The sequence below is a fragment of the Paenibacillus pinisoli genome (assembly GCF_003605435.1).
Lineage (GTDB): Bacteria > Bacillota > Bacilli > Paenibacillales > Paenibacillaceae > Pristimantibacillus > Pristimantibacillus pinisoli.
The window spans coordinates 1-84,860 of the sequence record NZ_QXQB01000010.1; the positions used below are offsets into that span (position 1 = coordinate 1).

The following is an 84,860-nucleotide window of genomic DNA, read 5'->3' on the forward strand; positions in this document are numbered from 1 at the left end:
AGGAGTGCAAGCACCTCATCAGCTCCGCTCGACTTGCATGTATTAGGCACGCCGCCAGCGTTCGTCCTGAGCCAGGATCAAACTCTCCATAAAAGTTAGTTTGACTTGCTCAATAACGTTGTTGCTTCAAAATTTCTCATCACCAGCAAGCTGATGTTGTAAACTTTGTATCGATTCAATCTTGCGATTGTATCGGGCATTTTCGCTCGTTGTTCAGTTTTCAAAGAACAATCATTTATCTTTCGTTTCTTGCGTGTCTGCCCTATGTCTCAGCGGCGACAAGTAATAATATATCACAGGGGCCCAATTAAATGCAACCCCCTTTTTTATATTTTTTTAAAAAGCTTTTTTTGGCCTTAAGATCTGTATGTTCTGGCATTCAGAGCGTAGCGTGAAAGCTCCTTAGGCGAGGCAATGCGGGCATACATTCTGAAGATGATTTTGTACCGTCTTGCAATAGCGCTTTTGATATCTCCATCTAATCGGGAGTCGTTCAGATCCAGCAGCATCTCATCCAGTTCTTTGCGCAACACATAATCGAGTTCTTTGCATTCTTTGTCGTTGAATAGTATTCCGAGCATAACCGTAAGCGGCCTCCTTTAGTGTATGTAGCGCATATGGACCGTCATAAGACGAACAAAAGGCGGCTCCTTCGCAAATGCGCTTCGGACACCGCCTTACTGTTATGCTCAAATATTGGAAATATTATTACTCTATTTCAACAACCAAAGTGTAATGGTGCTTTCAATAATAGATGCAATCAGCAATCCCACTGTCAGAATAACCATCAGCGGCACTGTACGAATGGCGAAATGCTCGATTTCACGGCCGATGCCCGGCAGCTTTTCTCTGGCAAACAGCAGATTGCCTCCGGCCCGCCAGATCAGCGTGCCAAACTTAAGGCCATAAGCACACGCTACAATAATAGCGGGAATTTCAATAATGCCATGCGGCAGCAGACCTTTGACAATCAGTTCCCATACCGGCAGCGCATCGGGCGACTCTGCTGTGATTTTCAATACGAAGCCAATGACCATACCGTTAATCACAAGGAACATCAGCGGCAATATGCCGAAGAAAGCACCCAAATACATAACCAGGATTGACTTGATCGCATTATTAAGGAAAATCACGATCATCATCATTAAAGTAGGGTTGCTGCTATTGTCCACCGTTTCAACAAGCTGCCCTAGTCCGGTTAACTGGTTCTCCAGAAAAGCGCGGAAGCCCTCATTAGTCCCGCCGACCACTATGCCCGCAAAAAACAGAACAAATGCAAAGCCGATATAGCCCCGCATATCTTTAAAGTGCTGAATGATGGCGCTGAGCTTGAACAATCGCACACCTCCCGAATTTCGCGATCGCTGCATTTCAATCGCTTGTTGTCAAAATTAGATGAATAACTCTTGATGGTACGAGCATAGATTGTACTACTAATGTAATTTGCTGACGCCTCTAGCGGGGCGAAGCGAAGAGAGGAGCGCTTTTCCCCATGAATATGTTTTATGTCATGAACGGCAAGAAACTGAAAAAGTATTTCTTTATTGCAATTGCACTGGTATTCTCCATTGGCATCATCTATGCCGAACGGGACAATATCACCGTGTTTGCGCCTCAACAGCCTGCAGCCATCTATAGCGTTCCGACGGACAAGAAGGTTGTCGCCCTGACGTTCGACATCAGCTGGGGAGACAAGCGTGCCGAGCCTATCCTCCAAGTGTTGAAGGAGAAGAATATTGCTCACGCCACTTTCTTCGTATCGTCGGTATGGAGCCAGTCCCACCCTGATCTGGTGAAAAAGATCCAAGACGCCGGTTATGAGATCGGCAGCCACGGACATAAGCATGACTTCTACAGCAAGTTAAGCGAAGAGGAAATCCGCAAGCAAATTACAACGGCTCATGCTATTCTATCCGATATTACGGGCAAACAGCCGAATTTGATTCGTCTTCCCAATGGAGATTTTGACAAACGGGTGCTGCGTATCGCAGAGGAACTGCAATATAAGGTGATTCAATGGGATACGGACTCCATGGATTGGATGAATATTGGTACGGAGAAGATCGTCAATCGTGTCGTTACCCGCACGCATCCGGGAGATATTATCCTTATGCATGCGAGCGACACCGTTACACAGACGCATGAAGCCCTGCCTGCCATCATCGATCAACTACGCTCCGAAGGGTATGAGTTCGTCAGCGTGACGCAGCTTATTACCCAGACGGAAACGGAAGGCAGCGCGGTGCAAGACAAACAGTCCAGCGCCAAAGGGCAAATCAGCGCAGCAGAATAACAGGCATTAACCGGCCGATTTCGCAGGTGCTACTGCGGGGTTGGCCGTTTCTTTTTTGAGCAGGCGGTGCATCATCATATTTTGGTAAGCATTGCAGACGAAAAGCGGAGACATCATAAAGATAATGGCTGCGATATTGGTCTCCCCCTGCAAAGCTGGCCATGCTTCAATAAAGGTAACTACGAACATCAAGAACATTGTTGGGATAAACGCCGATTTGTTCGTTTGCTTCACCTTCAGCCAAGATGAGGCAAAGGAAAGAGCCAGAATAACAAGCGGCAACACCCAGAAGAACCAGTTATTCGTCCGGTCTTCGTACAATACATAGCCCAGGCCAAATACAGCGAACAGCGTTGTATAGCCTTGCAAGGCATTCCATAGATACTTCTTGCGGAATACGCTGAGGGCAATGTAGTTAAGCGTCAAATAAGCGAAGAACCCCATCTGGCTAAAGGCGCCGATCATGAGTCCGGAGATCGCCATCATCATCGCATTAAATCCGGTCGCTTCAAAGCCAAGAAAGCCAAACTCCTGATTCGTAAGAAGCATGATCGAACCTACGACAACGCATACAAGCGCGCCGATAGCCATGGTGCTCCAAAATAAAAAGAACCACTTTTTTATATTCACGCGTTTAAATCCCCCTCAAAAGTTTTGGGCAGCAGAAACGGACTTCGACAGCAAAGCTCGATTTTGCTCGACTCCCCGAAGGTTTTCCCTTTATTTTACCACGATCGCAACAAAAAGCTAATGCCCGTCCATGATAAAAAAGTGAACAATGCGCATAATAAAAACGATTAGGCGCCGCTTATGCCGCTTCTGGCGCGCGGATCATACGCCAACCAACCGATATTACAGCCTAGCCATGATATAGAAGGGAGCAAGCAGGTTATGCGCATCCGTTGGACTTTATCGGCATCATTACTGGCGTTAACTTTATTGCTGACAAGCTGCGGTTCTGAATCATCAGGAGGTGTCCAGCAGCAGCTCAGCTATAAGGACATGAAATCGATGGTCATTGACATCCTAAAGACGGAGGATGCTCAGAAGGCGCTCCAACAGTCGGCTGAGCAGCTCTCGGGCTATACCGCTCAATCTTCCAAGCTGCTCTCGGTACAGGACCAGGAGGAAGTAAGGCTCGCCGTAAAAGATGTCATCAGTTCGCCCGATTACGACAAAGTTATCCGCAAGCTGATGACAGACACCAGATTCGCTGGCGAATTCGCCAAAGCGGTCAATAAGGAGAATAAGGATATCCACAAGGAATTGATTAAGGATCCCGCTTATCAGCAGGAGTTAATCAAGACGATGAGAAATCCGGAGATGGAGAAGCTCATTCTCGAAGTACTGAAGAGCGCGCAATACCGGAAGGAAGTCATGTCGCTCATGCAGGAGTCCATGCAAAATCCCCTCTTCCGTCTTGAAGTGCTTGATCTCATGAAGGCGGCAGTCCAGGAAGAGCTTCAGCCGAAGCCGGATGAGAAGGTCAAGAAGGAGAAGCAGGGCCAGGACGAGCAAAAAGGGGAAGACGGACAAGGCTCCCAGGATGGAGAAGGCATGGAATAGCACAAAAATTATGCTGAAAAAAACCGAGCTGAGGGCCTGCCTGACCGGCAAGCCCAGAGCTCGGTTTTTTGATGTTCGGGATTTACTTTCCACAGCGCTGGATAACACTGTCCGCCAGCTCCAGATACAAGCCGCCTGTCTCGGTATCCGCTTTATAGACGGAAGGCGAAAAGTCCGGCTCGGACGGATGGTTGTCCGGAGCGCCAAGCGGAATTTGCGCAAGCAAATCGCAATGAAGCGTCTCGGCCAGCTTGCCGCCGCCGCCGCGTCCGAATACATATTCCTTCTCCCCCGACTTGGATACGAAGTAAGACATGTTCTCGACAACGCCGATAATTTCATGCTCGGTCTTGATCGCCATCGCGCCCGCGCGCGCAGCAACGAATGCGGCTGTCGCATGAGGCGTCGTCACGATGATTTCCTTGCTTTGCGGAATAATCTGATGCACGTCCAGCGCCACGTCTCCTGTACCAGGCGGCAGGTCAAGCAGCATATAGTCAAGCTCGCCCCACTCAATCTCCTGGAAGAAGTTGCGCAGCATCTTGCCCAGCATCGGACCGCGCCACACGATCGGGCTGTTGTCTTCGACAAAGAAGCCCATGGAGATGACTTTCACGCCATAGCGTTCGATCGGGATGACACGCTCGTCCACGACGGCCGGACGCTCCTCGATGCCCATCATGTCGGGCACGCTGAAGCCATAGATATCCGCGTCGATGATCCCGACGCGCTTGCCCTTGCGAGCCAAGGCGACCGCCAGATTGACGGTCACCGTGGACTTGCCGACGCCGCCCTTGCCGCTGGCGACGGCGATGAACGTCGTGTCGCTGCCCGGTGACAGCAGCGGACTTGCGATGCCGGCCCCGTGACCTTGTACGGGGCCGTTGCTCTTGGCTCCGGCATTGCCGCCCGGCGCCGCACTTGCCGCGGGCGCAGGCTGCGCGCCGCCCGCTGCGGCAGGCGCCGCCTCGTCCCGAAACCGGCAATGCACGGTTTCGACGCCGATCGGCGCCAGCGCCTCGCGAAGCGAGGCCTCAAGCGCGGGCTGAACCGCCGCGCCCGCTCCAAGAACCGTCAACGATACTTGACGGTTCCGTACCATGACATCGCGGAAGCTGATGCCTTCCGCCTGATATTGCTGCTGGGCCATCGCTGACTCGATGGCCTCGATTGCTTTCTCCCGTGTCAACATCGTATAGGTCCCACCTTTATAAGTTAAGAGAACTTCCCCTCTATTATAACACAGGAAGCCTTCGTTTCATGAACGCTTCATGAACGAAGGCCCTCCCCCGGCAGACTACTTCCCGCTTCCATTCTGCAAGTCCAGCTCCTGCCGGGCTTCCCCGCTCAGCTTCTCCCCCGATGTATAGCGCAGAATGCCCTGATAAATGGATGCAGCTACCTTCCGCTGATACTCCGCATCCGCCAGCCTGGCCGCTTCCCCCGGGTTGGAGAGAAAGCCTACCTCAACAAGCGCCGTCGGCACTCCCGTAATGGCCTTCATCAGATAGACATCGCCAACCTTGGCCGCAATGCGGGTCGTATTCTCCAAGTTGCGCTTGATCTCATCCTGGATAAAAGAGGCAAGCACCCGATTGTCCGGATGGTTATCCGGCTGAAAGAAGGTCTGAGCCCCCGACCACTTCTGCTGCGGGATGCTGTTCATATGAATGCTGACGACAGCTGCAGCGCCGCTCTCATTAATCAGCTGCGCTCTCCGTTTCAGATCTTCCGTCTTGCGCTTGCTGTAAGCATGGGCATCTCCAGAGGCCAGATCGTAATCCCCTTCTCTCGTCATGATGACGACAGCGCCCGCCTCCTGCAAGTAATCGCGCAAATGCAAGGCAATCGCAAGATTCAGATCCTTTTCGATAATGCCGCCCTTGCTGACTGCCCCGCCATCCGCTCCCCCATGTCCTGCATCAATGGCAATGGTCTTGCCGGACAGAGGCAGCGTCCAATACGACCATGTACTGGACGCCGGAAGGGTCTGGCGCAGCAGCAAGCCCGTAAGCACAATCACAAGGACCGCTACTGCCAGCCGGAGAGCGCCTTTATAAGTCATCCATATGACAAAGTGCCGTTTCATTCCGCGCATCAAAAAAACCACCTCGTCCCCCATATCAATGAATGCGCCGCAAGGCAGCCCGGCCAATCGGCAGGATAAGCCTTATCCACACATTCATGTATATGGGACGAGATGGTCAAATATGTGCCGGATCTGCAATTCCGGCAAGGATCGGTATGGTTAGCCTACCGGCTGCTCCGTCATGCCTTCGATCAGAATCTTCGCAACCTCAGGGCGCGAGAATTCCGGCGGCGGGCATACGCCATCGCGCAGCAGCGCGCGAACCTTTGTGCCGGAGAGTGTCAGATGCGACGTCTTGTCATGCGGACAAGTCTTGGTCGTTGCCATATTGCCGCAAGCCGTGCAGTAGAAGCTATGCTCAAAGTACAATGGCGTAATGCCGAGGTCTTCGGCCGGAATCGACTTGAGCAGATCCTGCGCTTCATACGTGCCGTAATAATCGCCTACCCCCGCATGATCGCGTCCTACGATGAAATGGGTGCAGCCGTAATTTTTGCGGACAAGGGCATGGAAGATTGCTTCACGGGGACCCGCATAACGCATAGCCGCCGGGAACACGCCGAGGAACACGCGATTAGCCGGATAATAGTTCTCCAGCAGCGCCAGATAACTCTTCATCCGCACGTTAGCCGGCACATCGTCCGACTTCGTCTCGCCGACCAGCGGATTCAGGAACAAAGCGTCCACGATCTCCATAGCCGTCTTCTGAATATATTCATGAGCGCGGTGAACCGGATTGCGGGTCTGGAAGCCGACAACTGTCTTCCACCCCTTCTCTGCGAACATTCTCCGCGTCTCGGCAGGATCAAAGTAGAACTCCTGGAACTTCTCCGGACGAGGGCGGTTCAGCACCGTAATCGGTCCTCCGACATAAGTAGACGGCCGCTCCAGCAGCTTCTGAACCCCCGGATGCTCCGTATCATTCGTTTTAAAAATGTTAATCGCTTCGACCTGCTGGTCAACTTGATAAATGCTCTCCACCGTAATCAAGCCGTACGTAATGCCGTCTTCTCCGATCAGCGCCGCTTTCTCGCCAATCTTCAAATCAGCAGCCTTCGCCTCGTCGACAGCCAGCGTAATCGGGATACTCCATACGAGTCCATTCGCAAGTCTGGTCTTCTCGACCACGGATGTATAATCGTCCTGGTTCAAAAAACCGGTAAGCGGCGAAAACGCGCCTACGCCAATCAAGTCCAAATCGGAAATCGTCCACGCATTGATCGTAATGCTGTTAAGGCCTTTTGCTTCCTGCAGCAGCGCTTCGCGCTCCGCGCTTTCGGCGATCCGGTTAACCAGCACGCCGCCGTGAGGTAAGATTTGACTCATAATCGTTGAAGTCCTCCTATACATGCCTTAGCAAATGATTTATTTATGAAGCCCGCACTCCGTCTTCTCTTGTCCGGACCAGCGTCCGGCACGAGGATCCTCGCCCGGCATAACCTGGCGCGTGCAGTACTCGCAGCCAATGCTCGGGTAGTAGTTGTCGTGAAGCGGATTGTAGACCACATTGTTATCGCGGATATATTGCCATACATCTTCGCTAGTCCAGCTTGCAATCGGGTTGAACTTCACGAGTCCAAACTTCACATCATATTCGATCTTCTTCGAATTGGCGCGCGTAGGCGCCTGATCACGGCGAATGCCTGTAATCCAGGCTTCATATTGGGACAGGATCTTCGTTAGCGGCTGAACCTTGCGGATATCGCAGCATTGGTTGGCATTGGACTTCCATAGCTCGTCGCCGAATTGCGCCGCTTGCTCCTCAGGCGTAATCTCCGGCTTCACTTCCACGAACGGAATGCCCGGGTAACGCTCTGCAAGCCGGTCACGCGTCTCATAAGTCTCCTTGAAGTGGAAATCGGTGTCTAAGTAGAAAATATCCGTCTTGGGGCTAATCTTCTGCAGCATGTCTACCAGCACGACATCCTCCGCGCCAAAGCTGCACGCGAATGTAATGTTCGGGAATGTCTCCACGGCAAAGCGAATAATGTCTTCCGGCGTCGCGTTCTCCAGCTCGACAGCCTTTTGCGCAATAAGTGCTTCCTTCTCAAACAGATTCATACGTATGACCTCCGTTATCAATTCCAAGTAAAGTAGTCTGTATTATAGATTATATGCCTTTCTTCTCGCCAGTTCAATCAGAACTTTACACATTTAATCAAAAAATACCATCACGGGCAAAGTTGGCTGTATGCATCCATTAGATTCATGGAAGCATGGGCATGTTCCTACAGTCGCTTGGATGTACGCGAGGCCGATGCTCGACTAGATTCCTTCAATAAGCGCCGCAAAACTGCGCAAATTTTCCTTCAAGAGCGATGAGCCTGATTCATATGCTTCATCCAACAATCTATTCATATCGCTTACGAAGTCAGCCAGTGAGTCTGTGCTAGCCTCTTCGAAGCGGTTAGGCAGCTTTGTATTGTGGAGTCCCTCCATAAACGCTTGGCGATCTTGGAGATATTCCTTCGACCACTCAGGGTTTTGACGCAGCTTCTTGGCGAATGCAATCAGCATGCCGCCGGCATTATCGCCGGATAGAATAGCCGCCTGCATCTTGCGATAACCCTCTGGGTCGAATTGCTTCATCATTTCACCGGCATTCACATAATCGTCAGGAGCTCCGATCGGCTTCTGCGGAAGTTCGGCATAGGTAATCGCACCTGTCCCGGAGTCAACTCCTCTTGTCTTCGCCAGTGCGCCAAGGAGCTTCACCGTATCTGTAAATACAGCAGCGTCCGATGCATTCATAAATTTATCAGCAAGCAGCTTAGCCTGGGATAAGCCCATCTCGAGCAACCCCGCTCGATCCTCATCCGTCAGGGAAGAATCCCCAGAGAAGAAGTTCTTTTCGAATAAGCCGTACACGGCATCTTGCACCTGTTCGGATGGACCCGACAATAACGTATCAAGTGTATGATTGATATCCGGACTAAAGAACATCCGGGCGCTATTGTGCTGTATGGCATCCGCCGGCAGTTCTCGTCCCGTTGTATGGCTGCGCAGATCTATTTCGACACGCTTTACGCCCTCCAGCTGACCCTGTTCTAATTTGACAGTTGGACGCGCTTCTCTTTCGTTTATACCCTTAATTGCAGCTAAGCCTTGGATCGGTTGAATCTGCATAAGCTTCTCTCCTATTCCTATTCCCGCTTATTGCGCTAAGTGCCAAGCGGTTATTATACAGCTCTTTTTTTCGTATATCGGATCAATTGCCAAATCTTTTTAATATTTACATTACAATTCACTTTAAACGCAAAAAAACGCCTTCTCTGCAAAGCAGAGAAAGCGTTTGGTTGTAACGATTAACGTTTCGAGAACTGTGGAGCGCGACGAGCCGCTTTAAGACCGTATTTCTTACGTTCTTTCATACGCGGATCGCGAGTCAGGAAGCCTGCGCGCTTCAGAGCCGGACGGAACTCAGGGTCTGCTTTCAGCAGAGCACGGGAGATACCGTGACGGATTGCACCAGCTTGACCGGACATGCCGCCGCCGTTAGCGATAACCAATACATCGTACTTGGACAATGTGTCAGTCAGGTTAAGCGGTTGTTTTACGATCAGCTTGAGTGTCTCCAAACCGAAATATTCATTCAAATCGCGTTTATTAACAATGATTCGTCCTTCACCCGGCACAAGACGTACACGTGCAACAGAGTGTTTACGACGACCGGTTCCATAGTATTGCACTTGAGCCATGAAACTTGTCCTCCTCTTTATTACCCGCGAAGCTCGTAGACTTCAGGGTTTTGGGCTTGATGTGGATGTTCCGCACCTGCGTAAACTTTCAATTTAAGCTTCATTTTGTTGCCAAGACGGTTCTTAGGCAACATGCCGTGCACTGCCAGCTCGATTACGCGCTCTGGCTTCTTCTGAATCATTTCTTGAGCCGGAGTGACTTTCAGTCCACCGGTGTACATGGAGTGACGGTAGTACATTTTGTCTGCCATTTTGTTGCCTGTCAGAACGATTTTCTCAGCGTTGATCACGATAACGAAGTCACCAGTGTCAACATGAGGCGTAAATTGCGGTTTGTGCTTGCCGCGGATCAGGCTTGCAGCTTCACTAGCCAGACGACCAAGGGTTTTGCCCTCAGCATCGATGACGAACCATTTACGCTCAACTTCATTTGGCTTAGCCATATAGGTGGTACGCATGGATGATCCTCCTTAATTCTTTAACCATAATCGTTTTTATAACAACGTTTCCGTTGGTTTGATATTCATTGTTGAAACTTGCTTTTGGCGGCCATTCTTAGTCGGGGCTGTGGGAGAGCCACTAAGAAAGCACAAGTTATATTCTACAATAAAGCCTAGCAAAGTGCAAGCTGTTTTTCCTCTTTCTTTCCTTTATACAAGGCCTCTCGCTTCGCTTCCTGCTTGCGCTAATCAGATAAGACCGCAACCGGCATCTGATTGCTTCCACTGTGGAAAGCTAAACTAATCCAATAGTATCTATGCCAGCCGCCCAATAGAGCTTACTGTTAAAGACGGAAGCATATATATCAGTAGCCAATCTCTGTCTTTTTAAGATGCAAACCATTAGCCTCGTTTAAGTATTAGGGCCATAACTATTACACATCGACATGTATTCTATACGGAACACCCTCTCAGTCTCTAGACCGAGTCGTCCCCCACCAGGGGACGGTTTCCATTGCAGCATCTGATTGGTACAATGAGGATAACAAATGCGCCGTATGTCCAAGAACATTCTAGAGCGCAGTATAATAGGAGAGAAAACCATGAGACCCAGAACCACGATTGGCATTATTCTAATCATTTTAGGCATCATTGGCGTGCTCTACGTATATGAGAACGGAAGCAGCAATGCGATTCAGAACATCCGCAACTACTTCGCTACGGAAATCAATGAACAGCAGTCCATTGATATTAGCGATGTGCGTAATCTGGATATTTCGTCAGGCAGTCTGGATGTCCGTCTGGTCAAGGGCACAGGTTCCGAAGCTGTCGTTAAGCTTGAGGGCTGGGCGTCCAAAAACTACGTCAAAAACTTGAAGCTGGAGCATAGCAAAGAGGACGGAACGCTGAAGCTCTCACTGAAGAGCGACCGCGGCATACGATTCGGCTTTGGATTTAGAGGCGTGGATATGATCGTTGAGCTGCCGGAGAAGACATGGAACCAGCTTGATGTAGACTTGGATAGCGGCGACTTGATTGTTGAGCAGGCAAGCGCGGAGAGCGCCAAGCTCCACACCAGCTCAGGAGATGTGAAAGCGTCTGATTTCAAAGTAGACAGCAGCTTAACTATCAGCATGAACAGCGGAGACATGAGTTTGCACAGCGTATCGGCCAACAAGATGGATTTGGCTACTCAGAGCGGCGATATTTCGGTTAATGGCTATCAGGCTGAACGTATCGACTTTAAAGTAGGCAGCGGCGACGTGAGCTTCGAGGATGGCGTTGCCGAGCTATCCGGAAAAACAGGTTCCGGCGACATTCGCATGAACGTCGAGAACATTACCCGTCATACCGACCTTCGCACAGGCAGCGGTGATGTGGTAATTAGCCTCGACAGAAATCCCAACTCGCTCAGCGTGCAATTCAAAGCAAGCTCCGGCGATGGCGTCATTCGCAAGGACGACTTCACCTACGACACCGGATCAAATGGCGAGCGCAATATTAAAGGTAAGTTCGGAAGCGGCGATATTAAGCTGAATGTCCAAACCGGATCGGGAGATTTTGTGCTTAAATAGAACACCAGAGCCTCCAGTGTGAATCATACACACCTGCGCTTGAAAGTTGTAAAGATGCAAAAATAACCGGGACTATTTTTAATTTATCTCCGGGACCATTATAAGCAGAAGAACCTTCATGCCACTTTATGAGTGAATGAAGGTTCTTTTATTTGGAATGCGGGATGCGTGATTGTGCATCTGATCTGCACACTGCGCAGCTCCCAGCGTACGGCGGGTCGGTACAGGTGTCACCACAGTCTTGGATAGTATGAGTCTAGCCGTGTTTTGTTCATGTGCAATTCTTTGAAACGTAACTTGCTCAACTCAGATGTTAATGATTGCATTACTCGTCATCATCATCTGCACCATTTTCAGCTACTTCAGCGGCGGGCGCTTCGTCTTCACTGTACTCCACATCCATAAGAGTCAGGGCATGCGGCATCGCGGTAGGCCCAGCCAGCGAACGCAACTTGCCCTCCAGAATGCGCTTCATATCCTCCGGCTTCAGCTTTCCTTGTCCCACCCATAGCAGCGTCCCCATGATAACACGGACCATATTGTACAGGAATCCGTTCCCCGTAATATAGAGATGAAGCGCCTGGCCTTCCTGTACAAAATATGCCTCATATACCGTGCGGATATGATGCGGCTTCGTCGAATGGATCGAAGTATAGGAGGTAAAATCATGCGTCCCGATCAGGTGTTTGACACCCTCTGACATCGCTTCTACATTCAGTTTAGTCGGATGGTGAAAACGATATGCTCGGGCGAACACATCCGGGAATTTGGCCATATCAATCGTATAGCGGTAGGTCTTGCGTTTTGCTGAACGTCTGGAGTGGAATGCTTCAGGCACATCCCATGCATCCAGGATCACAATATCCTTGGGCAACCGCGTATTCAGCGCGATTGCCCATCGCTCGGTGGGAATAGTTGACGCCGTATGGAAATTGAATACTTGTCCCATCGCATGCACACCGGCATCCGTCCGTCCCGAGCCAATGATGACGATGTTTTCCCCAGACAGATGCTTAATCGCCTTCTCAATCTCATCCTGTACCGTCCGCCCGTATGGCTGAGACTGAAAGCCATTAAAGTTTGTTCCGTCATAACTGACCTTCACGCCGATATTACGCATTGTTGTCACCCTTTACCCGTTATCAATAACCCTTTGCGAATGTTGCACCACACACATTTATGAAATCAGCCGTTCTTCCATTCCGGCTGCTATATTCATCCTGATTACTTCACATAATGGCCGCACTCTGATCGATCCAAGTTCGTCTTCTTTTGGATCTGCAAGCCGTGATTCTCGGATTACAGCTCTGCGCCGGCTCTATTTCGCACCTGTAGGCCGTGTTTCTCGGCTTACAGCTCTACGCCGGCTCTATTTCGCACCTGCAGGCCGAGATTTTCGGCTTACAGCTCTCCGCTAGCTCTATTTCGCACCTGCAGGCCGAGTTTCGCGGCTTACAGCTCTACGCCGGCTCTATTTCGCACCTGTAGGCCGTGTTTCTCGGCTTACAGCTCTACGCCGGCTCTATTTCGCACCTGCAGGCCGAGTTTCTCGGCTTACAGCTCTCCGCTAGCTCTATTTCGCATCTGCAGGCCGAGTTTCGCGGCTTACAGCTCTCCGCTAGCTCTATTTCGCACCTTCAAGCCGAGTTTCTCGGCTAAGAAATAAGCAGACAACAATCACATCGGCATAATCGCGTGATTATTGCTAGAAGCAATAAAAAAAGGTGGCCCAGAGGGACCACCCTTTACTTGCAACAACCTACGCGCGGTCAACCAGCTCAAGGTAAACCATAGGCGCGGAATCACCGCGACGAGGACCCAGCTTCAGGATACGCGTGTATCCGCCTGCACGCTCCGAGTAGCGAGTAGCCAGTTCGGAGAACAGCTTTTGGATTGCGTCTTGCTCACCGTTTACGGATTCGCGACGCACGAATGCTGCTACTTGACGACGAGCGTGAAGATCACCCTTCTTTGCTTTAGTGATCAGCTTTTCAGCGATAGAACGAACTTCTTTCGCTTTAGCTTCAGTCGTTTGAATGCGCTCATACAGGAACAAATCAGTAACGAGGTCACGGAACAATGCTTTCCGCGCACTTGCGTCACGTCCCAATTTTTGATATGCCATCTTGTTTTCCCCTCCCTTGCTCTGTTGTCAGATCTAGCTGTGAACTGCTATTCTTCCATGCGTAGGCCTAGACCCAGCTCTTCCAGCTTCTCTTGAACTTCCTCAAGCGACTTGCGGCCCAGGTTGCGGACCTTCATCATGTCCTCTTCGGATTTCGTGATCAGCTCTTGAACCGTGTTAATGCCTGCACGTTTCAAGCAGTTATATGAACGTACCGAAAGATCCAGCTCTTCGATGGTCATCTCCAAGACTTTCTCTTTCTTGTCTTCTTCCTTCTCAACCATGATCTCCGCATCTTTGGCTTCATCCGTTAATCCAACGAACAAGTCCAAGTGCTCGGTCAATATTTTAGCGCCGAGGCTTACAGCCTCTTCAGGGCGAATACTGCCATCCGTCCAAACTTCCAACGTCAGCTTGTCATAGTTCGTGACTTGACCGACGCGAGTGTTTTCTACGCTGTAATTAACGCGAGTAATGGGCGTGTAGATCGAATCGACAGGAATGACGCCAATCGGTTGATCGTCGCTCTTGTTCCGGTCCGCTTGCACGTAACCGCGTCCCCGATTAGCAAAAATCCGCATATGGAGTCGCGCTCCGGAGGCCAAGGTCGCAATGTGAAGATCAGGGCTTAAAATCTCGACATCGCTATCTGCCCGAATGTCTCCCGCTGTTACGTTGCCTTCGCCTTCCGCATCGATTTCCAGCACCTTCTCTTCGTCGGAGTGGATTTTCAGCGACAGGCCTTTCAGGTTCAGGATGATTTCCGTTACGTCTTCAATCACTCCAGGAACCGTAGAAAACTCATGCAGCACGCCGTCGATTTGAACCGACGTTACAGCCGCACCAGGCAATGACGACAACAGAATTCGGCGAAGCGAATTTCCAAGCGTCGTGCCGTATCCGCGTTCCAGCGGCTCGACCACGAAACGTCCGTAGGTTCCTTCATCGTTCAGTTCTACGGTTTCGATTTTCGGCTTTTCGATCTCAATCACAATAGTACCCTCCTTCAAACGTCGCTCCGTTACCTTGTCGTTTTTATGTCAAATCTCGTAGTATGCCAAACCTTCACAACCATTATTCACAAGTTGTTGTTATTTGATACCACCGTGGATCAGACTATACGCGACGACGTTTTGGCGGACGGCATCCGTTGTGTGGAACTGGCGTAACATCCTTAATGAGGTTAACTTCCAATCCAGCAGCTTGAAGCGAACGGATTGCAGCTTCACGGCCAGCGCCTGGTCCTTTAACCATAACTTCGACCGTTCTCATGCCGTGCTCCATTGCTGCTTTCGCAGCGGATTCAGCAGCCATTTGAGCGGCAAACGGGGTGCTTTTGCGGGAACCCTTGAAACCAAGGTTGCCGGAGCTAGCCCATGAAATTGCGTTACCGTGCGGGTCGGTGATCGTAACGATCGTGTTGTTGAACGTGGAACGGATGTGTGCCACGCCGCTATCAATATTTTTCCGGTCGCGACGTTTAGTACGAACGACCTTTTTTGGTTTAGCCATTGATCATTATCCTCCCTTCTTATTTCTTCTTGTTCGCTACAGTACGACGAGGACCTTTGCGCGTGCGAGCGTTAGTTTTCGTACGTTGACCGCGAACAGGAAGACCGCGACGGTGACGAAGACCACGGTAGCAGCCGATCTCAGTCAGACGTTTAATGTTAAGCGAAATTTCACGGCGAAGGTCGCCTTCCACTTTTACGTTTTTGTCGATGGCTTCGCGCAAACGAGCCAGCTCGTCTTCAGTCAGATCGCGAACGCGAGTGTCCGGATTAACTTCAGTCGAAGCTATGATTTTTTGAGACGTCGTTTTGCCGATACCAAAAATATACGTCAGGGCGATTTCAACGCGCTTGTCGCGCGGAATATCTACACCAGCTATACGTGCCATGGGCTATATTTCCCTCCTTTTAACCTTGTTTTTGTTTGTGTTTCGGATTTTCACAAATCACCATAACGTTGCCTTTGCGACGAATGACTTTGCATTTTTCGCAAATCGGCTTAACCGAAGGTCTAACCTTCATTGTGATTACCTCCCGAATCTTTCGTGGGCAAGCCGTAAGTCACGGCCTACTTCCGATAGGTGATGCGCCCTCTTGATAAATCATAAGGCGATAACTGTATAACCACTTTGTCTCCTGTCAGGATGCGGATAAAGTGCATTCTGAGCTTGCCGGAAACATGGGCGAGAATTTGATGACCGTTCTCCAGCTCCACCTTGAACATGGCATTTGGCAACGGCTCGATTACCGTGCCTTCGACCTCAATGACGTCTTCTTTAGCCAACCGTCATTCTCCTTTCGCATACGCATACTTCTGAATCACATAACGTAACTTGGCATTGGTCACCCTGCCGGACTCTTGCAAGCTGGTTGTTACCTCTTGACTGACGGCAGGCTGTAACTGTAAATGCAGAACGTTCTTTTTCTTCGGCGAATCGAATCTTCGCTTGTCGCCGTCCGCAATCATGACGAATCGCTCGTCGATGATTCCGATGACAACGGCATAGCTCTCTTCGTCTTTGCCTCGAAGCACTTTGACGATCTGGCCAATCTGCGGCGATGCTTCCATCGGTTAACCCTCTGTCTGCTCTGGCAATTTGGTCATAATCTCAAAGCCGTCCTCCGTGACGACAACGGTATGCTCGAAGTGAGCGCACCAGGAACCGTCTTGCGTTACCACTGTCCAATTGTCCTCAAGCGTCCGGACATATCGTTCACCGATATTGACCATCGGCTCGATTGCAAGCGCCATACCCGGCTTCAGCCGCGGCCCTCTGTCCGGTATGCCGTAGTTCGGTATTTGCGGCTCTTCATGAAGATCCGCGCCGATTCCGTGCCCTACGTATTCCCGAACGACCGAGAAACCAGCCGCTTCGATAACCTTTTGGATGGCGTGCGATATCGTATAGAGTCTCACATCCGGCTTCACGAGCGCAAGACCCGCGTATAGCGACTCTTCCGTTACGTCTAGCAGCCTTTGAACTTCCGGCGTTACGCTGCCGACCGCGTAGGTCCAAGCGGAATCGCCATGATAGCCCTCATACTGCGCGCCGATGTCGATACTAATAATATCGCCCTCGTTCAACTTGCGTGATCCAGGGAAGCCGTGTACCAGCTCGTCATTGACAGAAGCGCATATGCTGGAAGGAAATCCATTGTAACCTTTAAATGAAGGAGTAGCGCCTTGGCTTCTAATGTACTTCTCGGCAATCGCGTCAAGCTCACCTGTAGTGATGCCCGGCTTAACTGCCTGAGCCATTAGACGATGCGTCTCCGCAACGATGCGTCCGGCTTCCCTCATTAATCGCAGCTCCGATTCGGATTTGCATATAATCATTACAACGTACCTTTCAAGCAGGAAACGATATCGGATGTTACGACATCAATATCTTTCTCGCCGTCGACTTCGCGTAGGAGACCTTTGCCGCTGTAGTAATCAAGAAGCGGAGCCGTCTTGGACGTATATTCGTCCAGGCGCGTGCCCACTTTCTCCTCTGTATCATCAGTACGCTGATACAGCTCTTCGCCGTCCTTATCACAGACGCCTTCGACTTTCGGAGGATTGAATAATACATGGTAGGTCGTTCCGCAAGATTTGCAGATGCGTCTACCCGTCAAGCGAGCAAGCAGCAATCCGCGATCAACTTTCAAGTTTACGACATGGTCAATGCTGCGGCCCAGCTCGCTCAGCATCACATCAAGCGCTTCGGCTTGCTGGAGCGTACGAGGGAATCCGTCAAGCAAAAACCCTTTTTGGCAGTCATCCAGAGCAAGACGCTCTTTCACGATGCCGTTTGTAATTTCGTCCGGAACAAGCAGACCTTGATCTACATATTCCTTCGCTTTCAAACCAAGCGACGTCTCTTGCTTCATTGCAAGGCGGAACGCATCGCCGGTCGAAATGTGCGGAATTCCGAATTCTTCTACGATACGCTCAGCTTGCGTACCTTTTCCGGCTCCTGGAGGGCCCATGAATAAAATGTTCATTACCGTGTTCCTCGCTTTAAACACAATAGGCTCGTTCGGGCTACACGCGAATGCGCTGCAGCCCGCCTTCGAACCTAATGTTATTTATTGATAAACCCTTTGTAATGGCGTTTGATCAACTGGCCCTCGATCTGTTTCATCGTATCAAGCGCAACGCCTACTACGATAAGAAGTGAAGTACCACCAAGCTGCACCGAGCGCGGCAATCCTGCCAATGCTCCGAAGAACACTGGGAACACAGAGATAAGCGCCAGGAAGATCGCACCCGTCAACGTGATCCGCGACAATACGCGAGTCAGATAAGAGGAAGTCGGTTTGCCCGGACGGATGCCCGGAATATAACCGCCGTTCTTTTTCATCTGATCAGCCATTTGCACCGGATTAATTTGCACGAATGTGTAGAAGAAAGTGAAACCGATAATCAGCAATACGTACAGAACCATACCAAGCGGCTGGTCATAGCTCATATTGTTGATGACCCAGGTTGCCCAAGCTTTTCCGTTAAAGAAGTTCGCAATTGTAGTCGGGAACATCAGCAACGAAACCGCGAAGATGACCGGGATAACCCCTGCGCCATTGACCTTCATCGGAATGTGAGTCGATTGTCCGCCGTACATTTTGCGTCCAACAACACGCTTAGCGTATTGAACTGGAATCTTACGGATACCTTGCTGGATGAAGATTACACCAACGATAATCGCAATAACAACGATTAAGATCAGCACCATCTTCGCAATGTTCAAGAATAACTGATCTTGCGCACCAACGAACTGGTCTTGGTACAGAGTACGAATGTGGCCAGGAATACCGGCTACAATCGCCGAGAAGATCAGAATCGAGATACCGTTGCCGATACCTCTCTCCGTAATTTGCTCGCCAAGCCACATCAGGAAGGCAACGCCTGCCGTAAGGATGATAGCAATGACCAGATAATCAACGAAGGTTGCGCCTGGAATCATATCATAAGCGAACTGACGGTTAAAGCCGATCGCCGTAGCGAAGCCTTGCACCAAACCGAGAATGATTGTTCCGTAACGCGTAATTTGTGCAAGCTTACGCTTACCGTTTTCGCCTTCTTTTGCCCACTCTGCAAACTTCGGAATTACGTCCATCGACAACAGCTGCACAATGATGGAAGCTGTGATATATGGCGTAATGGAAAGCGCGAAGATCGAGAACTGGAAGAGCGCTCCTCCAGAGAAGGTGTTCAGCAAGCCGAACAAGTCAGCGCCCTGTGAATCAATGCTCTTGAAGACATCTTTGTTAACACCCGGTACCGGAATAAACGATCCGATCCGATAAATGAATAGGATGAAAAGCGTGAATAGGATCCGTGTACGCAGATCCGCCACTTTCCATATGTTGGACACGGTTGTGAACAATTAGATCACCTCGGTTTTACCGCCGGCAGCCTGGATTTTCTCTACCGCAGATTGAGAGAACTTTTTCGCCTTAACAGTAAGAGCTACTTTCAATTCACCATTACTCAAGATCTTGATTCCTGCCAAAGGATTTTTCACAATTCCTTGTTCAAGAAGAACTTCTGGTGTAACTTCAGTACCTGCTGCAAAGCTGTTCAGTTCTTCAATGTTGACAATCGCATATTCGGTACGGAAAGGATTGTTAAAGCCACGTTTCGGAACGCGGCGGTACAATGGGTTTTGTCCGCCCTCAAAGCCTGGGCGAACGCCGCCGCCGGAGCGAGCGTTTTGACCTTTGTGACCTCTGCCGGCCGTCTTGCCGTTACCGGTACCGATACCGCGACCTTTACGCTTTGGCGCTTGAGTCGAGCCCGGTGCTGGTGCTAAGTCGTGCAATTTCATCGTTCGTGCACCTCCTTGTAGATTTCGTAAATGTCCGATCTATTCTTTAAACCTCTTCAACTTTGACCAAGTGGCTGACATGGTTAACCATGCCGCGAATAGCCGGGCTGTCGTTAAGAACGACCGATTGACGAATTTTGCGAAGGCCGAGCGATTCAACCGTTGCACGTTGTTTCTCGTTGCGGCCAATCAAACTGCGAACGAGGGTGATTTGCAATTTTGCCATCGTATGTCCCTCCTTAACCTAACAGCTCTTCGACTGTTTTTCCACGCAGCTTGGCAACGTCTTCCGCACGTTTCAGACGGGACAGACCTTCAAGCGTCGCGTTAACCATGTTCAGGGAGTTCGAAGAACCAAGGGATTTCGTTAAAATGTCGCCTACGCCTGCCAGTTCAAGAACTGCACGAACAGGGCCGCCTGCGATAACACCTGTACCTTCGGAAGCCGGCTTCAGAAGAACTTCTCCTGCGCCGAAATGTCCGATTACAAGGTGAGGAATTGTTGTATTTACGAGTGGTACATGGATCAGGTTTTTCTTAGCGTCTTCAATACCTTTGCGAATCGCATCAGGTACTTCGCCCGCTTTACCGATCCCTGCGCCAACGTAGCCTTTGCCGTCGCCAACTACTACAAGCGCGCTGAAGCTGAAGCGGCGTCCGCCTTTAACAACTTTTGCTACGCGGTTGATGTGAACGACTTTTTCAGTCAGTTCTAACGTATTAGGATCTACACGCAAGTCATTTTACCTCCTTATTTGATATTAGAAACTCAGGCCTGCTTCGCGAGCCGCTGTAGCCAGCGCCTGAATTCTGCCATGATACAGATAACCGCCACGGTCGAATACGACCTCAGTTACGCCTTTTGCTTGAGCGCGTTGTGCGATCAATTCGCCAACTTTAGCTGCGGATTCAACGTTGCCGCCGTTTCCGATTGCGCTAACCAGTTCTTTATCCTTAGTGGATGCGGAAGCCAATGTTACGCCTGCTACGTCGTCGATCAATTGTGCGTAAATGTGCTTGGAGGAACGGAATACAGACAGACGCGGACGTGCTGCTGTGCCGTTGATTTTCTTACGAACACGAAGGTGTCTTTTCAGACGAGCCTTGTTTTTGTCGCCTTTCGTAATCATGCTTGGTTCACTCCTTTCCTTTTGCCTTAGGAAGCTATCGCAAGGAACGTCTCACGTTCCTTATTTCTTCTTACCAGCTTTACCTTCTTTGCGGATGATGCGCTCGCCTTCGTATTTGATACCTTTGCCTTTATACGGCTCAGGCTCGCGTACGGAACGGATTTGAGCGGCAACAGCGCCTACGCGCTCTTTGTCGATACCGCGAACAGTAATTTTCGTGTTAGCTGGAACTTCAAACTCGATGTTGCTCTCGGGAGCAATCTCAACCGGGTGAGAGTAACCAACGTTCAACACGATTTTGTCGCCGGATTTGCTTGCACGGTAACCTACACCAACGAGCTCCAAGTTTCTCGAGAAGCCGTCAGTAACACCTGTCACCATGTTTGCAATGATGCTGCGAGTCGTTCCGTGAAGGGAACGATGCAATTTATTGTCGGAAGGACGTTCTACTACGATTTCAGTTTCCGCTACGTTCACTTTCATGTCCTTGTGAATTTCACGGGAAAGCGTACCTTTCGGTCCTTTTACAGTAATAACTGTGTTGTCCAAGTTGATGCTTACACCAGCAGGGACTGCAATTGGTTTACGACCAATACGGGACATTGTTACACCTCCTGTCTTTCTGACTTATTTCTTACCAAACGTAGCAGACAACTTCGCCGCCGGATTTAACCTGACGAGCTTCTTTGTCTGTCATTACGCCTTTGGACGTGGAAATGATCGCAATTCCAAGTCCGCCAAGTACGCGAGGAATCTCAGTTGCTTGCGTGTAAACACGCAGGCCTGGTTTCGAGATACGCTTCAAACCAGTGATAACGCGCTCTTGGTTAGGGCCGTATTTCAAGAAAATACGGATAATCCCTTGTTTGTTGTCCTCGATATATTCTGCATCGCGGATAAAGCCCTCGCGCTTCAAGATTTCAGCGATTTGCTTCTTCACTTTCGAAGCAGGCATTTCCACAGTTTCGTGACGAACGACATTCGCGTTGCGAATACGTGTCAGCATATCTGCAATCGGATCAGACATAACCATTTATGTGAACCTCCTTCCCGAACTAGGCTTGATTACCAGCTTGCTTTTTTAACGCCAGGAATCTGGCCCTTGTATGCTAATTCGCGGAAACAAATCCGGCAAATTTTAAACTTTTGCAAAACAGAGTGCGGACGGCCGCAACGCTCACAGCGCGTATAAGCGCGCACTTTGAATTTCGGTGTGCGTTGTTGCTTCACTTTCATCGAAGTTTTTGCCACTGGGTATTACACCTCCTAAAAGTGGATTACTTCGCGAACGGCATGCCCATTTGGGTCAGCAGCTCACGAGATTCTTCGTCCGATTTCGCCGTCGTTACGATGACGATATCCATACCACGTACTTTGTCAACTTTATCGTACTCGATCTCCGGGAAGATCAGCTGTTCTTTCAGGCCCAGCGTGTAGTTGCCGCGACCGTCGAATGCTTTAGTCGATACACCACGGAAGTCACGTACGCGTGGAAGCGAGATATTGAACAGTTTGTCAAGGAAATGATACATGCGCTCGCCGCGCAGCGTAACCTTAACCCCGATTGGCATGTCCTCACGAAGCTTGAAGCCTGCGATAGACTTCTTCGCACGAGTGACAACCGGCTTTTGACCGGAGATGATGCGCAATTCTTCAACTGCTACATCAAGAATTTTGGAGTTGGAAACCGCTTCGCCAACACCCATGTTGATTACGACTTTCTCAATTTTCGGCACTTGCATAACCGAAGTATAGTTGAACTTCTGCATCAAAGCAGGAGTGATTTCATTAAGAAAGCGACCTTTCAATCTTGCTGTCATTGATCATGGACCTCCTTTCCTACATTAACGATTAGTCGATCACTGCTCCGGATTTCTTAGCAATCCGTACTTTTTTACCGTTATCTTGAACTTTGTATCCGATGCGAGTTACTCCGCCGCTCTTCGGATCAACGTGCATGACGTTCGATACGTGAATCGGAGCTTCTTGCTCGATGATTCCGCCTTGCGGGTTCGCCTGGGAAGGACGCGAATGCTTCTTCACCATGTTCACACCTTCAACAAGTACGCGGTTCTCACGCGGATAAGCTGCGATGACGCGGCCCTTCTTACCTTTGTCCTTGCCGGTAATGACGATAACCGTATCATCTTTCTTCACGTGCAGCTTGTTGTTGTGGGATTCCAATACTTTTTTCAGCCTTGGCATTTGTTACACCTCCTGCTCGCTTAAGCTTTCAGGTTTATCTGGTCTTTCATTAAATTACTTCTGGTGCAAGCGATACGATTTTCATGAAATCTTTATCGCGAAGCTCACGAGCAACTGGTCCGAAGATACGTGTGCCGCGCGGGCTCTTATCTTCTTTCACGATTACTGCTGCGTTCTCATCAAATGCGATGTAGGAACCGTCTTTACGACGAACGGAACGCTTAGTACGAACGATAACCGCCTTCACTACGTCACCCTTTTTGACAACGCCGCCTGGCGTTGCTTGTTTGACGGAGCAAACGATCAGGTCACCGATGTGTCCTACGCGACGGCCAGTACCGCCCAGTACGCGGATACACATCAATTCTTTAGCGCCAGAGTTGTCGGCAACTCTCAAACGTGTAAATGGTTGAATCATTTTGACGTCCTCCTTCCGGAAAAAATGCTAGGCTACTGCTTGAGCGCTTAGAGAACGATAGCTACTTCTACGACTTCTACCAGTCTGAAGCGCTTGTCTTTCGATAGTGGACGAGTCTCCATGATTTTCACGGTATCGCCAATTTTCGCTTGGTTGTTTTCGTCATGCGCTTTGTACTTTTTAGTGTACTTGATGCGTTTATGGTACAAATCATGTTTTTTGTAGGTTTCTACAGCCACCACGATTGTTTTATCCATTTTGTCGCTTACGACTTTGCCGATCTGAACTTTGCGGGCATTGCGTTCGCTCATGTTCTTCCTCCTTCCTTCATCCGTGATCGTACTTGTCTTGGTAAGGATCTATTAGCTGCTGATTCCGAGTTCTCTTTCACGCAAAACGGTTTTAGCACGAGCTATTTCCTTACGCACGTCACGAATCCGAGTCGGGTTGTCCAGCTGGCCAGTAGCCAATTGGAAACGAAGGTTGAACAGCTCTTCTTTGAAACCAGCGATCTGTTGTTCAATCTCAACAGAGGTTAGGTTGCGAAATTCACTAGCCTTCATTTGCTTCACCACCCACTTCTTCGCGTTTCACGAACTTCGTTTTTACAGGCAGTTTGTGAGCCGCAAGGCGCATTGCTTCACGAGCTACTTCTTCAGGTACGCCAGCAAGCTCGAACATGATTTTGCCCGGTTTAACAACGGCTACCCATTTCTCAACATTACCTTTACCGCTACCCATACGAACCTCGAGAGGCTTTTGAGTGATCGGCTTGTCAGGGAAGATCTTAATCCATACTTTACCGCCACGCTTGATGTAACGTGTCATCGCGATACGAGCCGCTTCGATCTGACGGTTCGTAATCCAAGATGGCTCAAGCGCTTGAAGGCCGTATTCACCGAATACTACTGTAGTGCCGCCTTTAGCGCGGCCTTTCATGTTACCGCGTTGTTGCTTACGGTGTTTTACGCGTTTAGGTACCAACATGATTAGTTGCCTCCTTCCTGGGGAGCTTTCTTCTTCGTAGGAAGGACTTCACCGCGATAGATCCATACTTTTACGCCGATGCGGCCGTAAGTTGTATGAGCTTCTGCTGTGCCGTAGTCAATGTCTGCGCGCAGCGTATGAAGCGGAACTGTTCCTTCGCTGTAGCCTTCCGAACGTGCGATCTCAGCGCCGCCAAGGCGTCCGCTAACCGCTGTTTTAATCCCTTTAGCGCCAGCTCTCATGGAGCGTTGGATCGCTTGTTTCAGTGCGCGACGGAATGATACCCGGCGCTCTAATTGTTGAGCGATGCTTTCAGCTACCAAGATAGCGTCCAGATCCGCTTGTTTGATTTCAGAGATGTTGATGTGAACTTTTTTGCCTTTAGTAATCTTGCCAAGCTCAGTACGCAGGTTTTCAACCTCGGAACCGCCCTTGCCGATAACCATACCCGGCTTAGCCGTTTGGATCGTCACGTTCACGCGGTTAGCCGCGCGTTCGATTTCGATGTGGGAAACTGCAGCGTCTTTCAGCTTGTTCTTCAAGTACTCACGAATTTTAACGTCTTCCAGAAGAAGATCGCCAAAGTCTTTGCCAGCGTACCATTTGGATTCCCAATCACGGATAATCCCGACACGAAGGCCGACTGGATTTACCTTTTGACCCACACGTTATCCCTCCTTATTTTTCAGATACCACCAAGGTGATGTGGCTGGTTCTTTTATTAATCCGGCTAGCACGTCCCATTGCACGAGGACGGAAACGTTTCATTGTTGGTCCTTGGTTCGCAAATACTTGCGATACGACCAATTTGTTCACGTCTAGCTGGTAGTTATGCTCAGCGTTCGCAATTGCGGAGTTGAGCAGCTTCTCGATAATCGGGGAAGCCGATTTCGGCGTGTGACGCAGAATCGCGATCGCCTCGCCTACTTGCTTGCCGCGAATCAAGTCCGCTACGAGCTGCGCTTTGCGAGGAGCGATACGTACGAATTTAACGTGCGCTTTAGCTTCTGGCATGTGGGAACCTCCTCTCGTTCATAAAAAAATGGTAAAGGGCAAATTAACGTCTGCCCGTTTTTTTGTCATCGCTGGCATGGCCTTTGTACGTACGTGTTGGCGCGAATTCGCCAAGTTTGTGTCCAACCATGTCCTCAGTCACATATACCGGCACGTGCTTACGACCATCATAGACAGCAAAAGTGTGACCGATGAATTGCGGGAAAATGGTCGAGCGACGGGACCAAGTCTTGATAACGACCTTTTTGTTTGTCTCGTTCAGATCCTCGACTTTCTTAAGCAGATAGCCGTCGATGAACGGACCTTTCTTCAAACTGCGACCCATGTAGAATCCTCCCTTCGCATAAGCGCTGGCGTGAGATCTCTCTCACGCGGATTGTATCAAGCAACTATTACTTCGTACGACGACGAATAATGTATTGGCTCGATGCTTTCTTTTTCTTGCGAGTTTTGTAGCCCAGAGTCGGCTTGCCCCATGGGGACAATGGCGACTTGCGTCCGATTGGAGCGCGGCCTTCACCACCACCGTGTGGGTGATCGTTCGGGTTCATTACGACGCCGCGTACTTCAGGACGTTTGCCAAGCCAACGGGAACGGCCGGCTTTACCGATTTTCACGAGTTCGTGATCTTCGTTGCCTACGGAGCCGATAGTTGCACGGCAAGTGCTCAGAATACGGCGAACTTCGCCAGAGCTCAAGCGGATCGATACATAGTTCTCTTCTTTACCCAGCAATTGAGCTTCAGTACCAGCTGCGCGAACCAATTGTCCGCCTTTGCCTGGTTTCAACTCGATGTTGTGGATAACTGTACCAACTGGGATGTTCTTAAGCGGCAAAGCGTTGCCGATTTTGATGTCCGCATCTGGTCCAGAGACGATTTGATCGCCTACTTTAAGGCCTTTCGGTGCGATGATGTAAGCTTTCGCGCCGTCAACGTAGTGGATTAGAGCGATGTTGGAAGTACGGTTCGGATCGTATTCGATCGTCGCAACGTTACCCACAACGCCATCCTTTGTACGTTTGAAATCAATGATACGATATTTACGTTTATGTCCGCCGCCATGGTGGCGAACCGTAATTTTACCTTGGTTGTTACGGCCTGCTTTTTTGAAAAGCGGAGCCAGCAACGATTTCTCCGGTGTGCTTGTCGTAATCTCTTCGAAAGTGGAGACAGACATGTTACGACGCGCAGGAGATGTCGGTTTGTACTTTTTGATTGGCACTTGTATTCCCTCCTTTTCTAAACAGACGTTTCAAAGAACTCAAGTTCTTTGCTGTCATCGCTCAGTTGAACGATTGCTTTTTTCCAGTCAGGTCTGTAACCGCTATGTCTGCCATAACGTTTTGGTTTACCTGCAACACGCATTGTGTTCACGCCGGTTACTTTTACGTTAAAGATTTGTTCAATAGCTTGTTTGATTTCGGTTTTGTTCGCGCGAAGGTCTACTTCAAACACATAACGTTTGGCAGCCATGTAATCGCTCGTACGTTCCGTAATAACCGGGCGCTTGATAATATCGCGAGGATTTTTCATTACGCAAGCACCTCCTGTACTTTCTCTACTGCTTCTTTAGTGATAATCAGCTTGTCGTATACAAGCACATCGCGAACATTGATGCCGTCAGCAGCGACGAACTTCACGCCAGGGATGTTGCGAGCGGACAATGCTACATTATCTTCGTAGTTAGCCGTAACAACCAGTGCCTTGCGGTCAACTTTCAGGTTGTTCAGGATGCCTGCGAATTCTTTCGTCTTAGGAGCCGCGAATGTCAGTTGATCCAGAACGATGATGTTCTCAGCGATCACTTTGGAAGACAATGCGGATTTGATAGCCAGACGGCGAACCTTCTTAGGCAATTTGAATCCGTAAGTGCGTGGCGTAGGACCGAATACAGTACCGCCGCCAACCCATTGCGGGGAGCGAATGCTACCTTGACGCGCACGGCCAGTGCCTTTTTGTTTCCAAGGCTTACGACCGCCGCCGCGTACTTCGGAGCGACCTTTCGTTTTGTGCGTTCCTTGACGCTCTGCAGCTTGCTGCAGAACGACAGCGCTATGCATAACATGAGTGTTAGGCTCGATACCGAATACGCTATCTGCCAGTTCAAGCTCGCCTACTTGCGAACCGCTCACATTAAATACTGTTACTTTAGGCATTTCGTGTTCCTCCTTTCTTCAAGAGCGATTAGTTCTTAACTGTTTGTTTTACTTTAACGAAGCCGTTTTTAGGACCCGGTACGGAACCTTTGACCAGAATCACGTTGCGTTCTGCGTCTACACGGATAACTTCGAGTTTTTGAATGGTGATTGTCTCGCTGCCCATGTGACCTGGAAGGCGTTTGCCTTTTGGTACGCGGTTCGCTTGAATGGAACCCATGGAGCCTGGTCCGCGGTGATAGCGGGAGCCGTGAGACATTGGTCCAGTGCTTTGTCCCCAACGTTTGATAACGCCGGCAAAGCCTTTACCTTTCGAAATACCTGTTACGTCAACAAATTCGCCCTCTGCGAACAAGTCAGCTTTCACTTCCTGGCCAACTTCATACTCACCAAGGTTAATCCCGCGAATTTCACGAACGTAGCGCTTAGGAGTCGATCCAGCTTTCTTAGCGTGGCCGATCTCTGGCTTGTTCGATCTCTTCTCTTTCTTATCGGAGAAACCAAGTTGAACAGCTTCGTAGCCGTCGGTTTCTACGTTCTTCTTCTGAAGAACCACGTTAGGACCAGCTTCGATAACCGTAACTGGAATTACGTTGCCTTCAGGAGTAAATACTTGAGTCATTCCAAGTTTTTTCCCTAAGATACCTTTCATGTTGACACCTCATTTCCTCTCTATGATCGTATATACGGTTTACAGTTTGATTTCGATATCTACACCGGATGGCAGATCCAGACGCATCAACGCATCAACCGTTTGCGGCGTAGGATTCACAATATCGATCAAGCGCTTGTGTGTGCGCATTTCGAATTGCTCACGGGAATCCTTGTACTTGTGCACCGCACGGAGAATAGTGATGATTTGCTTTTCCGTTGGCAACGGAATCGGCCCGGATACGCCTGCACCGGAACGTTTTGCAGTTTCCACGATTTTCTCTGCGGATTGGTCAAGAATTCTGTGATCGTATGCTTTCAAGCGGATACGAATCTTTTGCTTTGCCATATAAGTCCCTCCTTCTTTCGCCCAATTTTTTAATCGGACATACTCCGTGAGAAAACCCGCCACAAGCTCCATGGCAAAGGAGCCGGGTGTGTCGGCAACCTCTCACATCAACGCAACGTCAGACCAACAGTCAATATTATATCGGATTGGGCGGGCATTTGCAACTAAAACTTCCTGCTTTCTGAATAATTGTTGCATGGACGGGAAAGCGCGCTATTATTGGCTTTTCAGGCAGCGGAAATCATGAAGAGCAGGATGAAAGAGGCTCATTGGAGGGGTGGGATGTTTTACTGCATGATATAGCAGCGAGATATTCGACTGGAGATGGTTGAATAGATGGACTCCCCTCTGCAGCTCGCACCGCATCATCGCCTTATCTTGGGTTTGTGCCAATCGAACGGGTTGGCTCTTCCCGTTTTCTGTTTCTTCTATATAAATAGAAACAAAAAAAGCAGCGGCATCTGCCGCTGCTTTCTAACCAAGTACCACCCTGTCATCGGCCATCTTCTTGCCGCTGATCCGCTCGAACTCGCCGAGAAGACGCTCGACCGTGAGACCTTGCTTCTGCGCTTCGTCTACTTGAAGAATGATCTTGCCCTTGTCCATCATGATGAGACGATTGCCTAGCCTGATCGCCTGCTCCATATTATGCGTGACCATGAGCGTAGTCAGATTCAACTCGCGTACGATATTCTCGGTCAACGTGGTAACAAGCTCCGCACGAGCAGGGTCAAGCGCCGCTGTATGCTCGTCTAATAGCAGAATCTGAGGTCTCGTGAAGGTTGCCATCAGCAAACTCAGCGCTTGCCGTTCTCCCCCGGAGAGCAAGCCCACCTTGGCAGTCATACGGTTCTCCAGGCCAATGCCTAGACGGCTCAGCTCTTCGCGGAACACCTTGCGGTTTTTGCTATTGACTCCAAAGGAGAACCCGCGGGGCTTGCCGCGCTTGTAGGCAATAGCCAAGTTTTCTTCGATCGTCATGCGCGGAGCCGTTCCCGCCATCGGATCTTGGAATACGCGTCCTATCCATTTGCTACGGCTGTATTCAGACAGCTGGCTGACTTCTGTTCCTTCTATATAAATATTCCCCGCATCGGGCTTCATTACGCCTGAAATGATGTTCATGAGCGTCGATTTACCCGCGCCGTTGCTTCCGATTACCGTGACAAAGTCGCCCTGCTTCATGTGCAGATTCGCATTCAGCAGCGCAATTTTCTCATCGACCGTCCCCGGATTAAACAATTTGGACACGCCTTCGATCTTCAGCATTAGCTGCCACCTCCGCTTGTCTGCCCCATCGAAGACAACACTTCCTCTGTCCGTTTCTTGGCAATAGACTTCGACTTAATGGCTCGGCGGATAGTCGGGATAACTAGAGCCCCAACGATAATAACCGCTGTAATCAGCTTCATGTCTTGCGCATCAAGCCATTCCACACGAAGCGCAAGAGCGTAAATCACCCGATAGATAATAGCTCCGAGCACAACAGCTAATGTTGCACGGAAAATCGTCTTGGCCCCGAAGATTGCTTCCCCGATAATAACAGATGCCAAACCGATTACGATCATACCAATGCCCATCGAGTTGTTGGCTGCATTCTGCGAATGTGCAATTAATGCTCCCGAACAAGCAACCAAAGCGTTGGACAATGCTACGCCCATAATAATGGTACCGTCAGTGTTGGCGCCAAAGCTGCGGATCATCCGGCTGTTGTCGCCAGTCGCCCGCAAGCTCAAGCCCAAGTTGGTTTTGAAGAATAGATCCAAGCCTATTTTTGCAACTACAGCGAGAATCAAACCGATAGTAAGGACTGAAGCACCGTCAAATATGTTCGCCTCGCCTCTAAGCGGAACGTTAGGTTTGCCCAGAATGCGCAAATTGATGGAATACAGGGCGATCATCATAATAATACCGGACAATAATCCGTTTACTTTCCCTTTCGTATGAAGCAATCCTGTCAAGGTGCCGGCTACCGCTCCTCCGAAAAATGCAAAGATGACGGCAAGCCAAGGCGGAGAACCCGCAATCGTCATCACAGTTCCAATCGCCGCTCCGGTCGTGAAGCTCCCGTCTACCGTCAGGTCAGGGAAATCCAAGATACGAAATGTAATGTATACACCCAATGCCATAAGCGCATACAAGAGGCCAAGCTCTACTGCTCCTACCAATGATACCAGCATTGTAAGTGCACCCTCCTTTCTCGTGTCGAAAATAACAATGGGGTGAATCAGAAAACCGATCACCCCATCTGTCAGTTATCAAATCATTATAAATGCTAAACCAGATTACTCGATGATATTATTTTCCGGATCTTTAACGTAGGCTTTCATTGCATCTGTGACCGTAATGCCTTGTTCAGCAGCTGCACTCAGATTAAGAATGAAATCCAGCTTTTCAGGCGATCTTACGTCCATATCGCCTGGCTTCTTGCCGTCTTTCAAAATTTCAACAGCCATCTGGCCTACTTCATAGCCGTGATCAAAATATTTGAATCCAACTGTTGCAAAAGCCCCCTTCTCGACCGTATCGCGGTCTGCAGAGAAGAATGGGATTTTATTTTTGTTCACAACATCGATAATCGATTCAACGCCTTCAACTACAGTGTTATCCAGCGTAACGTATACCGCATCCACACGGCCAACCAGAGATTGTGCCGCTTGTTGGACATCAGAGCTATTCACAACAGGCGCTTTCACCAGCTCAATATTGTGCTTGGCAAGCGCTTCTTGCGCGATATTGCTCATAACGACTGCGTTGGATTCACCTTCATTAATAACAACGCCGACTTTCTTCACATTCGGCATTTCTTTCGCGATGAAATCCATCAATTGAACGATTGCATCCGGATTTGTATCGGAAGCTCCCGTAACATTACCGCCTGGCGCTTTCAATTGAGGCACGAGCTTGGAGTCCAGCGGATCTGTTACAGCTGCGAATAGCACTGGAATATCCTTCACTTCCTCAATCAAGCCAATGCTCGTATCCGTAGCGATCCCTAGAGCAAGATCAGCTTTGCTTGTTGCGATTTTTTGTGAAATGGATTTAATGTTATTTTGATCCGCTTGAGCATTGTTATAATCCACCTTCACCTTCAATCCAGCATCTTCAAGCGCTTTCAAGAAGCCTTCGCGTGTTGCGTCAAGCGATGGATGCTCAACAATCTGCGAGATTGCAACCGTATATTCCTTGCCTTCCGTGTTGCCGCCCTCTGTTTTGCCCCCGCCATTACTGCCGCACGCGGCAGTTACTGCCATTAGGGACGCCAATCCCAATCCAAGCCAAAACTTCTTCTTCATTCCTAAATGACCCCTCTCTCATTATCATCCACTTCTTCATTGCCGATAAGAACAATTGCCGCATTAATACATTGTTGCAATGTGGCTGTAATCCAATAAAGTGTATGGATATAACTGGTGGTAAAGTCGTTAAATTCGGACGACTTCTTTAATTTATATACATATATTAAAGGTGCATTTTCACCGCGTCAATCCTAATATTAAGGAAATAGCTATTATTAAATGAGAACACAATAAAAAACTGCCCCGAGCTCAGCTCGGGGCAGTTCACGCGATGCAGCTTGCGCTGCATGGCATTATTTTTGGATTGTAGCTACAGCGCCAGCGCCTACAGTACGGCCGCCTTCACGGATGGAGAAGCGAGTGCCTTCTTCAACCGCGATTGGAGCGATCAGTTCTACAGTAACTGTGATGTTGTCGCCAGGCATAACCATTTCAGTACCTTCTGGCAGGTTGATGATACCTGTTACGTCAGTTGTACGGAAATAGAATTGTGGACGGTAGCCAGTGAAGAAAGGCTTATGACGGCCACCCTCTTCTTTAGTCAGAACGTAGATTTGAGCTGTGAAGTTCGTGTGTGGCTTAACGGAACCTGGCTTAGCCAATACTTGACCACGCTCAATGTCTTTACGGTCTACACCGCGAAGAAGTGCGCCAACGTTGTCGCCTGCTTGAGCGGAGTCAAGCAATTTACGGAACATCTCAACGCCCGTAACAACGGATTTGCGAGTTTCTTCTTGAAGACCGATGATTTCGATCTCGTCGCCAACTTTGATAACGCCACGCTCTACGCGACCTGTAGCAACTGTACCACGGCCTGTGATTGTGAATACGTCCTCGACAGGCATAAGGAAAGGCTTAGCCGTGTCGCGCTCTGGAGTTGGGATGTAAGTGTCAACTTGCTCGAACAGCTCAACGATTTTGTCAGCCCAAGGACCATCTGGGTTTTGCAGTGCTTCACGAGCAGCGCCACGGATGATTGGAGTGTCGTCGCCTGGGAACTCGTACTCGGAAAGAAGGTCGCGAACTTCCATCTCAACCAGTTCAAGAAGCTCTTCGTCTTCAACCATGTCGCATTTGTTCAAGAATACAACGATGTAAGGAACGCCTACTTGGCGGGAGAGCAGGATGTGCTCGCGCGTTTGTGGCATTGGGCCGTCAGAAGCGGATACAACCAGGATTGCTCCGTCCATTTGTGCCGCGCCAGTGATCATGTTTTTAACATAGTCGGCGTGACCTGGGCAGTCAACGTGAGCGTAGTGACGGTTAGGAGTCTCATACTCAACGTGTGCTGTGGAGATTGTGATACCGCGCTCGCGCTCTTCTGGAGCTTTATCGATTTGGTCGAAAGCGATAGCCGCGCCGCCGTATTTTTTGGACAGTACAGTAGTGATCGCAGCTGTCAGAGTTGTTTTGCCATGGTCAACGTGACCGATTGTACCGATGTTAACATGCGGTTTTGTACGTTCAAATTTTGCCTTAGCCATTGAACTGAATCCTCCTCAATATAACTTGATATTTTATATGTTGGGGCCGGCACCTAGAGTGCAAGCATACCTGATGACGGCCGATTACAAACATTTGTTGCAATTAGACTCGGAATAAAATTATTCTCCGCCTTTATGCTTGGAGATGATCTCCTCGGCGATCGACTTAGGAACTTCTTCGTAGTGGGAGAGTTCCATCGAGAATACGCCGCGTCCTTGTGTACCGGAACGAAGTGTAGTGGAGTAACCGAACATCTCGGAGAGAGGCACCTTAGCACGGATAATTTGCGCGCCTGCGCGGGAATCCATACCCTCGATGCGACCGCGGCGGGAGTTCAGCATGCCCATTACGTCGCCCATGTACTCTTCAGGAACTGTAACTTCAACCTTCATGATTGGCTCAAGAAGGACTGGTTTACACTTGTCTTTCGCAGCTTTAAGCGCCAGGGAACCTGCGATCTTAAACGCCATCTCCGAGGAGTCGACGTCATGGTAGGAACCATCGACAACAGTCGCTTTGATATCAACAAGCGGGAAGCCAGCGATAACGCCGTTCTTCATCGACTCTTCGATACCAGCCTGGATCGGAGCGATAAATTCACGAGGAATCGATCCGCCCACGATTTTGCTTTCGAAGGTAAAGCCTGTTCCAGCCTCTTGTGGTTCGAACTCAACCCAACAATGACCGAACTGACCTTTACCGCCGGACTGACGAACGAATTTACCTTCGACTTTAGCCGCAGCGCGGAAAGTCTCACGGTAAGCAACCTGAGGTTTACCAACATTCGTCTCAACTTTGAATTCGCGAAGCATACGGTCAACGAGGATCTCAAGGTGAAGCTCACCCATACCTGCGATGATCGTTTGGTTCGTTTCTTCGTCCGTGTAAGCGCGGAATGTAGGGTCTTCCTCAGCGAGCTTGGAGATTGCAACGCCAAGTTTGTCTTGGTCTGCTTTCGTCTTAGGCTCAATTGCGATTTGGATAACCGGCTCAGGGAAGTTCATCGATTCGAGAACGATCGGGTTCTTCTCGTCGCACAGTGTATCGCCAGTTGTAGTATCCTTCAGGCCTACTGCAGCTGCAATATCGCCCGAGTATACTTCGGAGATCTCTTGACGGCTGTTCGCGTGCATCTGCAGAATCCGGCCAATCCGCTCGCGTTTGTTCTTAGTTGCATTAAGAACGTACGAACCGGATTTCAGGATACCCGAGTATACACGGAAGAACGTCAGACGACCAACGTAAGGGTCCGTCATGATTTTGAATGCCAGAGCCGAGAACGGCTCGGAGTCAGAAGATGGACGAACTGCTTCTTCACCGTCTTCAAGCGTACCTTTGATAGCTGGTACGTCAACCGGTGCAGGCAGGTAGTCTACTACTGCATCCAATACCAATTGAACGCCTTTGTTACGGTAAGAGGAACCTGCAACAACTGGGAAGATTTTAACATCGCAAACACCTTTGCGAAGTACTGCTTTCAGTTCTGGAATCGTGATTTCTTCGCCTTCCAGATACTTCATCATCAAATCTTCGTCCAGCTCAGCAACTTTCTCTACCAGTTCAAGACGAAGCTCTTCGACTTGATCTGCGTACTCAGCAGGAATCTCGCCTTTGATTGGATCTTTGCCGAGATCGTCTTTGTACGTGTAGGAAACGCGCTCGATGATATCGATTACGCCTACAAAATCGGACTCAGCGCCAATAGGAAGCTGAATCGCAACAGCATTGGCTTGCAGACGCTCACGCATGTCTTTAACAACATTCAGGTAGTCTGCGCCGATGATGTCCATTTTGTTAACGTAAGCGATCCGAGGAACGCCGTAACGGTCAGCTTGACGCCATACAGTCTCAGACTGCGGCTCAACGCCTTCTTTCGCACTGAAAACACCAACGGCCCCGTCCAATACGCGTAGGGAACGTTCAACTTCTACTGTGAAGTCAACGTGTCCTGGGGTATCGATGATATTAATGCGGTTACCCTTCCATTGAGCGGTTGTAGCGGCAGACGTAATCGTGATGCCGCGCTCTTGTTCCTGCTCCATCCAGTCCATCGTAGCTGCACCTTCGTGCACCTCGCCGATTTTGTGGGTACGGCCTGTAAAGAACAAGATCCGTTCAGTAGTTGTGGTTTTACCAGCGTCAATATGCGCCATAATCCCGATATTACGCGTATTTTCCAAGGAGAACTCTCTTGACATGATATTGTCTCCTCTCGTTTATGGTCATCCTACCAGCGGTAGTGAGCGAATGCTTTGTTCGCTTCTGCCATTTTGTGCGTGTCTTCACGCTTCTTAACGGATGCGCCAGTGTTGTTGGAAGCATCCAGAATTTCAGCAGCCAAACGCTCTGTCATCGTTTTCTCGCCGCGGTTACGCGAGTAGTTCACGAGCCAACGAAGACCAAGAGCCGTACGGCGCTCAGGCTTAACTTCGATAGGTACTTGGTAGTTAGAACCGCCTACACGGCGAGCTTTAACCTCAAGAACCGGCATAATGTTTTTCAAAGCTGCTTCGAACACTTCCATTGGATCTTTTCCCGAGCGTTCTTGGATCAGTTTGAATGCATCATATAACAGAGTTTGTGCAGTGCCTCTCTTACCGTCGATCATAATACGGTTGATTAGGCGGGTAACCAGTTTGCTATTGTAAACCGGATCCGGAAGCACATCACGTTTCGTTACAGGACCTTTGCGTGGCATGAGAAAGTCCCCCTTTCTTCTAATAGTAACTTGTTCTAGCTTGTTATTAACAAGGTAGGGTTATACTTATTTCTTAACTTTAGGACGCTTAGTGCCGTATTTCGAACGGGATTGGTTACGGTTGTTAACACCTGCTGTATCCAATGCGCCGCGCACGATATGGTAACGAACACCCGGAAGGTCTTTTACACGACCGCCGCGGATCAGAACCACGCTGTGCTCTTGAAGGTTATGACCGATACCTGGAATGTACGCTGTAACCTCGACACGGTTAGTCAGACGCACACGCGCATATTTACGAAGCGCGGAGTTCGGTTTCTTTGGAGTCATAGTACCTACACGAGTGCACACACCGCGTTTTTGAGGCGCGCTGATGTCAGTTGCTTCACGTTTCAGAGCGTTAAAGCCTTTTTGCAAGGCTGGCGATTTCGATTTAACGACTTTCGCTTGACGTCCTTTACGAACGAGCTGGTTAATTGTTGGCATGTTGCCACCCCCTCCCTTTATTCATGTCTTTATTATGGTAGACATTTCACCCATCATTTAAGCCCACAGAGCCAGGCGGTTCATAATTGAACATGAGAATTGCATAAGCCTAGTCGTCAGGCACACTTCGATATATTATCATTTTGCACATATGCATGTCAAGCGCTAAAATGGGCATTTTTTGTCTCTATGTACAGTTTACAAAAGTTTCATGCCTTTCTACATCATTGCGCCAGGTTCCACGTACACAGCATAACGGATTCCGTCTGCTTCCGCATCGTTTTGACGATAAGCCAGATGATTACTGTCGATACCTTCGATCACTGCATGCAGATCAACCCGGATGAGAAGACCATGATAATAGCTTAACAATAGCTTTAACGCAGCCAGCAAACCTTCTTGATCCGCGCGCCTCTCTATATGCGCTTTCTCTATTACTGCAACCTTGCTATAGTTCGATAGAGTTATGCTTTCGTCAAAATACTCCTTATTCTGGGCCAACAGCTTGTCCGGCAAAGGAAGGAATGTACGGGCGAACACTTCTCCTCCACCCCATCGAATAGCGATTTCGTCCTGGCCTACACTCTCCAGCTCCAAAGCCGTACCTTCATAATCCATCTGAAACTTGTCAGCTGTATCCTCAATATGATGGAAGTGCTTATAAACCTTCAGTACAAAATTGAACGGATGCGGCTCGGGCTTCCTGGTCTTGTCTATATCATTCCTCTTGTATTTGGCTGCCATATGCTTCTCCCCGTCGCTAAAGCATGCTGTTTACTTCAAACTAACAATAATGACCCCCGCAACCAATAATATAAATATTATTTTTACCGTATATCCAAAAATCCGAAGCGGCAGCGGTATGTCGTTCATATTCACTCTTTTTATTGTCCCTCCGCCTTCTATCTGCTGGATAGATGTAAGATGGGAGTCTTGATATCTTTCATTCTGCTCAACATGGGGCCGAGTCTCCAGTGTCTCTTGGACATGCCGTTCATTTATGCTAACCATGCCTCCCTAGTAATACCCCTCATGCCGGAGGGATCCGCTGAGCTGCTCATCGTGCCTGTATCTTCTCTATAATTTGTCCGCGGGACATTCCGCTGATACGATCTGACGACTCAATCCCCAGCGCATCCCGTTTAAAGACAAGCTTATCGCCGTTCGGCGCAATTTTAACTTCCTCACTATCCGTCCTCAAAAAGTCCAAAGTTGCGATATCCCCTTCATCAAACGAGATTTGGAACGGCAGGCTTGCTTGAATGTAATCGTCAAACCCGGCTTGCGACCTTAGAAAGAGCATATAAGACTTTCCATATTCAATCTTTTCAAAATAAGGGCCAGCCGCTCTCACTTCATAATAGCGATCATCATGAGGCCTTACATGGAGCTCATAGCTTGGGACCGATATTGAAATCTTGGTTTCATTAACATCGCCATACAGAACGTTATCCACAATAAAAATATATTCATCGGAATATAAATTGCTTGTTCTTTGAGTCGTCCCCAGCTTGTTCTCATATCGACCCTCGACAATCAGCTCCGCTTTCTTCGCCATTTCGGCCAAATCAGTCGTAATGCCATAGTCCGGCGTATTCAGTATGATCTCATATGTCTTCGGCTCATATTGGTCAGGCTTATGCAGCAGCTCCACTTGTTCTGCTCCGTTGCTGTCCTGATAAACGTAAGAGATGACACCGTAGGAGAAATGAATGGTCTCCGTCCCTTCATCATTCAAGACATAATAGACCCTGCCGACCTCGCCTCCGCCAAGCCAGTCCGGAGCACCTGCTATTTGATTAAGCTGCTTCATAAGCGTTACATCGTCGACATACGTTGTGAGCTTATCCTTGACTTCCTCTAACGTAACCCGTCTCTGATCGGATGGAAGCTCTCCAACAATAATAAGACCTTGGCGCAGCCATACGCCGGAACCGTATATATCGTTTGCCTTCAAAAAGTTAAGCTCGGTCTTCTGCTCTTCACTCTCCGCAAGCGCATACAATTTGTCATAATTCGTGTACTCAGCCATATCCAGCTCATGCTCGGCAATAACCTCTTCAATTCCTTTTCTTTCCCATAGCAATGAGGCTAACAGGAGAAATGCGGCTATTGTAAATAGAATGACATAGAACTGTCTGTATCTTAATTTCATCGCTCCTCTGCTCCTCCTTGCAAAAATGCGCTTTATATCCTTACACCAATTACGCAGACTTTAAACATGCTGTCTTCACACGTTTGCCATTCAAAGATGATCTAGATCGGCAAAGCCTGCGGCTAACGCTTCTTGCCAAAGCTCCTCCGTTCCTGCCGGATTGGCCAATGTGGCAGCAGGTTCGCCTAACATCTCGCTGACCGCACGCTCATCATCCTTTCTCTCCAGCCATATGGAGATGACCGCCAGCACAATCAGCATGATCAGAACAAGCAGTTTCAATGAGATGGTCTTCATTGGATTCAGCTCCCTTAGTCTTAATCAAGAAGCTGTCAGCATGCTCTATACAATAGAACGCTATGTTCAGCTTCAAAGTTGCCCCTTCAATACACCCGTTTGAAAAATATGGATCATCATTAGCATATTCCTCTGCCCTCCTTCATGTTTCCTGATAAAAAGAAAAGCGACACATGAACACCCGCATGATGTGCGAGATCCATGTGTCGCTCTATAGAATCGCCTGGCTAGGCGATATTCGCTTACTCTACTGCCAATGCTTCAGCAGCTTCATCCAGCTCGGCGCCTTCGACTGCTTCCTCTTCGAGGCCTGCGAAGCGAATGTTGCGGTAGCGCTGCATGCCCGTACCAGCCGGGATCAGCTTGCCGATGATAACATTCTCCTTCAGACCGAGGAGTTGGTCGACCTTGCCTTTGATCGCTGCGTCCGTCAGGACACGAGTTGTCTCCTGGAAGGATGCTGCGGACAAGAAGGAATCCGTCTCGAGGGACGCTTTCGTAATACCGAGCAATACCGGCTTCGCAACCGCTGGCTCTTTGCCTGCGAAGATCGCTTCGCGGTTAGCGGATTCGTATTCATGAATGTCTACGAATGCGCCTGGCAGCAGAGTCGTATCGCCGGCATCGACGATGCGGATTTTGCGCAGCATTTGCTTGATCATAACCTCGACGTGCTTATCGTTGATCTCAACGCCTTGGTTACGGTATACGCGCTGTACCTCTTGCAGGATGTAGTTCTGTACGCCGCGGATGCCTTTGATGCGAAGCATATCCTTCGGATCGATCGAGCCGTCTGTCAGCTCGTCGCCTGCTTCGATGTGCTGGCCTTCCGCTACGCGGATACGCGAGCCGTAAGTGACCGCATAGACCTTGGACTCGGCTTCGCCTTGTACCTCGATCTCGCGACGGTCTTTCGCTTCGCGGATTTCTTTGATGACGCCGTCAAGCTCGGAGATGATCGCTTGGCCTTTCGGATTACGAGCCTCGAAGAGCTCCTGAATACGCGGAAGACCTTGCGTGATATCGTCGCCGGCAACGCCGCCTGTATGGAACGTACGCATTGTCAGCTGTGTACCCGGCTCGCCGATCGATTGCGCCGCGATAATGCCTACCGCTTCGCCGATCTCTACGTGCTTGCCAGTCGCCAAGTTGCGGCCGTAACAGATCTTACATACGCCATGACGAGCACGGCAGCTCAATACGGAACGGATTTGCAGACGCTCTACGCCAGCTTCAATGATCGCATCCGCTTTGTTAGAATCGATCAGTTCGCTGCGGTTGACGATAACTTCACCCGTTTGCGGATGACGAATCGTCTCGAATGCATAGCGGCCTTCGATACGGTCATACAGATCCTCGATAACCTCTTTGCCGTCCTGGATCTTGCTGACGGAGAAGCCTTTGTCGGTGCCGCAATCGTCTTCACGGACGATTACGTCCTGCGCAACGTCTACAAGACGGCGAGTCAGGTAACCGGAGTCCGCTGTACGAAGCGCTGTATCGGCAAGACCTTTACGCGCACCGTGCGTCGAGATAAAGTACTCGAGGACCGTCAGGCCTTCACGGAAGTTCGATTTGATTGGCAACTCGATGATACGGCCGGATGGATTCGCCATCAGACCGCGCATGCCGCCAAGCTGCGTAATCTGGGATTTGTTACCCCGCGCTTTGGAGTCAACCATGAGCATGATGTTGTTGTAGCGATCCATCGATTTCATGAGGACCTCTGTAATCTCGTCCTTACATTTGCTCCAAATTCCGATGATACGGTCATAACGCTCTTCGTTCGTAATCAGACCGCGGCGGTACTGATTCATAACGGTAGCAACCTTCTCGTCGGAAGCTTTCATGATTTCCGCTTTTTCCTTCGGAATAATAACGTCGGCTACGCCGATCGTAATACCCGCTTTGGTGGAATACGTGAAACCAAGCTGCTTGATACGGTCGAGAATAACCGCAGTCAGCGTTGTATGGTATTGGCGGAAGCACTCCGCGATAATTTGGCCAAGATAATCTTTGCCTACCGCGCCTGGCGTAGCCAGGTCGTCGATGAACTTCTGCAGGTCGGCGCCTTTTTCGTACACGAAGTACTTATCAGGAGTGCCTTGCAGCAAGTTGACCTTCGTCGCTTCATTGATGTAAGGGAAATCTTCTGGGAAGATTTCGTTGAAGATGACTTTGCCCACAGTCGTAACAAGCAAGGAAGCTTGCTGTTGCTCTGTGAAGTTCGTTTTCTTCAGGACCTTCACCGGAATGAAGATACGCGCGTGCAGGGATACGATACCACGTTGGTAAGCGGAGATCGCTTCGTTCACTGTTGCGAATACGGAGCCTGTGCCTTTGGCTTCGATATTGTCCATCGTCAGATAGTAGCTGCCGAGAACCATATCCTGGGAAGGCGTAACAACCGGCTTGCCGTCTTTCGGGTTCAGGATGTTGCCGGATGCCAGCATGAGAAGGCGAGCTTCCGCTTGCGCTTCCGCGGACAGCGGAACGTGAACGGCCATCTGGTCACCGTCGAAGTCGGCGTTGTAAGCCGTACATACGAGCGGGTGAAGCTTGATGGCGCGGCCTTCGACCAGAATCGGCTCGAATGCCTGGATACCCAGTCTGTGAAGCGTAGGGGCACGGTTAAGCAGAACCGGATGCTCCTTGATTACTTCTTCAAGAACGTCCCAAACTTCAGGGCTTACGCGCTCTACTTTGCGTTTTGCGCTCTTGATATTATGGGCAAGACCTTTGTTCACCAGCTCTTTCATGACGAAAGGCTTGAACAGCTCCAGCGCCATTTCCTTCGGAAGGCCGCATTGGAACATTTTCAGGTTAGGACCTACGACGATAACGGAACGACCGGAGTAGTCGACGCGTTTACCGAGCAAGTTCTGACGGAAACGGCCTTGCTTACCCTTCAGCATGTGGCTGAGGGATTTCAGCGGACGGTTGCCTGGTCCTGTAACCGGACGGCCGCGGCGGCCGTTGTCGATCAGGGCGTCTACCGCTTCCTGAAGCATACGTTTCTCGTTCTGTACGATAATATCCGGAGCGCCCAGATCAAGCAGGCGTTTCAGACGGTTGTTACGGTTGATTACACGGCGGTACAGATCGTTCAGGTCGGAAGTCGCGAAGCGGCCGCCGTCCAGCTGTACCATTGGACGAAGCTCCGGCGGGATAACCGGCAGCACGTCAAGAATCATCCACTCAGGCGCATTGCCGGAGTTGCGGAACGCCTCAATCACTTCAAGGCGCTTGATCGCACGGTTGCGGCGTTGGCCTTGTGCCGTACGAAGCTCTTCCTTCAGCGTCTCAAGCTCGCGCTCGACGTCGATGTCTTGAAGAAGCTTCTTTACAGCTTCAGCGCCCATGCCTGCTTGGAAGCCGTAGCCGTATTTCTCACGGTAGCTGCGGTATTCCTTCTCGGACAGGAGCTGTTTTTTCTCCAGCGGCGTATCGCCTGGGTCAGTTACAACATAAGATGCGAAATAGATGATCTCCTCAAGGGAACGAGGGGACATATCCAGCGCAAGACCCATACGGCTCGGGATGCCTTTGAAGTACCAGATATGGGATACAGGAGCTGCAAGCTCGATGTGGCCCATACGTTCGCGGCGCACTTTCGCGCGAGTGACTTCAACACCGCAACGATCGCAGACTACGCCTTTGTAGCGTACGCGCTTGTACTTACCGCAATGACATTCCCAATCCTTGGTCGGTCCAAAAATCTTCTCGCAGAAGAGACCTTCCTTCTCGGGCTTAAGCGTTCTGTAGTTAATGGTTTCCGGCTTCTTGACTTCTCCGCGGGACCACGAGCGAATTTTATCCGGCGAAGCCAGACCAATTTTCATATACTCGAAGTTGTTCACGTCCAACAAGGAGCAACCCTCCTTCGTCATGTATGACTGTGTCTTATCAGAAGCTGAACTTCAATCGCGAACCGCAGCGGTTCCCGATTGAAGCTCAGTCATCGTGTTATTCAACGCCTGCTTCTGCGCCTTCTAGGTTGAGGTTGAGCTTATCGCCAGTTGCCTCATCGTCATCGTCGATTTCTTTCATCTCGATCTCTTCTTCATTCTCGGTCAGGATCTTCACGTCCATGCCCAAGCTTTGAAGCTCTTTGATCAATACTTTGAACGACTCAGGAACGCCTGGCTCCGGTACGTTCTCGCCCTTCACGATCGATTCGTACGTCTTCACGCGGCCGACCACGTCGTCGGATTTGACTGTAAGAATCTCTTGGAGCGTGTAGGCTGCGCCATAGGCCTCAAGCGCCCAAACCTCCATCTCACCGAAGCGCTGTCCGCCGAACTGGGCTTTACCGCCGAGTGGCTGCTGCGTAACGAGCGAGTATGGACCCGTCGAGCGGGCATGGATTTTGTCGTCGACCATGTGCGCCAGCTTGATCATGTACATGACGCCGACCGTTACTTCGCGTTCGAAGGACTCGCCTGTGCGTCCGTCATACAGGACCGTTTTACCATTGCGCTGCATGCCGGCTTCTTCCATCGTATCGAATACGTCGTTCTCGCGAGCGCCGTCGAATACTGGAGTTGCAGCATGGAGACCCAGGTGCTTGCACGCCATGCCAAGGTGAACTTCGAGTGCCTGGCCGATGTTCATCCGGGAAGGTACGCCCAGCGGGTTCAGAACGACTTCAACAGGCGTTCCGTCCGGCAGGAACGGCATATCTTCTTCCGGCATAATGCGGGCGATGACACCCTTGTTGCCGTGACGTCCGGCCATTTTATCGCCTTCGGAGATTTTACGTTTCTGAGCGATATAAGCACGAACCAATTGATTCACGCCTGGAGGCAGCTCGTCGCCGTTCTCGCGCGTGAATACCTTCACGTCTACGACGATGCCGTCCGTACCATGCGGTACGCGCAGCGACGTATCGCGAACCTCGCGAGCCTTCTCGCCGAAGATCGCATGAAGCAATCTCTCTTCAGCCGTAAGCTCTGTAACGCCCTTAGGCGTTACTTTGCCGACGAGGATATCGCCTGCGCTGATCTCGGCGCCGACGCGGATAATGCCGCGCTCGTCGAGATTGCGGAGCGCTTCTTCGCCCACGTTCGGGATATCGCGAGTAATTTCCTCAGGTCCCAGCTTTGTATCGCGGGCTTCGGACTCATATTCTTCAATGTGAATGGAAGTATAGACGTCTTCCTTCACGAGCTTCTCGCTAAGCAAGATGGCATCCTCGTAGTTGTAACCTTCCCAAGTCATGAAGGCTACGACGACGTTGCGTCCGAGTGCCAATTCGCCCATCTCTGTGGATGGACCGTCTGCCATGATGTCGCCTTTCTTGATGACATCGCCCTTGCGGACAAGCGGACGTTGGTTAATGCATGTTCCTTGGTTGGAACGCATGAATTTGTGCAGCTTGTGCTTGATCAGGTCGCCGGTTACTTGCTTGCCGTCGATCGTCTCAACGCGGCGCAGCCAGATCTCGTTCGCTGACGCGCGTTCAATAACGCCGTCATACTTGGAGACGATACATACGCCGGAATCCTTAGCTGCCTTATGTTCCATTCCTGTGCCGACGAACGGCGCTTTCGGAATAAGAAGCGGAACAGCCTGCCGCTGCATGTTCGATCCCATCAGGGCGCGGTTGGAGTCATCATTCTCAAGGAACGGAATGAGCGCTGTCGCAACCGATACGACCTGCTTAGGCGATACGTCCATGTAGTCAACACGGTCGCTTGGCATGGTTAGGATGTTGTCTGCCTGTTTATTATAACGGACAATGGTCTGAGCTTCGGCGAACTTGTTCTCCTCCGTCAGCTCCGCATTCGCTTGCGCGATTACGTAGTTGTCCTCTTCATCAGCCGTCAGATAAGCAATCTGCTCGGTTACAACACCTGTCTTCGGATCGACCCAACGGTATGGCGCCTCAATGAAGCCATATTCGTTAATGCGGGCGAACGTGGACAAGGAGTTGATCAGACCGATGTTCGGTCCCTCTGGCGTCTCAATTGGACACATACGGCCATAGTGAGAGTGATGGACGTCACGAACTTCGAAGCCCGCGCGCTCACGCGTCAGACCGCCAGGTCCGAGTGCGGATAGACGGCGCTTGTGCGTAAGCTCTGCAAGCGGGTTCGTCTGATCCATGAACTGGGACAGCTGGGAAGAACCGAAGAACTCTTTGATCGACGCGATAACCGGACGAATGTTGATCAGCGCCTGTGGCGTGATCGCATTCGCGTCCTGAATGGACATCCGCTCGCGTACAACGCGCTCCATACGGGATAGACCGATACGGAACTGGTTCTGCAGCAATTCGCCGACAGAGCGCAGACGACGGTTGCCCAAGTGGTCAATATCGTCCGTGCTGCCAACGCCGTGCAGCAAGTTGATGAAATAGTTGATGGACGAAATGATATCCGCAGGCGTAATATGCTTGACGGATTTGTCAATGATGCCGTTGGCAATGACCTTAATCACTTTGTTATCGTCCAGAGGCGAGAATACACTGATCGCTTGTAGTGGAATACTATCAGCATCCAGCACGCCATTAGCTACATGGTAAGTCTTGAAGCCTACATCCGTCTCAAGCTTCTCGAGAATTTCATCCAGAAGACGACGGTCAATCATCTGGCCGGATTCCGCAATGATCTCGCCCGTGGACGGATCAACCAGATTCTCGGCAAGACGCTGATTGAACAGACGGTTCTTGATATGCAGCTTCTTGTTTATTTTGTAACGGCCGACATTGGCCAGGTCATATCGTTTCGGGTCAAAGAAACGCGCGACCAAGAGGCTCTTCGCATTGTCCAAGGTAGGAGGCTCGCCCGGACGAAGGCGCTCGTAGATCTCGATCAGCGCTTTCTCCGTGGAATCTGTGCTATCCTTGTCCAGCGTGTTGCGAATATACTCGTCATGGCCGAGCAAATCCAAAATTTCTGCGTCTGTGCCGAAGCCTAGTGCACGCAAAAGCACCGTTACCGGAATCTTCCGGGTCCGGTCGATACGAACGTAAATAATGTCTTTGGCGTCTGTCTCCAGCTCCAGCCAAGCGCCACGGTTCGGAATAACCGTTGCCGTGTACGTTTTCTTCCCGTTCTTATCAACCTTTGTGCTGAAGTACACACTTGGGGAGCGAACCAATTGGCTGACGATAACGCGCTCGGCGCCGTTAATGATAAACGTGCCTGTCTCCGTCATCAGCGGGAAATCACCCATGAACACTTCTTGTTCCTTAACCTCGCCCGTTTCCTTATTGAACAGACGAACCTTCACGCGCAGCGGTGCCGCATACGTCACGTCGCGCTCTTTTGATTCATCCACCGAATATTTCGGCTCGCCCAAGCTATAATCGATAAACTCAAGCGATAGATTACCCGTAAAGTCCGAAATCGGCGAGATATCTTGGAACAGCTCGATTAGATCGGTCTCCAAGAACTTCTCGTACGATTTTTGTTGGATTTCAATCAGGTTCGGGACTTCCAGCACCTCGTTGATCCGAGCGTAGCTTCTCCGCGTCCGCCGACCATACTGAACAAGTTGTCCTGCCAACTTAACCTCACCCCTCATGTCTGTCTCACAGCATCGATACTTTGCTGCGTTACCCTAGGCGGCATCACCCGCCTATATAGATAAATAAAGAAAAGCCCTTATCGAATATAGTTCGAAAAAAGAGCATGTTCCGGCAGCTACCATTCGCAGCGCGGGCGCGACGGTGTCATATCAAGTAATTTTGCCCAAAATGTAAACATTATACGTCAAATGCCATAAAAGTATGCATTCCGCGCTAAAAATTTGCACTTGACATTTTAGTTGACTAAAGAGATTTCAAGCAATTTTATGCTGACATTTTATAATACTACCATATTCAAAATGTCAAGTCAAATCTTTTTTGGGCTATTTTTGCGCTCGCAGTATCCAATAGCCCTTGTCCCGCGTAACTTCTTCCACTTCTCCGAATATCGCCTCAAGCTTATCCATAGCAGATGGAGCGCCTTGCTTCTTCTGAATAACCACCCACATGCTACCGCCTTCTTGCAGCAGCTCATAGCCTTCTTCAAAGATTCGGTGAACGACCGCTTTGCCCGCCCGAATGGGAGGATTGGTCAGAATCACTTGGAATCGTTCGGTCTTGACCGCTTCGAACAGGTCGCTCTGGAGGATCGTTGCATTCGTGATTCCGTTCAGCTTCGCATTTTCCTTGGCCAGCTCAACGGCTCGTTCATTAATATCGATCATCGTTACATGTCCGGAGCCGACCAGCCTCGCAGCGGTCAATCCGATAGGACCATAGCCGCAGCCTACATCAAGCACGCGGTCCCCTTCTTGCAATTCCATCGTCTCAACTAGCACTCTGCTCCCGTAATCGACACCTGTCTTGGAGAATACGCCGGCATCCGTGACGAATTTCATCGGATTTCCTCTAAGCGAATCGGCATGGGTCTGCCTGTTATGATTCACCTCTGGTGTCTTGGAGTAATAATGGCCAGACATCCTTCCGCCTCCTTTTACACATAATTCCCTATAAGTTCGAGTTGAACAACCTCTATAACATACAACGAACCCCTTAAAACCATGCGGTTCTAAGGGGTCCCTCAGCAAGATTCGCCAATCAGCCAACCATGCTGACATGTTGTGAAGTCAAATTACTTAACTTCAACGGAAGCGCCAGCTTCTTCAAGCTTAGCTTTCACGCTGTTAGCTTCTTCTTCGCCAACTTTTTCTTTGATTGGCTTAGGAGCGCCGTCAACCAGATCTTTAGCTTCTTTCAGGCCAAGACCAGTGATTTCGCGAACAACTTTGATAACGTTGATTTTGGAAGCGCCAGCGCTTGTCAAGATAACGTCGAACTCAGTTTGAGCAGCAGCTTCAGCAGCGCCGCCGCCAGCTACTACTGCAACTGGAGCTGCAGCTGTTACGCCGAATTCTTCTTCGATTGCTTTAACAAGATCGTTCAGTTCAAGAACAGTCATACCTTTGATTGCTTCCAAGATTTGCTCTTTAGACATGGTATATACCTCCGAAAATGGTTTAGTTTTGGGTATTGCAAGTTACGAAGCCGAATCAAGTCCGTCTTCGGTTACATCACGAAAGTGATTATTAAGCGCCTGCTTCTTGTTTCTCTCCAACCGCTTTAACCGCAAGGGCGAAGTTGCGAACTGGAGCTTGAAGCACGCTGAGGAGCATGGAGAGCAAACCTTCGCGAGAAGGAAGCTCTGCAAGAGCCTTGATTTGTTCATTATCAACGACTTTGCCTTCAACAACGCCGCCTTTCAATTTCAAAGCGTCGTTCTTCTTAGCGAAGTCGTTCAGGATTTTAGCTGGAGCAACAGCGTCGTCGCCGCTGAAAGCAATAGCTGTAGGACCTGTCAGAATATCGTTAAGCGCCGTCAATTCTGTACCTTCAGTAGCGCGGCGAACGAGCGAGTTTTTCAGAACTTGGAAATCAACGCCCGCCTCGCGGAGCTGCTTACGAAGTTCAGTAACTTGCGCAACGTTCAATCCGCGATAGTCGGCAATAACCGTGCTGGAGCTCGAAGTCAACTTCGACTGGATCACATTAACCGCTTCTTGTTTCTCTTGGATGATCTTTGCGTTAGCCAAACTGTACACCTCCCGTAATATTATACATCCCGTGATTGCGACGGATATCCCTTTCCACTGGTGCATGAGAAAGGCCTTCGCAGACGATGCGAAGGCCATGATGTCGTTGATTGCAAGCCGGCTAAAGCCGGCTGCATCCCATAACGTTTTATCATAACACCTCGGTAGGAAATTAAGCCCTGTGGGCACCTACTGTCTACGGTATGCGTATTCGAATGTTAGTAGCGTTTCCTTCCGGATTAACGGAACGATGCAGTCGAGACGCGAGCGCCAGGACCCATAGTCGAGGAAACAGCAATGTTTTTCAGGTAAACGCCTTTCGACGAAGCTGGCTTCGCACGAAGAAGAGCGTCGATCAGAGCTTTCAGGTTCTCGTTCAGCTTCTCAGCGTCGAACGATACTTTGCCGATTGGAGCGTGGATTTGACCCGCTTTGTCCAGACGGTACTCGATCTTACCTGCTTTGATTTCTTGAACGGCTTTTGCAACGTCAAACGTTACAGTACCTGCTTTCGGGTTAGGCATAAGGCCTTTACCGCCCAGGATACGGCCGAGCTTACCAACTTCAGCCATCATGTCCGGCGTCGCTACGCAGACGTCGAAATCGAACCAGCCTTGTTGGATTTTGTTGATCATGTCTGCGTCGCCAACATAGTCAGCACCTGCAGCTTCCGCTTCTTTCACTTTTTCGCCTTTTGCGAAAACGAGAACGCGTTTAGTTTTACCAGTGCCATGCGGAAGTACGACAACGCCGCGTACCGCTTGGTCTTGTTTACGAGGGTCAACGCCCAGGCGAACCGCTACTTCGACGGATTCGTCGAACTTCGCTGTTGCTGCCTTCTTCACAAGATCAATTGCTTCGGAAGGCTCGTAAGTTGCTTCGCTGTCAATCAGCTTAGCAGCTTCTACATATTTCTTGCCATGTTTAGCCATTGTAAGTTCCTCCTTCGTGGTTATAACGGCTCATCCTCTTCGGGATGACCCTCCCACCTCGCGAGATGCACGATCTCGCCAAGCGCGATGCCAAGCTGGCATCTAACGTGATTCATGTCCCGCCGGACACGCCAATTAGTCGGCGATTGTGATACCCATGCTGCGAGCAGTGCCCTCAACCATACGCATAGCTGCCTCTACGGAAGCTGCGTTAAGGTCTTGCATCTTGGACTCAGCGATTTCGCGAACTTTATCGCGTTTAACTGTTGCGACTTTCTTCTTGTTCGGTTCGCCCGAACCCTTCTCGATACCTGCTGCTACGCGGAGCAATACTGCTGCCGGCGGAGTTTTAGTCTCGAATGTGAAGGAACGGTCTTCGAATACAGTGATCACGACTGGAATAATCAGACCTGCCTGATCCGCAGTACGAGCGTTGAACTCTTTACAGAACGCCATAATGTTAACGCCTGCTTGACCTAGTGCCGGACCGATTGGTGGCGCTGGGTTTGCTTTACCTGCAGGAACTTGCAGTTTGACCATCTTGATGACCTTTTTTGCCATGACTCACACCTCCTTGCCTTGATATACAAGCGCATTTGCCTGCTCCGGAAACCGGATTGTTATATCTTCTCCACTTGAGTGTAATCCAGCTCAAGCGGGGTTTCCCGTCCGAACATGTTGACATGTACCTTAAGCTTCGCTTTATCCAGCAGAATTTCTTCTACCGAGCCGACAAAGTCTGCAAAAGGACCTACCTTGACGCGAACAGTTTCCTTGAGTTCGAATTCGATCTTCGGCTTCGGCTCTTCCATTCCCATGTGCTTCAGAATTTGTTCCACTTCATCTGGCAACAGAGGGGTCGGTTTGGAGCCGGATCCTGTCGATCCAACGAATCCCGTTACACCTGGCGTATTCCGAACAACGTACCACGAATCGTCGGTTTGAATCATTTCCACAAGAACGTAGCCTGGATATACCTTGCGCTGGACGGTCTTCTTCTTCCCGTCCTTCTCCACCACTTCGTCTTCCATTGGGACAAGCACGCGGAAGATCTTGTCTTCCATGCCCATCGATTCAACCCTGCGCTCCAGATTGGCTTTCACCTTGTTCTCATAGCCAGAGTAAGTATGCACGACATACCATCTTTTTTCCATCAATAATCCACCTTTGGTCCCTTCTTAGACAATCAGCTGAACCAATTCCGAGATCCCGATGTCAAGAAGCCAGAAGTAAATCGTCACAACTATTACCGTGAATAAAACGACCAGGGAATAGCTTGTCAACTCTTTACGACTTGGCCAGCGAACCTTCTTCAGCTCCGCCCAGCTGTCGGCAAAAAAACTAAACGTCGTACCAAAGCCCTGCTTCACCTTCGTCAAAAAAGCCATTGTTACACCTCCAATGGACTATCGCGTCTCGCGATGAGGAGTCTGCTCGTTACAGAACTTGCAAAACTTCTTCAACTCGATGCGGTCGGGGTGATTGCGCTTGTTCTTGGTTGTCGCATAGTTTCTCTGTTTGCAGTTTGTGCATGCCAACGTGATGATTACCCGCATTGAATTACACCTCCCGAACTGCTTAAAAATACGAATCATTGAAGCTATATAGTAAGTTCATTGATTCCAATCGCCAATACGAAAAAAACCTCGAAATTAGGCCTACCTAAACACTTTATCATAAGGCATACCTCGTGTCAACGAAAGAAGGGCGCTGTCCGGCTTGCGAATAATTGGCATCTTGATTCGAAATTGATTCTACCAGTATGGTCGAAACCTTTTCTTTTAAAACCAATGGACTGTCTTCACTGTCTGAAAAACGTCAGACAGAAAAGACAGTCCGTTGTCAGATGCGTCGTTATATCCCGCCGATATCCCGCACTTCCAGGTATCGCTCGAGCTTGCGCTTCACGCGCTGCAAAGCATTGTCAATCGACTTCACATGTCTATCGAGATCGACCGCAATCTCCTGATAGGATCGTCCGTCCAGATAGAGCATCAGAACCTTCCGTTCGAGATCGCTTAGAATCTCGGACATCTTGTCCTCAAGGCCAACGAACTCCTCCTGATTGATAATAAGCTCCTCAGGGTCGGATACTCGCGTACCGCATATGACATCAAGCAAAGTCCGATCGGAATCTTCGTCGTAGATGGGCTTGTCCAGCGAAACATAAGAATTGAGCGGAATATGCTTCTGGCGTGTCGCAGTCTTAATTGCGGTAATGATCTGCCTCGTAATGCACAATTCGGCGAAGGCCTTGAAGCTAGCAAGCTTGTCGCCCTTGAAATCCCGGATTGCCTTATAAAGTCCGATCATGCCTTCTTGCACAATATCCTCGCGGTCGGCGCCGATCAAGAAATAGGAACGGGCCTTCGCTCTCACAAAGTTCTTATATTTATTAATCAGATATTCCAGCGCTACGCTGTCGCCGTTACGGACCGCCTCTACGATATCTTCGTCCGTACTGCTTTCATATTCGAGCGTACTCCATTCTTTGAGGTCGATACTCACACACTATCCCTCCGGCCTGCCAGGCGTACACCGCGCTAGATTCTTAGGAAATATAGAGTCAGTATACATTATGTAACCTTCCACCGTCAACCAATGAGCGACCCGAAAACTATCGATTTTATAGCAAAAATGTAACATTGTGGCACTCTATGAAAGCGGTTCACCCATGCCTGGTTTAATCTTATTTTTCACCCCTGCGAAGCCGTTCGAGCTTGCTCCACACATCGAGGCTGATATTCTGGTCTACCGAATTGCGCTTTTGAGGCTTCTCTTCCCGGATAGACTGCTCGATCGCCTTCCGATTCTGTCCGATGTCGATCAAGAGCTCTCTGGCCGATATGCGGAGCGCGCCTTTGCCGAAGGCCACATGCTGCTCCACCAAGTCTGAGGTGGCGACGTACAGATTGCGCCGCCTTGCCATCAGCTCGTTGCAGAGCCGCTCGATGCATTCGTCCGCCGTCTCCTTCTCCTTGGTGTAGACGATTGTCAGCTTATGCTGCTTGAATGTCTTTCCCAGTCCAGGAACCTGATGGGCGTCAAAGACGACATACACTTGCATGCCGGTAAAACCTTGATAGTCGGCCAACATATCCAGGAGCTTGTCACGGGCGTCTTCCAGATCATACTCCTTGAGCTTCTCCAGTTCCGGCCAAGCCCCAATGATATTATAGCCGTCCACAAGCAGGACGTCATTGCGCCGATTCATGCCTATTCACTCCGGCGCTGCCTGACAACCTCATACATTAGCACGCCCGCGGCAACGGATGCGTTCAAGGAGTTGAGCTGCCCCAGCATCGGAAGCTTCACAAGAAAGTCACACTTTTCTTTGATCAGACGGCCCATTCCTTTGCTTTCGTTGCCAATTACGATTGCCAGCGGCATATCGAACTTTGTTTTGTACACATCCTGCTTCGCGCTTACATCAGTTCCCGCGACCCAGACACCCGCTTCCTTCAGCTTGTCGATCGTCTGCGCGAGATTAGTCACGCGGGCAACCGGCACATGCTCAGCCGCGCCTGCCGACGTCTTCAGCACCGTCGCTGTCAATCCTGCAGCCCGGCGCTTCGGAATGACGACGCCATGCACACCGGTGCATTCCGCCGTGCGGAGAATAGATCCGAGGTTATGCGGATCCTCGATTTCGTCCAGCAGAAGCAGGAACGGCGTCTCGTCCTTGCTCTTCGCAATCTCAAGCAGCTCCTCCACTTCCACGTATGCAAAAGCGGCGGCTTGCGCGATAACACCTTGATGCGCCACGCCTTGCGCCATGCTGTCGAGCTTGCGCTTGTCCACAAACTGGACGATGATGCCCTGCTTCTTAGCTTCAGCCGTAATCGACTGAGACACGCTTTTCTGCGAGCCCTCAGCGATCCATATCTTATTAATCTCGCGCCCGGAGCGCAGTGCCTCAAGCACCGGATGCTTGCCGGCAATAAGCTCATCCTGATTTACTTCTACGGACATAATTGCCCTCCTGTCATTGTACGTTCTTTGATGTATATGAACCCATCCCGTGCGAAGTGCTTTGCCCGGAGTGGGCTTTAGTGATATTGAGCCTTTGTTATCTTAACTATTAACCAGCTTGATGAGTATTGCATCATCGAAGTCTTATCCTATCACTTAGCCCGATTCAAGCTACTCCCGCTCCGACAGCGCAATATGGAACAGCTCGCCGAGCCGCTCCAGTCTGCCTTCGAAGTAGAGATAACCGACCAGACATTCCAGCGCGGTTGCGTGGCGGTAATCGGCGGGATCGGCATTTTTCGGCGGAGCGCCCGACTTAGTGTTGCGTCCGCGGCGGACAATATCCGCTTCCTCCTCGCTCAGATGAGGCTGCCACCGCTCCAGCAGCTCTCTCTGCGCTTTTGCCGATACCAGCTTAGTCGCTTCTTTGTGGAGATGATGCGATTTGTTATTCGGCAAGGAGATCAAATACTGGCGCACCAGCAGCTCGAACACCGCATCGCCCATATAAGCCAAGACGACCGGATTCATAAGACCCGTCTTCAGCGCCGGCTTGTGCAGCGCGAGCGGGTTGAACGGTGACGCCACGCCCGCTTCTTCATCCGCGGGGCGCATCATTTGCGCCGCCAGCGGATGCCTTGAGGCGTATCCTCAAGCACAATGTTTTTTTCGTTCAGAAGATCGCGGATTTCATCGGCACGCGCCCAGTTTTTCGTTTTGCGCGCTTCCGTTCTTTCTACAATCAGCCCTTCGATTTCTTCATCCAGCAAGTCGTCGCCAGATGCTGCAGGCAGAAGGCCAAGCACATTATCCATCTTGTCAAAAGCTTCAACCAGCAGCTTGATGCCCTCTGCCGGAGCTTGCTGATTTTGCATATACACATTCGCTTCCGTCACCAGCTCGAACAAAGCTGTAATCGCATCCGGCGTGCTGAAATCATCTTCCATTTTTGCATGGAACTGAGCTTGAATGCCTGCTATCTTGGAGCGCAGCGCATCGAGTTCTTCCGCGCCAGCAGCTTCTGCGCCGTCAGCCGAATTCAATCGATGCTGCAAATTCGTATAGCAATTGGCGATCCTCTCCACGCTGTTCTCCGCTTGAGCAATCGTGTCATCGCTGAAATTCAGCGGGCTGCGGTAATGAGTAGCCAGCATGAAGTAGCGAACCGCTTGCGGCTTTACTTGCTTCACAATTTCTTTGACCGTAATGCCGTTGCCCAGCGATTTGGACATTTTCTCATTATTGATATGAACAAACCCGTTATGCATCCAATAGTTCGCAAATGGCTTGCCTGTCAGCGATTCCGACTGCGCAACTTCGCATTCGTGATGCGGGAATTGCAGATCATGTCCGCCGCCGTGAATGTCGAGCGTATCTCCCAAATATTTGCGCGCCATCGCCGAGCACTCGATATGCCAGCCCGGACGGCCCGGTCCCCAAGGGCTATCCCAGTTGATCTCGCCCGGTTTGGCGCCTTTCCAAAGCACGAAGTCGCCTTGATTTTCCTTACGGTCTCCGAGCTCTACGCGAATGCCGAACTGAAGCTCATCGATATTCTGATGCGACAGCTTGCCATAATCCTCGAATGAAGCCGTACGGAAATACACATCGCCTTCGCTCGCATAAGCATAGCCTTTCTCCACCAGACCGGCAATAAACGCAATAATCTCCGGAATATGCTCCGTCACTCGCGGATTCAGCGTCGCCTTGCGTACGCCAAGCGCCTCGATATCCTCGAAGAATGCGCCGATGAACTTTTCCGCCACTTCCGGCACCGTCGTGTTCAGCTCATCAGCCTTGCGAATCAGCTTATCATCCACATCCGTGAAGTTCACGACGTACTGCACTTCAAGCCCCGTGTCCTCCAAATACCGACGTACTACATCAAAGAAGATGACCGGCCTTGCATTCCCGATATGAATATAGTCATAGACCGTTGGTCCGCACACATACATATTGACCTTGCCCTGTTCGATTGGCTGAAAGCCTTCTTTCGAACGAGTGAGCGAATTATAAATGGAAACTGTCATGACTTGACTTCTCCTCCCGCTTTCGTAAGCTTCATATCCTCGAGCTCCGTCTTGAGCCCGTCGATTTCTTTCTGCATCGCCCGGAACATCTCGATAACCGGGTCAGGCAGCTGGGTATGGTCGAGGCGGTCGCCCACCCGCTCGCCGTTGCGGCGAACAACACGGCCCGGATTGCCGACTACCGTACAGTTCTCCGGCACCTCCCGCAGCACGACTGCATTCGAGCCAATGCTGGAATAATCCCCTACTGTGAAAGACCCCAGCACCTTTGCTCCTGAGCCAATAACTACATTATTACCAATTGTAGGATGCCGTTTACCTTTTTCCTTCCCTGTTCCGCCAAGGGTCACCCCTTGGTAGATGACAACATCGTCCCCAATCTCGCAAGTTTCGCCGATGACAACACCCATTCCATGGTCGATGAACAATCGATTCCCGATTTTGGCGCCGGGATGAATCTCAATGCCGGTCATGAACCGGCTGACCTGGGAGATGACGCGCGCAAGCGTGAACCATCTCCTTCTGTAGAGTGAATGCGCGACGCGGTGAGCCCATATGGCATGGACGCCCGAGTACGTAAATATAACTTCAAACCGGCTTCGTGCGGCGGGGTCGTTTTCGAAAACCGTCTGCACGTCTGAGCGAAAATGGCGAAACATGGATGACCTCTCCCTTCAAAGCTGCCAAACCTATCCCTTGCTATCTCTATCGCAAAATAATAAAAGCCCCTGCAGCATTAAGCTGCAGAGGCGTCGTATCTCGCGGTTCCACTCTGCTTGAGCAACACAATCGGCGGCTATATAGCCGATGGCTGCACATCTTCATGTCTTTAACGCAGACTATACGTTGTCGCCTACCCTGCAATCCTTCTTCGGCCTAAGACCGAATGGCTACAGCTCGGAACAAGGCTCCCAGGTGCAATTTCCGTTCAAGCGGACTAGACAACTTTCAGCCCCATTCCAATCTCCTGCATCTTGATTCGAATGACGGTTGTCCTCTCTGCGAATCCACAGCTAACGTACTTCTCCTGTTCATGGCCGATTCACTATCTTATTGATAGTCATAGTATACCGAATCGCGAAAAAAGTGCAAGCATTCCGTTCAAAAGTTCCGCCCGCCGAGTTTTCGCTGATAGCCGGCTTAACCCAGACGCGCTTTCAGTCTGGCGATGACCTTCGGCTCACCCAGCAATGCAATGGATTGATTGAGGTCCGGACCATGCGTCTGGCCTGTCAGAGCGGCGCGGATTGGCATGAACAACGCTTTGCCTTTACAGCCCGTTTCCTTCTGAACCGTCTTGATCATTTCCTTAATGCCATCCGCTGTGAAAGGAGCCGCTTTCGCTTCCAGCAAAGCAAGGAATTGGCCCAGAACTGTCGGAACTTGCTCCTCCGCCAGCACTGCAGCAGCTTCCTCCTCATCCGCAACCGTCTCACGGAAGAACAGCTCCGTTACCGGCACGATATCCGCTGCGAAGCGAAGCTTGTCCTGATGCAGCGCGACCAGAGCAGTCACCCATTCTCTACCCTCTGCGTCCAGCGTATCCGGAATGCAGCCCCCTTTTTGCAGATGAGGCAGACAGAGGTCTACAACGCGGGCCAGGTCCGCTTTTTTCATATATTCGCCGTTCATCCAGCTCAGCTTTTGCGTATCGAATACAGCCGGGCTTTTGCTCAGACGATTGGAATTGAATACGGCTACCAGCTCGTCGCGGGTGAACATCTCTTGCTCGCCCTCCGGCGACCAGCCCAGCAGCGTAATGAAGTTGAACAAAGCTTCAGGCAAGTAGCCGAGAGCATCGTATTGCTCGATGAACTGAATGATGGATTCGTCGCGTTTGCTCAGCTTCTTCTTGTTCTCATTGACGATGAGAGTCATATGCGCGAATACCGGCGGCTCCCAGCCGAACGCTTCATAGATCATCAGCTGGCGCGGCGTGTTGGAGATGTGGTCTTCCCCGCGCAGCACGTGGCTGATTTTCATCAAGTGATCGTCCAGCACTACCGCAAAGTTGTAAGTCGGAATTCCGTCTTTCTTCACGATGACGAAGTCGCCCATCTCCGCAGTATCGAAGCTGATCGAGCCTTTCACCATATCGTCGAAAGCATAGGTCTTGCCTTCAGGCACACGGAAGCGAATGCTCGCTACACGGCCTTCCGCCTCGAACGCCTGCTGTTGCTCAGGAGTCAGGTTGCGGTGCTTGCCGGAATAACGCGGAGTCTCGCCACGCTCCTGCTGCTCCTCGCGCTCCTTCTCCAGCTCCTCTTCCGTGCAATAGCAGCGGTACGCAAGACCGCGGTCGATCAGCTCCTGCCAATATTCGCGGTAAATATCAAGACGCTCCGTCTGGCGGTAAGGACCGTAGCCCCCGCCTACGTCGATGCTCTCATCCCAGTCGATGCCGAGCCACTTCAAGTATGTCAGCTGGTTTTCTTCTCCGCCCGCTACGTTGCGCTTCACATCCGTATCCTCGATCCGGATAATGAATTTGCCGCCTAGATTTCTGGCGAATAGATAGTTGAATAAGGCCGTTCTGGCGTTGCCGATATGCAAATGTCCCGTCGGCGACGGCGCGTAACGAACGCGTACTTCTGCTGTCATCGTTTTTTCCTCCTTAAGGGTATAGCGCTCTTGAATAAAAGAAGATAAGTTCGCCTTCTCACACACTTCGAGTTCAGTTTTTTCAATCATACTATTCTTCATTGGCGGCTGCCAATCTACGATCTATGTGCTAGCTGGAGCTATAACCGGGTATATTGCAGCATGCGTTATCTCGGCGTTTCTCGCGACACTATTTCGCTCCATAATGCCGCCAACGGGCATTTAAGCGTATCTGGCGACGTTACACTGAGCTGTAGCGTCTATTTTGCGATTTAAGCACGCCTCGCGTCGCTATTTTGTCTCAATCCACCGCACACCTGACTCTAATCACGTCTGGCAACGTTACACCGAGCTGCAGAGTCTTTTTCACGATTTAAGCACGCCTCGCGTCGCTATTTCGCCTCAATCCACCACATCGCCATCGGACATTTAAGAGTGTGTGGTAACATTATTTTGAGACGGAATAGCCTAATCGCAACACTCTAGTTTTCCCACCCCGAAACGATCCCCAGCAAAAGGCTTCTGCTTCTATGCCTTCACCAACAGCACAGCCGATTGAGCGGCAATGCCTTCTCCGCGGCCGGCGAAGCCAAGCTGCTCGGTTGTTGTCGCTTTGACGTTGACCTGCGAGATGTCAGCCTCTAGCGCCTTCGCGATAATCTCCGCCATCTGCGGAATATAAGGCAGCATCTTCGGACGCTGCGCGATAATGGTGGAGTCGATATTGCCCAGCTTATAGCCGCGCTCCTTCACCAGCTCCCATACCCGCTCCAGAAGCTTCAGGCTGTCCGCATCCTTGAACGCCTCGTCCGTATCAGGAAAGTGCTTGCCGATATCGCCCAGCGCAAGCGCGCCCAGAATCGCATCGGAGATGGCGTGCAGCAATACGTCCGCGTCGGAGTGGCCAAGCAATCCCTTCTCATATGGAATAGTCACACCGCCAATAATACACGGACGGCCTTCTACTAATTGATGTACGTCAAAACCTTGCCCAATTCGAATCATGTCAGGCTTCCCCTCTCTCCAGCCCGCGCTGTCCCAGCAGAAACTCCGCATAAGGCAAATCGTCAGGCGTCGTAATTTTAATATTCGTGTAATCCCCTTCCGCTACAGCAACCGGAGCGCCCATTCGCTCCACGACCATAGCGTCGTCGGTGCCTAGAAATCCATCTGCCGAAGCCCGCTGATGCGCTTCCAGCAGCAGTACACGACGAAAAGCCTGCGGGGTTTGTATCGCCCACAAGCTTCTGCGATCCGGTGTCGATACGATGACGCCGCTTTGGTCGACCTGCTTGATGGTATCCTTCACCGGCACAGCAAGAACAGCCGCTCCGCTTGCAAGCGCGGTTCTGCAGCAATTCTCCACCGCCGCCTCCGTTACAAGCGGACGCACGCCGTCATGCACCATCACCCAGTCCGACGTCAGCTTCTCAAGACCGCGCAGAACGGAATGCTGTCTCTCCAATCCCCCGCCAAGAACAGCGGTAACTTTGGAGAGACTGTATTCACGTACCCACGACTCGCATCGCTCAATATCATCGGCTCCAACAACTAAGGAAATTTCATTCACAAAGCTCAGCCGCTGGAACAGCTCCAGCGTATGAACCAGAATCGGCTTATTCGCCAAATGCAAGTATTGTTTGCTTTCGTTGGTCCCCATGCGCGTGCCGCGTCCGGCCGCCACAATGACGACTCCCCAATTCTCTACCATGCTCCAACCCGCCTTGAACCGTTGTCAGGCGCATACGGCCGAGGCCATCTCCGTCCGGCATCCGTTCGATACGCGCTGCTGGATCAGCTCTTAAGCGCATCTGCGCATTACAGCCCATCCCAAGTACAATAGTACTATCATACCTTGTTACAGCGCTTTTTCCAACAGCTTCGGCTTGGCAAATATCATTCTGCCCGCAGACGTCTGCAGGACGCTCGTCACGAGCACCTCCATCGTCGTTCCGATGTAGTCACGGCCGCCTTCCACTACGATCATCGTACCGTCATCCAGATACGCGACGCCCTGTCCATGCTCCTTGCCATCCTTGATCACTTGAACGATAATTTCTTCACCCGGCAATACGACCGGTTTGACGGCATTGGCAAGATCGTTGATGTTCAGAACGGAGACGCCCTGCAATTCGCACACTTTATTGAGATTAAAGTCATTGGTGACAACCTTGCCGCTAAGCGCCTTCGCCAGCTTCACAAGCTTGCTGTCCACCTCGCCGATCTCCTCGAAATCTCCTTCGTAGATCAGCACCTTTACGTCGAGCTCCTTTTGGATCTTGTTCAAAATATCCAGGCCTCTGCGTCCCCGGTTGCGTTTGAGCAAGTCCGAGGAATCTGCAATATGCTGCAGCTCTTCCAGCACGAACTCCGGTATGACCAGCGTTCCTTCGATAAAGCCCGTTTTGCAAATATCCGCAATCCGCCCGTCAATAATGACGCTAGTGTCCAGGATTTTATGCTCCTCGTAAGTGCCCGACTGGTCCTGCACAGGGACCGGGCGACGGCTTTCAGCCAGCTTCTGGAATCCTTCGACAATCTCTTCTTGCTTGGATAAGCCGATTCGAAGTCCCAAGTAACCGAATACGAGCGCCATCACAGCAGGGAGCAAAGCGCCTACGCTTTCGAAGCCCGATACGGCGGGATACAGCAGCACTGCGAGCAGCAATCCGCCCAGCAAACCTCCCGCTCCGGCTAGCAGCTGTCTCAGCGGCATCTCGGTCGTCAGCTCTACACCCTTCTGCATTAACCGGATAGCCGGACGCGCCAGAATTGTCGCAGCAATGACGCCGAACAGGGCTCCTATCCCTACATTCATGTAATAAGTGCCGGATTGCTGAAGCATGCCAAATGAGGAGCTTGTCCACACGGACGATCCGTTCACCCATCTGTACACCTCACCGCCAGCCATTCCGCCAAACAATAACCCGATTAACTGTATCATTCGTCTAACCATAATGGTTCACCTCCATTACAATTATGATCAAATCTTGCACTGCCTAATCGTGGCAATAGGCAAAATGTTCAATATCTTATGTCATGTGGAAAACAATGTCCCAGAGGTTTATAATAGGAAAAGAGATTACTTCTACTCAAGGTGGGTGAATGAGGTGGAATCCAAGAATGCTCCAACATTGGATCAATTCCAGCAGCAAGTATCCGAGCTTCTGCTGCGGCATCGCAGTCTGCTAGACGTGTTGTCCAAGCTGGGACAATCCGGCGCATCCGTTAACCGCGCGGTTACGAAGGCCGTAACGGATTGCGGCTGCATTGAATTGAATGCCCGTAAGCAGCAGTACTCTGATGAATTGAACTTGCAAGATGCAAAAGAAACACTGGAGAGTCATTTGGCCGGTTCGCTGTGCGAACATTGCAACGAAGTGCTGAAGAACGAGCTTGGACGAAATTTATTTTACATGACCGCTTTATGTAATCTGCTTCAAATTCAACTGGACGAAGTAGTCGCCGACGAATACGACAAGTGCTCCACGCTTGGCCTATTCAATCTTACTTAGCACTTTAACAGAACCTACAACCTCCACATAACAAAAAAAGAACGTTCCCGTCCAGATGGACTGCGGAACGTTCTTTTCATAGCTGCCGGATTATGCCGGCTTTTCGGATTTGACCGATTCTTCGGTTGACTCCTGTGACTTGCCGCGCTTGCGGAATCGTTTCGGCAGACGACGGTCAACGTTTTTTTTTAGACCGTAGAGTGCGTACAGCAAGAGCGGAATGAACAGGATTTTGGACAGTTGGTTCTCGAACAGCAGACCCAGAATGACAGATACGACCACAATGAGCGGAACCACCCATACGGCGCTGCGCGGAATGCCGACTTTTTTGAAATTCGGATATCGAATTGTGCTGACCATCAATAAAGCCAGAACAATTGTGCTCGTTACCAGGACAGAAGTCGGAATATCTTCTTTGAATAAGGCCAAAGTCGCCAGGACGCCGCCGGCTGCAGGAATCGGAAGTCCGATAAAATAGCCGGTATTGCTCGTAATGACATTGAACCGTGCCAGTCGAAGCGCACCGCAGATCGGGAATAAGGCGGTAGCCGTCCATGCAAGCGCAGGACTAAGGTCCTGAAAAGCGACAACATACATAATAAAAGCCGGCGCCACGCCGAAGGAAATGACATCTGATAAAGAATCCAGCTCTTTGCCGAATTCGCTTTGGGCATTAAGCGCTCGCGCGACCCGTCCGTCCACGCCATCAAGCAGCATAGCGATCAATACCATCATGGCAGCCAACGCAGGTTTCTCGTTGAACACCAAAATAATAGCGATGACGCCCAAAAATAAATTGCCAACCGTGAGAAGGCTCGGTATCGATTTTGCGATCATCTTTCCACCTCTTCTCTACTATGCCCCAATTTCAAGCTTCCCAGCTCAATAAAGTCTGGAACACATTCTATCAATTGTATGGGAATTAAATTTGCCTGTCAATAAACATCTGCTCCTGGATGCGGCGCAGACCCTCCTTAATCGCGCGTGCACGAACCTCGCCAATCCCATCCACTTCATCCAGCTCTTCGATCGTAGCCATCAGAATATGAGGCAGCCGCTGGAAGCGCTCAATCAGATTATTCATAATAATAAACGGCAGTCTCGGGATCTTATTCAGCAGGCGGTAGCCGCGAGGCGATACCGATTCATCTGCCATATTGTTCGTATGCGGATATCCGATCAGGCGCACAATCGGCGTTGCGTCAAGCAGCTCCTCCGAGCTTAGCTTCTTCAATCCCGTGCGGATTTCGCGGATTTTCTCGTCCGAGTTATCTTTCGCATAATCCTTTAATAAGAACCAGCCATCTTCTTCAACTCCGCCGACCAGCTCATCCATCTGCATGCTGATCAACCGGCCCTCCGTGCCAAGCTCATTCACATAACGGTTGATCTCCATCTTGATTCGCAGCACCATCTCCACGCGCTGAATGACGTGGGCCACCTCTTGCAAGGTAACCAGTTCCTCAAATTCCAGCGCGGACAGATTCGTGAAGGACTGCGACAAAACAGCCTTATACTTCTCCAGCGTCTGAATCGCCTGATTCGCTTTGGTCAGGATGACGCCCATATCCTTCAGCGAATAGCGCAGGTTGCCCTGATACAATGTAATAATATTGCGCCGCTGCGAGATGGACACGACCAGCTTGCCCGTCTGCTTGGCGACCCGCTCCGCCGTCCGGTGGCGAATCCCCGTCTCAATCGACGGAATAGAGCTGTTCGGGATAAGCTGGGTATTGGCGTACAGTATCCGTCTCATATCTTCACTCATGATAATCGCGCCGTCCATTTTTGCAAGCTCATATAGATAGTTCGGCGAAAAGTCGCAATTAATGGAGAAACCGCCGTCGACGACTTCCATCACTTCAGGACTATATCCCACTACGATAAGAGCGCCTGTTTTGGCTCTAAGCACATTCTCTAACCCTTCACGAAAAGGGGTGCCTGGCGCAACTAATTGCAAAAGCTGATTCATGACTTCCTGCTGTGTCGGTTCTTTCATCTGATGCCCCCCTATCCAAGCGCTGCCTTAAGTGCTTCCGCTACCGTTCCAACTCCGATAATTTCGATGCCGTCCGGAGCTTTCCAGCCCTTCAGGCTTTTCTCCGGCATGATGACCCGCTTGAAGCCGAGCTTCTCGGCCTCCTTCACTCGTTGCTCCGCGCGGGATACGGCTCTGACCTCGCCGGTAAGTCCGACCTCGCCGAAGATGACATCATATGGCTTTGTCGGCGCATCCCTGAAGCTGGATGCCAGACTGACCGCCGCTGCAAGGTCTACCGCAGGCTCATCCAGCTTGACGCCGCCTGCTACATTAAGGTACGCGTCCTGCGTCTGAAGAAACATACCGTTCCGCTTCTCCAGCACCGCAATAATCAAGGCCATCCGATGATGGTCGATTCCCGTCGACATCCGCCGCGGCGAAGGGAAATTCGTCGTCGCAACCAGCGCTTGCAGCTCGACAAGCACCGGACGCGTCCCTTCCATGCTGGCTACAACCGTAGAGCCGGATACGCCAAGCGGCCTCTCTGACAAGAACAACTCCGAAGGGTTGGAGACTTCTCGCAGCCCTTCCTCTCCCATTTCGAAAATGCCGATCTCGTTCGTCGAGCCAAACCGGTTCTTCACCGCCCGAAGCAGGCGGTAAGTATGGTGGCGCTCTCCCTCGAAGTACAAGACGCAATCGACCATATGCTCCAGAAGCCTTGGTCCGGCAATGGCGCCTTCCTTCGTCACATGGCCTACCAGCACCGTCGCAATCCCCTTAATCTTGGCTACCCGCATGAAATGGGCCGTACACTCGCGAACCTGCGATACGCTGCCCGGAGCGGATTCCACTCTCGGGTCGTAGACCGTCTGAATGGAGTCAATCACGAGGAAATCGGGCTGTACCGATTCAATGGCATCGTTAATTTGCTCCATATTCGTCTCGCACAATACATAAAGCGTTTCCGTAAGCGCGCCCAGCCGGTCAGCGCGCAGCTTCGTCTGCCGCACCGATTCCTCTCCGGATATGTATAGAACCTTAAGGCCCTTAACCGCGAGCGCATGCGATGTCTGCAGCAGCAGCGTCGACTTGCCGATGCCCGGGTCTCCGCCTACCAGAATAAGCGACCCTGGCACAACGCCGCCGCCAAGCACCCGGTTCAGCTCCAGCATGCGTGTCTCGATCCGCGGTTCCTGCCCACTTTCTATATGTATGATGGATTGAGGTTTTTCTTTCGTATGGATCGACGATAAGCCGACACCTTTCGTCTTAACGACCGTCTCCTTCTCCTCCACCATCGTGTTCCAAGCTTGGCAGCCCGGACACTTCCCCAGCCACTTCGGTGATTCGGTGCCGCATTCGGTGCATACGAACTTCAGTTTTATTTTGGCCATCCCGAACTCCTTCTAACAATTCTCATAATTAAAGTTTACCATTATATTCCCATCTGATAAAGGCACATTATTCACGAAAAAAATTGGATCTCCTCTATTATAACCCCTTGTCCCGCCATTGCCATCATTATCGGACAATTAGCGGATTTCTATAAATTTTCTTGCAGCTGCTTATCTAAGCGTCTCCACAAGACAGCTCCTTCAGCGTTGGCAAAACAAAAAATCCCCGACAGCCTCAGGCTATCGGGGATTCGTGCTATTTCTTAAGATTTTGCAGCTGACTCTTCCTCTGGCGAAGGGGTCTTAAGCGACTTGTTGACGACAAGCCCCCCATCCTTCTCGTCGATAACGAAGGAGTCGCCCTTCTGAATGAGGCCCATCAGCAGATCCTCGGACAGACGGTCCTCGATATGCTTCTGGATCGCGCGGCGCAGCGGACGCGCGCCGTATTGCGGATCGTAGCCTTCCTTCGCGAGGAAGTTCTTCGCCGCTTCGGTAAGCGAGAAGTCCACTTCTTGCTCGCGCAGACGCTTGCGAAGCTCGTCGGACATCAGCGTCACGATCTGAGCAATATGCTCTTCACCTAGCGAGTGGAAGACGATCGTCTCATCGATCCGGTTCAGGAACTCCGGACGGAAGCTTTTCTTAAGCTCAGCCATAACTTTGTCTTTCATAACTGCAAAGTCGCGTCCCGCATCCTGTACGGCTGTGAAGCCCAAGGACGAGTTCTTCTTGATCTGATCGGCGCCGACGTTCGACGTCATAATGATCAGCGTATTGCGGAAGTCTACGACGCGGCCTTTGGAATCGGTCAATCGGCCGTCCTCCAGCACTTGCAGCAGGATATTGAACACTTCCGGATGCGCCTTCTCGATCTCATCAAGCAGCACGACGGAGTATGGCTTGCGGCGAACCTTCTCGGTCAGCTGGCCGCCTTCCTCGTAGCCGACATATCCCGGAGGAGCGCCGACCAGTCTGGATGTGGAATGCTTCTCCATATATTCGGACATATCGATGCGGATAACCGCATTCTCATCGCCGAACATCGCTTCCGCAAGCGCGCGGGCCAGCTCAGTCTTACCTACGCCCGTCGGGCCGAGGAAGATGAAGGAGCCGATCGGACGCTTCGGATCTTTCAGACCCGCTCTTGCGCGTCGGATCGCACGGGATACAGACTTCACCGCTTCTTCTTGACCAATAACGCGGTCATGAAGAATAGATTCCATCTTGAGCAGACGCTCCGTCTCTTCTTCCGCCAGCTTGCTGACCGGAATGCCGGTCCAGCTTGCGACGACTTGAGCGATATCTTCAGGCGTTACCTCGGAGTCGGTGCGGCCTTGCTTCTCTTTCCATTGGTTCTTCGTAACGTCCAGCTCTTCTCTGATCTTCTGCTCCGTATCGCGAAGCGCCGCCGCTTTCTCGAACTCCTGGCTTTGAACCGCCGCGTCCTTCTCCTTGCGGATATCCTCCAAGCGATTCTCCAACTGCTTCAGATTAGGCGGAACCGTATACGAGTTCAGCCTTACCTTGGAGCTGGCTTCGTCGATCAGGTCGATCGCTTTGTCAGGCAGGAAGCGGTCCGTAATATAGCGGTCGGACAGCTTTACCGCTTGCTCGATGGATTCGTCCGTAATTTTCACGCGATGATGCGCCTCGTAGCGGTCGCGAAGGCCATGCAGAATTTGAATGGCTTCTTCAACAGACGGCTGGTCTACCGTAATCGGCTGGAAGCGGCGCTCAAGCGCAGCATCCTTCTCGATATATTTGCGGTATTCATCCAGCGTTGTCGCACCGATGCACTGCAGCTCGCCGCGCGCCAGCGCCGGCTTCAGAATGTTGGAGGCGTCGATCGCGCCCTCCGCGCCGCCTGCGCCAATAAGCGTATGCAGCTCGTCGATGAACAGGATGATGTTGCCCGCTTGGCGGATCTCATCCATAATTTTTTTGAGACGGTCTTCGAATTCGCCGCGGTACTTCGTGCCGGCAACGACAGAACCCATATCTAATGTCATAACGCGCTTGTCGCGCAGTGTCTCCGGAATTTCGTTGGCGATAATTTTCTGGGCGAGGCCCTCTGCAATCGCCGTCTTGCCGACGCCAGGCTCGCCGATCAGAACCGGGTTGTTCTTCGTCCGGCGGCTAAGCACCTGGATGACACGCTCGATTTCTTTGCTGCGCCCGATAACGGGATCCAGATTACCTTCCTTCGCGTAAGCCGTCAGGTCTCTTGCCAGTCCGTCCAGCGTCGGTGTGCTTACATTGGCTTGCGAGCCGTGGTTGCTCGATACCGCTTCGCTGCTGCCCAGCAGCTGAAGCACTTGCTGGCGGGCTTTGTTCAGGCTGATGCCGAGATTGTTCAGCACCCGCGCTGCCACGCCTTCACCCTCGCGAATGAGTCCAAGCAGAATATGCTCTGTGCCTACATAGGTATGGCCAAGCTTTCTCGCCTCATCCATCGACAGCTCAATAACCTTCTTCGCTCTAGGCGTGTAGGCGATATTGTTCGGCTGTTCTTGACCGCGTCCGATCAGCGCTTCAACCTCGTCCTGAATCTTCTCCAGTCCAAGACCAAGCCCTGTCAGCGCCTTGGCTGCGATGCCTTCCCCTTCCCGAATCAATCCCAGCAAAATATGCTCTGTGCCGATATTGTTGTGTCCAAGACGAACCGCTTCTTCCTGCGCCAGCGCCAGTACCTTCTGTGCACGTTCCGTGAATCTTCCAAACATCATTGTTCTACACCCCCATGATCATTTTTGCCGCTTAATTGGCTTCGTATAAGCTCCGCTCTGCGGTAATCCCGCTGCTCGGAATTCATCGTCTCATTGAATGCCTGCTGCAAGAAGCCCGGTTGGGTCATCACAAGCAGTTCATTCAGCACCTGCGGCGTTACACCTTCCAGCAGACCGAGGTCCGCTCCAAGTCTGACATCCGACAATCGCTGGGCCGCTTCCTTGGAATCCATAATCGCTGCGTGGGATAGAATGCCATATGACCGCTTCACACGGTCTTCGATCCTCATTCGCGATTCCTCCAGCAGCCGCTTCCGCGCCGCCCGCTCATGCTCGATAATTTGCTTCGCAACACCGTGCAGGTTCTCAATGATCTCATCCTCCGACTGTCCTAGCGTCGTCTGATTCGAGATCTGGAACAGATTGCCCAGCGCCTCGCTGCCTTCCCCGTACAGCCCTCTAACCGCCAGCCCGACCTGTGTTACGGCCGTCAGGATCCGGTTGATATGCTGCGTCAGTACCAATGCCGGCAGATGCATCATGACGGATGCCCGGATGCCCGTTCCGACATTGGTCGGACACGCCGTCAGATAGCCGCGCCTCTCATCGAACGCGTAATCTGCCTCTTCCTCGAATATATCGTCAATTCCGCTTGCCAACGTCCATGCCTCGCCGATCTGAAATCCGGGATACAAACATTGGATGCGCAAATGGTCTTCTTCGTTAATCATGATGCTCACCGCTTCGTCCTCGCTCAGGATGACGGCGCCTCCGCGCGATTCATTAGCCAGATTGGGACTAATGAGGTGTTTCTCGACGAGCACTCGCTTCTCCAGCTCGCTGAGATCGGAGAGCAGTATCGTATCGAAGCGGCCGTACGCGTCCAGTTTCCGGGATCGGCTTACTTCAGCAAGCTGATTCAGCACTTCCGAAGCTTGCTCGCTCGTCGCCAGCATCGGGAACGGCTTAGATCGCAAATTGCGCGCCACACGCACTCTGCTGCTAATGACTACATCAGAATCGGGACCGGCGCCCCTCATCCAATCGCTGAGCGCATCCTCTGAGAATCGATGCTTCGTCAACAGGCTCACTCCTTTACACCTTAGCTATATCTACAGCTCTGCGAGCTTCCGCTCCAGTTCGCGTATGCGGTCCCGAAGCTCGGCTGCGTTCTCGAATTCCTCTTGTTCAATATAAGTCTGCATATCTTTCCTGAGCTGCTCAATCTCCCGCTTGCATTGAATTTGCCCGCCGGACCGCTTCGGAATCTTGCCGCTGTGCGTCGTGCTGCTGTGCACTCGCTTGAGCAGCGGGTCCAGCCGATCCGCAAACGCGCTATAGCACGAGCTGCACCCGAATCGCCCTATCTTGCTGAACTGCGCATAGGTCAGCCCGCATTCCTCGCAGCGCACCGTTTGCGGCGGCGCTTGAGGCGCTGAGGCTCCCGGCGAATTGAAGTCGAGCAATCCGGAGAGAAGACTATGAATGGAGAAGCTGTTCGGTGTGCCGGGAATGCCTTCGCCCTTCTCGCGGGCGCAGCTTTCGCAAATATGGAACTCCGTCTTCTCGCCATTCACAATTTTCGTAAAATGAAGCGTAGCCGGCCTCTTGCCGCATTCTTGGCAGAACAAAACACGTCCCCCTTCCTATTTGACCAGCAGTGAAATAAGCATCGAACGCAGCAGTCTTGCCCGCATCTCGTCCCGCATAGGCAGCATCAAGGCAATCGTATCGCGATGGATAGCCGCCCCAAGCAAATTCGCCTCGCGCTTCGTAATCAGTCCCGCTTCCTGTAGCTGATAGATCAGCCCTTCGGCAGCGCTCTGATCGACACTATCCCCTACTGTCCGCTCAATGTGGTACTGGATCATCTTAAGCGCCGGCAAATCGACGCGCTGGATGCGAATATAGCCCCCGCCGCCGCGCTTGCTCTCAACCATGTATCCCTTCTCCAGCGTGAACCGGGTACTGATGACATAATTGATCTGCGAAGGCACGCACGAGAACTTATCCGCAAGCTCATTGCGCTGAATCTCAACGGCACTCTCCTCGCTGTCATCCAGCATATGCTTCAAATACTGTTCAATGAGATCGGAAATGTTACGCAAACCACCAACCTCCCTGATCTTGCGTCAAAAATAAGCCTGGCAGCGAGGGATTAGCTGCCCTCAACTGACTTTGACTTTCTTTGACTTTAACTTTATTATACGCAAAAATTACCGCAGGTCAATACAATGGAGTTTAAATTTTCTGAACATTTATACAGATGCAAAAATCGGCACATCGCTACTATCTAGCTTGATGCGCCGAAGCTTGGTTTATACCTGTATATTACGGCGATTGCTGACATTCGTTGCAGCGATATGTAGCCTCTCCATTGCATTTTGATTAGGGTTGCATAGCATTTCACGGTGAAGCTTGGCGATTTGCCGTCCTCCCTATGCCTGCACCTTCGTAATCTTGCCCGCTTTGGCCTGCGCCGGATATGATTCAGCCACTTCTCCCTCGATCTCGACAAACACATCATCGCCGACCTCAACACCCGTTATGTCCGTCTCGTCGGTCACCGTCAGCCAAATCGCCTGGGGGCGCAGCACCGCCAATATTTCATCCACAGACTTAAGCTCCGGCTTCAATTCGATCTCTGCCACGTCCTTGCTTTGGATAACCAGCAGCTGATTATTCTGAATGGCAATGACACGGCCGGACTTATAGTCCCAGGCCGCCTCAGGCTTCTCGCCCGCTCCGCAGCCTGACAGGATGACGACAGCCGCCAGACACCAGATCGCGAGCATCGCTTTCAACTTCATGGGCATCCCTCCTTGATGGCTGCATATGCAGCTACAACGGAATTACCCCTTTTCTTCCCTTCATAAACAAATCCATTGTCAGTCCTTAGGCAGCACAACGGGATTCAAAACCGGAGATGAGAGAATAACTGACGTGTTCACATTGCCATAAGGCATCAGCCGTTCCACCAGCTCGCTCAGCTCATCCATGCTGGCAACAGCCGCTTTCAATATATAACTGACCGTACCTGTCACACGGTGGCATTCCAATACATCTCCGTCATGCACAATCCGCTTCTCGAATTCGTTCGGCGATACTTTCAACTCGCTAATCTGAATAATGACCTGAATATTCCTTCCGAGCGCAGCAGGCGATACTCTGGCAGCAAAGCCCGTAATAGCCCCCTTCTCTTGCAGACGCAGAAGCCTTTCCGACACGCTTGGCCGGCTCAGAGCCAGCTTCTTGGAAAGCTCGCTTACCGTCATGCGCCCGTCTTCCTGCAACAATTTCAAGAGAGTTCGATCCAAATGGTCCATCTTTGCAAGCCACCTTTCACTTTGCTTGTTAATCCCGATTATATGATTCAATGTTATCTATATTAACATGAAAATCGTTCAATTTAACATATAACCTGAATTAATACTGCTGTATTCTAATTTATATAAACCTTATGCAGGTGGTGCATGCAAAATGTTGCTATTATCAGGCTACAAAGTGAAGGCATCTGTGCAAAAATGGCTTCATATTGCATTCGGCTGCTTCATAACGGCCGGTGGGCTTCTACTATTAAAGCATTCCGGCGTTGTTACTGGAGGAACAGCCGGGCTCGCTCTCAGCTTATCTCCCATGCTGGACATTCCGTTCCATTACATGTTCGCCTTGCTCAACTTACCGTTCTTTATTTTTTCATTTTTTTATATGGGGAGATCCTTTACGTTCACGACCATTGTTGCCATCGCGATGCTTACTGGGCTAAGCTCGCTCGATAACCTGCTGCCCGCGTTCACAGTTCCGGCGCTGCCCGGAGCAATTATTGGAGGAGCCCTCATCGGGGTCGGCTTGATCGGTTTATTCCGCAATGGCGCATCGCTAGGCGGAGCCACGATACTGGCGTTGTATCTCCACAGGAAGCATGGCATCAATCCCGGAAAAAGCAACTTTGCCTTCGACTTTATCGTCATCGCATCCAGCCTCTTCGCCTACTCGCTGACGAGCGGCCTTATCTCCGTGGTATCCATAGCCGTTACATCCACGGTGCTCGCTTTGCTTAGGCGGAGGCTTGGTACGGTCAATACTGGAGAGGCCCGGACTGTTCATACGGCCGCTGTTCATTAAGTCCACTAAAAAAGGAATCCCCCGCATGAACAACATGCGTAGGATTCCTTTTTTCGTATGTGAAGTTCAATCTTGATGCCCTATTGGGCCGTCTGCTCATTCCGGTACCATTCATTGAGCGCCCGATAGGCACTCAGGTATCTGGCATAAATGACATCATAGGAACGGTGTCGATCCTCTGAATATGGCGATGGCTCCGATGTGCTGACCAGCTTCTGCGAGATAATGTCTTCCATCGTACACATACCAGTTCCGACTCCAGCAAGCATGGCGGCTCCGATTGCGGATGCGTCGCGATTATGCAGGAATGACAAGTTTTTGCCAAGCACGTCCCCAATCATGGCGCTCCATACTTGATTGCGGCTTCCTCCTCCGCCCAGATGAACCTTGTCGATGGCATGCCCGTCTTTCTGAAAGACTTCCATGCTTTCCCGAATATTAAAGGCAATGCCTTCCATAACCGAATGCATGAGCAGTTCAGGCGTCTGTCCCGTCGACAGCCCGATCCAGGTCGCCCTGTCCGCAGCATCGAAATGCGGCGTCCCGCTCCCTACCAGGAAGGGCAGAAACATGACATTGGCGCTGCCTGGAGGAATTCCCTTCATACCTTCACACAGCTGGTTAATAGCCGCATAATCTGCCGCTGACAGCCGGCTCTTGCCTGTGACAAGGCGGTAAGCCCAATCGATGCCAAGTCCTCCAGTGAAGACGGAGCCCATCGCGTATAAGGTTCCCGGAATGGCGGAAGGATGGTAGGTTATTTGACCCGCACTAGAGGAAGCGATGGAATCCACCCTCATGACCACCTGTGCTGATGTGCTTAGCGTAATAGCCAGCGTGCCTGTGCGGACAGCACCTGTTCCTAGCTGGCTGCAAGCCATGTCCGCAGCGCCGGCTACAATTGGTGTCCCCTCCAGGAGTCCCGTTGCTATCGAAGCATCATGCGAAGCATGACCGACAATATCCGAGGAAGCATGGATGCGCGGGAATATATGAATTGGCAGTCCCAACTCCCGAATGAGCCCTAACGCCCATTCGCCTTTGCTATGATCATACAGCAAGCTGTTCCCCGCGTCCGTCTGATCCGTGCCGAGCTGCCCCGTCAGCTTGTAGCGGATGTAGTCCTTGGGGAATAACAAAGTACGAGCGCGGTCCATCGCATCCGGCCGTGCTTTCATGATCCATAGCAATTTCGATACGGTGAAGGCGTCAATCGGCTCATTCCCTGTTAATTGGAGGAAGTCTCTTTTGTAGTGCGCTTTGAGATAAGCCGACTCCTCATGCGAGCGGGCATCGGCAATCAGGATGCTGGGCATGACAGGTGTGCCGTCTTCATCCAAGAGAACTGGCGCGCTCATATGCCCGGAGAAGGATACCGCCCCAATGGCAGCCGGGCCGACCCTCTCCAGACATCCCTTAATTGCCGCCGAGGCCGCTGCCCACCAGGATTCCGGATCTTGCTCAACCCAGCCCGGATAAGGGGAGCTTGTCGGATAATGGCCGGATTCCGAAGCTGCAATCTCGCCTTCCTTTGTCATTGCAATAACTTTGACGGCTGTGGAGCCGATATCGATGCTGAGTACCAAAGACGAGTCCTTCATCTCCACTCCCCGCTTTCACAAGTTGCTCTTCAGGCGCTTCTACAGATGCTTGATCCGTTGCCTGTACTTGTCGATGTAGACCTGGTTGCGCTCAAAGCCGCCCGGTATATTGCCGCTGACATAGACAGGCGGCTCTATGCCGCGCTCCACCAGCTTCTCTGCCACGCTGGTCATGATCATATTGAGAATGACGCTGCCAATGACGGTAGAGCCGGAAGCCATTTTCATCGAGAAATCCGGAATCTCAACCAAGGCGTCTCCATGCGGCATATGATTGTCGATAACCAGATCGGCTATATCGCTAAGCCGTTTGCCGGAAGGGTGTCGGGTCTCGTCATGAAAGTATGCAGACGAACAAATCGCCACCACCTTCAGTCCCCGCTCCTTGGCCGATTGGGCCATCTCTACCGGCAGGCTGTTGATTCCGGAGTTGGATATCACTATCATGACTTCTCCCGCCATGACATTGTAATTATCGAGAATAACCGGAGCGTATCCTGTCATCCGCTCGATCTTCGAGCTTTTGACCGCTCCTTCATGGAGCATAATGCTCGTCTCCAATATCGCATTGACCGGCACCATGCCGCCGGCTCTATAGAAAAAGTCCTCTACCAGCAGATGAGAGTGGCCGCATCCGAATAGATGCACAAGCCCGTCACGGGCTACGGAATCCGCGATCCAATCCGCTGCCTGCATAATAGAATGGCGCTCTTCTTGCTCTACCAATTGAATATGGCCAATAATTTCATGAACAAATTTGCTAGCAAGCATATGATTACCCCTTCCTGATGGCCAACCCCGTTAACTGATAGTTGGCGGAATGCCCAGTGTGCCAAAAATTCGAGAGGCTGTGCGTATATGCTCCGTTGCCCGGGACAAGGCCGGCTGTCCATGACCAGGCAGCAGCATCTCCGGCTCCAAAGCCGAGAGTCGCTCCATGCTTGAAGCTAGATCGGCGACCGAGAAATCATGCGTGCTGAGCATGGAAATCTTCCCTCCGTACATCACGGTGTCTCCGCTGATCAGAACGTTAGGCCTGTCTGCTGCTTCCATGACGTAACAAGTGTCATAGCGGGAATGCCCCGGCGTATGCATCGCAGTAAAGGTGTAGCGCCCGATCGCTAGAGCCTCTCCGTCCCGGAGCCGAATGTCGGCTTTGCAAGGCGTCCAGCTATAATCCGGCGGATAGAAGCCGGCCAGTCTCGCCCGAGGGAGGTCAATAGCGTTCTCGTCCCCTGCTTCAAGAATAGAAGCCGCCTCATCCAACAAGACCACCTGCGCGCCTGTACGGCGGACAATCTCCGCTGCGCCTCCAGAATGATCAGCATGCAGATGGGTAAGCAATATATGTGTCACAGCTGTTATCGACAATTGATGTTCTTCCAAGTGACCCGCCAGCCCGTCTACCGACAAGCCGGTCCCGCTATCAATCAAAGTGAGGCCTTCTCCCGTATCCACCGCATACACATTGCAGTCTGCCGGATGTGTCCAGTCGAAGCCCAGCTTCCCGCTTCCTATTAGATAAATATCTCTGCTAATCCTCATCTCAGCTCTTGACCTGCACAATCATCTCAAGCTCAACAGCCGCTCCTGACGGAAGCTCGCTCGTCCCAAGCGCAGCTCTTGCATGCCGCCCAGCTTCGCCGAACACTTCCACCAGCAAGTCGGAAGCGCCATTGATGACCAGCGGCTGATCCCCGAAGTCCTCTGCGGAGCGCACATACCCCATGACCCGTACAATGCGCTGTACCCGATCCAGCGAACCGAGCGCCATTTGCATCTCGCCGAGGCAATTCAAGGCGGCCAGCCTGGCCAGCTTCTGACCCGTCTCGATATCAATATCCGCCCCAAGCCGGCCCGGCTGCTGCATCACTCCGTCTATCTCCGGCGTAGCTCCTGAGATGAATAACAGCTCCCCGATCTGAACGCCGGGCACGAAGTTGAAGCGAGGCGGAACATGAGGAATCTTGATGCCTAATTGCTCCAAGCGGTTCTCGATCGACATCGTTCATCCACCCCTTCTCTCCATCTATTGCTGTCCGCTCCCAAGCTGGACAGTCTCTCCACTGCGCGCCGCCTCCACAATCGCCTCCGCGATCTCCATTACATGCACGGAATCGGATAAAGGCATCACCGGCGAAGATTGCCCCTTCACTATTTGGTTAATAAAATGAGTCAGCTCATTCAATATTGCACCGCCAATTCCATCCGGTCCTGTCGGCCATAATGTCGTCTCGGGATGTTGAATGCCGTTATCGGTCCATATGGCAAAACCGGGATGCGCGAGGCCGAACTTCGCCGTCCCCTTATCCCCGATCACTTCAATCTCGGCATCGATCGTACCGTCCAGCTCCAGCGTCTCGACCAGGTTCTGCGGACCGAGGGAAGGCACCATCCAGCTGGAGTCGAGCGAGGCGACCAATCCATTCTCGAATACCAGTACAGCGGAGAACAAATCGGGATGGACGTAACCGCTCATATTGCGCTCGAATGCGGATACCCGGAGGCAGCGGCAGCCGGCGTACCAGACGATTAGATCCAGCTCATGCACCCCCGACTCATATACGGGATGCACGCGATTGCCGAAGGAATGGAACCATGAACGGCTGAAATTCCGCTTGGACCGAATCGCCGCTACATTCCCCAGCATGCCATTGTCTATACTGCGCTTGATTGCGTAGTAAGGCTGGCTGAATCGCGAGATATTGCCAACCATCACTTGACGCTTCGTCTCAGCCTGAAGACGGCGAATCGCATGAGCTTCCTCGCTCGTAACGGATAGCGGCTTCTCGACAATGACATGCTTGCCGTATTGCAGCGCAGCAATAACAAGCGGACCATGCGACTGCTCGTCCGACACAATATCTACCGCATCCAGATCCTCACGCTTAATCAGCTCCAGCGGATCCAGATAACACTCCTCGGCTCCGATACCGAATTCCTGAGCCGTCGACCGAAGAGCGGGCTCATAGACATCTGCAATTGCAGCCACATCCACATGGGGCAATTGGCGGAGCACCCGCAGGTGCAGCCTGCCGAATCGTCCCGTTCCAATTAATCCGATACGAAGCTTCTCCATGGCGACACCTCCATGAATCGATTATTTGACCGCGCCGGCCGTAAGGCCCTTCACAAAATACTTGCCCACGAAAGCGAAGAAGATGACAACCGGCAGCAAGGCAAGCACTGCTCCAGCAGTCGTCCAGCCCCAGCGTACGGTGTACTGACCCATAATGGCGTTAAGACCGATAGGGAGCGTACGCAGCGAATCGCTGTTGATGAGTACCGACGAGAAGGCGAACTCCGTCCATGCCATAATGAACGCATAGATCGAAATCGTCGCGATCCCAGGTCCGATAAGCGGCAGTATGATCTGGAACAGCGTCCGCATCCGGCCGGCGCCGTCGATGGCTGCCGACTCGTCAAGCGCAATCGGCACATTGTCGAAGAACCCCTGCATCAGCCATACGGAGAACGGCGCTGCGAATGTGACGTTAATGACCATCAGTCCGAACAAGGAGTTCACCAGGTGCAGATCCGCCATCAATTGATAGACAGGAACAAGCAGCAGGATGCCGGGGAATACATAGGTTGCCAGTATAAGCCGGCTTACGAACTTGCGTCCCTTGAACTTCATCCGGTACAGCGCGAAGCTTGCCGGAATGACGATGAGTACCGAGATCGCCATGGTGCCGATCGATACGATGATGCTGTTGGACAAGTTCGTTAAATACGATGTCTGCTCAATCAGCTCTTGATAATGAACCAGGGTAAAGGCCTTCGGGAACAGGTCCGGCTTCAGGATTTGATCAGCCGGCTTGAATGAAGAGACGATGACCCAGTAGAAGGGAAAGACTATTAAAAAGGTCAGCAATATACCGATGATATATCGGAATATTTTCACGACAGTCACCAACTTTCCGGTAGCGATGAGATAAGCTTGTTGTTAATCTTCCTTAGGCCCTGCGAATTTGAGGAAGAAGAAAGCGAATATGCTCAAGAATACGGCAGTGATGATCGAGGTCGCCGAAGCTTGTCCGATCTTGAACTGCTCGAATGCCTGCTGATAGATCATGACCGGTACAGTCGTAGAAGCTCCCGCAGGACCGCCGCCGGTTAGAATATAAATGGTATCGAATATATTGAACGACCATAATGTGCCGACAAGTCCAAGCGCGAACGTGATTTTCCCAAGCGACGGGAATGTAATTCTCCAGAATTGCTGCCATTTGTTCGCGCCATCTACATCGGCGGCCTCATAAATGTCTTGTGAAATGGTGGATAGACCCGCCAGTACGATAACAGCCATGAACGGGAACCAATGCCATGTGTTGATGAAGATGACGATCGGGAACGACCAGAAGCTGTCGCCCAGCAAATTAATCGGTTTATCAATGAGATGAAGCGATTGAAGCACGCGGTTAAAAATGCCGTAGGAACCGTTAAATATCCATTGCCAAAAGATAGCGACGACAATCGTCGGTATAATCCAAGGGATGATCATCCAGTTACGTGCAAAATTCGTCATGCGCGATGCTTTGTTAAGCAATAACGCTACGCTGAAGGCAAGCACCGTCTGCGTAAGACCGTTGCCAAGCACCCAGATCAAGCTCTTCTTCCAAGCTGTCCAGTAAGCGCTTGATGTCAAAGTGGCTTTGTATTGATCAAGGCCGACGAATGTGCCTTTTGTACCGATAAACCCAGTGCTGTAGAAGCTTTCCTTGATAACGCTGATTAAAGGAACAAATATGGTCACCACAATCCAAATCACAATAGGCGCAACCAGCAGATAGGGCAGCAGTTTATTGAACTTTTTGCCTTTGCCTAACATCTCCAAGCCTGTTCACTCCCCTAGAGGGACGAGAAGGGGTATGGCAACATTTCTCGCATACCCCTGCCCATCAAACCCCTCGTCCAATTATTTCACAGCAGTTTCCATTTGGGCTTGTCCCCACTTGACTGATTCCTCAACCGACTTGCCCGCAATGATAATATTCTCAAGCGTTTGGGCCATGTAGTTCGGTCCTGCAATCTGGCCGATCTTGGACGCTACGCCATCTGTGAAGCCGAACAAAGCGCCTTTGCTGGAAGCCTGGATCAGAACCTCTACTTGATCCTTGTATTTGCTGATGACCGGATCGTTCCAGAAGCTCTCCGCCTTGCTGCCGTCTTCCGTAACCGGCAGGAACAGGCCTGGCTCCGCGTTGACAAAGCTGCCGTACGTCTCCGGCTCGAACAGGAATTCGAAGAACTTCGTAATCGCTTCCTTCTTAGCCGCATCGTCTGTCAGAACCATGATGCCGTTGGAGTAGTAGATGCTTCCTTCTTCTCCGCCTTCGCCTACCGGCATCGGCACTACGCCCAGGTCGGATGCCGGACGGCCGGATTCCGATTCGAAGGTCGACAGGTATTGACCTTTCTCGATCGCCATGGCTACGCTGCCGGAGTTGAACAGCGCTTGCGGCTCGCCCCACTGATAAGTGTTGCTGTCTGGCGGAGAGAATTTCATCAGATCGCTGTACATTTGATAAGCCGCTACCGTCTTTTCATTATCGAAGGTAATCTCATTGTTGCCATTGATGACATGCTTAGCTCCGCCAGATACCAGGAAGCTGTACAGAACCTGATCGGTTGCCATTGACTTCGACGCCGGCAGCGCAATGCCGTATTGGCTGCCGGAAGTCAGCTTCTCAGCTGCAGCTTTCAGCTCCGCCCATGTCTTAGGCGGCTCTACATTGGCTGCCTGCAGCAGATCGTTGCGGTACCACAAGACTTGAACCATGCCGAAGATCGGAACCGCCCACGTCTGTCCGTCGTACTTGTATGGCTCAAGAGCTGCATCCAGGAATCCGTGCTTGCTGTCGAGCGACGCGATGATGTCATCCACCGGCTGAACTACGCCCAATTCCTTGATCAGTGTCGTATAATCCGGGATTGTAAAGAGCAGATCCGGACCTGTGCCTGACATAATGGACGCCGGGAATTTCGAATATGCATCTCCCCAGCTTTGTACTTGTGCGGTTACTTTGATGTCTGGGTTTGCTTTGTTGAAGGCATCCGTAATCTCCTGGAATCGCTTCACCCGGTTCGGCGGCTCCTCCATATGCCATAACGTAATTTCCGTCACCTTGCCGTCACCGCCGCCCGAATTGGCGTTTTTGTCCTTGCCGCCTTCCGAGCCGCCGCTGTTCGACGAGCATGCCGCTAACACCGTTTGAAGCACGATAACTAGTGCAATCAGCAGCAGAAATTTTTTACTCTTCATTACAAGACACTCCCTTTTGTATGATTTATTGCAGCGGACATATCCTTAAGGCCATGTCCGGTTACAATCGATACGATGGTAGCATTCTGCTCAAGCAAGCCAGTCTGCTGCATATGCGCCGCAGCCGCAACAGCTGTCACGGACGACAGCTCGGCAAGTACGCCTTCGCGTTCCGCCAGCAGCTTGCGATAGCGATGCAATTCGGCATCCGCTATAGCGAGCGCAATTCCTTTGGATTCTCGGATGACTGACAAGGTGCGGGTTCCATCCGCCGGATAAGTCAGCAAGGGGTCGGCTATCCCCGAAGCAATCGTCTGAACCGGATCGCTCCAAGGCTGCACGCCAGCCTCGCCATTGTGGAACGCTTTCACAATCGGCGCGCATCCTTCGGCCTGTACTCCTGCCATGCGCGGCAGCTTGTCTATAAATCCCGCAAGCTGCATTTCTTTAAAGCCTTTGTAGATACCGGATAATAAAGGACCCGCGCCAATCGGCACGATGATCCAATCCGGAACCTTGCCAAGCTGGAAAGCCAGCTCATAGGCAACCGTCTTGTTGCCTTCTACTGCGTAAGGGTTCATGTAGGTGGAAGTCAGATTAAAGGCTTGCCGCTCTAGCGCCATCTCTTCCGCCACTTTGTAAGCATCGCTGTAATGCCCTTTCACGGTGTGCAGCACCGCTCCATACTGCTCCATCGCGGCTCGCTTCTCTTCTGGCGTGCCTTCCGGCACATAGATCGTACAGCGCAATCCGGCCCGCGCCGCATAAGCTGCGGCTGCCACGCCCGTGTTTCCAGTTGAAGCGCATACAACCTCATTCAGGCCAAATTGGGCTGCTGCTGTCATGGCAACCGCAAGCGGCCTGTCCTTGAATGCCAGTGTCGGATTGACAGATTCCAGCTTCAACCATAAAGACTGATTATTCGCAATATTCAGTATATTATGAGTGCGAATAAGCGGTGTCCCGCCTTCGCCGAGCGTGACCGCTTTGCGATTCGGCCATATCGGAAGTAGCTCTCGAAATCTCCAGATATCGCTTCCTGCAGATGCCGATAACGGCTCGAAGTAGGCTTTGCCGAAAATCTCCTTGTATTCATAGCGGATATCCAGAGTGCCCTTGCAGCGCCTGCAAGTATAGATTGGTTCTGCCTCGTAGGTCTCTCCGCAATACCAGCATACGGGCCGGAACGTATTCATAGATGCTATGCCTCCTCATCAGGTACAGGCTGCCCCGCAAGCGCGAGTGCGGCTTGCACATACATGCGATAAGCGCTATGCAGTTGTCCGAGCTCAATATACTCCTCGTTGGAATGAGCCTGTTCAATATTCCCGGGCCCGCAGACGATGATTTCGGGACAGGCCTCTTGCAGCAATGCTCCGTCTGTCCAAAATTGCAAGCCGATAGGCTGCTCTGCTGCTTCTACCGCAAACTCCGTCTCATAAGCCTCCAGCATCGCTTTCACCAGCAAGCTATCAGCGCTCGTTCCCATCGGACCATGCGGTACGCCGTGAAAATTGTCCGAGATGCGAATGCTGCCGTCAAATCCGGGATGCTCTTGTCGAACGGCGTCCAGTGTCAATTCCAGTTCCGTCAAGGCTGATTCAGCCGACTCTCCTGGCAGCAATCTCCTCTCGAAGCCGATCGCACAGTGGTTCGGAACGATCACCGGTCTGGTTCCTCCCTGAATCATCCCAATATTCAAGGAAGGAGAGCCAAGCAGCGGATGATTGCGAAGCTTGAGCTCAGGCAGGTAATGATCCTGAATATAATTGATCCAACGTGAAGCCCGGTAGATGGCATTCACGCCTTGTTCGGGTACGCTGCCATGAACGGAACGGCCTGCGAAGTCCGCTTCAAACCAGGCTACTCCTTTGTGCGCAATGCCGACTTTCATGCCGGTCGGTTCACCGACGATGGCATAGTCTGCCCGAAAGCCGCTGCGCGCCAGATGGAACGCTCCTGGACTATACGTTTCTTCTCCGGCTGTTCCAGCGAAGATGACATCGCCATCCATGCTGATGCCGCTGCGTTGTATGGCGGCCAGGGTCATCATCATCGCGGCAAGCGCACCTTTCATGTCCACACTGCCTCTGCCATATAGGCGGTTCCCGATTAGAGTCGCATGGAATGGGTTGCTCATGTCATAGGGGGGAACCGTATCGAGATGCCCGTTGAGGAGCAAGGACTTGCCCCCTCCTCTCCCGACGAGCCTTGCAATCAAATTGGGACGACCGGGGATCGCCTCTTGAATCTCGCATTCGATCCCCTGATCGTGGAACCATTGCTGCATGTATACGGCTAACCGCATCTCCTGCCCCAGTACCTCGCTATGACTCTCGATAGCAATGAGCTGTGTTAATAGATCTTCGATCTCTCCAGGGGCTGAAGCGGCGATTACCTTATTCATTTGCTTTGTTTGCCCCAGCCGAATTCTTCGAGGTATTCCTTCGACTCTTCCGCTACGCGGTCGAAATCTGTCATGCTAACGCCTGAAGGGTCCCCGACTCCGTACAAGCCGCCAGTCTGGAAGCCTTCCCACTCAACGGAGTTGTAGCCCTGGAAGTTAACTTCCTTCAGCGCTTCCGCCATCTCGCGGAAATCGACAAAGCCTGCGCCAAACCATACGTGCTGCGATTGCATAATGTTCGGGAAGCCTACCTCGTCCTTCACATGCGTAACGCGAATCCGGTCGCCTAGCTTGCGAATCGCTTCCTTGATCGGCATACGCGGCTTAACGGTCGTGTAGAAGGTTCCCACATCAACACAAGCATACACATTCGGGCGATCGACCAGTTCGAACAGCTTCAGCATGTCATCGATGTTGTTAATGATCGTACCCTGGATCAGCTCGATGCTGACGTCGATTCCTTTTGTTTTGCCGTAATCCGCAACCTCTTGTGTCGCTGTGACTACTTGATGCCAAGCTTCTTTGCGCGTCATCAGATTATAGAGCGGCGGATCGTAGTAACCGTCTCCAATTAGTGTCACGACAGTGCCTGCGCCCATATCAGATGCGGCGTCGATTGCTTTTTTGAATTTGGCGATACCGGCATCGCGGTCAAAGTAACGCGGTGTTACAAACGTCGTATGGCAGCCGATGGAGGAGAAAGCCAAGCCCGTTTCGTCCATCGCTTTGCGCACCTTTTTGACTGTGTCGTCGTATTCATGAGGCAATATTTCTTGAATCTTCGGATAGATGACATCGAAGCCTTCATAACCGTAGGAAGCAATTTGTCTGATACACCACTCTAGCGATTTATCTCCCCAGGAGTTCCAGGCAGGACCTGCGATCTCCAGTCTTCCCCACGGCATGTTAGGCCAAATCTCGAACGACAGCTTCAAATGATTGCTCATATTGCTCCTCCTCAGATGTCTAGACGTTCATTTCGATTGTAAACTTGTAACGGTCTCCCCTATATAGCGATCTTACATATTCCACCGGACGATCCAGGCCTTCTGCGTAAGTCGTCCTCTCGATTAGCATGGCAGCATCATGTTGTCCAATTTCAAGTATCCCTGCCTCTTCCGGATAGACGGCAGCCACTTCAATCGTTTGAACCGCTTTCACAAGCTTGAGCCCGCAAAACCTCTCCAGCATTTCGTATAACGACACATTTTCCATATCCATGCCATGCAGCGGTCTCGCCAGCTCGTATACAAGGTAAGAGCGTTCAAGCGCCATCGGCTCGCCATCTGCCGTACGAACCCGCACAATTTCCAGCACTTCCTCGCCTGCCTCCAGGAGAAGCTGCGCTGCAACCTGCTTGGGCGAAGGAATGACTTGTATCGACACAACCTGTGCGCCCGGCACAGCCCCGCGATTCTGCATATCCGTACTGAAGTTTGTCAGTTTCGTAAGCGGTTGCTCAATTTTCGGCGTGGACACGAATGTGCCGACGCCACGCTGGCGATACAGCAATCCTTCTTGCACCAGCTCATTAATAGCTTGTCTGACCGTCAATCGATTAATCTCAAATTCCTCGGACAACTCGCGCTCAGAAGGAATCAATTCATCCGGCTTATACAAGCCCGATTGAATCTGATTGCGCAAATACTCCTTCACTTGAAAATAAAGCGGAAGGACGCTATTGCGATCAATAAAACCTTTCAAGTCTTTCATGGCATCACCTCTATCACATGTCATATAGTGAAGTAGTCGTCTATACCAGTTGTTGAATTTAATATATTTCAAGCTTCACACATTTGTCAATATCATTTTTCAATGGCGAATATTCTGAATCATTTCAAATTTGCACAATCTTACTGCTCAAATTGTTGCATAACATTAAAAAATTCTAATAATTCTATGAATTTTATTCGAAATTAATCAAATTTTCCAGCATTATAGCTGAATCTTCTTGTTTTAAAAGGTATAAAAATAATATTCTGTTCAACGAAAAAACCTGTAGCCGGGAGCAGCTGCAGGTGATTTATTTCATTGATTTTATGCTCTTGATGGCTACAGGAGGCATCGTATTGATGCCGAGTAGTCTTTTGTGGATTGAGCATTCTCCCGTGGAGAATGGTATTTTGACTTTAGATTTTTAGGTTTTATCTTTAGCTTTGATCTTTAAACCTGAAAAGCCTGCCGTAATAGACGGTAGGCTGTTGTGCTTGGCGACGTCCATTCCGCACCGAATGAATCGGCTTCGAAGCTTTCGCATCACGGTCGGCGTCTGAACCTACCGCTAAGGCCGGGCCCACATCACCGAGTTGCTTCGATGAAGAGGTTCGGACACTCTCCCAGACCGGGAGAGGAACGTCGCCAAGCGTTTCGGACAGGCATAGCCTTGTACGAACAACAAAAAACCTACCGCAAGTAAATGCGGTAGGTTATCTGTGCTTGGCGACGTCCTACTCTCCCAGGACCCTGCGGTCCAAGTACCATCGGCGCTGAAGGGCTTAACGGTCGTGTTCGGTATGGGAACGCGTGGTTCCCCTTCGCCGTCATCACCAAACGTTCAAGGGTTTGTACCTTGAAAACTGGATACGAAAGTAGTGCTTACATGTTCTTTAGCAATTGGGGTCCACGCAAAGTAATCGGCATACGCTTCAAAGCATATCGTCACTTTGTGGGGTTCCTTTAGGATAAGCCCTCGACCGATTAGTATTCGTCAGCTCCACACATTGCTGTGCTTCCACCCCGAACCTATCAACCTCGTCGTCTTCAAGGGGTCTTACTAATTGGGAAATCTCATCTTGAGGGGGGCT

The 84,860-nt window shown here is 51.0% G+C and carries 98 protein-coding genes, 3 rRNA genes and 1 other annotated feature; of the genes, 5 read left to right on the plus strand and 96 right to left on the minus strand.

The genetic code is table 11. The annotated features are described in order from the left end of the window. The 3 genes from D3P09_RS26580 to D3P09_RS26590 all read right to left on the minus strand — a co-directional run. Nucleotides 1-93: ribosomal RNA gene (locus D3P09_RS26580) — 16S ribosomal RNA — on the minus strand; the annotation flags it as partial. Between the two features lie 263 nt (nt 94-356). Continuing rightward, nucleotides 357-581: a hypothetical protein gene (locus tag D3P09_RS26585; protein WP_116050199.1), complete on the minus strand. Its 225-nt coding sequence runs from the start codon at nt 579-581 to the stop codon at nt 357-359. A gap of 132 nt (nt 582-713) precedes the next feature. Further along, nucleotides 714-1,337: a stage II sporulation protein M gene (locus D3P09_RS26590; RefSeq protein WP_243644543.1), complete on the minus strand. Its 624-nt coding sequence runs from the start codon at nt 1,335-1,337 to the stop codon at nt 714-716. A 155-nt stretch (nt 1,338-1,492) separates the two neighbouring features. Here D3P09_RS26590 and pdaB point away from each other — a divergent pair, with 155 nt between their 5' ends. Continuing rightward, nucleotides 1,493-2,293 (plus strand): polysaccharide deacetylase family sporulation protein PdaB, encoded by an 801-nt coding sequence (gene pdaB / locus D3P09_RS26595; protein WP_120114471.1) that lies wholly within the window; start codon nt 1,493-1,495, stop codon nt 2,291-2,293. Nucleotides 2,294-2,299: 6 nt separating this feature from the next. On the opposite strand, the gene D3P09_RS26600 is transcribed toward pdaB, so the two are convergent. Next, nucleotides 2,300-2,923, minus strand: a complete 624-nt coding sequence (locus D3P09_RS26600; RefSeq protein WP_243644544.1) for a KinB-signaling pathway activation protein — start codon at nt 2,921-2,923, stop codon at nt 2,300-2,302. Nucleotides 2,924-3,184: 261 nt separating this feature from the next. Here D3P09_RS26600 and gerD point away from each other — a divergent pair, with 261 nt between their 5' ends. Further along, a complete protein-coding gene (gerD, locus tag D3P09_RS26605; protein WP_120114473.1) occupies nt 3,185-3,859 on the plus strand; it encodes a spore germination lipoprotein GerD in 675 nt (224 codons plus the stop codon). An 82-nt stretch (nt 3,860-3,941) separates the two neighbouring features. On the opposite strand, the gene D3P09_RS26610 is transcribed toward gerD, so the two are convergent. The 7 genes from D3P09_RS26610 to rplM all read right to left on the minus strand — a co-directional run bounded on the left by D3P09_RS26610 (nt 3,942) and on the right by rplM (nt 10,104). Further along, nucleotides 3,942-5,051: an Mrp/NBP35 family ATP-binding protein gene (locus tag D3P09_RS26610; protein WP_120114474.1), complete on the minus strand. Its 1,110-nt coding sequence runs from the start codon at nt 5,049-5,051 to the stop codon at nt 3,942-3,944. A 105-nt stretch (nt 5,052-5,156) separates the two neighbouring features. Continuing rightward, nucleotides 5,157-5,957 (minus strand): N-acetylmuramoyl-L-alanine amidase CwlD, encoded by an 801-nt coding sequence (gene cwlD, locus D3P09_RS26615; RefSeq protein WP_120114475.1) that lies wholly within the window; start codon nt 5,955-5,957, stop codon nt 5,157-5,159. A gap of 150 nt (nt 5,958-6,107) precedes the next feature. Further along, on the minus strand, nt 6,108-7,274 hold the full coding sequence (gene sat, locus D3P09_RS26620; protein WP_120114476.1) for a sulfate adenylyltransferase: 1,167 nt from the start codon (nt 7,272-7,274) through the stop codon (nt 6,108-6,110). Nucleotides 7,275-7,313: 39 nt separating this feature from the next. After that, the gene (locus tag D3P09_RS26625; RefSeq protein ID WP_120114477.1) at nt 7,314-8,009 is read right to left on the minus strand and encodes a phosphoadenylyl-sulfate reductase; all 696 of its coding nucleotides are present in this window, start codon (nt 8,007-8,009) and stop codon (nt 7,314-7,316) included. A 204-nt stretch (nt 8,010-8,213) separates the two neighbouring features. Beyond that, nucleotides 8,214-9,074 carry a hypothetical protein gene (locus tag D3P09_RS26630; RefSeq protein WP_120114478.1) on the minus strand — a complete coding sequence of 287 codons (861 nt, stop codon included), beginning with the start codon at nt 9,072-9,074 and terminating at the stop codon, nt 8,214-8,216. Nucleotides 9,075-9,253: 179 nt separating this feature from the next. Continuing rightward, nucleotides 9,254-9,646 carry a 30S ribosomal protein S9 gene (gene rpsI, locus D3P09_RS26635; protein ID WP_028609625.1) on the minus strand — a complete coding sequence of 131 codons (393 nt, stop codon included), beginning with the start codon at nt 9,644-9,646 and terminating at the stop codon, nt 9,254-9,256. A 20-nt stretch (nt 9,647-9,666) separates the two neighbouring features. Further along, the gene (rplM, locus tag D3P09_RS26640) at nt 9,667-10,104 is read right to left on the minus strand and encodes a 50S ribosomal protein L13 (protein WP_120114479.1); all 438 of its coding nucleotides are present in this window, start codon (nt 10,102-10,104) and stop codon (nt 9,667-9,669) included. Nucleotides 10,105-10,688: 584 nt separating this feature from the next. On the opposite strand from rplM, the gene D3P09_RS26645 reads away from it, so the two are divergent. Continuing rightward, nucleotides 10,689-11,660, plus strand: a complete 972-nt coding sequence (locus D3P09_RS26645; protein WP_165867593.1) for a DUF4097 family beta strand repeat-containing protein — start codon at nt 10,689-10,691, stop codon at nt 11,658-11,660. A 325-nt stretch (nt 11,661-11,985) separates the two neighbouring features. On the opposite strand, the gene truA is transcribed toward D3P09_RS26645, so the two are convergent. The 62 genes from truA to D3P09_RS26960 form a co-directional block, all read right to left on the minus strand. Next, on the minus strand, nt 11,986-12,780 hold the full coding sequence (truA, locus tag D3P09_RS26650; RefSeq protein WP_120114481.1) for a tRNA pseudouridine(38-40) synthase TruA: 795 nt from the start codon (nt 12,778-12,780) through the stop codon (nt 11,986-11,988). A 639-nt stretch (nt 12,781-13,419) separates the two neighbouring features. Next, the gene (gene rplQ, locus D3P09_RS26655) at nt 13,420-13,785 is read right to left on the minus strand and encodes a 50S ribosomal protein L17 (RefSeq protein ID WP_120114482.1); all 366 of its coding nucleotides are present in this window, start codon (nt 13,783-13,785) and stop codon (nt 13,420-13,422) included. Nucleotides 13,786-13,832: 47 nt separating this feature from the next. Beyond that, nucleotides 13,833-14,777, minus strand: coding sequence for a DNA-directed RNA polymerase subunit alpha (locus tag D3P09_RS26660; RefSeq protein ID WP_116050216.1), 945 nt, complete (start codon nt 14,775-14,777; stop codon nt 13,833-13,835). A 124-nt stretch (nt 14,778-14,901) separates the two neighbouring features. Then, the gene (gene rpsK / locus D3P09_RS26665; RefSeq protein ID WP_116050217.1) at nt 14,902-15,297 is read right to left on the minus strand and encodes a 30S ribosomal protein S11; all 396 of its coding nucleotides are present in this window, start codon (nt 15,295-15,297) and stop codon (nt 14,902-14,904) included. A gap of 19 nt (nt 15,298-15,316) precedes the next feature. After that, entirely contained in the window at nt 15,317-15,685 is a 369-nt protein-coding gene (rpsM, locus tag D3P09_RS26670) for a 30S ribosomal protein S13 (RefSeq protein ID WP_120114483.1), read from the minus strand. A 19-nt stretch (nt 15,686-15,704) separates the two neighbouring features. Next, nucleotides 15,705-15,818 carry a 50S ribosomal protein L36 gene (gene rpmJ / locus D3P09_RS26675; protein WP_003333770.1) on the minus strand — a complete coding sequence of 38 codons (114 nt, stop codon included), beginning with the start codon at nt 15,816-15,818 and terminating at the stop codon, nt 15,705-15,707. Between the two features lie 46 nt (nt 15,819-15,864). Beyond that, on the minus strand, nt 15,865-16,080 hold the full coding sequence (gene infA, locus D3P09_RS26680; protein ID WP_015847200.1) for a translation initiation factor IF-1: 216 nt from the start codon (nt 16,078-16,080) through the stop codon (nt 15,865-15,867). Nucleotides 16,081-16,083: 3 nt separating this feature from the next. Next, nucleotides 16,084-16,365 carry a KOW domain-containing RNA-binding protein gene (locus D3P09_RS26685; protein ID WP_120114484.1) on the minus strand — a complete coding sequence of 94 codons (282 nt, stop codon included), beginning with the start codon at nt 16,363-16,365 and terminating at the stop codon, nt 16,084-16,086. Between the two features lie 3 nt (nt 16,366-16,368). Further along, nucleotides 16,369-17,133 carry a type I methionyl aminopeptidase gene (map, locus tag D3P09_RS26690; RefSeq protein ID WP_120114485.1) on the minus strand — a complete coding sequence of 255 codons (765 nt, stop codon included), beginning with the start codon at nt 17,131-17,133 and terminating at the stop codon, nt 16,369-16,371. Next, the gene (locus D3P09_RS26695; protein ID WP_120114486.1) at nt 17,133-17,783 is read right to left on the minus strand and encodes an adenylate kinase; all 651 of its coding nucleotides are present in this window, start codon (nt 17,781-17,783) and stop codon (nt 17,133-17,135) included. Before D3P09_RS26695 ends, map begins: the two co-directional genes overlap by 1 nt. A gap of 80 nt (nt 17,784-17,863) precedes the next feature. Beyond that, nucleotides 17,864-19,165 carry a preprotein translocase subunit SecY gene (secY, locus tag D3P09_RS26700; protein ID WP_120114487.1) on the minus strand — a complete coding sequence of 434 codons (1,302 nt, stop codon included), beginning with the start codon at nt 19,163-19,165 and terminating at the stop codon, nt 17,864-17,866. Then, nucleotides 19,166-19,606 carry a 50S ribosomal protein L15 gene (gene rplO / locus D3P09_RS26705; protein WP_120114488.1) on the minus strand — a complete coding sequence of 147 codons (441 nt, stop codon included), beginning with the start codon at nt 19,604-19,606 and terminating at the stop codon, nt 19,166-19,168. Nucleotides 19,607-19,652: 46 nt separating this feature from the next. Then, complete coding sequence (rpmD, locus tag D3P09_RS26710; protein ID WP_119803818.1) at nt 19,653-19,832, minus strand: 50S ribosomal protein L30; 180 nt, start codon at nt 19,830-19,832, stop codon at nt 19,653-19,655. A gap of 13 nt (nt 19,833-19,845) precedes the next feature. Then, entirely contained in the window at nt 19,846-20,343 is a 498-nt protein-coding gene (rpsE, locus tag D3P09_RS26715; RefSeq protein WP_119803816.1) for a 30S ribosomal protein S5, read from the minus strand. Nucleotides 20,344-20,367: 24 nt separating this feature from the next. Further along, the gene (gene rplR / locus D3P09_RS26720; RefSeq protein WP_119803814.1) at nt 20,368-20,736 is read right to left on the minus strand and encodes a 50S ribosomal protein L18; all 369 of its coding nucleotides are present in this window, start codon (nt 20,734-20,736) and stop codon (nt 20,368-20,370) included. A 60-nt stretch (nt 20,737-20,796) separates the two neighbouring features. After that, nucleotides 20,797-21,339, minus strand: coding sequence for a 50S ribosomal protein L6 (gene rplF / locus D3P09_RS26725; protein WP_120114489.1), 543 nt, complete (start codon nt 21,337-21,339; stop codon nt 20,797-20,799). Between the two features lie 31 nt (nt 21,340-21,370). Further along, nucleotides 21,371-21,769, minus strand: coding sequence for a 30S ribosomal protein S8 (rpsH, locus tag D3P09_RS26730; RefSeq protein ID WP_119803810.1), 399 nt, complete (start codon nt 21,767-21,769; stop codon nt 21,371-21,373). A 32-nt stretch (nt 21,770-21,801) separates the two neighbouring features. Beyond that, entirely contained in the window at nt 21,802-21,987 is a 186-nt protein-coding gene (locus D3P09_RS26735) for a type Z 30S ribosomal protein S14 (RefSeq protein WP_013312154.1), read from the minus strand. A gap of 26 nt (nt 21,988-22,013) precedes the next feature. Then, nucleotides 22,014-22,556, minus strand: coding sequence for a 50S ribosomal protein L5 (gene rplE, locus D3P09_RS26740; protein ID WP_116050235.1), 543 nt, complete (start codon nt 22,554-22,556; stop codon nt 22,014-22,016). Nucleotides 22,557-22,587: 31 nt separating this feature from the next. Continuing rightward, nucleotides 22,588-22,941 carry a 50S ribosomal protein L24 gene (gene rplX, locus D3P09_RS26745; RefSeq protein WP_120114490.1) on the minus strand — a complete coding sequence of 118 codons (354 nt, stop codon included), beginning with the start codon at nt 22,939-22,941 and terminating at the stop codon, nt 22,588-22,590. Nucleotides 22,942-22,990: 49 nt separating this feature from the next. Then, complete coding sequence (gene rplN / locus D3P09_RS26750; RefSeq protein ID WP_087570318.1) at nt 22,991-23,359, minus strand: 50S ribosomal protein L14; 369 nt, start codon at nt 23,357-23,359, stop codon at nt 22,991-22,993. A 47-nt stretch (nt 23,360-23,406) separates the two neighbouring features. Beyond that, nucleotides 23,407-23,670 carry a 30S ribosomal protein S17 gene (gene rpsQ, locus D3P09_RS26755; protein ID WP_119803806.1) on the minus strand — a complete coding sequence of 88 codons (264 nt, stop codon included), beginning with the start codon at nt 23,668-23,670 and terminating at the stop codon, nt 23,407-23,409. 51 nt (nt 23,671-23,721) lie between these two features. Further along, complete coding sequence (gene rpmC, locus D3P09_RS26760) at nt 23,722-23,922, minus strand: 50S ribosomal protein L29 (protein WP_119803804.1); 201 nt, start codon at nt 23,920-23,922, stop codon at nt 23,722-23,724. Beyond that, complete coding sequence (rplP, locus tag D3P09_RS26765; RefSeq protein WP_119602796.1) at nt 23,912-24,346, minus strand: 50S ribosomal protein L16; 435 nt, start codon at nt 24,344-24,346, stop codon at nt 23,912-23,914. The genes rpmC and rplP overlap by 11 nt, the downstream gene beginning before the upstream one ends. A 2-nt stretch (nt 24,347-24,348) precedes the next feature. Beyond that, nucleotides 24,349-25,011: a 30S ribosomal protein S3 gene (rpsC, locus tag D3P09_RS26770; RefSeq protein ID WP_068679357.1), complete on the minus strand. Its 663-nt coding sequence runs from the start codon at nt 25,009-25,011 to the stop codon at nt 24,349-24,351. Between the two features lie 13 nt (nt 25,012-25,024). Beyond that, nucleotides 25,025-25,360, minus strand: a complete 336-nt coding sequence (gene rplV, locus D3P09_RS26775) for a 50S ribosomal protein L22 (protein WP_116050241.1) — start codon at nt 25,358-25,360, stop codon at nt 25,025-25,027. A 43-nt stretch (nt 25,361-25,403) separates the two neighbouring features. Continuing rightward, nucleotides 25,404-25,685, minus strand: a complete 282-nt coding sequence (gene rpsS, locus D3P09_RS26780) for a 30S ribosomal protein S19 (RefSeq protein ID WP_068679361.1) — start codon at nt 25,683-25,685, stop codon at nt 25,404-25,406. 67 nt (nt 25,686-25,752) lie between these two features. Beyond that, nucleotides 25,753-26,583 carry a 50S ribosomal protein L2 gene (gene rplB, locus D3P09_RS26785; RefSeq protein WP_120114491.1) on the minus strand — a complete coding sequence of 277 codons (831 nt, stop codon included), beginning with the start codon at nt 26,581-26,583 and terminating at the stop codon, nt 25,753-25,755. Nucleotides 26,584-26,600: 17 nt separating this feature from the next. Then, nucleotides 26,601-26,894, minus strand: a complete 294-nt coding sequence (gene rplW / locus D3P09_RS26790) for a 50S ribosomal protein L23 (protein ID WP_087570311.1) — start codon at nt 26,892-26,894, stop codon at nt 26,601-26,603. Further along, the gene (rplD, locus tag D3P09_RS26795; protein WP_120114492.1) at nt 26,894-27,517 is read right to left on the minus strand and encodes a 50S ribosomal protein L4; all 624 of its coding nucleotides are present in this window, start codon (nt 27,515-27,517) and stop codon (nt 26,894-26,896) included. The genes rplW and rplD overlap by 1 nt, the downstream gene beginning before the upstream one ends. A gap of 28 nt (nt 27,518-27,545) precedes the next feature. Beyond that, a complete protein-coding gene (gene rplC / locus D3P09_RS26800; protein ID WP_120114493.1) occupies nt 27,546-28,169 on the minus strand; it encodes a 50S ribosomal protein L3 in 624 nt (207 codons plus the stop codon). 39 nt (nt 28,170-28,208) lie between these two features. Then, nucleotides 28,209-28,517 (minus strand): 30S ribosomal protein S10, encoded by a 309-nt coding sequence (gene rpsJ, locus D3P09_RS26805; RefSeq protein ID WP_005544556.1) that lies wholly within the window; start codon nt 28,515-28,517, stop codon nt 28,209-28,211. Nucleotides 28,518-28,991: 474 nt separating this feature from the next. Then, nucleotides 28,992-29,786 carry an ABC transporter ATP-binding protein gene (locus D3P09_RS26810; protein ID WP_120114494.1) on the minus strand — a complete coding sequence of 265 codons (795 nt, stop codon included), beginning with the start codon at nt 29,784-29,786 and terminating at the stop codon, nt 28,992-28,994. After that, complete coding sequence (locus D3P09_RS26815; RefSeq protein ID WP_120114495.1) at nt 29,786-30,697, minus strand: ABC transporter permease; 912 nt, start codon at nt 30,695-30,697, stop codon at nt 29,786-29,788. The genes D3P09_RS26810 and D3P09_RS26815 overlap by 1 nt, the downstream gene beginning before the upstream one ends. A 105-nt stretch (nt 30,698-30,802) precedes the next feature. Next, on the minus strand, nt 30,803-31,813 hold the full coding sequence (locus D3P09_RS26820) for an ABC transporter substrate-binding protein (RefSeq protein ID WP_120114496.1): 1,011 nt from the start codon (nt 31,811-31,813) through the stop codon (nt 30,803-30,805). 296 nt (nt 31,814-32,109) lie between these two features. Next, the gene (tuf, locus tag D3P09_RS26825) at nt 32,110-33,300 is read right to left on the minus strand and encodes an elongation factor Tu (RefSeq protein WP_120114497.1); all 1,191 of its coding nucleotides are present in this window, start codon (nt 33,298-33,300) and stop codon (nt 32,110-32,112) included. A 120-nt stretch (nt 33,301-33,420) separates the two neighbouring features. Continuing rightward, complete coding sequence (gene fusA / locus D3P09_RS26830) at nt 33,421-35,499, minus strand: elongation factor G (protein WP_120114498.1); 2,079 nt, start codon at nt 35,497-35,499, stop codon at nt 33,421-33,423. A 29-nt stretch (nt 35,500-35,528) separates the two neighbouring features. Beyond that, entirely contained in the window at nt 35,529-35,999 is a 471-nt protein-coding gene (gene rpsG / locus D3P09_RS26835; RefSeq protein WP_116050258.1) for a 30S ribosomal protein S7, read from the minus strand. A 66-nt stretch (nt 36,000-36,065) separates the two neighbouring features. Further along, nucleotides 36,066-36,485, minus strand: coding sequence for a 30S ribosomal protein S12 (gene rpsL / locus D3P09_RS26840; protein ID WP_120114499.1), 420 nt, complete (start codon nt 36,483-36,485; stop codon nt 36,066-36,068). A 219-nt stretch (nt 36,486-36,704) separates the two neighbouring features. After that, on the minus strand, nt 36,705-37,229 hold the full coding sequence (locus D3P09_RS26845; protein ID WP_120114500.1) for an SRPBCC family protein: 525 nt from the start codon (nt 37,227-37,229) through the stop codon (nt 36,705-36,707). A 313-nt stretch (nt 37,230-37,542) separates the two neighbouring features. Further along, nucleotides 37,543-38,640, minus strand: coding sequence for a hypothetical protein (locus D3P09_RS26855; protein WP_120114502.1), 1,098 nt, complete (start codon nt 38,638-38,640; stop codon nt 37,543-37,545). A gap of 90 nt (nt 38,641-38,730) precedes the next feature. Continuing rightward, complete coding sequence (locus D3P09_RS26860; RefSeq protein ID WP_120114503.1) at nt 38,731-38,937, minus strand: hypothetical protein; 207 nt, start codon at nt 38,935-38,937, stop codon at nt 38,731-38,733. Nucleotides 38,938-39,179: 242 nt separating this feature from the next. Next, nucleotides 39,180-42,806: a DNA-directed RNA polymerase subunit beta' gene (gene rpoC / locus D3P09_RS26865; protein ID WP_120114504.1), complete on the minus strand. Its 3,627-nt coding sequence runs from the start codon at nt 42,804-42,806 to the stop codon at nt 39,180-39,182. A gap of 97 nt (nt 42,807-42,903) precedes the next feature. Then, nucleotides 42,904-46,449: a DNA-directed RNA polymerase subunit beta gene (rpoB, locus tag D3P09_RS26870; protein ID WP_120114505.1), complete on the minus strand. Its 3,546-nt coding sequence runs from the start codon at nt 46,447-46,449 to the stop codon at nt 42,904-42,906. Between the two features lie 345 nt (nt 46,450-46,794). Further along, complete coding sequence (locus D3P09_RS26875) at nt 46,795-47,391, minus strand: class I SAM-dependent methyltransferase (protein ID WP_120114506.1); 597 nt, start codon at nt 47,389-47,391, stop codon at nt 46,795-46,797. Between the two features lie 152 nt (nt 47,392-47,543). After that, on the minus strand, nt 47,544-47,906 hold the full coding sequence (rplL, locus tag D3P09_RS26880; RefSeq protein WP_120114507.1) for a 50S ribosomal protein L7/L12: 363 nt from the start codon (nt 47,904-47,906) through the stop codon (nt 47,544-47,546). Between the two features lie 91 nt (nt 47,907-47,997). Further along, nucleotides 47,998-48,501 (minus strand): 50S ribosomal protein L10, encoded by a 504-nt coding sequence (gene rplJ, locus D3P09_RS26885; RefSeq protein ID WP_120114508.1) that lies wholly within the window; start codon nt 48,499-48,501, stop codon nt 47,998-48,000. Nucleotides 48,502-48,558: 57 nt separating this feature from the next. Beyond that, nucleotides 48,559-48,721: a sequence feature (ribosomal protein L10 leader region), on the minus strand. A gap of 19 nt (nt 48,722-48,740) precedes the next feature. After that, nucleotides 48,741-49,433 (minus strand): 50S ribosomal protein L1, encoded by a 693-nt coding sequence (rplA, locus tag D3P09_RS26890; protein WP_120114509.1) that lies wholly within the window; start codon nt 49,431-49,433, stop codon nt 48,741-48,743. Between the two features lie 135 nt (nt 49,434-49,568). Then, entirely contained in the window at nt 49,569-49,994 is a 426-nt protein-coding gene (gene rplK, locus D3P09_RS26895; protein WP_120114510.1) for a 50S ribosomal protein L11, read from the minus strand. A 59-nt stretch (nt 49,995-50,053) separates the two neighbouring features. After that, nucleotides 50,054-50,587, minus strand: coding sequence for a transcription termination/antitermination protein NusG (gene nusG / locus D3P09_RS26900; protein WP_120114511.1), 534 nt, complete (start codon nt 50,585-50,587; stop codon nt 50,054-50,056). Between the two features lie 24 nt (nt 50,588-50,611). Next, a complete protein-coding gene (gene secE, locus D3P09_RS26905; protein ID WP_120114512.1) occupies nt 50,612-50,821 on the minus strand; it encodes a preprotein translocase subunit SecE in 210 nt (69 codons plus the stop codon). An 18-nt stretch (nt 50,822-50,839) separates the two neighbouring features. Continuing rightward, on the minus strand, nt 50,840-50,989 hold the full coding sequence (gene rpmG / locus D3P09_RS26910; protein WP_082967189.1) for a 50S ribosomal protein L33: 150 nt from the start codon (nt 50,987-50,989) through the stop codon (nt 50,840-50,842). 298 nt (nt 50,990-51,287) lie between these two features. Then, nucleotides 51,288-51,941 (minus strand): RNA polymerase sporulation sigma factor SigH, encoded by a 654-nt coding sequence (gene sigH, locus D3P09_RS26915; protein WP_120114513.1) that lies wholly within the window; start codon nt 51,939-51,941, stop codon nt 51,288-51,290. Between the two features lie 181 nt (nt 51,942-52,122). After that, nucleotides 52,123-52,647, minus strand: a complete 525-nt coding sequence (locus tag D3P09_RS26920) for an NYN domain-containing protein (RefSeq protein ID WP_120114514.1) — start codon at nt 52,645-52,647, stop codon at nt 52,123-52,125. Between the two features lie 2 nt (nt 52,648-52,649). After that, nucleotides 52,650-53,405, minus strand: coding sequence for a 23S rRNA (guanosine(2251)-2'-O)-methyltransferase RlmB (gene rlmB / locus D3P09_RS26925; RefSeq protein WP_120114515.1), 756 nt, complete (start codon nt 53,403-53,405; stop codon nt 52,650-52,652). A gap of 171 nt (nt 53,406-53,576) precedes the next feature. Next, the gene (locus tag D3P09_RS26930) at nt 53,577-54,023 is read right to left on the minus strand and encodes a Mini-ribonuclease 3 (RefSeq protein WP_424452762.1); all 447 of its coding nucleotides are present in this window, start codon (nt 54,021-54,023) and stop codon (nt 53,577-53,579) included. Further along, a complete protein-coding gene (gene cysS / locus D3P09_RS26935) occupies nt 54,020-55,435 on the minus strand; it encodes a cysteine--tRNA ligase (protein WP_120114517.1) in 1,416 nt (471 codons plus the stop codon). The genes D3P09_RS26930 and cysS overlap by 4 nt, the downstream gene beginning before the upstream one ends. Then, on the minus strand, nt 55,432-56,094 hold the full coding sequence (gene cysE, locus D3P09_RS26940; RefSeq protein ID WP_120114518.1) for a serine O-acetyltransferase: 663 nt from the start codon (nt 56,092-56,094) through the stop codon (nt 55,432-55,434). The genes cysS and cysE overlap by 4 nt, the downstream gene beginning before the upstream one ends. A gap of 481 nt (nt 56,095-56,575) precedes the next feature. Next, nucleotides 56,576-58,036: a glutamate--tRNA ligase gene (gene gltX / locus D3P09_RS26945; RefSeq protein ID WP_207892560.1), complete on the minus strand. Its 1,461-nt coding sequence runs from the start codon at nt 58,034-58,036 to the stop codon at nt 56,576-56,578. 528 nt (nt 58,037-58,564) lie between these two features. Beyond that, a complete protein-coding gene (gene ispF / locus D3P09_RS26950) occupies nt 58,565-59,041 on the minus strand; it encodes a 2-C-methyl-D-erythritol 2,4-cyclodiphosphate synthase (protein ID WP_120114520.1) in 477 nt (158 codons plus the stop codon). A 1-nt stretch (nt 59,042) separates the two neighbouring features. Continuing rightward, nucleotides 59,043-59,747, minus strand: a complete 705-nt coding sequence (gene ispD, locus D3P09_RS26955; RefSeq protein ID WP_120114521.1) for a 2-C-methyl-D-erythritol 4-phosphate cytidylyltransferase — start codon at nt 59,745-59,747, stop codon at nt 59,043-59,045. Between the two features lie 147 nt (nt 59,748-59,894). Beyond that, nucleotides 59,895-60,992, minus strand: a complete 1,098-nt coding sequence (locus D3P09_RS26960) for a PIN/TRAM domain-containing protein (RefSeq protein ID WP_120114522.1) — start codon at nt 60,990-60,992, stop codon at nt 59,895-59,897. A 154-nt stretch (nt 60,993-61,146) separates the two neighbouring features. On the opposite strand from D3P09_RS26960, the gene D3P09_RS26965 reads away from it, so the two are divergent. Further along, nucleotides 61,147-61,551: a nucleoside triphosphate pyrophosphohydrolase family protein gene (locus tag D3P09_RS26965; protein WP_120114523.1), complete on the plus strand. Its 405-nt coding sequence runs from the start codon at nt 61,147-61,149 to the stop codon at nt 61,549-61,551. Nucleotides 61,552-61,641: 90 nt separating this feature from the next. Here D3P09_RS26965 and pssA read toward each other — a convergent pair whose 3' ends face one another. The 9 genes from pssA to D3P09_RS27010 all read right to left on the minus strand — a co-directional run bounded on the left by pssA (nt 61,642) and on the right by D3P09_RS27010 (nt 70,984). Next, the gene (gene pssA, locus D3P09_RS26970) at nt 61,642-62,388 is read right to left on the minus strand and encodes a CDP-diacylglycerol--serine O-phosphatidyltransferase (protein ID WP_120114524.1); all 747 of its coding nucleotides are present in this window, start codon (nt 62,386-62,388) and stop codon (nt 61,642-61,644) included. An 85-nt stretch (nt 62,389-62,473) separates the two neighbouring features. Continuing rightward, on the minus strand, nt 62,474-63,550 hold the full coding sequence (disA, locus tag D3P09_RS26975; protein WP_120114525.1) for a DNA integrity scanning diadenylate cyclase DisA: 1,077 nt from the start codon (nt 63,548-63,550) through the stop codon (nt 62,474-62,476). A gap of 11 nt (nt 63,551-63,561) precedes the next feature. Next, on the minus strand, nt 63,562-64,929 hold the full coding sequence (gene radA / locus D3P09_RS26980; RefSeq protein ID WP_120114526.1) for a DNA repair protein RadA: 1,368 nt from the start codon (nt 64,927-64,929) through the stop codon (nt 63,562-63,564). Nucleotides 64,930-65,192: 263 nt separating this feature from the next. After that, nucleotides 65,193-67,658 carry an ATP-dependent protease ATP-binding subunit ClpC gene (gene clpC / locus D3P09_RS26985; protein ID WP_120114527.1) on the minus strand — a complete coding sequence of 822 codons (2,466 nt, stop codon included), beginning with the start codon at nt 67,656-67,658 and terminating at the stop codon, nt 65,193-65,195. Next, nucleotides 67,655-68,740, minus strand: coding sequence for a protein-arginine kinase McsB (gene mcsB, locus D3P09_RS26990; RefSeq protein WP_120114528.1), 1,086 nt, complete (start codon nt 68,738-68,740; stop codon nt 67,655-67,657). The genes clpC and mcsB overlap by 4 nt, the downstream gene beginning before the upstream one ends. 30 nt (nt 68,741-68,770) lie before the next feature. After that, entirely contained in the window at nt 68,771-69,289 is a 519-nt protein-coding gene (gene mcsA / locus D3P09_RS26995) for a protein-arginine kinase activator protein McsA (RefSeq protein ID WP_120114529.1), read from the minus strand. A gap of 15 nt (nt 69,290-69,304) precedes the next feature. Then, nucleotides 69,305-69,766 (minus strand): CtsR family transcriptional regulator, encoded by a 462-nt coding sequence (locus D3P09_RS27000; RefSeq protein ID WP_120114530.1) that lies wholly within the window; start codon nt 69,764-69,766, stop codon nt 69,305-69,307. 330 nt (nt 69,767-70,096) lie between these two features. Further along, nucleotides 70,097-70,468: a DUF3221 domain-containing protein gene (locus D3P09_RS27005; RefSeq protein WP_165867594.1), complete on the minus strand. Its 372-nt coding sequence runs from the start codon at nt 70,466-70,468 to the stop codon at nt 70,097-70,099. 78 nt (nt 70,469-70,546) lie between these two features. Then, nucleotides 70,547-70,984, minus strand: a complete 438-nt coding sequence (locus D3P09_RS27010) for an Lrp/AsnC family transcriptional regulator (RefSeq protein WP_120114532.1) — start codon at nt 70,982-70,984, stop codon at nt 70,547-70,549. A 154-nt stretch (nt 70,985-71,138) separates the two neighbouring features. Between D3P09_RS27010 and D3P09_RS27015 the strand changes: the two genes are divergently transcribed. Continuing rightward, nucleotides 71,139-71,783: a YitT family protein gene (locus D3P09_RS27015; protein WP_120114533.1), complete on the plus strand. Its 645-nt coding sequence runs from the start codon at nt 71,139-71,141 to the stop codon at nt 71,781-71,783. An 80-nt stretch (nt 71,784-71,863) separates the two neighbouring features. On the opposite strand, the gene D3P09_RS27020 is transcribed toward D3P09_RS27015, so the two are convergent. The 14 genes from D3P09_RS27020 to D3P09_RS27085 all read right to left on the minus strand — a co-directional run. Next, entirely contained in the window at nt 71,864-73,384 is a 1,521-nt protein-coding gene (locus D3P09_RS27020) for a xylulokinase (protein ID WP_120114534.1), read from the minus strand. A 39-nt stretch (nt 73,385-73,423) separates the two neighbouring features. After that, on the minus strand, nt 73,424-74,155 hold the full coding sequence (locus D3P09_RS27025; protein ID WP_120114535.1) for a sugar isomerase domain-containing protein: 732 nt from the start codon (nt 74,153-74,155) through the stop codon (nt 73,424-73,426). A 30-nt stretch (nt 74,156-74,185) separates the two neighbouring features. Further along, on the minus strand, nt 74,186-74,929 hold the full coding sequence (locus D3P09_RS27030; RefSeq protein ID WP_120114536.1) for an MBL fold metallo-hydrolase: 744 nt from the start codon (nt 74,927-74,929) through the stop codon (nt 74,186-74,188). 1 nt (nt 74,930) lies between these two features. Next, on the minus strand, nt 74,931-75,389 hold the full coding sequence (locus D3P09_RS27035) for a RidA family protein (protein ID WP_120114537.1): 459 nt from the start codon (nt 75,387-75,389) through the stop codon (nt 74,931-74,933). Between the two features lie 24 nt (nt 75,390-75,413). Then, nucleotides 75,414-76,463 carry a Gfo/Idh/MocA family protein gene (locus D3P09_RS27040; protein ID WP_120114538.1) on the minus strand — a complete coding sequence of 350 codons (1,050 nt, stop codon included), beginning with the start codon at nt 76,461-76,463 and terminating at the stop codon, nt 75,414-75,416. 21 nt (nt 76,464-76,484) lie between these two features. Continuing rightward, nucleotides 76,485-77,288 carry a carbohydrate ABC transporter permease gene (locus D3P09_RS27045; protein ID WP_207892561.1) on the minus strand — a complete coding sequence of 268 codons (804 nt, stop codon included), beginning with the start codon at nt 77,286-77,288 and terminating at the stop codon, nt 76,485-76,487. A gap of 42 nt (nt 77,289-77,330) precedes the next feature. Beyond that, on the minus strand, nt 77,331-78,215 hold the full coding sequence (locus tag D3P09_RS27050) for a carbohydrate ABC transporter permease (protein ID WP_243644552.1): 885 nt from the start codon (nt 78,213-78,215) through the stop codon (nt 77,331-77,333). Between the two features lie 87 nt (nt 78,216-78,302). Beyond that, complete coding sequence (locus D3P09_RS27055) at nt 78,303-79,649, minus strand: ABC transporter substrate-binding protein (protein ID WP_120114541.1); 1,347 nt, start codon at nt 79,647-79,649, stop codon at nt 78,303-78,305. Continuing rightward, on the minus strand, nt 79,649-80,845 hold the full coding sequence (locus D3P09_RS27060) for a threonine synthase (protein ID WP_120114542.1): 1,197 nt from the start codon (nt 80,843-80,845) through the stop codon (nt 79,649-79,651). Before D3P09_RS27060 ends, D3P09_RS27055 begins: the two co-directional genes overlap by 1 nt. 5 nt (nt 80,846-80,850) lie before the next feature. Continuing rightward, nucleotides 80,851-82,056, minus strand: a complete 1,206-nt coding sequence (locus D3P09_RS27065; protein ID WP_120114543.1) for a M20 family metallopeptidase — start codon at nt 82,054-82,056, stop codon at nt 80,851-80,853. Further along, a complete protein-coding gene (locus D3P09_RS27070) occupies nt 82,053-83,003 on the minus strand; it encodes a sugar phosphate isomerase/epimerase family protein (protein ID WP_120114544.1) in 951 nt (316 codons plus the stop codon). The genes D3P09_RS27065 and D3P09_RS27070 overlap by 4 nt, the downstream gene beginning before the upstream one ends. 19 nt (nt 83,004-83,022) lie before the next feature. Continuing rightward, a complete protein-coding gene (locus tag D3P09_RS27075; RefSeq protein ID WP_165867595.1) occupies nt 83,023-83,769 on the minus strand; it encodes a GntR family transcriptional regulator in 747 nt (248 codons plus the stop codon). Nucleotides 83,770-84,490: 721 nt separating this feature from the next. Beyond that, a 5S ribosomal RNA gene (rrf, locus tag D3P09_RS27080) occupies nt 84,491-84,607 on the minus strand. Between the two features lie 126 nt (nt 84,608-84,733). Then, a 23S ribosomal RNA gene (locus D3P09_RS27085) occupies nt 84,734-84,860 on the minus strand; the annotation flags it as partial.

Coding starts and splice junctions, on each gene's coding strand:
- rplF (WP_120114489.1), bottom strand. CDS start 21,339: ATGTCCCGTATTGGTCGTAAACCAATTGCAGTCCCTGCTGGTGTAAGC.
- cysS (WP_120114517.1), bottom strand. CDS start 55,435: ATGACAGTTTCCATTTATAATTCGCTCACTCGTTCGAAAGAAGGCTTT.
- rplQ (WP_120114482.1), bottom strand. CDS start 13,785: ATGGCATATCAAAAATTGGGACGTGACGCAAGTGCGCGGAAAGCATTG.
- D3P09_RS27050 (WP_243644552.1), bottom strand. CDS start 78,215: ATGTTAGGCAAAGGCAAAAAGTTCAATAAACTGCTGCCCTATCTGCTG.
- rplL (WP_120114507.1), bottom strand. CDS start 47,906: ATGTCTAAAGAGCAAATCTTGGAAGCAATCAAAGGTATGACTGTTCTT.
- sat (WP_120114476.1), bottom strand. CDS start 7,274: ATGAGTCAAATCTTACCTCACGGCGGCGTGCTGGTTAACCGGATCGCC.
- rplK (WP_120114510.1), bottom strand. CDS start 49,994: ATGGCAAAAAAGGTCATCAAGATGGTCAAACTGCAAGTTCCTGCAGGT.
- rpmG (WP_082967189.1), bottom strand. CDS start 50,989: ATGCGGGTAATCATCACGTTGGCATGCACAAACTGCAAACAGAGAAAC.
- D3P09_RS26815 (WP_120114495.1), bottom strand. CDS start 30,697: ATGCTGGTATCATTGGTAGGAGCAGTAGAGCTTGGCCTCTTGTATGCG.
- D3P09_RS26860 (WP_120114503.1), bottom strand. CDS start 38,937: ATGAAGACCATCTCATTGAAACTGCTTGTTCTGATCATGCTGATTGTG.
- disA (WP_120114525.1), bottom strand. CDS start 63,550: ATGAAAGAACCGACACAGCAGGAAGTCATGAATCAGCTTTTGCAATTA.
- truA (WP_120114481.1), bottom strand. CDS start 12,780: ATGCGTAATATCGGCGTGAAGGTCAGTTATGACGGAACAAACTTTAAT.
- rplO (WP_120114488.1), bottom strand. CDS start 19,606: ATGAAATTGCACGACTTAGCACCAGCACCGGGCTCGACTCAAGCGCCA.
- rplW (WP_087570311.1), bottom strand. CDS start 26,894: ATGAAAAATCCTCGCGATATTATCAAGCGCCCGGTTATTACGGAACGT.
- D3P09_RS27065 (WP_120114543.1), bottom strand. CDS start 82,056: ATGAATAAGGTAATCGCCGCTTCAGCCCCTGGAGAGATCGAAGATCTA.
- rpsL (WP_120114499.1), bottom strand. CDS start 36,485: ATGCCAACAATTAACCAGCTCGTTCGTAAAGGACGTCAAGCGAAAGTC.
- rpsQ (WP_119803806.1), bottom strand. CDS start 23,670: ATGAGCGAACGCAATGCCCGCAAAGTTCAGATCGGCAAAGTCGTAAGC.
- D3P09_RS26645 (WP_165867593.1), top strand. CDS start 10,689: ATGAGACCCAGAACCACGATTGGCATTATTCTAATCATTTTAGGCATC.
- D3P09_RS27025 (WP_120114535.1), bottom strand. CDS start 74,155: ATGCTTGCTAGCAAATTTGTTCATGAAATTATTGGCCATATTCAATTG.
- D3P09_RS26930 (WP_424452762.1), bottom strand. CDS start 54,023: ATGATGCGCCCCGCGGATGAAGAAGCGGGCGTGGCGTCACCGTTCAAC.
- rplM (WP_120114479.1), bottom strand. CDS start 10,104: ATGCGTACCACCTATATGGCTAAGCCAAATGAAGTTGAGCGTAAATGG.
- gltX (WP_207892560.1), bottom strand. CDS start 58,036: ATGACAGCAGAAGTACGCGTTCGTTACGCGCCGTCGCCGACGGGACAT.
- rplR (WP_119803814.1), bottom strand. CDS start 20,736: ATGATTACGAAAGGCGACAAAAACAAGGCTCGTCTGAAAAGACACCTT.
- rpsK (WP_116050217.1), bottom strand. CDS start 15,297: ATGGCTAAACCAAAAAAGGTCGTTCGTACTAAACGTCGCGACCGGAAA.
- D3P09_RS27055 (WP_120114541.1), bottom strand. CDS start 79,649: ATGAAGAGTAAAAAATTTCTGCTGCTGATTGCACTAGTTATCGTGCTT.
- ispF (WP_120114520.1), bottom strand. CDS start 59,041: ATGATTCGAATTGGGCAAGGTTTTGACGTACATCAATTAGTAGAAGGC.
- D3P09_RS27010 (WP_120114532.1), bottom strand. CDS start 70,984: ATGGACCATTTGGATCGAACTCTCTTGAAATTGTTGCAGGAAGACGGG.
- fusA (WP_120114498.1), bottom strand. CDS start 35,499: ATGTCAAGAGAGTTCTCCTTGGAAAATACGCGTAATATCGGGATTATG.
- D3P09_RS27075 (WP_165867595.1), bottom strand. CDS start 83,769: ATGAAAGACTTGAAAGGTTTTATTGATCGCAATAGCGTCCTTCCGCTT.
- D3P09_RS26810 (WP_120114494.1), bottom strand. CDS start 29,786: ATGCTGAAGATCGAAGGCGTGTCCAAATTGTTTAATCCGGGGACGGTC.
- rplN (WP_087570318.1), bottom strand. CDS start 23,359: ATGATTCAACCATTTACACGTTTGAGAGTTGCCGACAACTCTGGCGCT.
- cwlD (WP_120114475.1), bottom strand. CDS start 5,957: ATGCGCGGAATGAAACGGCACTTTGTCATATGGATGACTTATAAAGGC.
- map (WP_120114485.1), bottom strand. CDS start 17,133: ATGATTATATGCAAATCCGAATCGGAGCTGCGATTAATGAGGGAAGCC.
- D3P09_RS26960 (WP_120114522.1), bottom strand. CDS start 60,992: ATGGTTAGACGAATGATACAGTTAATCGGGTTATTGTTTGGCGGAATG.
- rplC (WP_120114493.1), bottom strand. CDS start 28,169: ATGAAAGGTATCTTAGGGAAAAAACTTGGAATGACTCAAGTATTTACT.
- D3P09_RS26855 (WP_120114502.1), bottom strand. CDS start 38,640: ATGAAATTAAGATACAGACAGTTCTATGTCATTCTATTTACAATAGCC.
- rplD (WP_120114492.1), bottom strand. CDS start 27,517: ATGCCTAAAGTAACAGTATTTAATGTGAGCGGTTCGCAAGTAGGCGAG.
- cysE (WP_120114518.1), bottom strand. CDS start 56,094: ATGTTTCGCCATTTTCGCTCAGACGTGCAGACGGTTTTCGAAAACGAC.
- radA (WP_120114526.1), bottom strand. CDS start 64,929: ATGGCCAAAATAAAACTGAAGTTCGTATGCACCGAATGCGGCACCGAA.
- D3P09_RS27020 (WP_120114534.1), bottom strand. CDS start 73,384: ATGAAGGACTCGTCTTTGGTACTCAGCATCGATATCGGCTCCACAGCC.
- rpsM (WP_120114483.1), bottom strand. CDS start 15,685: ATGGCACGTATAGCTGGTGTAGATATTCCGCGCGACAAGCGCGTTGAA.
- rplP (WP_119602796.1), bottom strand. CDS start 24,346: ATGTTGGTACCTAAACGCGTAAAACACCGTAAGCAACAACGCGGTAAC.
- D3P09_RS27015 (WP_120114533.1), top strand. CDS start 71,139: ATGTTGCTATTATCAGGCTACAAAGTGAAGGCATCTGTGCAAAAATGG.
- pssA (WP_120114524.1), bottom strand. CDS start 62,388: ATGATCGCAAAATCGATACCGAGCCTTCTCACGGTTGGCAATTTATTT.
- nusG (WP_120114511.1), bottom strand. CDS start 50,587: ATGGAAAAAAGATGGTATGTCGTGCATACTTACTCTGGCTATGAGAAC.
- D3P09_RS27040 (WP_120114538.1), bottom strand. CDS start 76,463: ATGGAGAAGCTTCGTATCGGATTAATTGGAACGGGACGATTCGGCAGG.
- rplV (WP_116050241.1), bottom strand. CDS start 25,360: ATGCCAGAAGCTAAAGCGCACGTTAAATTCGTACGTATCGCTCCTCGC.
- D3P09_RS26875 (WP_120114506.1), bottom strand. CDS start 47,391: ATGTCTGGCCATTATTACTCCAAGACACCAGAGGTGAATCATAACAGG.
- D3P09_RS26630 (WP_120114478.1), bottom strand. CDS start 9,074: ATGCAGATTCAACCGATCCAAGGCTTAGCTGCAATTAAGGGTATAAAC.
- rlmB (WP_120114515.1), bottom strand. CDS start 53,405: ATGTCCGTAGAAGTAAATCAGGATGAGCTTATTGCCGGCAAGCATCCG.
- D3P09_RS26625 (WP_120114477.1), bottom strand. CDS start 8,009: ATGAATCTGTTTGAGAAGGAAGCACTTATTGCGCAAAAGGCTGTCGAG.
- D3P09_RS26820 (WP_120114496.1), bottom strand. CDS start 31,813: ATGAAGAAGAAGTTTTGGCTTGGATTGGGATTGGCGTCCCTAATGGCA.
- rpmJ (WP_003333770.1), bottom strand. CDS start 15,818: ATGAAGGTTAGACCTTCGGTTAAGCCGATTTGCGAAAAATGCAAAGTC.
- D3P09_RS26585 (WP_116050199.1), bottom strand. CDS start 581: ATGCTCGGAATACTATTCAACGACAAAGAATGCAAAGAACTCGATTAT.
- rplA (WP_120114509.1), bottom strand. CDS start 49,433: ATGGCTAAACATGGCAAGAAATATGTAGAAGCTGCTAAGCTGATTGAC.
- D3P09_RS26920 (WP_120114514.1), bottom strand. CDS start 52,647: ATGAATCGGCGCAATGACGTCCTGCTTGTGGACGGCTATAATATCATT.
- D3P09_RS26610 (WP_120114474.1), bottom strand. CDS start 5,051: ATGTTGACACGGGAGAAAGCAATCGAGGCCATCGAGTCAGCGATGGCC.
- rpsH (WP_119803810.1), bottom strand. CDS start 21,769: ATGGTTATGTCTGATCCGATTGCAGATATGCTGACACGTATTCGCAAC.
- ispD (WP_120114521.1), bottom strand. CDS start 59,747: ATGGTAGAGAATTGGGGAGTCGTCATTGTGGCGGCCGGACGCGGCACG.
- tuf (WP_120114497.1), bottom strand. CDS start 33,300: ATGGCTAAGGCAAAATTTGAACGTACAAAACCGCATGTTAACATCGGT.
- rpsG (WP_116050258.1), bottom strand. CDS start 35,999: ATGCCACGCAAAGGTCCTGTAACGAAACGTGATGTGCTTCCGGATCCG.
- rpsS (WP_068679361.1), bottom strand. CDS start 25,685: ATGGGTCGCAGTTTGAAGAAAGGTCCGTTCATCGACGGCTATCTGCTT.
- secE (WP_120114512.1), bottom strand. CDS start 50,821: ATGGCTTTTTTGACGAAGGTGAAGCAGGGCTTTGGTACGACGTTTAGT.
- D3P09_RS26695 (WP_120114486.1), bottom strand. CDS start 17,783: ATGAACATTTTATTCATGGGCCCTCCAGGAGCCGGAAAAGGTACGCAA.
- rpsJ (WP_005544556.1), bottom strand. CDS start 28,517: ATGGCAAAGCAAAAGATTCGTATCCGCTTGAAAGCATACGATCACAGA.
- clpC (WP_120114527.1), bottom strand. CDS start 67,658: ATGATGTTTGGAAGATTCACGGAACGTGCACAGAAGGTACTGGCGCTG.
- rpmC (WP_119803804.1), bottom strand. CDS start 23,922: ATGAAGGCTAGTGAATTTCGCAACCTAACCTCTGTTGAGATTGAACAA.
- D3P09_RS27035 (WP_120114537.1), bottom strand. CDS start 75,389: ATGTCGATCGAGAACCGCTTGGAGCAATTAGGCATCAAGATTCCTCAT.
- gerD (WP_120114473.1), top strand. CDS start 3,185: ATGCGCATCCGTTGGACTTTATCGGCATCATTACTGGCGTTAACTTTA.
- rpmD (WP_119803818.1), bottom strand. CDS start 19,832: ATGGCAAAATTGCAAATCACCCTCGTTCGCAGTTTGATTGGCCGCAAC.
- D3P09_RS27005 (WP_165867594.1), bottom strand. CDS start 70,468: ATGAAGTTGAAAGCGATGCTCGCGATCTGGTGTCTGGCGGCTGTCGTC.
- D3P09_RS26685 (WP_120114484.1), bottom strand. CDS start 16,365: ATGGAAGCATCGCCGCAGATTGGCCAGATCGTCAAAGTGCTTCGAGGC.
- D3P09_RS26845 (WP_120114500.1), bottom strand. CDS start 37,229: ATGGCAGCCAAATACAAGAGGAATGATATAGACAAGACCAGGAAGCCC.
- rplE (WP_116050235.1), bottom strand. CDS start 22,556: ATGACAGCAAGATTGAAAGGTCGCTTTCTTAATGAAATCACTCCTGCT.
- D3P09_RS27070 (WP_120114544.1), bottom strand. CDS start 83,003: ATGAGCAATCATTTGAAGCTGTCGTTCGAGATTTGGCCTAACATGCCG.
- rpsI (WP_028609625.1), bottom strand. CDS start 9,646: ATGGCTCAAGTGCAATACTATGGAACCGGTCGTCGTAAACACTCTGTT.
- D3P09_RS27030 (WP_120114536.1), bottom strand. CDS start 74,929: ATGAGGATTAGCAGAGATATTTATCTAATAGGAAGCGGGAAGCTGGGC.
- pdaB (WP_120114471.1), top strand. CDS start 1,493: ATGAATATGTTTTATGTCATGAACGGCAAGAAACTGAAAAAGTATTTC.
- D3P09_RS27060 (WP_120114542.1), bottom strand. CDS start 80,845: ATGAATACGTTCCGGCCCGTATGCTGGTATTGCGGAGAGACCTACGAG.
- rplX (WP_120114490.1), bottom strand. CDS start 22,941: ATGCCAAGGCTGAAAAAAGTATTGGAATCCCACAACAACAAGCTGCAC.